The 112,352-nt window shown below is 61.9% G+C and carries 119 protein-coding genes, 1 tRNA gene and 1 riboswitch (2 of these 121 only partly in view); of the genes, 38 read left to right on the forward strand and 82 right to left on the reverse strand.

Features of this window, described 5'->3' with window-relative positions:
- The 4 genes from WFR25_RS00570 to WFR25_RS00585 form a co-directional block, all read right to left on the reverse strand.
- Positions 1-1,418 carry the 5' end (the start) of an efflux RND transporter permease subunit gene (locus WFR25_RS00570; RefSeq protein ID WP_336967533.1) on the reverse strand. The gene continues 1,681 nt to the left of window position 1, outside the view, so only the first 1,418 of its 3,099 coding nucleotides appear in the window; the start codon lies at positions 1,416-1,418; the stop codon falls past the left edge of the window.
- Positions 1,419-1,430: 12 nt separating this feature from the next.
- On the reverse strand, positions 1,431-2,504 hold the full coding sequence (locus WFR25_RS00575; protein ID WP_336967534.1) for an efflux RND transporter periplasmic adaptor subunit: 1,074 nt from the start codon (positions 2,502-2,504) through the stop codon (positions 1,431-1,433).
- 86 nt (positions 2,505-2,590) lie between these two features.
- The gene (locus WFR25_RS00580; protein ID WP_336967536.1) at positions 2,591-3,331 is read right to left on the reverse strand and encodes a TlyA family RNA methyltransferase; all 741 of its coding nucleotides are present in this window, start codon (positions 3,329-3,331) and stop codon (positions 2,591-2,593) included.
- The gene (locus tag WFR25_RS00585) at positions 3,331-5,376 is read right to left on the reverse strand and encodes a protein-disulfide reductase DsbD family protein (RefSeq protein WP_336967540.1); all 2,046 of its coding nucleotides are present in this window, start codon (positions 5,374-5,376) and stop codon (positions 3,331-3,333) included. The genes WFR25_RS00580 and WFR25_RS00585 overlap by 1 nt, the downstream gene beginning before the upstream one ends.
- A gap of 77 nt (positions 5,377-5,453) precedes the next feature.
- Between WFR25_RS00585 and WFR25_RS00590 the strand changes: the two genes are divergently transcribed.
- Complete coding sequence (locus WFR25_RS00590) at positions 5,454-7,109, forward strand: alkaline phosphatase family protein (RefSeq protein WP_336967541.1); 1,656 nt, start codon at positions 5,454-5,456, stop codon at positions 7,107-7,109.
- Between the two features lie 24 nt (positions 7,110-7,133).
- On the opposite strand, the gene WFR25_RS00595 is transcribed toward WFR25_RS00590, so the two are convergent.
- The 7 genes from WFR25_RS00595 to WFR25_RS00625 form a co-directional block, all read right to left on the reverse strand.
- Complete coding sequence (locus WFR25_RS00595) at positions 7,134-8,408, reverse strand: ATP-binding protein (RefSeq protein WP_336974535.1); 1,275 nt, start codon at positions 8,406-8,408, stop codon at positions 7,134-7,136.
- Between the two features lie 41 nt (positions 8,409-8,449).
- On the reverse strand, positions 8,450-9,160 hold the full coding sequence (locus WFR25_RS00600; RefSeq protein WP_336967543.1) for a response regulator transcription factor: 711 nt from the start codon (positions 9,158-9,160) through the stop codon (positions 8,450-8,452).
- A gap of 186 nt (positions 9,161-9,346) precedes the next feature.
- The gene (locus WFR25_RS00605) at positions 9,347-10,177 is read right to left on the reverse strand and encodes a TorF family putative porin (RefSeq protein ID WP_336967544.1); all 831 of its coding nucleotides are present in this window, start codon (positions 10,175-10,177) and stop codon (positions 9,347-9,349) included.
- Positions 10,178-10,445: 268 nt separating this feature from the next.
- Entirely contained in the window at positions 10,446-11,942 is a 1,497-nt protein-coding gene (locus WFR25_RS00610) for a SulP family inorganic anion transporter (protein ID WP_336967546.1), read from the reverse strand.
- Between the two features lie 5 nt (positions 11,943-11,947).
- Positions 11,948-12,646 carry a carbonic anhydrase gene (locus tag WFR25_RS00615; RefSeq protein WP_336967548.1) on the reverse strand — a complete coding sequence of 233 codons (699 nt, stop codon included), beginning with the start codon at positions 12,644-12,646 and terminating at the stop codon, positions 11,948-11,950.
- A gap of 160 nt (positions 12,647-12,806) precedes the next feature.
- Positions 12,807-13,517, reverse strand: coding sequence for a response regulator transcription factor (locus WFR25_RS00620; protein WP_336974537.1), 711 nt, complete (start codon positions 13,515-13,517; stop codon positions 12,807-12,809).
- A gap of 191 nt (positions 13,518-13,708) precedes the next feature.
- Positions 13,709-14,257: a 3'-5' exonuclease gene (locus WFR25_RS00625; protein WP_336967549.1), complete on the reverse strand. Its 549-nt coding sequence runs from the start codon at positions 14,255-14,257 to the stop codon at positions 13,709-13,711.
- 188 nt (positions 14,258-14,445) lie between these two features.
- On the opposite strand from WFR25_RS00625, the gene WFR25_RS00630 reads away from it, so the two are divergent.
- Positions 14,446-15,792: an alginate export family protein gene (locus WFR25_RS00630; protein WP_336967551.1), complete on the forward strand. Its 1,347-nt coding sequence runs from the start codon at positions 14,446-14,448 to the stop codon at positions 15,790-15,792.
- A gap of 7 nt (positions 15,793-15,799) precedes the next feature.
- Here the strand turns inward: WFR25_RS00630 and WFR25_RS00635 are convergent, their stop codons facing one another.
- The 28 genes from WFR25_RS00635 to rpsL all read right to left on the reverse strand — a co-directional run bounded on the left by WFR25_RS00635 (position 15,800) and on the right by rpsL (position 33,359).
- Complete coding sequence (locus WFR25_RS00635) at positions 15,800-16,339, reverse strand: SRPBCC family protein (protein ID WP_336967554.1); 540 nt, start codon at positions 16,337-16,339, stop codon at positions 15,800-15,802.
- A 38-nt stretch (positions 16,340-16,377) separates the two neighbouring features.
- Positions 16,378-17,034: an adenylate kinase gene (locus WFR25_RS00640; RefSeq protein WP_336967555.1), complete on the reverse strand. Its 657-nt coding sequence runs from the start codon at positions 17,032-17,034 to the stop codon at positions 16,378-16,380.
- 52 nt (positions 17,035-17,086) lie between these two features.
- The gene (secY, locus tag WFR25_RS00645) at positions 17,087-18,451 is read right to left on the reverse strand and encodes a preprotein translocase subunit SecY (protein ID WP_336967557.1); all 1,365 of its coding nucleotides are present in this window, start codon (positions 18,449-18,451) and stop codon (positions 17,087-17,089) included.
- A gap of 318 nt (positions 18,452-18,769) precedes the next feature.
- The gene (gene rplO, locus WFR25_RS00650; RefSeq protein WP_336974540.1) at positions 18,770-19,300 is read right to left on the reverse strand and encodes a 50S ribosomal protein L15; all 531 of its coding nucleotides are present in this window, start codon (positions 19,298-19,300) and stop codon (positions 18,770-18,772) included.
- Positions 19,301-19,438: 138 nt separating this feature from the next.
- Positions 19,439-19,618: a 50S ribosomal protein L30 gene (rpmD, locus tag WFR25_RS00655; protein WP_336967560.1), complete on the reverse strand. Its 180-nt coding sequence runs from the start codon at positions 19,616-19,618 to the stop codon at positions 19,439-19,441.
- A 6-nt stretch (positions 19,619-19,624) separates the two neighbouring features.
- Positions 19,625-20,350: a 30S ribosomal protein S5 gene (gene rpsE, locus WFR25_RS00660; RefSeq protein ID WP_336967562.1), complete on the reverse strand. Its 726-nt coding sequence runs from the start codon at positions 20,348-20,350 to the stop codon at positions 19,625-19,627.
- Between the two features lie 2 nt (positions 20,351-20,352).
- Complete coding sequence (rplR, locus tag WFR25_RS00665; RefSeq protein ID WP_336967564.1) at positions 20,353-20,718, reverse strand: 50S ribosomal protein L18; 366 nt, start codon at positions 20,716-20,718, stop codon at positions 20,353-20,355.
- A 1-nt stretch (position 20,719) separates the two neighbouring features.
- A complete protein-coding gene (gene rplF / locus WFR25_RS00670) occupies positions 20,720-21,253 on the reverse strand; it encodes a 50S ribosomal protein L6 (RefSeq protein ID WP_336967566.1) in 534 nt (177 codons plus the stop codon).
- A complete protein-coding gene (gene rpsH / locus WFR25_RS00675; protein WP_336967568.1) occupies positions 21,253-21,648 on the reverse strand; it encodes a 30S ribosomal protein S8 in 396 nt (131 codons plus the stop codon). The genes rplF and rpsH overlap by 1 nt, the downstream gene beginning before the upstream one ends.
- Before the next feature lie 12 nt (positions 21,649-21,660).
- Positions 21,661-21,966, reverse strand: a complete 306-nt coding sequence (gene rpsN / locus WFR25_RS00680) for a 30S ribosomal protein S14 (protein WP_336967570.1) — start codon at positions 21,964-21,966, stop codon at positions 21,661-21,663.
- Between the two features lie 52 nt (positions 21,967-22,018).
- On the reverse strand, positions 22,019-22,594 hold the full coding sequence (gene rplE, locus WFR25_RS00685) for a 50S ribosomal protein L5 (protein WP_336967571.1): 576 nt from the start codon (positions 22,592-22,594) through the stop codon (positions 22,019-22,021).
- Entirely contained in the window at positions 22,594-22,905 is a 312-nt protein-coding gene (rplX, locus tag WFR25_RS00690) for a 50S ribosomal protein L24 (RefSeq protein WP_336967572.1), read from the reverse strand. Before rplX ends, rplE begins: the two co-directional genes overlap by 1 nt.
- Positions 22,905-23,273 (reverse strand): 50S ribosomal protein L14, encoded by a 369-nt coding sequence (gene rplN, locus WFR25_RS00695; RefSeq protein WP_336967576.1) that lies wholly within the window; start codon positions 23,271-23,273, stop codon positions 22,905-22,907. Before rplN ends, rplX begins: the two co-directional genes overlap by 1 nt.
- A gap of 176 nt (positions 23,274-23,449) precedes the next feature.
- Positions 23,450-23,713 (reverse strand): 30S ribosomal protein S17, encoded by a 264-nt coding sequence (gene rpsQ, locus WFR25_RS00700; RefSeq protein ID WP_336967579.1) that lies wholly within the window; start codon positions 23,711-23,713, stop codon positions 23,450-23,452.
- A gap of 12 nt (positions 23,714-23,725) precedes the next feature.
- Positions 23,726-23,932, reverse strand: a complete 207-nt coding sequence (gene rpmC, locus WFR25_RS00705; protein WP_336967581.1) for a 50S ribosomal protein L29 — start codon at positions 23,930-23,932, stop codon at positions 23,726-23,728.
- Positions 23,933-23,935: 3 nt separating this feature from the next.
- Positions 23,936-24,367, reverse strand: coding sequence for a 50S ribosomal protein L16 (rplP, locus tag WFR25_RS00710; RefSeq protein WP_336967583.1), 432 nt, complete (start codon positions 24,365-24,367; stop codon positions 23,936-23,938).
- A 21-nt stretch (positions 24,368-24,388) separates the two neighbouring features.
- Positions 24,389-25,084, reverse strand: a complete 696-nt coding sequence (gene rpsC / locus WFR25_RS00715; RefSeq protein WP_336967585.1) for a 30S ribosomal protein S3 — start codon at positions 25,082-25,084, stop codon at positions 24,389-24,391.
- A 3-nt stretch (positions 25,085-25,087) separates the two neighbouring features.
- Positions 25,088-25,474: a 50S ribosomal protein L22 gene (gene rplV, locus WFR25_RS00720; protein WP_336967587.1), complete on the reverse strand. Its 387-nt coding sequence runs from the start codon at positions 25,472-25,474 to the stop codon at positions 25,088-25,090.
- On the reverse strand, positions 25,474-25,749 hold the full coding sequence (gene rpsS / locus WFR25_RS00725; RefSeq protein WP_009820635.1) for a 30S ribosomal protein S19: 276 nt from the start codon (positions 25,747-25,749) through the stop codon (positions 25,474-25,476). The genes rplV and rpsS overlap by 1 nt, the downstream gene beginning before the upstream one ends.
- A gap of 6 nt (positions 25,750-25,755) precedes the next feature.
- Positions 25,756-26,592, reverse strand: coding sequence for a 50S ribosomal protein L2 (rplB, locus tag WFR25_RS00730; RefSeq protein ID WP_336967592.1), 837 nt, complete (start codon positions 26,590-26,592; stop codon positions 25,756-25,758).
- Positions 26,593-26,602: 10 nt separating this feature from the next.
- Positions 26,603-26,917: a 50S ribosomal protein L23 gene (locus WFR25_RS00735; protein ID WP_336967595.1), complete on the reverse strand. Its 315-nt coding sequence runs from the start codon at positions 26,915-26,917 to the stop codon at positions 26,603-26,605.
- A complete protein-coding gene (gene rplD, locus WFR25_RS00740; RefSeq protein WP_336967598.1) occupies positions 26,910-27,533 on the reverse strand; it encodes a 50S ribosomal protein L4 in 624 nt (207 codons plus the stop codon). The genes WFR25_RS00735 and rplD overlap by 8 nt, the downstream gene beginning before the upstream one ends.
- 3 nt (positions 27,534-27,536) lie before the next feature.
- The gene (gene rplC / locus WFR25_RS00745) at positions 27,537-28,292 is read right to left on the reverse strand and encodes a 50S ribosomal protein L3 (RefSeq protein WP_336967600.1); all 756 of its coding nucleotides are present in this window, start codon (positions 28,290-28,292) and stop codon (positions 27,537-27,539) included.
- Between the two features lie 272 nt (positions 28,293-28,564).
- Entirely contained in the window at positions 28,565-28,873 is a 309-nt protein-coding gene (gene rpsJ / locus WFR25_RS00750; RefSeq protein WP_070156846.1) for a 30S ribosomal protein S10, read from the reverse strand.
- Positions 28,874-29,012: 139 nt separating this feature from the next.
- A complete protein-coding gene (gene tuf, locus WFR25_RS00755; protein ID WP_336967604.1) occupies positions 29,013-30,203 on the reverse strand; it encodes an elongation factor Tu in 1,191 nt (396 codons plus the stop codon).
- Between the two features lie 132 nt (positions 30,204-30,335).
- Positions 30,336-32,411 carry an elongation factor G gene (fusA, locus tag WFR25_RS00760; RefSeq protein WP_336967606.1) on the reverse strand — a complete coding sequence of 692 codons (2,076 nt, stop codon included), beginning with the start codon at positions 32,409-32,411 and terminating at the stop codon, positions 30,336-30,338.
- 92 nt (positions 32,412-32,503) lie between these two features.
- Entirely contained in the window at positions 32,504-32,974 is a 471-nt protein-coding gene (rpsG, locus tag WFR25_RS00765) for a 30S ribosomal protein S7 (RefSeq protein ID WP_336967609.1), read from the reverse strand.
- Between the two features lie 13 nt (positions 32,975-32,987).
- Entirely contained in the window at positions 32,988-33,359 is a 372-nt protein-coding gene (gene rpsL / locus WFR25_RS00770; RefSeq protein ID WP_056692058.1) for a 30S ribosomal protein S12, read from the reverse strand.
- A 351-nt stretch (positions 33,360-33,710) separates the two neighbouring features.
- Between rpsL and WFR25_RS00775 the strand changes: the two genes are divergently transcribed.
- Together WFR25_RS00775 and WFR25_RS00780 are read left to right on the forward strand one after the other, a co-directional pair.
- On the forward strand, positions 33,711-36,011 hold the full coding sequence (locus tag WFR25_RS00775; protein ID WP_336967613.1) for a putative bifunctional diguanylate cyclase/phosphodiesterase: 2,301 nt from the start codon (positions 33,711-33,713) through the stop codon (positions 36,009-36,011).
- Between the two features lie 187 nt (positions 36,012-36,198).
- Positions 36,199-37,392: a M23 family metallopeptidase gene (locus WFR25_RS00780; RefSeq protein ID WP_419723121.1), complete on the forward strand. Its 1,194-nt coding sequence runs from the start codon at positions 36,199-36,201 to the stop codon at positions 37,390-37,392.
- Here WFR25_RS00780 and WFR25_RS00785 read toward each other — a convergent pair.
- From WFR25_RS00785 to yajC, 8 genes are all read right to left on the reverse strand, one after another.
- A complete protein-coding gene (locus tag WFR25_RS00785) occupies positions 37,389-38,897 on the reverse strand; it encodes a YifB family Mg chelatase-like AAA ATPase (RefSeq protein WP_336967614.1) in 1,509 nt (502 codons plus the stop codon). The genes WFR25_RS00780 and WFR25_RS00785 overlap by 4 nt on opposite strands.
- A gap of 45 nt (positions 38,898-38,942) precedes the next feature.
- A complete protein-coding gene (locus WFR25_RS00790; RefSeq protein ID WP_336967617.1) occupies positions 38,943-39,662 on the reverse strand; it encodes an RlmE family RNA methyltransferase in 720 nt (239 codons plus the stop codon).
- Positions 39,659-40,777: a Ppx/GppA phosphatase family protein gene (locus WFR25_RS00795; RefSeq protein WP_336967620.1), complete on the reverse strand. Its 1,119-nt coding sequence runs from the start codon at positions 40,775-40,777 to the stop codon at positions 39,659-39,661. The genes WFR25_RS00790 and WFR25_RS00795 overlap by 4 nt, the downstream gene beginning before the upstream one ends.
- Positions 40,778-40,881: 104 nt before the next feature.
- Positions 40,882-41,292, reverse strand: coding sequence for an acyl-CoA thioesterase (locus tag WFR25_RS00800; RefSeq protein WP_336967623.1), 411 nt, complete (start codon positions 41,290-41,292; stop codon positions 40,882-40,884).
- A gap of 83 nt (positions 41,293-41,375) precedes the next feature.
- Positions 41,376-41,684, reverse strand: coding sequence for an MTH938/NDUFAF3 family protein (locus WFR25_RS00805; protein WP_419723122.1), 309 nt, complete (start codon positions 41,682-41,684; stop codon positions 41,376-41,378).
- 86 nt (positions 41,685-41,770) lie between these two features.
- Complete coding sequence (secF, locus tag WFR25_RS00810) at positions 41,771-42,751, reverse strand: protein translocase subunit SecF (protein WP_336967626.1); 981 nt, start codon at positions 42,749-42,751, stop codon at positions 41,771-41,773.
- A gap of 21 nt (positions 42,752-42,772) precedes the next feature.
- Positions 42,773-44,374: a protein translocase subunit SecD gene (gene secD, locus WFR25_RS00815; RefSeq protein WP_336967628.1), complete on the reverse strand. Its 1,602-nt coding sequence runs from the start codon at positions 44,372-44,374 to the stop codon at positions 42,773-42,775.
- A gap of 7 nt (positions 44,375-44,381) precedes the next feature.
- Positions 44,382-44,717, reverse strand: a complete 336-nt coding sequence (gene yajC / locus WFR25_RS00820) for a preprotein translocase subunit YajC (protein WP_336967630.1) — start codon at positions 44,715-44,717, stop codon at positions 44,382-44,384.
- Between the two features lie 193 nt (positions 44,718-44,910).
- On the opposite strand from yajC, the gene WFR25_RS00825 reads away from it, so the two are divergent.
- The 3 genes from WFR25_RS00825 (at position 44,911) to WFR25_RS00835 (ending at position 46,047) form a co-directional block, all read left to right on the forward strand.
- Positions 44,911-44,987, forward strand: a tRNA-Pro gene (locus tag WFR25_RS00825).
- 126 nt (positions 44,988-45,113) lie between these two features.
- Positions 45,114-45,653 carry a glycoside hydrolase family 108 protein gene (locus WFR25_RS00830; RefSeq protein WP_336967632.1) on the forward strand — a complete coding sequence of 180 codons (540 nt, stop codon included), beginning with the start codon at positions 45,114-45,116 and terminating at the stop codon, positions 45,651-45,653.
- A 13-nt stretch (positions 45,654-45,666) separates the two neighbouring features.
- Complete coding sequence (locus WFR25_RS00835) at positions 45,667-46,047, forward strand: 3TM-type holin (protein ID WP_336974547.1); 381 nt, start codon at positions 45,667-45,669, stop codon at positions 46,045-46,047.
- A gap of 16 nt (positions 46,048-46,063) precedes the next feature.
- On the opposite strand, the gene WFR25_RS00840 is transcribed toward WFR25_RS00835, so the two are convergent.
- Positions 46,064-47,485: a DNA recombination protein RmuC gene (locus WFR25_RS00840; RefSeq protein WP_336967634.1), complete on the reverse strand. Its 1,422-nt coding sequence runs from the start codon at positions 47,483-47,485 to the stop codon at positions 46,064-46,066.
- Between the two features lie 201 nt (positions 47,486-47,686).
- Here WFR25_RS00840 and WFR25_RS00845 point away from each other — a divergent pair, with 201 nt between their 5' ends.
- A complete protein-coding gene (locus WFR25_RS00845; protein ID WP_336967635.1) occupies positions 47,687-48,190 on the forward strand; it encodes a methylated-DNA--[protein]-cysteine S-methyltransferase in 504 nt (167 codons plus the stop codon).
- A 152-nt stretch (positions 48,191-48,342) separates the two neighbouring features.
- On the opposite strand, the gene WFR25_RS00850 is transcribed toward WFR25_RS00845, so the two are convergent.
- The 9 genes from WFR25_RS00850 to WFR25_RS00890 form a co-directional block, all read right to left on the reverse strand.
- Positions 48,343-48,741 (reverse strand): type II toxin-antitoxin system VapC family toxin, encoded by a 399-nt coding sequence (locus WFR25_RS00850; protein ID WP_336967636.1) that lies wholly within the window; start codon positions 48,739-48,741, stop codon positions 48,343-48,345.
- Positions 48,738-49,004: an AbrB/MazE/SpoVT family DNA-binding domain-containing protein gene (locus WFR25_RS00855; protein ID WP_336967638.1), complete on the reverse strand. Its 267-nt coding sequence runs from the start codon at positions 49,002-49,004 to the stop codon at positions 48,738-48,740. Before WFR25_RS00855 ends, WFR25_RS00850 begins: the two co-directional genes overlap by 4 nt.
- An 80-nt stretch (positions 49,005-49,084) precedes the next feature.
- Positions 49,085-52,072, reverse strand: coding sequence for a type I restriction endonuclease subunit R (locus tag WFR25_RS00860; protein ID WP_336967639.1), 2,988 nt, complete (start codon positions 52,070-52,072; stop codon positions 49,085-49,087).
- Entirely contained in the window at positions 52,069-52,938 is an 870-nt protein-coding gene (locus WFR25_RS00865; protein ID WP_336967640.1) for an abortive infection family protein, read from the reverse strand. Before WFR25_RS00865 ends, WFR25_RS00860 begins: the two co-directional genes overlap by 4 nt.
- Positions 52,935-54,215 carry a restriction endonuclease subunit S gene (locus WFR25_RS00870; RefSeq protein WP_336967642.1) on the reverse strand — a complete coding sequence of 427 codons (1,281 nt, stop codon included), beginning with the start codon at positions 54,213-54,215 and terminating at the stop codon, positions 52,935-52,937. Before WFR25_RS00870 ends, WFR25_RS00865 begins: the two co-directional genes overlap by 4 nt.
- Positions 54,216-54,229: 14 nt before the next feature.
- Entirely contained in the window at positions 54,230-56,254 is a 2,025-nt protein-coding gene (locus WFR25_RS00875; RefSeq protein WP_336967645.1) for a type I restriction-modification system subunit M, read from the reverse strand.
- Complete coding sequence (locus tag WFR25_RS00880) at positions 56,244-56,447, reverse strand: type II toxin-antitoxin system Phd/YefM family antitoxin (RefSeq protein WP_336967647.1); 204 nt, start codon at positions 56,445-56,447, stop codon at positions 56,244-56,246. Before WFR25_RS00880 ends, WFR25_RS00875 begins: the two co-directional genes overlap by 11 nt.
- Positions 56,448-56,835: 388 nt before the next feature.
- Complete coding sequence (gene traI / locus WFR25_RS00885) at positions 56,836-58,578, reverse strand: TraI/MobA(P) family conjugative relaxase (RefSeq protein WP_336967649.1); 1,743 nt, start codon at positions 58,576-58,578, stop codon at positions 56,836-56,838.
- Positions 58,575-58,934, reverse strand: a complete 360-nt coding sequence (locus WFR25_RS00890) for a plasmid mobilization protein (protein ID WP_336967651.1) — start codon at positions 58,932-58,934, stop codon at positions 58,575-58,577. The genes traI and WFR25_RS00890 overlap by 4 nt, the downstream gene beginning before the upstream one ends.
- A gap of 427 nt (positions 58,935-59,361) precedes the next feature.
- On the opposite strand from WFR25_RS00890, the gene WFR25_RS00895 reads away from it, so the two are divergent.
- The 7 genes from WFR25_RS00895 to WFR25_RS00925 are packed head-to-tail and all read left to right on the forward strand — an operon-like array spanning position 59,362 to position 62,824.
- Positions 59,362-59,577, forward strand: coding sequence for a TraC family protein (locus tag WFR25_RS00895; RefSeq protein ID WP_336967654.1), 216 nt, complete (start codon positions 59,362-59,364; stop codon positions 59,575-59,577).
- Complete coding sequence (locus WFR25_RS00900; RefSeq protein ID WP_336967657.1) at positions 59,574-59,777, forward strand: hypothetical protein; 204 nt, start codon at positions 59,574-59,576, stop codon at positions 59,775-59,777. The genes WFR25_RS00895 and WFR25_RS00900 overlap by 4 nt, the downstream gene beginning before the upstream one ends.
- A gap of 23 nt (positions 59,778-59,800) precedes the next feature.
- Positions 59,801-60,553, forward strand: a complete 753-nt coding sequence (gene trbJ, locus WFR25_RS00905; RefSeq protein ID WP_336967660.1) for a P-type conjugative transfer protein TrbJ — start codon at positions 59,801-59,803, stop codon at positions 60,551-60,553.
- Between the two features lie 2 nt (positions 60,554-60,555).
- Positions 60,556-60,735 (forward strand): hypothetical protein, encoded by a 180-nt coding sequence (locus WFR25_RS00910; RefSeq protein WP_336967662.1) that lies wholly within the window; start codon positions 60,556-60,558, stop codon positions 60,733-60,735.
- 2 nt (positions 60,736-60,737) lie between these two features.
- Complete coding sequence (trbL, locus tag WFR25_RS00915; protein WP_336967665.1) at positions 60,738-62,267, forward strand: P-type conjugative transfer protein TrbL; 1,530 nt, start codon at positions 60,738-60,740, stop codon at positions 62,265-62,267.
- Between the two features lie 2 nt (positions 62,268-62,269).
- The gene (locus WFR25_RS00920) at positions 62,270-62,560 is read left to right on the forward strand and encodes a hypothetical protein (RefSeq protein ID WP_336967668.1); all 291 of its coding nucleotides are present in this window, start codon (positions 62,270-62,272) and stop codon (positions 62,558-62,560) included.
- A 54-nt stretch (positions 62,561-62,614) separates the two neighbouring features.
- Positions 62,615-62,824 carry a helix-turn-helix domain-containing protein gene (locus WFR25_RS00925; protein ID WP_336967670.1) on the forward strand — a complete coding sequence of 70 codons (210 nt, stop codon included), beginning with the start codon at positions 62,615-62,617 and terminating at the stop codon, positions 62,822-62,824.
- A gap of 523 nt (positions 62,825-63,347) precedes the next feature.
- Here the strand turns inward: WFR25_RS00925 and WFR25_RS00930 are convergent.
- Both WFR25_RS00930 and WFR25_RS00935 read right to left on the reverse strand, forming a co-directional pair.
- On the reverse strand, positions 63,348-64,379 hold the full coding sequence (locus WFR25_RS00930; protein ID WP_336967671.1) for a replication initiator protein A: 1,032 nt from the start codon (positions 64,377-64,379) through the stop codon (positions 63,348-63,350).
- Between the two features lie 44 nt (positions 64,380-64,423).
- A complete protein-coding gene (locus tag WFR25_RS00935; RefSeq protein WP_419723123.1) occupies positions 64,424-64,636 on the reverse strand; it encodes a helix-turn-helix transcriptional regulator in 213 nt (70 codons plus the stop codon).
- Between the two features lie 725 nt (positions 64,637-65,361).
- Between WFR25_RS00935 and WFR25_RS00940 the strand changes: the two genes are divergently transcribed.
- A protein-coding gene (locus WFR25_RS00940) for an IS630 family transposase (protein WP_419723124.1) occupies positions 65,362-66,422 on the forward strand; the annotation gives its coding sequence in 2 pieces (ribosomal slippage) (positions 65,362-65,880 and positions 65,883-66,422; 1,059 coding nt in all).
- A 186-nt stretch (positions 66,423-66,608) separates the two neighbouring features.
- A complete protein-coding gene (locus tag WFR25_RS00945; RefSeq protein WP_336967674.1) occupies positions 66,609-66,884 on the forward strand; it encodes a hypothetical protein in 276 nt (91 codons plus the stop codon).
- A 9-nt stretch (positions 66,885-66,893) separates the two neighbouring features.
- On the opposite strand, the gene WFR25_RS00950 is transcribed toward WFR25_RS00945, so the two are convergent.
- The 10 genes from WFR25_RS00950 to rpsM all read right to left on the reverse strand — a co-directional run bounded on the left by WFR25_RS00950 (position 66,894) and on the right by rpsM (position 77,584).
- Positions 66,894-68,114 (reverse strand): tyrosine-type recombinase/integrase, encoded by a 1,221-nt coding sequence (locus tag WFR25_RS00950; protein ID WP_336967676.1) that lies wholly within the window; start codon positions 68,112-68,114, stop codon positions 66,894-66,896.
- 307 nt (positions 68,115-68,421) lie between these two features.
- On the reverse strand, positions 68,422-69,981 hold the full coding sequence (gene guaA / locus WFR25_RS00955; protein WP_336967678.1) for a glutamine-hydrolyzing GMP synthase: 1,560 nt from the start codon (positions 69,979-69,981) through the stop codon (positions 68,422-68,424).
- Positions 69,982-70,032: 51 nt separating this feature from the next.
- Entirely contained in the window at positions 70,033-71,280 is a 1,248-nt protein-coding gene (locus WFR25_RS00960; protein WP_336967679.1) for a TCR/Tet family MFS transporter, read from the reverse strand.
- A 67-nt stretch (positions 71,281-71,347) separates the two neighbouring features.
- Complete coding sequence (locus WFR25_RS00965; protein ID WP_336967681.1) at positions 71,348-71,884, reverse strand: P-loop nucleotide/nucleoside kinase family protein; 537 nt, start codon at positions 71,882-71,884, stop codon at positions 71,348-71,350.
- Positions 71,885-71,933: 49 nt separating this feature from the next.
- Entirely contained in the window at positions 71,934-72,527 is a 594-nt protein-coding gene (locus WFR25_RS00970; protein WP_336967682.1) for a hypothetical protein, read from the reverse strand.
- Between the two features lie 66 nt (positions 72,528-72,593).
- Positions 72,594-74,792 (reverse strand): prolyl oligopeptidase family serine peptidase, encoded by a 2,199-nt coding sequence (locus WFR25_RS00975; RefSeq protein ID WP_336967683.1) that lies wholly within the window; start codon positions 74,790-74,792, stop codon positions 72,594-72,596.
- Between the two features lie 230 nt (positions 74,793-75,022).
- Positions 75,023-75,448 (reverse strand): 50S ribosomal protein L17, encoded by a 426-nt coding sequence (gene rplQ / locus WFR25_RS00980; protein ID WP_336967685.1) that lies wholly within the window; start codon positions 75,446-75,448, stop codon positions 75,023-75,025.
- 121 nt (positions 75,449-75,569) lie between these two features.
- Positions 75,570-76,634 (reverse strand): DNA-directed RNA polymerase subunit alpha, encoded by a 1,065-nt coding sequence (locus WFR25_RS00985; RefSeq protein ID WP_336967688.1) that lies wholly within the window; start codon positions 76,632-76,634, stop codon positions 75,570-75,572.
- A gap of 113 nt (positions 76,635-76,747) precedes the next feature.
- On the reverse strand, positions 76,748-77,137 hold the full coding sequence (gene rpsK / locus WFR25_RS00990; protein ID WP_336967690.1) for a 30S ribosomal protein S11: 390 nt from the start codon (positions 77,135-77,137) through the stop codon (positions 76,748-76,750).
- 78 nt (positions 77,138-77,215) lie between these two features.
- Entirely contained in the window at positions 77,216-77,584 is a 369-nt protein-coding gene (gene rpsM / locus WFR25_RS00995; protein ID WP_006967373.1) for a 30S ribosomal protein S13, read from the reverse strand.
- Positions 77,585-77,889: 305 nt separating this feature from the next.
- Between rpsM and WFR25_RS01000 the strand changes: the two genes are divergently transcribed.
- Positions 77,890-78,444 carry a hypothetical protein gene (locus tag WFR25_RS01000; protein ID WP_336967694.1) on the forward strand — a complete coding sequence of 185 codons (555 nt, stop codon included), beginning with the start codon at positions 77,890-77,892 and terminating at the stop codon, positions 78,442-78,444.
- Positions 78,445-78,930: 486 nt separating this feature from the next.
- Here WFR25_RS01000 and WFR25_RS01005 read toward each other — a convergent pair whose 3' ends face one another.
- From WFR25_RS01005 to WFR25_RS01025, 5 genes are all read right to left on the reverse strand, one after another.
- A complete protein-coding gene (locus WFR25_RS01005; protein WP_336967695.1) occupies positions 78,931-79,254 on the reverse strand; it encodes a YnfA family protein in 324 nt (107 codons plus the stop codon).
- A 117-nt stretch (positions 79,255-79,371) separates the two neighbouring features.
- On the reverse strand, positions 79,372-80,586 hold the full coding sequence (locus tag WFR25_RS01010; protein ID WP_336974552.1) for a murein hydrolase activator EnvC family protein: 1,215 nt from the start codon (positions 80,584-80,586) through the stop codon (positions 79,372-79,374).
- Between the two features lie 52 nt (positions 80,587-80,638).
- Entirely contained in the window at positions 80,639-81,061 is a 423-nt protein-coding gene (locus WFR25_RS01015) for a 23S rRNA (pseudouridine(1915)-N(3))-methyltransferase RlmH (protein ID WP_336967697.1), read from the reverse strand.
- A gap of 152 nt (positions 81,062-81,213) precedes the next feature.
- Positions 81,214-81,603 (reverse strand): ribosome silencing factor, encoded by a 390-nt coding sequence (gene rsfS, locus WFR25_RS01020; RefSeq protein ID WP_336967699.1) that lies wholly within the window; start codon positions 81,601-81,603, stop codon positions 81,214-81,216.
- A 12-nt stretch (positions 81,604-81,615) separates the two neighbouring features.
- Positions 81,616-82,245, reverse strand: coding sequence for a nicotinate-nucleotide adenylyltransferase (locus WFR25_RS01025; protein ID WP_336967701.1), 630 nt, complete (start codon positions 82,243-82,245; stop codon positions 81,616-81,618).
- Positions 82,246-82,413: 168 nt separating this feature from the next.
- Between WFR25_RS01025 and WFR25_RS01030 the strand changes: the two genes are divergently transcribed.
- From WFR25_RS01030 to WFR25_RS01050, 5 genes are all read left to right on the forward strand, one after another.
- On the forward strand, positions 82,414-83,796 hold the full coding sequence (locus tag WFR25_RS01030) for a S41 family peptidase (protein ID WP_336967703.1): 1,383 nt from the start codon (positions 82,414-82,416) through the stop codon (positions 83,794-83,796).
- A 9-nt stretch (positions 83,797-83,805) separates the two neighbouring features.
- A complete protein-coding gene (locus tag WFR25_RS01035; RefSeq protein WP_336967705.1) occupies positions 83,806-84,285 on the forward strand; it encodes a disulfide bond formation protein B in 480 nt (159 codons plus the stop codon).
- Positions 84,282-84,839, forward strand: a complete 558-nt coding sequence (locus WFR25_RS01040; RefSeq protein ID WP_336967707.1) for a demethoxyubiquinone hydroxylase family protein — start codon at positions 84,282-84,284, stop codon at positions 84,837-84,839. Before WFR25_RS01035 ends, WFR25_RS01040 begins: the two co-directional genes overlap by 4 nt.
- 11 nt (positions 84,840-84,850) lie before the next feature.
- Positions 84,851-85,393: a hypothetical protein gene (locus WFR25_RS01045; RefSeq protein ID WP_336967710.1), complete on the forward strand. Its 543-nt coding sequence runs from the start codon at positions 84,851-84,853 to the stop codon at positions 85,391-85,393.
- Positions 85,394-85,529: 136 nt separating this feature from the next.
- Positions 85,530-85,916, forward strand: coding sequence for a hypothetical protein (locus WFR25_RS01050; protein ID WP_336967712.1), 387 nt, complete (start codon positions 85,530-85,532; stop codon positions 85,914-85,916).
- 57 nt (positions 85,917-85,973) lie between these two features.
- Here the strand turns inward: WFR25_RS01050 and ppc are convergent, their stop codons facing one another.
- Both ppc and WFR25_RS01060 read right to left on the reverse strand, forming a co-directional pair.
- Positions 85,974-88,676 (reverse strand): phosphoenolpyruvate carboxylase, encoded by a 2,703-nt coding sequence (gene ppc, locus WFR25_RS01055; RefSeq protein ID WP_336967713.1) that lies wholly within the window; start codon positions 88,674-88,676, stop codon positions 85,974-85,976.
- A gap of 62 nt (positions 88,677-88,738) precedes the next feature.
- Complete coding sequence (locus tag WFR25_RS01060; protein WP_336967714.1) at positions 88,739-90,640, reverse strand: methyl-accepting chemotaxis protein; 1,902 nt, start codon at positions 90,638-90,640, stop codon at positions 88,739-88,741.
- 102 nt (positions 90,641-90,742) lie between these two features.
- On the opposite strand from WFR25_RS01060, the gene WFR25_RS01065 reads away from it, so the two are divergent.
- The 4 genes from WFR25_RS01065 to WFR25_RS01080 all read left to right on the forward strand — a co-directional run bounded on the left by WFR25_RS01065 (position 90,743) and on the right by WFR25_RS01080 (position 94,266).
- Positions 90,743-92,200 carry an ATP-binding protein gene (locus WFR25_RS01065; protein ID WP_336967718.1) on the forward strand — a complete coding sequence of 486 codons (1,458 nt, stop codon included), beginning with the start codon at positions 90,743-90,745 and terminating at the stop codon, positions 92,198-92,200.
- Positions 92,197-92,673 (forward strand): low molecular weight protein-tyrosine-phosphatase, encoded by a 477-nt coding sequence (locus WFR25_RS01070; RefSeq protein WP_336967721.1) that lies wholly within the window; start codon positions 92,197-92,199, stop codon positions 92,671-92,673. Before WFR25_RS01065 ends, WFR25_RS01070 begins: the two co-directional genes overlap by 4 nt.
- A 265-nt stretch (positions 92,674-92,938) precedes the next feature.
- Entirely contained in the window at positions 92,939-93,589 is a 651-nt protein-coding gene (locus tag WFR25_RS01075; protein ID WP_419723125.1) for a peptidase, read from the forward strand.
- Positions 93,590-93,609: 20 nt separating this feature from the next.
- On the forward strand, positions 93,610-94,266 hold the full coding sequence (locus WFR25_RS01080) for a hypothetical protein (RefSeq protein ID WP_419723126.1): 657 nt from the start codon (positions 93,610-93,612) through the stop codon (positions 94,264-94,266).
- Here the strand turns inward: WFR25_RS01080 and WFR25_RS01085 are convergent.
- Positions 94,263-94,715 (reverse strand): peptidylprolyl isomerase, encoded by a 453-nt coding sequence (locus tag WFR25_RS01085; RefSeq protein ID WP_336967724.1) that lies wholly within the window; start codon positions 94,713-94,715, stop codon positions 94,263-94,265. The genes WFR25_RS01080 and WFR25_RS01085 overlap by 4 nt on opposite strands.
- Before the next feature lie 144 nt (positions 94,716-94,859).
- Between WFR25_RS01085 and mgtE the strand changes: the two genes are divergently transcribed.
- Together mgtE and WFR25_RS01095 are read left to right on the forward strand one after the other, a co-directional pair.
- On the forward strand, positions 94,860-96,311 hold the full coding sequence (mgtE, locus tag WFR25_RS01090) for a magnesium transporter (protein ID WP_336967726.1): 1,452 nt from the start codon (positions 94,860-94,862) through the stop codon (positions 96,309-96,311).
- A gap of 26 nt (positions 96,312-96,337) precedes the next feature.
- Entirely contained in the window at positions 96,338-96,742 is a 405-nt protein-coding gene (locus WFR25_RS01095) for a DUF1489 family protein (protein ID WP_336967729.1), read from the forward strand.
- Positions 96,743-96,763: 21 nt separating this feature from the next.
- Here WFR25_RS01095 and WFR25_RS01100 read toward each other — a convergent pair whose 3' ends face one another.
- The 5 genes from WFR25_RS01100 to WFR25_RS01120 all read right to left on the reverse strand — a co-directional run bounded on the left by WFR25_RS01100 (position 96,764) and on the right by WFR25_RS01120 (position 101,412).
- Entirely contained in the window at positions 96,764-97,228 is a 465-nt protein-coding gene (locus tag WFR25_RS01100) for a hemerythrin domain-containing protein (protein ID WP_336967731.1), read from the reverse strand.
- A gap of 66 nt (positions 97,229-97,294) precedes the next feature.
- Positions 97,295-97,651, reverse strand: a complete 357-nt coding sequence (locus tag WFR25_RS01105; RefSeq protein ID WP_336967734.1) for a hypothetical protein — start codon at positions 97,649-97,651, stop codon at positions 97,295-97,297.
- Positions 97,652-97,815: 164 nt separating this feature from the next.
- Positions 97,816-98,160, reverse strand: coding sequence for an ATP-dependent Clp protease adapter ClpS (gene clpS / locus WFR25_RS01110; protein ID WP_336974558.1), 345 nt, complete (start codon positions 98,158-98,160; stop codon positions 97,816-97,818).
- Positions 98,161-98,567: 407 nt separating this feature from the next.
- Positions 98,568-99,509, reverse strand: coding sequence for a phasin family protein (locus tag WFR25_RS01115; protein ID WP_336967735.1), 942 nt, complete (start codon positions 99,507-99,509; stop codon positions 98,568-98,570).
- Positions 99,510-99,672: 163 nt separating this feature from the next.
- A complete protein-coding gene (locus tag WFR25_RS01120) occupies positions 99,673-101,412 on the reverse strand; it encodes a PHA/PHB synthase family protein (RefSeq protein ID WP_336967738.1) in 1,740 nt (579 codons plus the stop codon).
- Between the two features lie 141 nt (positions 101,413-101,553).
- On the opposite strand from WFR25_RS01120, the gene WFR25_RS01125 reads away from it, so the two are divergent.
- From WFR25_RS01125 to gltB, 9 genes are all read left to right on the forward strand, one after another.
- Complete coding sequence (locus WFR25_RS01125) at positions 101,554-102,762, forward strand: LL-diaminopimelate aminotransferase (RefSeq protein WP_336967739.1); 1,209 nt, start codon at positions 101,554-101,556, stop codon at positions 102,760-102,762.
- Positions 102,763-102,808: 46 nt separating this feature from the next.
- Complete coding sequence (locus tag WFR25_RS01130) at positions 102,809-103,285, forward strand: DUF2721 domain-containing protein (RefSeq protein WP_336974561.1); 477 nt, start codon at positions 102,809-102,811, stop codon at positions 103,283-103,285.
- The gene (locus WFR25_RS01135) at positions 103,278-103,679 is read left to right on the forward strand and encodes a DUF4345 domain-containing protein (RefSeq protein WP_336967742.1); all 402 of its coding nucleotides are present in this window, start codon (positions 103,278-103,280) and stop codon (positions 103,677-103,679) included. Before WFR25_RS01130 ends, WFR25_RS01135 begins: the two co-directional genes overlap by 8 nt.
- Before the next feature lie 24 nt (positions 103,680-103,703).
- Positions 103,704-103,822, forward strand: a riboswitch (yybP-ykoY riboswitch).
- 101 nt (positions 103,823-103,923) lie between these two features.
- The gene (locus WFR25_RS01140) at positions 103,924-104,499 is read left to right on the forward strand and encodes a TMEM165/GDT1 family protein (protein ID WP_336967745.1); all 576 of its coding nucleotides are present in this window, start codon (positions 103,924-103,926) and stop codon (positions 104,497-104,499) included.
- A 163-nt stretch (positions 104,500-104,662) separates the two neighbouring features.
- Positions 104,663-105,598 (forward strand): complex I NDUFA9 subunit family protein, encoded by a 936-nt coding sequence (locus tag WFR25_RS01145; RefSeq protein ID WP_336974563.1) that lies wholly within the window; start codon positions 104,663-104,665, stop codon positions 105,596-105,598.
- A gap of 151 nt (positions 105,599-105,749) precedes the next feature.
- The gene (locus WFR25_RS01150) at positions 105,750-106,559 is read left to right on the forward strand and encodes an undecaprenyl-diphosphate phosphatase (RefSeq protein ID WP_336967746.1); all 810 of its coding nucleotides are present in this window, start codon (positions 105,750-105,752) and stop codon (positions 106,557-106,559) included.
- Between the two features lie 163 nt (positions 106,560-106,722).
- Entirely contained in the window at positions 106,723-108,168 is a 1,446-nt protein-coding gene (locus tag WFR25_RS01155) for an NAD(P)-dependent oxidoreductase (protein ID WP_336967748.1), read from the forward strand.
- Positions 108,165-108,920, forward strand: a complete 756-nt coding sequence (locus WFR25_RS01160) for a DUF2059 domain-containing protein (protein ID WP_336967749.1) — start codon at positions 108,165-108,167, stop codon at positions 108,918-108,920. Before WFR25_RS01155 ends, WFR25_RS01160 begins: the two co-directional genes overlap by 4 nt.
- Positions 108,920-112,352: the 5' portion of a glutamate synthase large subunit gene (gene gltB / locus WFR25_RS01165; RefSeq protein WP_336967751.1), read on the forward strand. The gene runs 1,106 nt beyond the window's last position; 3,433 of the gene's 4,539 nt are visible here — the first part of the coding sequence; its start codon is at positions 108,920-108,922; the stop codon falls past the right edge of the window. The genes WFR25_RS01160 and gltB overlap by 1 nt, the downstream gene beginning before the upstream one ends.

The following is a 112,352-nucleotide window of genomic DNA, read 5'->3' on the forward strand; positions in this document are numbered from 1 at the left end:
CCTGAGAAGGCGATCGCCGCCACCATCGTGATGGCCAGTTCCCGAAACAGCAGGCCCGTCTGCCCGGCCAGGAACATGACCGGCACGAACACCGCGCACACGACCAGCGTGGTGGAAATGATCGCGAAGCCGACCTGCCGCGTACCCAGAAAAGCCGCGACCAATGGATCTTCGCCTTGTTCGATCCGGTGATAGACATTTTCCAGCACCACGATCGCATCGTCCACGACCAGACCGATCGCCAGCACGAACGCCAACAGGGTCAACAGGTTGATCGACAGACCCATCAACCACATGCTGGCGCAGGTCGCGAGCAGGCAGATGGGCACCGTGACGGCCGGAATTATGGTCGCCCGCACCGAGCCCAGAAACAGGAAAATAACGATGATGACCAGGACCGCCGCCTCAATCAGCGTGTCATAGACATTGTCGATCGCACGGCTGATAAACAGACTTTCATCCGATCCGATCGCGACCCGCATCCCTTCGGGCAGATCGAGCGTCTTCAACATCGCCTTGGCCTTGTCCGCGACATCCAGCGTGTTCGCGCCCGACTGGCGGACGATGCCAAGGCCGATCGCGGTGCCGCTGTTGGACCGGAAGGAACTGTAGGGATTTTCCGCCCCTTCCTCGATCCGGGCGACATCGCCCAGCTTCACCTGATAGCCGTCATTCCCACGGCCAACGACCAGATTGACGAATTCGGCGGGAGTCGCAAAGGGCCGCTCGACGCGCAGCGTCTGGTTCTGGTCCTTCGATTCGAAACGACCGGCCGGTAGTTCGACATTCTGGGTCCGCAGCGCCGCTTCGACATCCGCAGGAGTCAGGGCAAAGGCCGCCAGTTTTTCGGCATTCAGCCAGATTCGCGTCGACGGTCGCGCCTCCCCGCCGATATTGACCCGCGCCACGCCATCGATCGCGGAAAAACGGTCCGCGATATTACGGTCGATATAGTCGGAAATCTGGATCTGCGTCCAACCGGGACGGGAAAAGGCCAGGAACAGGATCGGGCGGGAATCAGCGTCCACCTTGCGGATTTCGGGTGCCAGCGCATCTTCGGGCAAATCCTCGACCGCCGAGCCGACACGGTCGCGCACATCATTCGCGGCTGAATCAATGTCGCGCGACGGATCAAATTCAATGCTGATGTTCGACGTGCCGTCCTGCGAACTGGACGTGATCGTCTGGATGCCCTGCACACCCGCAATCGCATCCTCCAGAAGCTGGGTGATGCGCGTTTCGACAACCGAGGCAGCCGCCCCGGTATAGGTCGTCTCGACCGATACGACCGGGGGATCGGTGTCGGGATATTCGCGCACCGACAGGCTGATGAACCCGACAACGCCGACGATGCAGAGCAGGATGGCGATGACCGCGGCGAAGACCGGGCGGCGGACAGAGACGTCGGAAAGCTGCATGGACCCGCGCCTTTAGCGCGACGTGGCGGCGGACGAACCGCCTGCGCTACGGCCAGAACCATCCTTGGGCTTTTCCCCCGGCAACCGGACGGGCGTGCCATCCGACAGCTTGACGACGCCATCGGTCACGATCGTCTGGCCGGCGCTTATGCCGCCGGTGATTTCGACAAGACCGTTCTGGCGAAGGCCCGTCTCAACCTTCACCCGCTTCACCTTGTGATCCTCGACCACGAAGACATAGCGATCATCGCCATCGCCCACGATCGCCAGTTCGGGCACGCCAAGCGACTGGCGCTGGCGCGCAAGGATGGTGACGGTCAGCAACATGCCCGGTTTCAACGCACGGTCCGCATTGGGCAGGATGGCGCGCACCCGCACGGCCCGGGTTGCCGGGTCGATGACGGGGTCGATCGTCGCGATGATGCCGGTGACGGGACGATCCGGCCAGGCGGCGGAGACGGCCTTGATCGGTTGTCCTTGCGCGATCAGCGGCAGTCGCGTTTCGGGCACGGTGAAGTCGAGCTTGATGCGCGCGATGTCGCTGATCGTCGCGATCGGCGTTCCTGCCGTCACGATCGCGCCGACCGACACGGTCCGCAGGCTGAGATAACCGGAGAAGGGCGCGCGAATGACGCGATCACCAATCGAGGCACGGGAAAGCTGCGCGTTGGCGCGGGCGGCGTTAGCCAGCGCCACCTGCGAGTCCAGGCTGGCGCCGGTGGCAAAGCCACGCGCCTTCAATGCTTCTATGCGCTTCAACTGCTGTCCGGCCTGAAGCGCCTGCGCCTCCGCTGCCGCCAGTTCAGCTTTTTCCTGCCCCTGCGCCAGAGTGGCGATGACCTGGCCCTTCTGCACAAAGCCGCCATCGGCAAAGTTGAGGGAAGTGATCTTGTCCGTGACAGGCGCCGACAATATGACCTGTTCGTTGGCCAGCGCGGTACCCACCGCCTCAACCGCTTCGGTAAAGGTTTTGGCCGCAACGGGCGCGGCTTCGACCAGCGCGGCAGGGCGCGCCTTACGTTCTTCTTCCTTGCCGCATGCAGCCAGGGACAGAAGGATCATCAATAGCGGGAGGGAAGATCGCATGGAGACGCGCTAACCGGCCTTTCAGGGCGACGCAACAGAGGCATTTGTCGCAAAATGTAATCGCATGGTCGTGGAACGAACGCGGATCAGTTATCCGCCAGACGCGCGGCAAGCAAGAATTCGACATTGCCCTGTGGTCCGGTGATGGGGCTGGGTTCTATGCCCGCAACCCGCCAGCCCAAATCCTCAATCCATTGCCGCACATCGGCGCAGACGCGCGCATGGATGACGGGATCGCGAACGACGCCGCCTTTCCCCACTTCCTCGCGCCCCGCCTCGAACTGCGGTTTGATGAGCGCCACCAGCCACGCGCCCGGTGCTGCGAAGCTCAGGGGCCGTTCCAGCACCTTGGCCAGACCGATGAAGCTGGCGTCGCAGACGATGATGCCCACCGGTTCGGGTACATGATCGGCCGTCAGGATGCGGGCGCTGGTCTGTTCATGGACGACGACGCGCGGGTCCGAACGCAATTTCCACGCCAGCTGGTTGGTGCCGCTGTCCACCGCATAGACGCGCGCCGCCCCGTTGGTCAGCAACACATCGGTAAAGCCGCCGGTCGAACTGCCCACATCCATCGCGACAAGCCCTGTCGGGTCGATGGCGAAATGGTCGATGGCATGCGCCAGCTTGATGCCGCCGCGCGACACCCAGGGATGATCGCGCCCCCGCACCTCCAGCGGTGCATCCTGCGCCATCTGCTGCCCCGCCTTTTCCACCTTCCGGTCGACGGTGAAGACCAGACCCGCCAGGATCAGCGCCTGCGCGCGGGCGCGGCTCTCTGCCAGGCCGCGGTCCACCAGCAGCTGGTCAGCCCGTGCCTTGGCCATCAGCCGACCAGCCCGGTCAAAGTCGCGGGCGTCAATATCTGCGGCAACACCTGCGCCTGCTTACCCGGCGCGTACCAAAGGTAGAGCGGCACGCCCGAACGTCCCTGCCCTTCAAGAAAGCGGGTGATCGCCGGGTCGGCGCTGGTCCAGTCCCCCACCATGACCGTGACGCCGCCCTTGTCGAAGGCTTCCACTGTTTCCGCGCGATCGATGGCGGCGGCCTCGTTCGCCTTGCAGGTCAGGCACCAGTCGGCAGTGAAATAGAGGAAGACCGGTTTGTTGGCCGCGCGCAATTGCGCCAGCTTGGCTTCATTGAACGGGATGGCCGCATCCTCGACTGCCGCCACGGCGGGACGACTGGCGGGCAACAGGGCCATGCCCGCGACCAGCAATCCCAGTGCCGCCACAGCCGCCACGATCCATCCGCCACGCCCCCCGCGCTGACGGCTACCCAGCCACCAGAGCGCAAAGCCCAGACCCAGCGCGACCGCCATCCCCAGCGTCATTCCCGGTACGCCGCGCTGTTGCCCCAACAGCCATGCAAGACCCAGCGTGGTCGCGAACATCGGCAGCGACAAGAGCTTCTGAAGCCGTCCCATCCACGCGCCCGGTCGTGGCAACCGCCGACGCAGCGCGGGAATATAGGCCAGCAGCACGAACGGCAGCGCAAGCCCCAGACCCAGCCCTGCAAAGATCGCAAGCGCCGCCGCCAACGGCAGCACCAGCGCCGCACCCATCGCCGCACCCATGAACGGCCCGGTGCAGGGCGTCGCGACAAAGGCGACCAGCACGCCCGTCCAGAAAGACCCCAGCATCCCGCCCCGGCCAGCCAGCCCCTGCCCGCCGCCGAAGGTCGGCAACTCGAACAGCCCGGCCAGATTGAGCGCAATGGCCGTGACGAGCAGCAGCAGCAGCAGGATAACGCGCGGATCCTGCAACTGGAATGCCCAGCCCGCAGCCAGCCCCGCCGCGCGCAGACCCAGCAACAGCCCGCCTAACGCCAGGCAGGCGAGGATGACGCCCGCCGCATAGGCCAACGCCTCCCGCCGCACGGTCCGCTCGTCGCCGCCCGCCTTGGCAAGACTCAGCGCCTTGAGGCCCAGAATCGGGAAAACACAGGGCATGACGTTCAGCAACAACCCGCCCAGTATCGCGCCACCCAGCGCCAGCAATATGGTCGCGGCGACACTGGCCGAAGCTGTGGCGGGAATCGTGCCGGGGCTGGCAGTCAACAGGAACCCGCGATGATCGCCCGTCCGCAGCACCGCGTTGACCGGACCGGAGACACCCTTGCCCGCGTCCGTCTCTATCAGGATCTGATCTCCCTGCCGCACGGTCTTTTGCGGGGCCGCATAGTTGGCCAGCCCCTCCGTCAGCGGATAGAGATACAGGTCATCCGCCGCCGCATCCGCCGGAAAGGGTATGGCGACCCGCAGCCTGCGACCCTCGATCGCATAGCTGGCCGGCGTGCCCAGCGGCCGGGGCAAATGCGATCGCCAGCTATCGAAGGTCGCACGGTCCGCCGCGCCGATCGTGCCGTCCCCTACTGTCAGATCCAGCGATAATTCGCCCTGTTCCGGCACGCAGACCTGCCGGGTGCAGGCGAGCCACTCAGCACGCACGCGCACGGGCAGCCGGTCGCCTGGTTTCGCCGTCGCGGGCACGGTCAGCGTCGTCAGCACCGCATAGGGGCCTTCATAGACATAATTCATCAGGCTGGAAATCAGCAGCGTCTCGGGCACCGGATAGCGCAACGCCCCGACCTTCGCGCCGGGCGGCAGCGTCCAGTCGGCGGTCATGCCCAGCCCCGCATCGCCCGGATTTTCCCAATAGCCGTGCCAGCCCTGCTCGGGCGTCATCGAAAAGGCGATGGTGACGCTGCTGCCGGGTGCGGGCACCCTACTTTCAGCCACCAACCGCGCGGCGATATGCGGCGTGCTTCCGCTCCCGAACGCACCGCCCGATGGAGCAGATTGCTGCGCGCTGGCGGATGACAGGCAGACAAAGGCTGCAAGCGTCATCAGAAGGACATGAAAAATCCGCATCGGGCCTCTGTTCGGGTGAGTGCTAGCGGGCTAGGTCCGGGGGCGTTCGCCGTCAAGGTCGAGGAGTCTTTCGTTTCATGTTCCGTTCCGTCGCCGCCGCACTGATGCTGGCAACTGCCCTTCCTCTCCCCGTTCTGGCCCAGGGCACGCAACCCGCCACCGCACCGGCCGGACCGCCCAAGCTGATCGTCGCCATTTCGGTAGACCAGTTCTCGGCCGATCTGTTCAGCGAATATCGCTCGACCTTCGAAGGCGGCCTCAAGCGACTGACGCAAGGCGCGGTCTTCCCCCACGGTTATCAGAGCCACGCCGCGACAGAGACTTGCCCCGGCCACAGCACCATCCTGACCGGCAGCCGCCCATCGCGCACCGGCATCATCGCCAACACCTGGTTCGACCTGTCGACCGCGCGGGAGGACAAGGCCGTCTATTGTGCCGAGGATGAAAGCCAGCCGGGCAGCAACAGCGGCAATTATGTCGCCTCCCCCATTCACCTCAAAGTGCCGACGCTGGGTGGCCGCATGAAGATCGCCAATCCCGCGACCCGCGTCGTGTCGGTCGCGGGCAAGGATCGCGCGGCGATCATGATGGGCGGGCCGACCGCCGATCAGGTCTGGTGGCTTGGCGGACCGCAGGGCTATGTGAGCTATAAGGGCATCGCCATCCCGCCACTGGTCGCGAAGGTCAATGCGGAGCTTTCAGCACGCCTCGCCCGTCCAAGCGCAGGGATGGAATTACCACAACAGTGCGTGGCCAAGGATTTCGCCGTCAGCGTCGGCGGCGGCAAGACCGTGGGCAATGGCCGCTTCGCGCGCGAGGCCAATGACTTCAAGGGCTTCCGTATCTCGCCCGAGCAGGACGCAATGACGCTGGTACTCGCCGCCGGTGCGATCGAGAGCATGGCGCTGGGCAAGCAGGCTCAGACCGACATCATCTCGATCGGCTTGTCCGCGACCGATTATGTCGGCCACACCTATGGCACTGAGGGCACCGAAAGCTGCATCCAGGTCGCCCGGCTGGACCGCGAACTGGGCGCTTTTTTCGACCGTCTGGATAAGCAGGGCATCGATTATATGGTCGTGCTGACCGCCGACCATGGCGGCCATGACCTGCCCGAGCGGCAGCGCGAAAATGCCATGCCGGACGAAAGCCGCGCCGACGCAGCACTGACACCCAAGGCGCTGACGGCGGCGATTGCCGCGAAAACGGGTCTGACCGGGAAAAAATTGATCTGGGGCGATGGCCCGGCGGGCGACCTTTATATCGACAAGGGTCTCACCGCCGCCCAGCGCAAGGCGGTGGAAACAGAAGCCCTTCGCCTGTTGCGCGCCCACCCCCAGGTACAGGCGGTGCTGACCGGCGCCGAAATCGCAGCCACCCCCAGTCCATCCGGCCCACCCGAATATTGGAGCCTGCTGCAAAAGGCGCGCGCCAGCTATGACGCGCAGCGTTCAGGCGATCTGGTCTTGATGCTGAAGCCCGGCGTCACCCCGATCATCGATCCGACCAAGGGATCCGTCGCCACTCACGGCTCGCCCTGGGACAATGACCGGCGCGTGCCCATCCTCTTCTGGCGCAAGGCTATGCGTGGGTTCGAACAGCCGCGCGGCGTGGAAACGGTGGACATCCTGCCCACGCTGGCGGCGCAGATCGGCTTGCCGGTCGCAAAAAGCGAGATTGACGGACGTTGCCTCGACCTCATCCCGGGCGAAGGCGATAGCTGCGCGAAATAAAGGAACGGGTTGCGTCAGCCCCGCTCAGGCTGGCGCAACGAACGCCAGCCTGATTTCGGCGCGCAGCCCGCCTTCGGCCCGGTTGGCGAGGATGAGCTTCCCGCCCTCCTGCTTCACCGCCCGATCGACGATAGCAAGGCCAAGCCCAAGACCGCGGGTGTTGCGCTGACGCGCGGGGTCAAGGCGCGTAAAGGGCTTCAAGGCATCAGCCAGCCGCTGCTCGGGAATACCCGGACCATCGTCCTCGACCCGAATGACCACTTCCTCCCCCTCACGCGCCAGAAAGAGGCGCGCTCGCGTGCCATAATGTAGGGCATTCTCGACCAAATTGCTGACCGCGCGCCTTATGCTCATCGCCCGGATGACGACGTCCAGATGGTCGGGGCCATCATAGTCGGCATCCTGGTCCTGATCCTGGAAATTGTCGATGATAGTGGCCAGCATGACGGCCAGGTCGGTGTGAACCCGCGCCTCCGGATCGCGCTCGCCGCCCAGAAAGGCGAGGAGCGAATCGATCATCGCCGTCATCTCGCCAACATCCTGCGACATCGCGACACGCGGCCCCGTTTCGTCCAGTTCCTCCAGCCGCAATTGCAGCCGCGCCAATGGCGTGCGAAGGTCATGCCCGACCGCCGCCAGCGTTTCGGTCCGTTCCGCGATCAGGCGATGGATACGCTCCTGCATAACGTTGAAGGCGCGGATCAGATGTCGAATATCCTCCGTGCCCGCTTCCTGCACCTCGACCCTGTTCTGAAGGCCGATATGCTCGGTCGCATGCGCAAGTTCACGCAAGGGCGCCAGCGTCCGGCGGATGAGAAGCCCCCCCGCGAACAGCAGCGCCAGCACCGGAATGAGTGCAAGACCCATGCGGCCCAGCGTGAATTCCCATTTGCCGACCGCATGGTGCATCCCGAAATAGAGCCAACTGCCATCGGGCAGTTGCAGCCCCCCGTTGATTTCGGAATGGCGACCGGGCGAGGCCAGCCGCAGGCGCAGATTCGATTTGGCGAGCGAGGGTTCCCAAGCCAGGATCTGCCGCCGCATCTTGTCCAAATCCGGCGCAAGCGGCGGTGCAGGCAGTGACGCGGTCCAGTGGATTTCGTAGCGCCCGGTCGTCAGTTGCACCGCCATGGCGTGGCGCTCGTCACGCGGCGCTTCCTTCAACAGCTTGCGGGAAATGACCAGATGTTCGGCCAGCCGTTTGGCATCATCCTCCTGAAGCGAGAGGTGACTGGCACGTTCATAGATCAGCGTCCCGACCGCGAACTCCAGAACAAGCGTCAGCAGCAGGATGGCCATCAGGCGGCCCAGCAGCCCCAGCGAACTGCTGAAGCGACGGCTCAAGCGCGGCTGACCTCTGCATTGAACATATAGCCTACGCCCCGAACGGTCGTGATCGGCGCGGACGTTTCGCTGGTCGACAGCTTGCGGCGCAGGCGGCTGACCAGCACGTCGATGCTGCGGTCAGAACTATCCCCCATGCGTGTGCGCGACAGTTCGATCAGCCGTTCGCGGGCGATGACGCGCTGCGGATGGCCAAGGAAGCTGCCGAGCAGGTCGAACTCCGCCCCGGTCAACTCGACCACCGCGCCGCTGGGCGAGCGCAGTTCGCGACGGGGGAAATTGACGGTCCAGCCGGCAAAGCGTGCTTCGCTGTCCCGCGTCTCTTCCGGGCCGCGCTCAAGCCCTGCACGGCGCAGAATAGCGCGAATGCGGGCGATCAACTCCCGGGTGCCAAAAGGCTTGGCCAGATAATCGTCGGCGCCCAGTTCCAGCCCGACGATCCGGTCCGTCTCGCTGCCCCTGGCGCTGATGAAGATGATCGGCACGTCGCTCTTGCGCCGGATCTGGCGGCACAGGTCGATGCCGTTGGTGCCAGGCAGCATGACGTCCAGCACGACCAGGTCGACCGGGCCAGCGTCGAACGCCACCCACATTTCCGGGCCGGATGACGCAGGGCGCACCGCATAACCATGTTCCTGGAGCGCGCGGGCCGTCAGCGTCCGCAGCGGTGGATCGTCCTCGACCAGGATGATGGATGGCGCGGTCACAGGCGGAGTGTTGCCGATTGGAAATATTGCATGGCACAAGAGATAGTTGTCACCCACCCACCGGTCAACCGATGGGGTGCCCGAAGCTGCCGCAACGCAACCGCAGCAACAATTTGTCATGTTTTGGATATGCGGACGCCCGGACCGTCACCGGTCCGGGCGTCCTTTTCACGTTAGAACCATCAATCAGAAGGCCGCGGTGAGCGAGAAGACCACCTTGCCCCGTGCGATCGACGAACCGTCCGCGTCGGAGAAGTTGGGACGGATGTAGTTTTCCTCGATTCGGGCGATATCGGTATCGACATAGGCGACACCTACCGTCAGCGGCGTACCTGGAACGGCGACGTCCGCGCCGACCAGCCAGTCGAGATATTTGCCAGTGGGGGCGAGGCTGGTGCCGTTCGGGCCAAGGCCGGAATTACCGTTCGACCAGCCCAGATGCGCCTTCAGCGTGACCGGCGTGCTAGGCACGCTGCCGCTGACATCAGCCCAGACGTAGAAATTGTCTTCCTTGTCGCCCGGATTAGCGATGGTGCAAGCCGCATCGCTGCACCATTTGCCCAGTGCCTGCTGCTTGGGAGCATAGGCAACGCCGACCAGACCCTTTACCGGACCGACCTGGCTGGACAGCTTCACATAGGGTTCAGCGAAATCGGTCTTGTCGGCGCCGCTTGGATACATGTACCAGGTCAGGCCGATATCCAGCGTCGCGGCGCCCAGCGGAATGGCGTAACCGCCGAACAGGTCGAGTTCCATATTGGAGCCGCCGAACGTGCCCCAGCCAGACAGGTTGGATGCCCAGGTGCCCGCATAGACGCCGCTTTCATGGGTAACGGTGATGCCGCCCTGAACGGCCATGCCCTTGTCGGTCTGCGACACACCACGGAAGCGATAGTCGGACACGAGGCCGACGCTGCCCGATACTGTGATGGGACCAGCAGGTTCTTCCTGCGCGAAGGCCGGTGCGCTGGAAAGGAGTGCCAGTGCGGCGGCAGCAATTTTATAATTCATGAACATTCCCCTTTTGGAAAGAATGTTCCGTCCTGCGGCCAGCTAATCTCGAAATCTCGTTCCGGCTTCGAATATCGGCGGCTGACATCGGGATATTTCGCCCGGCTCGCTGTTGCAATGCACTTTTGTTGCACCTGCTAACAATGCCGGGCGGCTGTGGCATATAGCGCACGGTTTATTTCTAATATATTTCTGTATTATGTCTATTTGTAAATAGAAGGCCCGCGACCGGGCAGGTCGCGGGCCTCCAAAGGCGCTTCAGTTTGGTTCAGGATCAATGCGCGGCGAGTTGCTGCATCCGTCCCGTAGCGCCGAAAAGTTCGACCGGGCCGCCCGCATTGCGGCGGCGATCGACCCATTCACGCACCATTTCCGCGCAAGTATGATCGATATGGGACAGCCGCTCGACATTGAGGATGACCGGGCCAGCTGCGGGCAGCGATTCCAGCTTGGCCGACAGCTTGGGCAGGCTGAGGAAGGTGGCGGTGCCGTTCAGCGACACTTCATGCGCATCACCCGACGGCCCGTCCTCCATCTTCAGGCGCAGTTGGCGCAGATGGGGCAGCATCTCGATCAGCGACAGGCCGATACCCACCAATACGCCGGTCAGCAGGTCGGTCGCGACCACCGTGATGAGCGTTGCGGCCCATACGATCGCGGGCAACGGGCCATAGCGGTGCAGCAAGTGACGGACATGATCCACACTAACCAGCCGCACGCCAGTCACGACCAGGATACCGGCCAGCGCCGCCATCGGGATTTCCCGCAGCAACCAGGGCAGCAGCGCAACAAAGGCCAGGATCCAGGCACCGTGCATCATGGTTGACAGACGGGTCTTGCCGCCAGCCTGGACGTTGGCCGAACTGCGAACGATAACACCCGTCATCGGCAGCGCGCCAGCCGCGCCGCACAGCACGTTGCCTACGCCCTGCGCCCAGAGTTCCTTATTATAGTTAGTCCGCACACCATCATGCATACGATCGACCGCTGCGGCCGACAGCAATGTCTCGGCACTGGCGATGAAGGCGATGGCAATGGCCGTGGTCAGGATGGCCGGATTCATCATCTGCGCGATCCAGCCCTGTTCGGGCAGGGTCACGGCCGCAACGATGCTTTCCGGCACAACGACTCGCGCGACCGATAAACCGAGGGCGAAAGCGACGATCGTTGCCAGCACGACGCCGACCAGCGCTCCAGGCACCAGACGAAGCTGCGCGGGACGGAATTTCTCCCACCCCAGCATACCGCCGATCGTGACAAGACCGACGGCGAAGGCAGTCGCCGCATCCTGATTGCTGAGGCCGAAAAGCTGGCCGGGCATCGCAATGAGGTTGGCAAGGCCGCTCGCCAGCGGCTTGTCGTCAAACAGAACATGGAACTGACCGACGACGATCAGCACGCCGATCCCCGCGAGCATCCCATGGACGACCGCCGGGGAAATGGCGCGAAACCAGCCGCCGACGCGCGCAACACCCGCCACAACCTGAATCAGGCCTGCCAGCATCAATATCGGTCCCAGGGCCGAAAGCCCCTGTTCCCGCACGATTTCGAAGACGATGACCGCAAGGCCCGCGGCAGGACCACTGACCTGAAGGGGCGATCCCGCCAGCGCACCGACGACGATGCCGCCGATGATGCCGGTGATCAGTCCCTTCTCGGGCGGCACGCCGGACGCGATGGCGATACCCATGCACAGCGGCATCGCCACCAGGAAAACGACGATGGAGGCCGTGAAATCACGGCTGAAATTTGCCGTTAAACCTTTGAACATCCAGGTTACTCCGCCGCCTGGGCATAGCCCAGGTCGGCTGCCAGACGCTGGCCATGGGGCAGCGCGACGGGCAGCGGCGCATCTTCACGCAGCGGCATGAAACGACCTGTCGCGCCATCAAGGCCCAGCACCAGGCCGGCATGGATATCAACGTACCAGCCATGCAGCGCGATCTCGCCCCGCGCGATACCCGACGCGACCGAGGGGTGGGTCCGCAGATGGGCCAGCTGGACAACGATATTTTCCAGCGTAACCGCGTGTATCTTTTCCTTGTCGGTCAGATCCGCTGAGTAGCTTTCACGCGCCACCTTTTGCGCGGCATGGGAATGGCGCAACCAGGCGGCAACATTGGGCATGGACGCCAGTGCTTCTTCATGGACCAGCGCCTTCATCGCGCCGCAATCGCTGTGACCGCACACGATGATGTCGCGTACACCCAGCGCCATGACCGCATATTCAACCGTGGACGATACGCCGCCGTTCATGTTGGTATAGGGCGGCACGATGTTGCCAGCGTTGCGACATACGAACAGATCGCCAGGATCAGCCTGCATGATATGTTCGGGGACGACGCGCGAATCCGCGCAGGAAATCATCAGCGCCTTGGGGCTTTGCCCGTCACTGGCGAGGCGGTTGTAGAGTACGCTCTGGTTCGGGAAGACATGCTTCTCGAAGCTGAATACGCGACCGATCAGTTCGTTCATGGCATCGTTCCTAAATTGGTGAACCCGGCAGAGGACAGCCGGGTCATTGAAAACCAATTTACAGGAGCGCCTTTGCTGCAGCGCAGCGCTTTTGTTAAATAATGTGTCTGGAATGAACGGGCCGTTCAGCCCCGGCCTGCGAGCCGAGCCATATCGCCGGTCAAGCGTGCTCGACGGCCGCGCTGAACATATATCCCACGCCCCTGACCGTCACGATCGGCGCGGCAATCTTTCCGTGAGCCAACTTGCGACGCAGCCGGCTGATCAGCACATCGACGCTGCGATCCGACGATTCGGTGCCGCGCGATCCCGACATTTCCATCAGTCGCTCCCGCGCAATGATGCGCTGTGGCTGATCCGAAAGTACCGTCAAAAGATCGAATTCCGCGCCGGTCAGGGCCACAGACTCACCTGCGGGGTCCCGCAATTCACGACGTGTAAAGCTGATGTGCCAGCCATCGAAGCGCGCCTCCTGCCGCCGACGAACCGGCACCTGTGCGTCCCCTCGCCCCCGGCGCAACACAGCGCGCAGCCGCGCCAGCAGTTCGCGCGTCGAATAGGGCTTGGACAGGAAATCGTCGGCACCCAGTTCCAGGCCGACCACCCGGTCAACCTCCGTACTATTGGTGCCCACCAGTATGATGGGAACATTGCTGCGCTCGCGCAGTGCGCGACAAAGGTCCATGCCTTGCGGACCGCGCATCGCCGTATCAAGTACGACTGCGCTTACGTCCACATCATCGACCGCCTGCCACAGATCGTCGGCGGACATCGCATTGAGGGTACGAAAACCGCTATCCTCCAGCGTTTCACGGAGCAGCGCCCGTAAATCGGGCTGCCCTTCGGCTAGCAGGACGACGGGCGCAGCCATCATCGGTTCTCGGTCCGTAAACCAATGACCATCGGCCGGCCGGGGTGGCCGGGGCCTGGGAATTCGGCGCCTGAGAATGAAGATGGAAACATTGCGCGCATATCCTAGGCGGGCGGGGAGGATCGGGCAATGATCTACCCGGCGAGTCTGTCTCCGCCATTCGCCTATGGTAACAAACTATTGCTGTCGCGTCAGTTGTGCAGCGCAAACAGCGGTATCGACTGGGTCAGCGACGCCAGGCCCCCGCCAAGATCGGCAATCACCGCCGCCAGCCACCGCGCGTCCTCTGCCGCCCGATGCCGCGTCTGGACCATGGCGTCGGCATGATCGATCGCGCGCGCAATATGCATTTCGCCTACCCGCAATTCTTCCATCACGCTGGAGACATGGTCGATGGTGAGCGCTGCCCCGTCCCCCGCCGCCGCGGCAAGCGTGTCGAGCCAATATTGGTCGATCAGGCTGTCAGCCACCAGCCGATGCCCCTCGACCGCCGCCCGCAGTTCGGCCAGCACCTGCGCCGCCTCAACGCCATCGCGGGCGATCCCCTCACGGCTGAGGCCATGCAGCGCCTGCGCGCGCGCGGTCCAATCCCATCCCTGCCAATCGCGATGCGGCCGGATCAACCAGCTACGGCTTGTGATAGCGCCCGCCTCAATCCCGGCAATTCCCACTTCTATGGGATAGGATCGACCATGCCGGGGAAGACAAGACGCCTCGAAATCAATCGTTATGATGCTCAAGACCTGCTCTCCTTCATGCAGACTCGCACGGCCTGTCCTGTTCGCCCTTTTCGGCCCGAACTGTTGCAGGGCGATGTCATGCATGATTGACTAAAGGCTCGCGCTGCGATTTATCGGCAGGCGGGGGCTGCGATCCTCCCTTCAGGCGCAAGCCCAAGAATCGCGTCCGATTATGCAAAGGACGCTGCATGTCTGTTCGAATCCTGTCGCTCTCCATCCTCCTGCTTTCAGTCCCTTTGGTGGCCAACGCTCAGGAAAAGCAGGAAAAGGAAGACGGCCTCGTCCTGACCGGCAGCAGCCGCCTGCGCTACGAAGTTATCGATGGACAGGCGCGAACCGGGTTCGACAGCCACGACAGCCTGATGAATATCCGCACCCAGATCGCGGCTATCTATAATGCAGGCGGGGTACGTATTGGCACGGAACTGTTCGACAGCCGCGCCTATGGCGCCGACGCGGGCACGCCCCTCTCTACGAACGAAGTCAACGCGCTGGAATTGGTGCAAGCTTATGTCGCCGCCGACCTGTCCTTTGGCCAAGGGCACCAGCTCACGCTAACAGCGGGGCGGATGATGCTGAACCTTGGCTCGCGGCGACTGGTGGCTGCGGATGATTATCGCAACACCACCAACGGCTATACCGGCCTGCGCGCGGACCTGCGCGCGATGGACGGTGTACGCGGCACGTTTATCTACATGTTGCCGCAGAGCCGGCGACCGGATGACGCCATAGCCTTGCGCGACAACAAGGTGGTCGTCGATCGGGAAGGGTTCGACCAGGTTTTGTGGGGTGGCCTGTTGTCAAAGGACAAAGCGCTCGGCCCCGCCATGCTCGAACTGTCCTTCTTTCATCTGGGTGAACGCGATGGACCGGCCCGCCCCACACGTAACCGGTCACTGAACACGATGGGCGCGCGGATCATCGCCGAACCACTGGCGGGGCGCTTCGATTTCGAAGTGGAGGCGCTTTATCAGCACGGGCATGTGAACCGCAGCCTCGCCGCCGATGCGGCACGGCACGCGGTCAGCGCGACCTTCCTCCACGCAGATGTCGGATACAGTTTTGGCGGACGATGGAAGCCACGCCTGTCGATCGAGATCGACCGGGCGAGCGGCGACAAGGCTGGCGGGCGCTTTGGCCGCTTCGATCCGTTGTTCGGCATGCGCCGCGCCGACCTGGCGCCATCAGGCCTCTATAACGCCATCACCCGCACCAACATCCTGACGCCCGGCGTGCGGATAGAAGCAAGCCCCGGCAAACGTCTGGACGGTTTCATCACCTATCGCGCGATGTGGCTGGCGTCGGATGAGGATAGCTTCGCCACGACCGGCGTGCGCGACGCCAGCGGTCAATCCGGGGATTTTGCCGGGCATCAGATGGAGGGGCGCATCCGCTGGTGGCTGGTGCCAAAGCGGTTGCGCGTGGAATATAGCGGCGTGCTGCTCGCCAAAGGTCGCTTTCTCCGCGAAGCGCCTAATGCTCCGCCGGGGCGCTGGACCCGCTATAATTCATTCAACCTGACCGCCAGTTTTTGAGCGGCAATCAACGGCGGGCATCGGCGGCGCGCTTGAGGCCCTGTAGCTGCTGACCCAACACCCTATCGACCGCGCTGGCCAATTTGCCCGTCCCGCCGCGCACATAGCCCCCCACGACATAGGTCATGTCGATCCGCGTTCCCCCCGCACCCAGCGGTTTCAGCGTGAAGGTCAGCGTTCCGGTCACTGCCTCGGCCTGAAGCGGTCCCAGGCTACCGACGAGCCGAAGGGTGCGCCCCGGAGCAGCATGGATGACGCGGGCATGTTCGACTGAGCCTGCGAACAAGCCATCCTTCGCCGGCAACACCTCGCAAAAACAGCCGCCGATACGCGCATCCAGCGTCATATTGCGCGCATCGCCGCTATAGCTGTGATCGCTATTCCACCAGCGGCCTGGCTGCTGCAACAGGGCATAGATGGCTACGGAGTCTGCGGCGACATCAACGCCCTGCTCTATCGCGAAGCCGTCCTGCTGCTGCGCGGTCACGGTGGCCAGCCCGGCTGCGGGCCAGACCAGTGCTACCAGCATCAGTATTGGATAGCGCATGATCCCCTCCCGTTTTACGGCGAGAGAGGATTATAGCGTCAGGCGCGTGGGCCGTCCAATATGGCCGCGATGGATGTGCTCACATCTTCCATATCCGCCATTCCATCGACCCGGGACACGATGCCGCGCGCTTCATAGATCGGCAGGATAGGCGCGGTCTTGCCGCGATATTCGGCCATGCGGGTCCGTACCGTTTCTTCATTGTCGTCGGGGCGACGCTTGAATTCATGCCCATGACACTTGTCGCATTCGCCCTCGATCTTGGGCTGTTTGAATATATCATGATAACCCGCGCCGCAGGTGGCGCAGGTGAAGCGCCCGGTGATACGCTCGACCAGCGCATCCTCGTCCACTTCCAGTTCGATCACATGATCGAGCGTCCGGTTGCGATCCGACAGGATGGTGTCGAGTGACCGGGCCTGTTCCTGCGTCCGGGGATAACCATCGAAGATCACGCCGGTTTCGGGTGCCAGATCATCCAGCGCTTCGCCGATGATGCCCGACACGACCTCGTCGGGCACCAGCGCGCCCGCTTCCATCAATGCCTTGGCTTGCAGGCCGACTGGCGTTCCCGCCTTTACGGCCGCCCGCAGCATGTCCCCGGTCGAAAGCTGGACCATGCCGCGACTGTCAACCAGCCGCGTCGCCTGCGTTCCCTTACCAGCGCCCGGAGGGCCAAGCAGGATGATGTTCATGCGCGCAATACTCCCCTGTTCTGCGCTTCGTATACGTGCTGAATGCCCCTCCTTAGCGGAGGCGGCCCTTCAACTTGGCCTTCTTGATGAGATCGCCATATTGATGGGCCAGCAGATGGCTTTGAATCTGCGTCACCGTATCGACCGTAACATTGACCACGATCAACAGGCTAGTGCCACCAAGGTAGAATGGAATTCCCGCCCGGGCGATGGCGAACTCCGGCACCAGACAGATGAACGCCAGATAGGCGGCGCCGATCACGGTGATGCGCGTCAGCACGTAGTCGAGATACAGCTCGGTATTCTTGCCCGGACGGATGCCGGGAACGAAGCCCCCATTGCGCTTCAGATTGTCCGCCGTCTCTTCCGGATTGAACACGACCGCGGTGTAGAAGAAGCAGAAGAAGACGATACCAAGACCATAAAGGCCCATATAGACCGGGCTGCCGTGCGACAGATACTGATTGATCGTCAGCACGAGGTCGCCAAAGCGGCTCTCGCCCGCCACCGTCTGACCCGCGAATTGCGAAATGGTGAGCGGCATCAGCAACAGCGACGATGCAAAGATCGGCGGGATGACGCCAGCGGTGTTGACCTTCAGCGGCAGATGGCTGCGATCGGCCTGCATGATACCCTGGCGCGTCTGGCGCTTGGGATATTGGATCAGCACCCGGCGCTGCGCCCGCTCCATGAAGCAGATGAAGGCGATAAGACCAAAGCCCAGCACGATGACCGCAAAAATCAGCAAGCCCGAAATCGCGCCGGTGCTGCCCGACTTGAACAGGTTGCTCAGCGTCACCGGCAACTGGGCGACGATACCCGCCATAATGATAAGCGAAACGCCGTTGCCGATGCCCCGCGAAGTGATCTGCTCACCCAGCCACATCAGGAACATGGTGCCGCCGATCAGCGAAATGACCGCCGCCACGCGGAACAGCATGCCCGGATCGACGACCGCCTGCACGCCCGATTGCGCGCCATAGCTTTCAAGGCCGACGGCGATGAAATAGCCCTGGATGGCAGTCAGGCCGACCGTGCCATAGCGGGTATACTGGTTGAGTTTCTTGCGCCCGCTTTCGCCTTCCTTCTTGATGGCGGCGAGTTGCGGCGAGAGCGACGAGGCAAGCTGCACCACGATCGACGCGGTGATATAAGGCATGACGCCGAGCGCGATGAGGCTCATACGCTCCAGGCTGCCGCCCGAGAAGGTATTGAAGATATCCAGAACGCCGCCCCGCGTCTGGCTGTATAGCTGCGACAGGGCCGTCGGATCGACGCCCGGCAACGGCACGAAGCTCAGGAAGCGGAACACGATCAAGGCGCCAAAGGTGAACCACAGGCGCTTCTTGAGATCAGTCGCCTGGCTGAACTTAGCCAGGCTGAGATTGGATGCTAGCTGGTCGGCTCTCGATGCCATTACCTTACCTTCAAATCACGCGCGAGTCCGACCGATCGGACCGGAATCGCTCCCCATTAACGGCGTCGGGCCGTCATGTCGAACGGAGTATGCACTAGAGCGATTTCCAGGCGGAAGGAAAGGATGTTCCGCAAAGCCCATCATTCGATGGTTCGAAAATCGCCATGCACACAAATTAATCTGGCGTTCCGTGCCGATCCGGGCGGAACCCGCCGCACTATCGACAGGCTCCTGAAAATCGACAGGTTCCTGAAACACGCAACCCCGCTGGCCCATATCGGGCAGCGGGGTTGGTGTTACAAGTCCATCGAACGGCGATTAGCCCTTCTTGGCGGCCTTCGCGGCCTTGACAGTGCCCTTCTTGGCCTTCGCCTTTTCGGCTGCAGGCACAACATGGATCACGTCGACCTTGCCGCCAGCCTTCTCGACGGCTTCGATCGCGCCCTTCGACGCACCGGCCACGGAGAAGCTGACCTTGGCAGTCAATTCGCCCTTGCCCAGCAGGCGCACGCCGTCCTTGCCGCCGCGCAGCAGGTTCGCCGCCTTCAGCGTTGCCTGATCAAGCGTCGCCTTGGCATCCAGCTTGCCATCGTCAATCGCCTTCTGGACAGCGCCCAGGTTCACGATCGCATAATCCTTGGCGAAGATGTTGTTGAAACCACGCTTCGGGATACGCATGTGGAGCGGCATCTGGCCACCCTCGAAGCCGTTGATGCTGACGCCCGAGCGTGCCTTGGCACCCTTCTGGCCGCGACCAGCGGTCTTGCCCTTGCCCGAGCCGATGCCGCGTCCGACGCGCATCCGGCCCTTGCGGGCGCCATCATTGTCCTTGATGTCGTTCAGTTTCATATCGTGCACTCGCTTTCGCTTTGTTCGCGCTGACACCCTTGCGGGAATCGATGAGGAAGCGCTGACTAGCGCCTCCGCTTAAAAAACGAAAGAGGGGTTGCCCCCTCTCTCGCCTGTCTCTTCATGGGCTGAAGGCGTTTAGCCTTCGACCACTGCCACCATGTGGGGGAGCTTCTTGATCATACCGCGGATCTCCGCGCTATCCTCAAGCTCCACGACCCGATGCATCTTGCCAAGGCCCAGGCCGATCAGAATCTTCTTCTGGGCCTCGGGGCGGCGGATCGGCGAACCGATCTGCTTGATCTTGATCTTTGCCATGTTCAGTTACTCCGCAATGGCTTCGGCGTCAGCCGCAGCAACCTCGGCCGAGGCACCACCGCGACGCAGAAGGTCAGCGACCTTCTTGCCACGGCGCTGCGCCACCGACTTGGGGCTGGTCTGCTCGCCCAGCGCCTCGAAGGTCGCCCGGATCATGTTATAGGGATTCGACGTGCCGTTGGACTTGGTCACAACGTCGGCGACGCCCAGGCTCTCGAACACTGCGCGCATTGGACCACCGGCGATGATGCCGGTACCCTGCGGAGCGGAACGAACGGTCACCTTGCCAGCGCCGAAATGGCCCAGGCCATCATGGTGCAGCGTGCGGCCTTCCTTCAGCGGAATGCGAACCATTGCCTTCTTGGCAGCGGCAGTCGCCTTGCTGATGGCCTCAGGCACTTCGCGCGCCTTGCCGTGGCCGAAGCCCGCACGACCCTTGCCGTCGCCAACCACGACCAGCGCGGCGAAACCGAAGCGCTTACCGCCCTTGACGGTCTTCGACACGCGGTTGATGTGGACCAGCTTCTCGATCAGCTCTTCGCCGCCGTCCTCGTCACGGCTGCCGCCACGGCGGTCATCGCGACGGCCACGGCCGCCACGCTCGCCACGGTTGCGGTCGCCGCCGCCACGGTTGCCACGACCGCCACGGCCGGGACCGCGACCTTCGGTCGGTGCAGTCGCTTCGGCGCCCTCTACAGGTGCGCCGGCTTCGATGGTATTTTCATCAGCCATGCTTAGAACTCCAGCCCGGCTTCACGGGCGGCATCGGCCAGCGCCTTGACGCGGCCATGGAAAAGAAAGCCTCCACGGTCGAAAACGACCCTGGTGACGCCGGCCTTGGTCGCGGCTTCCGCGACGCGCTTGCCGACATCGGCAGCCGCTTCCGAAGTGGCGCCGGTCTTGCCGAGCGCCTTGGAACCGATCTCCTTGTCCAAGGTCGATGCGGCGGCAACGGTGGTACCCGCTGCGTCGTCGATGACCTGGGCATAGATATGCCGGCCGGTGCGGTGGATGGACAGCCGGGGCTTGTCACCCGAGCGCGCCTTGAGGGCGGTACGAACGCGGCGACGACGCCGCTCGAAGAGGGAAAGCTTTGCCATCTTACTTCTTCTTCCCTTCCTTGCGGAAGATGAACTCGCCGTCATACTTGATGCCCTTGCCCTTATAGGGTTCGGGCTTCCGCCAGCGACGAATTTCTGCGGCCACCTGGCCGACCTTCTGCTTGTCGATACCGCTGATCTCGACCGTGGTGTTATCCGGGGTCTTGATCTCGATCCCCTCGGGGATCGCGAAATCGACGTCATGGCTGTAGCCGAGCTGCAGCTTCAGGTTCTTGCCCTGCGCGTTCGCACGATAACCAACGCCGGTGATGAGCAGCTTCTTGGAGAAGCCCTCCGTCACGCCGGTGATCAGGTTCTGCACCAGCGTCCGCTGCATGCCCCAGAATGCGCGCGCCGCCTTCGTGGCGTTCGCAGGCTGGACCGAGATACCGTCAGCTTCTACCGTGTAGCTGATTTCGTCGCGCAGCGTCAGCGCCAGGGTACCCTTGGGACCCTTGACCGACAACTGACCGCCTTCAATGGTCGCGGTGACGCCCGAAGGAATCGCGACCGGCTTTTTACCGATGCGGCTCATCAGAACACCTCCGCAAGCACTTCGCCGCCGACATTCTGGTCACGCGCTTCCGCGTCGGACAGAACACCCTTGGGCGTCGAGACAATGGTGATGCCCAGGCCGTTGCGCACTACCGGCAGTTCCTTGGAACCCGAATAGACGCGGCGGCCAGGCTTGGACACGCGGGCAACATGCTTGATCGCAGGCTGGCCTTCGAAATATTTCAGTTCGATGCGCAGGCCGGGGTGCTTGCCGAGGACTTCCTCGGAGTAACCGCGGATATAGCCTTCGCGCTGAAGCACGTCGAGTACGCGAGCGCGCAGCTTGCTGGCGGGGGACATAACGCTGTCCTTCTTCGCCTGCTGCCCGTTGCGGATGCGGGTGAGCATATCACCCAGGGGATCGGTCAATGCCATGAGGTGATATCCTTACCAGCTCGACTTGGTGACGCCGGGGATCAGGCCTTTATTGGCCAGATCGCGCAGCTGAATACGGCAGAGCCGGAACTTGCGGTAATAGGCGCGCGGACGGCCGGTCACTTCACAACGGTTCCGAACGCGGGTCGGATTACCATTGCGGGGGATTTCAGCCATCTTCAGACGCGCCATCAGGCGGTCCGTGTCGTCAGCCGAGTTGTCGTCGGCAATCGCCCTCAAACGCGCATATTTGCCGGCATACTTCTTCACCAGCTTCTTGCGACGCTCATTCTTGTTGATGGAACTCAGTTTCGCCATGACTTAAGTTCTCTTCCTTAGCCTAAAGGTTGGAAAGAGAAGCGGGACCTGTTCAGGCCGCCTGCTTCTCTTCTTCCTGCGGGAACGGGAAACCGAACAGGCGCAGCAGTTCGCGCGCCTCGTCGTCCGTCTTCGCGGTGGTTGTCACGATGATATCCATGCCGCGCACCTTGTCGATGCGGTCATAGTTGATCTCGGGGAAGATGATCTGCTCCTTGATACCGAAGGCATAGTTGCCACGGCCATCGAAGCTCTTCGGGTTGAGACCACGGAAATCGCGAACGCGAGGCAGAGCGATGTTCACCAGACGATCCAGGAACTCGAACATGCGCTCGCGACGAAGAGTGACCTTCGCGCCGATCGGCATGCCTTCGCGCAGCTTGAACTGTGCGATCGACTTCTTCGCCTTGGTGATCACCGGCTTCTGGCCTGCGATCAGTTCCATTTCCTCGGCCGCCTGGGTGACCTTCTTCTTGTCCTGCGTCGCTTCGCCCACGCCCATGTTGAGCGTGATCTTCACGATCGAAGGCACTTCCATGACGTTCTTGTAACCGAATTTCTCGGTCATCGCCTTCGCGATCTCGGTGTCATAGAGCGCCTTGGAGCGCGGGATGTATTTATCAGCCATTACAGCGTCTCCCCGGACTTCACGGCCACGCGGACCTTCTTGCCGTCCTTGGTTTCAAAGCGGACGCGGGTCGGTTTGCCATCAGCGCCAGCCACCGCGACGTTCGAAATGTGCAGCGGCGCAGGCTTGCGGTCGATGCCACCCTGCGGGTTCGCCTGGTCGGGCTTACGGTGCTTGGCGTGGACGTTGACGCCCTCTACCAGAACCTTGTCGTCCTTGGGGAACATCTGAAGGACGGTGCCGGTACGGCCCTTATCCTTGCCAGCGAGCACGACGACCTTGTCGCCCTTCTTGATCTTAGCGGCAGCCATTACAGCACCTCGGGAGCAAGAGAGATGATCTTCATGTGCTTCTTGGCGCGCAGTTCGCGAACCACGGGGCCAAAGATACGAGTGCCGATCGGCTCCTCGTTCTTGTTGACCAGCACGGCGGCATTACCGTCGAAACGGATAACCGAACCGTCGGGACGACGAACGTCCTTGGCAGTGCGGACGATGACGGCACGGTGCACGTCACCCTTCTTGACCTTGCCGCGCGGCTGGGCCTCTTTCACGGAGACGACGATGATGTCGCCCACGCTGGCGAAGCGCCGCTTCGACCCGCCCAGCACCTTGATGCACTGGACGCGCTTGGCGCCGCTGTTGTCAGCAACGTCAAGATTGGATTGCATCTGGATCATAGATCCGGTTCCTTCTTATTTGGCCTACCGGGATGCCCAGAACGATTCTGGCCCGGCGGTTCCGAATTCGCAAAGCGACCGAAAGTATCTAAGCGAAGCGCGGGCCTGTAACCCTTCCGAAAGGAAAAGGCCAGCCCCGCGTCGCAATTAGATTCGAACAGTCAGTGACCTGGCCTTCAGGCCGCCGTTTCAGGCGACTTGTGCGTGTCCACCCGCTCGATGACCTTCCAGGTCTTGAGCTTGGAAATTGGGGCGGTTTCCTCGATGCGGACCGTCTCGCCTTCCTTGTAGGTGTTGCCCTCGTCATGGGCATGGTACTTCTTCGAACGACGAATGATCTTGCCGTAGAGCGCGTGCTTTACCTTGCGCTCCACGCGAACGACCACCGTCTTGTCGGTCTTGTCGGAAACCACAGTTCCCGTCAGCACGCGCTTGGGCATCGTGTGTTTCCTTTACTTCGCTGCAACCGAGCGCGAGCGCTCAGTCTGCAATGTCTTGATCTGCGCGATCGACCGGCGGACTTCACGAACGCGGCTGGGCTTTTCCAGCTGGTTGGTGGCCGCCTGGAAACGCAGGTTGAACTGCTCGCGCTTCAGGTTGTTCAGCTCGGTCGACAGCTCGTCGTCCGACTTCGTCTTTATGTCAGCAACGTTCGCCATCGCTTACGCTCCCAAATGCGAGGTGTCGCCGAGGCGGGCAACGACCTTCGTCTTGATGGGCAGCTTCATCGCGGCGCGCGAGAAGGCCTCTGCTGCGAGCGGACCCGGAACGCCGTCAAGCTCGAACAGGATACGGCCGGGAGCGACGCGAGCCGCCCAATATTCGACCGAACCCTTGCCCTTGCCCTGACGGACTTCGGCGGGCTTCTTCGACACCGGAACGTCGGGGAACACGCGGATCCACAGACGGCCCTGGCGGCGGATGTGCCGCGTGATCGCGCGGCGAGCCGCCTCGATCTGGCGCGCGGTGAGCCGCTCCGGCTCCATCGCCTTGAGGCCATAGGCGCCGAAGTTCAGTGCGGTACCACCCTTGGCATCGCCCTTGATCCGGCCCTTGAAGGCCTTGCGGAACTTCATTTTCTTCGGTTGCAGCATGACGCTATACCTACCTTATATTCAGCGCGCCGGGCGCACGCCGGAGGTCTGAGCCTCCAGCATAAGCCGGTCGGTGGCCATCGGATCGTGGCCAAGGATCTCGCCCTTGAAGATCCAGCACTTGATACCGCACACGCCATAGGCGGTGTGCGCTTCGGCTTCGGCATAATCGACGTTCGCGCGCAGCGTGTGCAGCGGAACGCGACCTTCACGATACCATTCGACGCGGGCGATCTCTGCGCCGCCCAGCCGGCCGCCGCAGGTGATCTTGATGCCCTCGGCGCCAAGGCGCAGAGCGCTCTGGACCGCGCGCTTCATCGCCCGGCGGAACGCAACGCGGCGTTCCAGCTGGTCGGCGATGCCCTGCGCGACGAGACGGCTGTCGATTTCCGGCTTGCGGATTTCAACGATGTTCAGCGACACGTCGGACGTGGTGAACGCGGCCAGCTTGCGACGCAGCTTTTCAATGTCCGCGCCCTTCTTGCCGATGATGACACCGGGGCGAGCCGCATAGATCGACACGCGGCACAGCTTGGCCGGACGCTCGATGACCACCTTGGAGATCGCTGCCTGGGGCATCGTCTTCATGATGAACTTGCGGATCTTGATGTCTTCCATCAGCAGACGGCCGTAATCGGCGCCTTCTGCGTACCAGCGGCTGTCCCAGGTACGGTTGATCTGAAGACGCAGACCGATCGGATTACTCTTATGACCCATGACTTACGCCTCCTCTTCCGCGGTCGCTTCACGCACGATGATGCGCACGCGGCTGAACGGCTTCAGGATCTGGGTCGACTTGCCACGGCCGCGAGCGTGGAAGCGCTTCATGGTGATGCTCTTGCCCACCGAGGCTTCCGCGACGACCAGCGAGTCGACGTCCAGATTGTGGTTGTTTTCCGCATTGGCGATGGCCGAATCCAGCACCTTGCGAACATCGACCGCCATCGCCTTCTTCGAGAAGGCGAGGATGTTCAACGCCTCTTCGACCTTGCGGCCCCGGATCAGCGTGGCGACCAGGTTCAGCTTCTGGGCCGAACCGCGAATCTGCGTGCCGACGGCCAGAGCCTCATTGTCCGCAACGCGGCGGGGGGATTTTTCCTTACCCATTAGCGCTTGCCCTTCTTGTCGGCAGCGTGGCCGGGGAAGAAGCGCGTGGGCGCGAATTCACCAAGCTTGTGACCGACCATATCCTCGTTCACCGAAACGGGAACGTGCTTGCGGCCATTATAGACGTTGAACGTCAGGCCAACGAACTGCGGCAGGATGGTGGAGCGACGCGACCAGGTCTTGATCGGCGCGCGGCCACCGGCATCCTGTGCCGCTTCTGCCTTCTTCAGAAGGCTGAGGTCCACGAACGGACCTTTCCAGACGGAACGAGCCATCGCGGATTACCTCTTCTTCTTGGCGTGACGCGAACGGATAATCATCTTGTCCGTCGCCTTGTTGTGGCGGGTGCGCGCACCCTTGGTCGGCTTGCCCCATGGGGTAACCGGATGACGGCCGCCCGAGGTACGGCCTTCACCACCACCATGCGGGTGATCGACCGGGTTCTTTGCAACACCACGGGTCAGCGGGCGCTTGCCCAACCAGCGCGAACGGCCGGCCTTGCCCAGATTGGTGTTCTGGTTGTCCGGGTTCGACACGGCGCCAACGGTGCCCATGCAATCCGAACGGATGTAGCGCTGCTCGCCCGAGGACAGGCGGATCATCACCATGCCGCGATCACGGCCAACCAGCTGGGCGTAGGTGCCAGCGGACCGGCAGAGCTGCGCGCCCTTGCCCGGCTTCATCTCCACATTGTGGATGATGGTGCCGACCGGCATCTGCCCCAGTTCCATCGCGTTGCCCGGCTTCACGTCGGTCTTCTTGGCCGCGATGACCTTGTCACCAGGCGCAAGGCGCTGCGGCGCGATGATATAGGTCTGGGTGCCATCGGGGTAGTTGACCAGCGCGATGAACGCAGTGCGGTTGGGGTCATATTCCAGACGCTCGACCGTGCCTTCAACGTCCCAGAGGCGACGCTTGAAGTCGATGATGCGATACTTCTGCTTGTGACCACCGGCGATACCGCGCGAGGTCACATGACCCTTGTTGTTGCGACCACCGGTCTTGCGCTTGCCTTCGGTCAGCGCCTTGACGGGCTTGCCCTTGTGCAGGCTGGACTTGTCGACGAGGATCAGGCCACGCTGGGCCGGGCTCGTCGGGTTATAGTGCTTGAGTGCCATGTTCCGCGCCTCAGATACCGGTGGTGACGTCGATGGACTGGCCTTCGGCCAGCGTCACGATCGCCTTCTTGAAATCCGAACGCTTGTAGGGCTTGCCCTTCCAGCGCTTCGTCTTGCCCTTCTGCACCAGCGTATTGACCGCTTTAACGGTCACGCCGAACAGCGCTTCGATCGCAGCCTTGATCTCCGGCTTGGATGCGTCGTTCGCAACCTTGAAGACCACGGCGTTGTTCTCGCTGAGGAGGGTCGACTTTTCGGTGATCAGCGGCGCGACAACGACGTCATAATGACGGTTCTCGACGGCCTTGACTTGCTGCTTAGCCATTGAAACGCGCCTCCAGCTTTTCGACGGCGGCGCGGGTCAGCACCAGCGTGTCCGCCTTCAGTATGTCATAGACGTTCGCGCCAACGGCCGGCAGCAGGTTCACGCCGATGATGTTGGCCGATGCCTTGGCGAAGCTCACATTGACGGCATCGCCATCAATGAACAGCGCCTTGGTGAGGTTCAGCTTGGCGAGATGCGCGACCAGTTCCCGGGTCTTGCCATCCTTGACGTCCAGGGTGTCCAAAATGGTCAACGAACCATTTTTCGCCTTGTCCGACAGCGCCATCTTCAGGCCCAGTGCACGAACCTTCTTGTTCAGCGAGGGATTGAAGTCACGAACGCGTGCGCCGTGCGCCTTACCACCGCCGATGAAGATCGGAGCCGCACGATCGCCGTGGCGAGCCGTACCGCCACCCTTCTGGCGACCGAACTTCTTGCCGGTGCGGGCAACGTCGCTGCGCTCGCGGGTGCCGCGGGCAGTGCCACGACGCTTTTCGAGCTGCCAGGTGACGACGCGGTGCAGGATGTCAGCGCGAGGCTCGACACCGAAAACGGCATCGTTCAGCTCCACATCGCCGGACGCCTGCGCGTCGAGGGTCTGTACCTTGACCTTCATGGTTTAGCCCTCCTGGCCTTCGGTCACTTCGGGAGCCGCGGCATCTTCAGCCGGGGTGTTCGCCGCAGCGTCATTGCTGTTGGCAGCCTTCTTCAGGCTGGCGGGATAGGGAACGTCGGCCGGACGAGGAACCTTCACGGAGTCCTTGACGGTCAGCCAAGTGCCCTTGGCACCCGGAACGCTGCCCTTCACGAAGATCAGGCCGCGCTCCACATCGGTGCGGACGACTTCGAGATTCTGCTGGGTCCGCTCACGATCACCCATGTGACCGGCCATCTTCTTGTTCTTGAAGACGCGACCCGGATCCTGACGGTTACCGGTCGAACCATGCGCACGGTGGCTAATGGACACGCCGTGGGTCGCGCGCATACCGCCGAAACCCCAACGCTTCATCGCACCGGCAAAGCCCTTGCCCTGCGTGTGACCGGCCACATCGACCAACTGGCCGGTGATGAAATGGTCAGCGGCGATTTCCGCGCCGACGTCGAGGAGCGCATCCTCGGTCACGCGGAATTCGACCAGACGCGCCTTCAGCTCGACTTCAGCCTTGCCGAAGTGACCGCGCTGCGGCTTGGCGACATTCTTGGCCTTCGCAACGCCAGCACCGAGCTGAACGGCGATATAGCCGTCACGATCGGCTTCCTTGCGCGCGACGACCTGGTTGCCCTCAAGAGCGAGGACAGTGACGGGGACGTGACGTCCATCGTCCTGAAACAGGCGGGTCATCCCGACTTTCTTAGCGATCACGCCAGTGCGCATGATCCATACTCCCAATAGAGGCCCGACCCGATCTCCAAAGAAACCGCTGCGGGCGTATCCAACGAAAAAACCGCTCCGGATTTCTCCGTCGCGGCCAACCCTTGCTTATAGATCACCCCGTCTGGGTTGGATGCTACCCCCTACTCGGGGATAGCGACGGGGGACCAGGACCACAGCAATAGCTGCGCGGTATCCCTTGTGTCGTTTGAGCCTTCGGTCGCCCGAAATGCCCGATACCCCGCCACCCTTGCGAGGGGCGGGGACTTGTCGGCTTAGGCCAACTTGATCTCGACGTTCACGCCGGCAGCCAGATCCAGCTTCATCAGCGCGTCGACCGTCTGCGGCGTCGGCTGCACAATGTCAAGCATACGCTTGTAGGTGCGGACCTCGAACTGCTCGCGAGACTTTTTGTCAACGTGGGGACCACGGTTGACGGTGAACTTCTCAATGCGCGTCGGGAGAGGAATGGGCCCGCGAATGAGAGCGCCCGTGCGACGGGCGGTTTCGGCGATGTCGCCGGTCGCCTGATCGAGCACGCGATGATCGAACGCCTTAAGGCGAATGCGGATGTTGCTGTCCATGTCCTACTACCGATGCGAAAGAGCCAAAAAACAAACCGCCCCGTTAGGACCCTCTAGCGATACGCCGGCGAGGATCAGTCCGAGGCGGTTAAAATCCGAACCGCGCGAATCACCAGACCCGCGCGGTTCGTTGCCTATATTACTTGGAGATCGTTCCGACAACCCCTGCGCCGACGGTACGACCGCCTTCACGGATTGCGAAGCGCAGACCCGAGTCCATCGCGATCGGCGCGATGAGCTTGATGTTCAGCTTCACATTGTCGCCGGGCATGACCATCTCGGTGCCCTCGGGCAGAATGACCTCACCAGTGACGTCCGTGGTGCGGAAGTAGAACTGCGGGCGGTAGTTGGCGAAGAACGGCGTATGACGGCCACCCTCTTCCTTCGACAGCACGTAGATTTCCGCGTCGAACTCGGTGTGCGGCGTAACCGAACCGGGCTTGGCCAGAACCTGACCACGCTCAACGTCTTCACGACCAACGCCGCGAACCAGCGCGCCGATGTTGTCGCCTGCACGACCTTCGTCGAGCAGCTTGCGGAACATTTCAACGCCCGTGACGGTGGTCTTGCGGGTGTCCTTGATGCCGACGATCTCGACTTCTTCGCCAACCTTGACGATGCCGGTTTCGACGCGGCCGGTCACAACCGTACCACGACCCGAGATCGAGAACACGTCTTCGATCGGCATCAGGAAAGGCTTGTCCACGGGACGCTCTGGCTGCGGGATCCAGCTATCGACAGCAGCCATCAGCTTCAGAACGGCGTCGTGGCCGATCTCAGGAGTCTTGTCCTGCAGGGCAGCAACGGCCGAACCGGGGATGATAGGAATGTTGTCGCCGTCAAAGTCGTAGGACGACAGCAGCTCGCGAATTTCCAGCTCGACCAGCTCGAGAATTTCAGCGTCGTCGACCAGGTCAACCTTGTTCATGAACACGACCAGCTGGGGAACGCCGACCTGCTTGGCGAGCAGGATGTGCTCACGGGTCTGCGGCATCGGGCCGTCGGTGGCCGACACGACCAGGATCGCGCCGTCCATCTGGGCAGCACCGGTGATCATGTTCTTGACGTAGTCAGCGTGACCCGGGCAGTCGACGTGCGCGTAGTGGCGTGCTTCGGTCTCATACTCGACGTGCGCGGTCGAGATGGTGATGCCGCGCTCGCGCTCTTCAGGCGCCTTGTCGATGTTGTCGTAGCTGGTGAAGGTTGCGCCGCCGGTTTCGGCCAGCACCTTCGTGATCGCTGCGGTCAGCGAGGTCTTGCCATGGTCAACGTGACCGATGGTGCCGATGTTGCAGTGCGGCTTCGTCCGCTCAAACTTAGCTTTCGCCATTTCTCTCTACCTTCTAGTCCAAATAGCTTGGGTCTGACCGCCAGGCCGCGCCTTGCGAAGGCGCGTCCATAGCAGCAAATTCGCATAATGAAAGTCCTAACCGACCCGTTCGCACAGGCCGGTTCAGGATTTTCAGGCCATCTTGGCCTTCACCTCGTCAGCAACATTCGACGGCACTTCATCATAGTGCGAGAACTGCATGCTGTACTGGGCGCGGCCCTGGGTGAACGAGCGGAGCTGGTTCACATAGCCGAACATGTTCGCGAGCGGCACCATGGCCTCGACGACCTGGGCGTTACCGCGGCTGTCCGTGCCCTGAATCTGGCCACGACGGCTGTTCATGTCGCCGATGACATCGCCCAGATAATCTTCCGGGGTCACGACCTCGACCTTCATGATCGGCTCAAGCAGCTTGATGCCAGCCTTCTGGGCCGCTTCACGCATCGCGCCGCGGGCGCAGATTTCAAACGCCAGCGCCGACGAATCGACGTCATGGTAGGCGCCGTCATACAGGACCGCAGTGAAGTCGATGATCGGGAAGCCAATCAGCGAACCGGTCGCCGCGATCTCGCGGATGCCCTTTTCGACGGAGGGGATATATTCCTTGGGAATATTACCGCCCTTGATCTCGTCCTTGAAGATGACGCCCTGGCCACGCTCACCGGGTTCCACCGTGAACTTGATGCGACCGAACTGACCCGAACCACCCGACTGCTTCTTGTGGGTGTAGTCAATGTCGACCTTCTTCGCGAGATATTCGCGATAGGCGACCTGCGGTGCACCGACATTGGCCTCGACCTTGAACTCGCGCTTCATGCGGTCGACAAGGATTTCGAGGTGAAGTTCGCCCATGCCCTTGATGATCGTCTGGCCGCTCTCTGCGTCCGACGACACGCGGAAGGACGGATCCTCGCGCGCCAGGCGATTAAGGGCGACGCCCATCTTCTCCTGGTCAGCCTTGGTCTTGGGCTCCACCGACAGTTCGATGACCGGCTCGGGGAATTCCATACGCTCCAGAATGATCGGCGCGTTGGAGGCGCAGAGCGTGTCACCCGTCGTCGTTTCCTTCAGGCCCGCCAGAGCGACGATGTCGCCCGCATAGGCTTCCTGAATGTCTTCGCGGCTGTTGGCATGCATCAGCAACATGCGGCCAACTTTCTCCTTCTTGTCCTTCACCGAGTTGGTGACGGACGAAGCGGTTTCCAGCTTGCCGGAATAGATACGGGCAAAGGTCAGCGTGCCGACAAAGGGATCGTTCATGATCTTGAACGCCAGCGCCGAGAAAGGCGCATCGTCAGCAGGCGGACGCGAATCGGGGGTTTCGCCATCCTGCTTCAGACCCTGAACATCAGGAATGTCGAGCGGGCTGGGAAGATAGTCGACAACGGCGTCCAGCAGCGGCTGCACGCCCTTGTTCTTGAACGACGAACCACATAGGACCGGAACGAAGTCGAACGCCAGCGTACCCTTCCGGATCAACGCCTTCAGCGTCGGCACGTCAGGCTCATTGCCCTCAAGATACGCTTCCATGGCCGCATCGTCCTGCTCGACAGCCAGTTCGATCAGCTCGCTGCGCGCAGCGGCTGCGGCATCCTTCAGGTCGTCAGGAATTTCCTGATATTCGAACTTGGCGCCCAGCGACTCATCCAGCCACACGATCGCACGGTTCTCGACAATGTCGACCAGACCGATGAAGCTGCTCTCAATGCCGATCGGCATGTACAGAATTGCCGGACGCGCACCCAGGCGATCCTTGATCATCTGAACGCAGCGCTCGAAGCTGGCGCCCGTGCGATCAAGCTTGTTGACGTAGCACATGCGCGGCACGCGATATTTGTCTGCCTGGCGCCACACGGTTTCCGACTGCGGCTCAACACCCGCAACGCCGTCAAAACAGGTAACCGCGCCATCCAGAACGCGCAGCGAACGCTCGACTTCGATCGTGAAGTCGACGTGGCCGGGCGTGTCGATGATGTTGATGCGGTGATCGTTCCAGAAACAGGTCGTCGCGGCCGACGTGATCGTGATGCCGCGCTCCTGCTCCTGCTCCATCCAGTCCATCGTCGCGGCGCCGTCATGGACTTCGCCGATCTTGTAGGACTTGCCGGTGTAGTAGAGGATACGCTCGGTCGTGGTCGTCTTGCCGGCGTCGATGTGCGCCATGATGCCGATATTGCGATATTTCTCGAGCGGATGGCTGCGGGCCATGATCTGTCTCCGTTGCCGGGGTGCCGGCGGCTTGGACTGGAATGAGGAAAAGCCGGGCGCCACCTTTGCAGCGCCCGGCTTCTATATAGTGATTACCAGCGGTAATGCGAGAAGGCGCGGTTGGCTTCCGCCATCCGGTGCGTATCTTCACGCTTCTTGACCGCATTGCCGCGGTTGTTGGCGGCATCCAGCAGCTCACCCGAAAGGCGCGCGGCCATCGTGGTTTCGCTGCGGTTGCGCGCGGCAGTGATCAGCCAGCGGATGGCCAGGGCCTGCGAACGCTCAGGGCGAACTTCCACAGGAACCTGATAGGTCGCACCGCCAACACGGCGGCTGCGGACCTCGATACCGGGCTTCACATTGTTCAGCGCTTCATGGAACAGTCCGATGGGATCCTTCTTCGCCTTGGTCTCGACAGTTTCGAGGGCACCATAAACGATGGATTCAGCGACGGCCTTCTTGCCGTCTTCCATGACGCTGTTCATGAACTTGGACAGAACCTGGTCACCGAATTTGGGATCGGGCAGGATGACGCGCTTTTCGGGGCGACGACGACGTGACATATTCTAGTCTCCCTTACTTAGGACGCTTGGCGCCGTACTTCGAACGGCTCTGCTTACGATCCTTGACGCCCTGGGTATCCAGAACGCCGCGAAGAACGTGGTAGCGCACACCGGGAAGATCGCGGACACGACCGCCGCGGATCAGCACGACGCTGTGCTCCTGCAGGTTGTGGCCTTCACCTGGAATATAGGTGATGACTTCGCGCTGGTTGACCAGGCGAACCTTGGCAACCTTACGAAGCGCCGAGTTCGGCTTCTTCGGGGTCGTGGTGTAAACGCGGGTGCAAACGCCGCGCTTCTGCGGGTTTGCTTCCATCGCAGGGACCTTGGACTTGGCCTTCTGCGGATCGCGGCCCTTGCGGACCAGCTGGTTAATCGTTGGCATGAAGCCCTTCACCTTTTCAGTTACTTTGCGTCAGCACTCCGCGTTCCTGCCGCCAGACCCGCATATGCGTTTCCAACAGCAAAGGCCCCGGCGGTCAAAATGACCCCCTGGAGCCGCAAGAGCACCCGGCAATGTTCAGCTCTGTCTAAACCCGGCGGGGAACGAAGAGAAAAGCGATTCTCTCCCCATGGCCCTTTGGGTTGGCGCGCCTATAGCGATGCCGCCCCGGCCGGTCAAGCCGTCGCCCCGCCCCCGCGCCGCCGCTGAGACGATGAACGACCTGTTAGCTCTTTAATAACATCAGCACGCTATGCTGACGTTTTACAACAGCAGATGTCCCATGGACGACCATTGAACAGAATCGCTCCCTATTCCGGCGAGTTTCGCGATCCCACGACAGAGGCCGGATTCCAGGCCTCTCGGATGGACGTCTTGCGACGCCATGTGCGCCTGCTCTTCATCCTGTCCGCTATTCTCAACAGCCTGTTCCTGCTGAGCGACTGGCGCTTTGCCGGAACCCCCCACTTTGCGGTCGCGGTGTCGGCCAGAATCACCGTTGTCCTTTGGTCGCTCGTCTGCCTTTGGCTTGCGCGCGACCTGCGCCATTTCAGCGCTCTGGTCCGCGTCGTCGCCGCCTGGCAGGTCGTGACCGCCATCGGCGTAGGCTGCCTGGTCACGTCACGCAGCGACATCGCGATCTTCGTGATGTCGCTGCTGCCCGTCATCTTCTATCTGGTCGTGCCCAGCAATTTTCGCGGCAATGTCGGCGGTGGCCTTGGATGCAGCCTTGCGTTGCTGGCCGGCTATCTGGCTCCCACCCCTCTTCCCGCCACCTGGCCGGGCATGGTCATGGCGATGCTGATTCTCCATTGCGCGATGTGGATGGCCCTCGCACGCAACAACCGCCTGCAACGCACGGAATGGCTGTCGGGTCGCGCCGAATTGCGGGCGCGCAAGAATTTGGCAAACAGTAGCGAAACGCTGGGCCGCATGTTCCTGGCGGTGCCCGTTCCCTTGCTGGTGACAAGTATCGACGGGCGGATCATCCGTACCAACCATGCGGCCCAGATGATGCTGGGGCCACAGGATGCCATGAATGAGCCGAACGCCTTCCCGAACATATTGGCCGACAATGTTGATCGCGACTCGCTGAGCGCCCTGATCAATGCGGGCGAAGTGATCGACAATGTCGAATGCCGCATCCGCCGCCGCGACGGCGCCGTCCGCGATGTGCTGCTGGCCAGCCGCCCCATCGTGATCGACAATGAGGCGTGCGCGATCGCCAGCTTCATCGACATTACCGACCGCAAGGAAGCCGAAGCGCATCTGGCCACGCTGGCGATGACCGATTCGCTCACTGGCCTCGCCAATCGTCCGCATTTCATGGCGACAGCCACGCAGGCGGCCAGCGCCACGGTCCAGGCTGGTTCAGGTGGCGGCCAGTTGGCCATCGTCCTGATCGACGTCGACGAGTTCAAGCGGGTCAACGACACCGCAGGCCATGACGCGGGCGACGCCCTGCTATGTGCGGTCGCCCGTCGCCTGCAACAATCGGTACGACCGGGCGACCTGGTCGCCCGGATGGGCGGCGACGAATTTGCCGTGTTGCTGCCCCGCCTGCGCGCGCCCGCAGACCTGGCCGCGATTCTTGCCCGAATGACTACGAATCTTCATGCCCCACTCAATCACCGGGGTCGCGCCATTGACTGCCGCGTCAGCATGGGCGTCGCGATGTTCCCCGATCATGGGGAAACCGTCGCGGATGCCATCCGCCATGCCGACATTGCGCTTTATGAAGCCAAGAATAATGGCCGTGGCCGCGCCATCCTGTTTGAACCAGCGCTGCTGGACGCGTGGCAGGCGGAAGCGCAGATGCTGGAGCGGGCGCGCCATGCCCTGACCCATGAACAACCCTGTCCCTGGTATCAGCCCAAGGTGGACCTAGCCACGGGCCAGCCGATCGGGTTCGAAGCGTTGTGGCGCTGCGTGCGCGCCGACGGGTCCGTCATCATGCCGGGGGAGATCGCCGCAGCCTTCGAGCATCCCGACCTTGGCCAGACGATCACCGCCCGCATGCTGGAAGGGGTGATCGCCGATTGCCAGACGTGGCAGGAGGCAGGCTTCGATTTCGGCCATGTCGCCATCAATGTCTCGGGTCTCGATCTGCGCGATGAGAGCTTTCCAGAACGGTTGCTCGATCGCTTGCGCCAGGGTGGCATCGCGCCGCAACGGATCGAACTGGAAGTCACCGAATCGGTATTTCTGGGCCGCAACGCAGATATTGTCGGAACCATATTGCATCGGCTGAGCGAGGCAGGCCTGTCGATCGCCCTCGACGATTTCGGTACGGGCTACGCCTCTCTTTCGCACCTCAAACAGTTCCCGATCGACATCATCAAGATCGACCAGCGCTTCGTGCGCGATCTGGAAACCAGCCCCGACGATGCGGCGATCGTCCGCACCGTGCTGAACCTGTCCTATAGCCTGGGCATTCGCACCGTTGCGGAAGGCATAGAGAATGCCCGCCAGGTCGACTATCTACGCGCGGGCGGATGCCAATTCGGGCAGGGCTATCATTTCGGCGCCGCCGTACCGGCTTCGGACATTCTGGCGCGATTCGGCAACAAAAAGGCGTCGGGCGCTCTAGGCTGACATCTGTGCTGACAGGCAGCAAACAGCCTTTCAAAAATGATCCGAAGCAGGGAACTTTCCGCTCCTGATGTCGTTCTGCCGCGTTGCAGCATCGATTCGTCACGAGTCCACCCTCCCGGATTCGCGCGTTTGCCAGCCTTTTGCTACCGGATCGACTCGCAAATAAACAAAATGAAAAGATCCCGGGTTGCCCCATTCTACCAAGACGGTGGCTGCTGGCCTTCGTGCCAGACTAGTCGCCCTGTTCCCTGCACGTGAGATTCTCCTGCATTCGGGCGATAAAGTCCGCTTTGTCTGCCTCACGCCTCGCGTCCAGATGCTCGTTATGGGCGGAGTGTCCGCCGCGCTGCTGGGCTGCGGCGCCCTGGCCCTGTCGGTCGCCAGCCAAAGCGCGGCCATCGCGCGCGAACGCGCGCAGCTTGTTCAGCAGGGTAAGGCGGTCGCCAGCAGCGCAGACAAGGTCGAATCATACAAGAACTCGGTCCAGACACTGGCGCGCGATCTGGAAGCGCGGCAGGATTTCATGGATGATCTCTACCGCACCCATTTCGGGGCCGAGGGTGAAGCCGATGCATCTGCCCTCATCGGCAAGGACGACGTCAAAGGGAAAGACGCGGGCAAAGCCGATGCGCTCGCCCGCAAGATCAGCGCCGCACCCGACAGCGGCCCACTGCTGAAAATAGAACAACGCCAGCGCCGCTTTGCCGCGCTTTTGACCGATGCCGTCGAGCGCCGCACGATCAAGGCTGCCGCTGCGATCCGCAGCTTCGGCCTCAACCCCGACATGATGGCGCGCAGCGCGTCTCGCGCACAGGGCGGCCCCTTCGTGCCGTGGCGCGGCGATGACGATGCCCTGTCGAGCGAACTCAAATCGCTCGCCAGTGCGCTCACCCGCATGGAAATGCTCGAGCGCGGATTGGTTGCCATCCCTTCGGGCAAACCGACCAGTGCGCCGATGCTTTCCAGTTCCTACGGCTATCGCCGCGATCCGTTCAATGGCCATGCCGCCTTCCACGCAGGCCTCGACTTTCCCGGCCACACGGGTCAGCCGATTCTGGCGGCAGCGCGCGGCAAGGTCAGCTTCGTCGGTCAGCGGCAGGGCTATGGCAATGTAGTGGAGGTCGATCATGGCAATGGCCTGATGACCCGTTACGCCCATCTCTCCGGCTTTGGCAGTCGCGTCGGCCAGAGCGTCGCGCGGGGCGACGCCATCGCCCGCATGGGATCGACCGGCCGTTCAACCGGCCCCCATTTGCATTTCGAGGTCCGGTTGAATGGCGACCCCATCAACCCCCGTCAGTTCCTTGAAGCGCGACAGGATGTCCTCCAGACCCAGCAGGTCGCCAAGAACCGCTTCGCCGATATCGGCAAACGGGGTTAATTCACCGGCGCCCTGCGACGATAGCTGAGCGCCTCGGCAATATGGATGCGTCCAATCTGGCTCGCTCCCTCCAGATCGGCAATCGTCCGGGCGACCCGCAATATACGCGTATAGCCCCGCGCAGACAGTTTCATCGCGGCAGCGGCCTGCGCCAGCAAGGCACGGCCCGGCTCATCGGGCGTTGCCACCTCTTCCAACTTCTCGCCATCCACCTCGGCATTGGTGCGCATCTTCGTCCCCGTATAACGCGCCGTCTGGACCGCACGCGCCGCCGCGACTCGCACAGCGACCTCGGCGGATCCCTCGCTGGGTGACGGCAATATGAGGTCGGCGGCGGTCACCGCATTCACCTCCACATGCAGGTCGATGCGATCGAGCAGCGGCCCCGACAGCTTCGCCTGATAGTCGGCGGCGCAACGCGGCGCCCGTGAACAGGCCAGCGCCGGATCGCCCAGATGCCCGCAACGACAGGGGTTCATCGCCGCCACCAACTGCACCCGCGCGGGAAAGGTCACATGCGCGTTAGCGCGAGCGACCGATACCTCGCCCGTCTCCAGCGGCTGGCGGAGCGAATCGAGCACCGCGCGCTGGAACTCGGGCAATTCGTCCAGGAACAGTACTCCCAGATGCGCCATGCTCACCTCGCCGGGCCGGGCACGTATGCCGCCACCGACCAGCGCCGCCATCGACGCACTATGATGGGGATCACGGAAGGGCCGCGCGCGGCTGATCCGGCCGCCCTCCAATGTGCCTGCGACGCTGGCGACCATCGAGGTTTCAAGCGCTTCGCCGGGCGTCAGGTCCGGCAGGATACCGGGCAGGCAGCTCGCCATCAGCGACTTGCCCGCACCCGGCGGTCCGACCATCAACAGATTATGCGCGCCCGCCGCCGCTATTTCCAGCGCGCGCTTGGCCGTCTCCTGCCCCTTGACCTGTTTAAGATCCACGGCGCGGACCGGTGGATCAATAGCGCCGGGCTGGGGCGGACTGAGCGCTACAGTCCCCTTGAAATGATTGAGCAGGCCCAGCAGATCGGGCGCGGCGATCACTTCCAGTTCACCCGCCCAAGCCGCCTCCGCCCCCTGTGACACGGGGCAAACCAGTCCAAGATCGCGCGACCCGGCATGTAATGCAGCCAGCAGCACGCCCGGCGTCGGCGCGACCCGGCCATCCAGGCTCAGTTCACCCACCACGACATAACCGGCCAGCGTTTCCGCATCGATCACCCCCATCGCCCCCAGCAACGCCAGCGCGATCGGCAGATCGAAATGCGATCCTTCCTTCGGCAGGGCGGCGGGGGAGAGGTTAACGGTAATGCGCTTGGGCGGCAGCGACAGGCCAATGGCCGCGATCGCATTGCGAACCCGCTCACGACTCTCGGCCACCGCCTTGTCCGGCAGGCCTACGACAATGAAATTGGGAAGACCGGGGACAAGCTGGCACTGTACTTCGACGCCACGCGCCTCCAGCCCAAGATAGGCGACCGTCGCGACCGTCGAAACCAAGCGTATCCCCTTTTCCCCTTACCGGGGATCAGCTTTGACGGGGCTTTACCGGGAAGTCGAGCGCTCTTCCTCTATTTCGCCGTCGAGATCGACCGGAGCGTCCACTCGCCCCTTAAACCCCTGCGCCACCACATACCATTCGACGCTGCCCTTGCGACTCGCGGGCGGCTTGGCATGTTTGACGGTCGTGAAATGCTTCTTCAGCACCGCCAGCAATTCACCGTCGGTGCCGCCCGCAAACACCTTGGCGACGAAACTACCGCCCTTTTGCAGATTTTCGACTGCAAACCACACGGCGGCTTCCACCAGCCCCATCGTCCGCAGATGATCGGTCTGGGCATGGCCGACCGTATTGGCCGCCATGTCCGAGATGATGAGGTCCGGGTCCGCGCCGCCCAGCGCTTCACGCAACAGTTCGGGCGCCTTGTCATCCATGAAATCCATCTCGAACAGGGTCACGTCCGGAATGGGGTCCGTCGGCAGCAGGTCGATGCCGACCACCTTCGCCTTGGGGCACAGCTTTTTCACCACCTGCGCCCAGCCACCCGGCGCGACGCCCAGGTCGACCACGTAGCGCGAACCCTTCACGAAATGGAATTTTTCATCCAGTTCGATCAGCTTGAAAGCAGCGCGGCTACGCCATCCTTCCGCCTTCGCCTTGCGGACATAAGGGTCGTTCAACTGCCGTTCCAGCCATCGCGTGGACTGGGCCGTGCGGCCCTTGGCTGTCTTGACGCGGACTCTGCCCGCTCCCATCCCTCTCACATCTTTACTCCATCGCGATCCATCAGGCCGCGTAAAATTCCCTCGCGGATGCCCCGGTCGGCTACGCCCAGTCGCTCTGCTGGCCAGATGTCGAGAATTGCTTCGAGAATCGCACAGCCGGCTACCACCAGATCGGCCCGCTCCGTCCCGATACAGGGCAGCTTCTGGCGCAGGTTAAGAGGCATTGTAGAGAGGCGTTCCGAAATCGCCCGCATCGAACTGGACGGCACGATCAGCCCGTCAATCGCCTGACGATCATAGCGTGGCAGGTCAAGATGTACGCTGGCCAGCGTCGTCACCGTGCCTGACGTCCCAAGCAAGCGGATGTCGCTGACGCCCCGTGGCAGCCGCGTGGCCAGGGGCGAGAAGGCATCTGCGACGCGGGCGCGCATCCGCGCATAAGCTGCGGCGCGCTCCGTTGGGTCGCCATGATCGAACAATTCGCTTTCGGTCAGGGAAACGACTCCCCAGGGCGCGCTCACCCAATCGACGATGCGTGGCGCGCCCGTACCCGTCGAATCGACCAGCACCAGCTCGGTCGAGCCGCCGCCAATGTCGAAGATGAGTGCAGGCCCCTCCCCCGGCTCCAGCAGCGCATGGCATCCCATGACAGCCAGCCGCGCCTCTTCCTGTGCGCTGATGATATCGAGGGCGATGCCGGTTTCACGGTAAACCCGGTCGATGAACGCCGTACCGTTGGACGCGCGGCGGCACGCCTCTGTCGCGACCGACCGGGCGAGCGTCACATGACGTCGGCGCAATTTGTCGGCGCAGATGGCGAGCGCAGCAATCGCCCGGTCGATCGCGGCATCACTGATACAGCCGGTCGCCGCCAACCCTTCGCCCAAGCGCACGATGCGCGAAAAGGCATCGACCACGATGAAGCCGTCAGCGGAAGGCTTGGCGATCAACAGACGGCAATTGTTGGTGCCCAGATCGATCGCGGCATAGGCGCGACGACCGCGTCCATGAAAGGGAATGGCCCCACGCGGCATGGCCGGGGGCGGGACGACCGCAGTCTGGCTTCCTTCGCCCCGTCCGTTACGGCCCTGTCGGCCGGATGGACCACTTGAGGGGTCGGAATTCTGCGGCGATGGGCGGCTTTGCAGCGCCATGCCGTTTCTCACTTCTTGTTATCGCCGACCCCGAAAGACGCCGGAACTTGGGTGTGAGAGTAAGCAGGTGCGGGAGAAAGCGCAAGGGCAGCGCCGGACGGGCCTCAACTGACCTGTTGCGCACCCAGAAAGCGATCGACCAGATCGCGGGCAAGGCGGGCGGGGCGCATGGTCACGGCGTCAAGGCAACACCAACTGGACTTCACCTCGGCCAACACGTCCTCACCCCGCTTGATGATCGTCTCGTAGAAGGCGCGCGCGCCCTGGACCTTTTCCAGCAGCACGGTTGCGACCACGTCATCGCCCAGAAAGCCGGGCTTGCGATAGGTGATCTCATGCTTGAGCGCGACCCAGAGGTGCCCCGCCACCGCCTCTGCCGGAGCGAGCGAACGCCAATGGTCGATCACTGCCGCCTGCACCCATTTGAGATAGCTGGCATTATTGACGTGCCCCATGAAGTCGATGTCTGCGGGGTCGACGCCAATAGCGTAAAGATGGGGGGTGGGATTACTCACACCCTTGTCAATAGCAGACCCACGCCATTTCCGCCACGGGAATCGTGATGCGCCGCACAATAAACGCGATTGGCCGGCGCGCGCTAAAGCGGCAACAAAGCCGCTACAACCCAGCGTTCCTCGGCACGCAGAACACCCCAGGCGCGAGCGGCGGCACGGCTGTCCATGGCCTCGACACCGATGTCCAACGCTTCGAGGGCACGGACAAAGGCGCGCGGCGGCTGTAGCAACCCGGCGCCAGTGCCCAGCAACAGGAACTCGGGCTTCGGCTCCAGATCGAACAGGTCGCCCAGCGCTGCAACGTCCAGAGTCGCGACGCTGGCGGGAGCGTCCCAGGCCAGCGCTCGAACCGGCGAAAGAAGCAAGCCACCGGGAAACACATCGTCGCGCACCCGGAAGCCACGCCCGGAAAAGCCAGTGACGATCGGTCCCTGCCCCGAATCATCGCGGCGCAGTTCTATACCGGTCCGCTTGTCGCTCAGGGCTGCGCTCCGTCCGTTGGCCCCATGCGCTCGGCCTGGGCGGCGATGCCCCGGCTGCTCTTCTTGTCGCTCAGGTGCGGCTTCAGACCCAGGCTGATCAACAGCGAAGACGAGACATAGACCGACGAATAGGTGCCGACGATGATCCCCAGCATCATCGCAGCAGTAAAGCCGCGCAGCACATGGCCGCCGAACAGCAGCAGCGCGCCCAGCGCCAGCATGATTGTGACCGAGGTCATAACCGTGCGGGGCAGGGTTTCGTTGACCGAAAGGTCGACCAGCGCCTTCATGTCCATCTTGCGATATTTCCGCATATTTTCACGGATGCGGTCGTCGATCACCATCTTGTCGTTGATCGAATAGCCCACGATCGTCAGCACGGCGGCGATGATGTTGAGGTCGAACTCCATCTGGGTCACGGCAAAGAAACCCAACGTCATCAGCACGTCGTGCATGATCGCGACGAAGGTGGAGACGCCGAACTGCCATTCGTAGCGGAACCAGGAGAAGACGGCGATACCGATGACGGCAAGCATTACGGCCAGCACGCCATTCTGGATCAACTCGCCCGACACCTTGCCCGACACCGTGTCGTAACGGGAGAAGGTGACGCCCGGAAACTGCGCAGTCATGGCGCGGCGCGTCTTTTCGACCACCGCATTGGCTGCACCGGCGCCGCCCTGCTCGGGCAGGGGCAGACGAATCTGCACCGTCTTGGGATCGCCAAATTGCTGGAGCGAGCTTTCGCCCACACCCAGCGACCCGATAGTCGCGCGAACCTTGTCGGTCTCGACGGCTTGCTGGAACTTCGCCTCGATCATCAGGCCGCCGACGAAATCGACGCCCAGATTCAGGCCACGATGGGCCGTAGCGCCCACCGCCAGCACCGTAAGCAATGCAGTCAGGGCAAAGGCCCATTTCCGCATGGCGACGAAGCCGATGTTCGTATTGTCTGGGACGAGCTTCAGAAGTTTCATGGGTTTTTCCTCCCGCCCCTCTTAAATGGTGATGTCCGTCGGACGGGCGCGGCGCAGCCAGTTCGCGACGATCATGCGGGTGAAGGTGACGGCGGTGAACACGCTGGTCGCGATGCCGATCAGCAGCACGATGGCAAAGCCCTTCACCGGGCCGGAGCCGAGCGCGAGCATGATGCCACCAGCGATGGCGTGGGTCACGTTCGCCTCGAAGATGGTGCGGCTGGCTTCCTTATAGCCGAACTCCACCGCCTGGACGACACCGCGCCCGCGCCGCCGCTCTTCGCGGATACGCTCGTAGATGAGAACGTTGGCGTCGACCGCCGTGCCGATGGTCAGCACGAAACCGGCGATACCGGGCAGGGTCAGCGTCGCCCCCAATATGCCCATGACCCCCAGGATCACCAGCACGTTGATGGCGACCGCCAGATTGGCATACATGCCGAACCGGCCATAGCTGGCGAACATGAACAGCGCGACGGCGGCAACGGCGATGATCGAGGCGATCAGGCCCGCGCGGATCGAATCGGCACCCAACTGCGGACCGACCGTACGTTCCTCCACCACCGTCAGCGCGACGGGCAACTTGCCCGAACGCAGCGCGATGGCGAGTTGGTTGGCGCTTTCCACGGTGAAGTTACCGCTGATCTGCGCCGAGCCACCCAAAATCGGTTCGTTGATGTTGGGCGCGGACAGCACCCGGCCATCCAGGATGATGGCAAAGGGACGATTGACGTTCTGCGATGTCACCAGGCCAAAACGCCGACCGCCCGATGCGTTGAACGTGATCGACACGTTGGGCGCATTGGTTTGCGGGTCGTAACGCTGGCTGGCGTCGACCAGATCTTCGCCCGACACCATCACCTGCCGCTTGACGGCGATGAAGGGCACGCCCGATGGATTGTCGGGATAGGGCAGCACTTCGCTGCCCACCGGCGCACGACCCTGCGCCATTTCGGCGGGATCGGCGGCCTGATCGACCAGCTTGAATTCCAGTTTCGCGGTCTGGCCCAGCAGATCCTTCAGCGCCTTGGGGTCCTGAAGGCCCGGCACCTGCACGACGATGCGGTTGTTGCCCTGCTGCTGGATCGTGGGTTCGCGCGTGCCCATCTCGTCGATGCGCTTGCGGATAACCTCGGTCGCGACTTCCATCGCGCTCTTGACCGCATTGTTGATGCCGGCGTCGGTCGGCGTGATGACGACCGTGGAGCTGTTCACCACTTCGACATTGAAGTCGCGCTGCCCGGTCAGGCCCGCGCCTTGCGTCAGCGGACGAATACGCTCGACCGCCGCGTCCACCTGTTGCGGATCGCGGACCATGAAGGCGAGCTTGCCATCACGGCTGGAGATGTCGCCCACGGCGATACGGGGCGTGCCCCGGCGCAGCTCCGTGCGGACCTGCTCCTCCATATTGACGAGGCGCTGCTTCGCCACATCCTGGGTCGATGCTTCAAGCAGCAGATGGCTGCCACCCGACAGATCGAGGCCCAGATTGACGCGGGTCTGCAATGCATTCGGAAAGTGCGACACAACGCTGTCGGGCAGGAAGCTGGGAACGGCGCACAAAATGCCGATCACCAGCGGCAGCAGAATCGTAAAAACGCGCCAGCGCGTGAAGTTCAGCATCGGGGGGTCAGTCGTTTGCGGGCTTGGCGGCGGTCGGGTCGATCACGTCTGTCAGGGTCGACTTGACGGCCTTCACCTTCATGCCCGGCGCCAGCTCGATATCGACATAATGTTCGTCGACGCGCGCGACCTTGCCGACAAGGCCTCCGCCGGTCACGACCTGATCACCCTTTTTCACCGACTCGATCTTGGCCTTATGCTCCTTCATCCGCTTCTGCTGCGGACGGATGAGCAGGAACCAGAACACCGCGAAGATCAGGACGAGCGGCAACATCTGCATGACGATACCGGCACCGGCCGAAGAACCGCCTGCTGCCTGGGCGAACGCTGGAGTGATGAACATGGAGGGGTCGCCTTGGAGTGAAAGGAATGCCATTGCATGGGTTGCCGTGTGAAGGCCCCAATAGATCAAGGGCGCGCGGCTAACACAGATGCGCCTGCGGGTGCAACAGTGCGGTGCGAACGCCTGCCTTTCGCACGCTCGCTTTTGAGGCCTTGCAACTTCAACTTCATCCCTCTATGTGCCCACCTCCGGTCGGGACGTAGCGCAGCCTGGTAGCGCATCACACTGGGGGTGTGGGGGTCGGAGGTTCGAATCCTCTCGTCCCGACCAAATCTTTCCCGGCACAGCATCATCCCAGTTCAACGCAGCACCAGCGGGACGGCGGGTGCTTTGTGCTGTCCTACAATGTACCATATGGGATAAATATCTCGCCTTCTTCACGCGGAGGGCAGGCCATTGGATATCGCGCAACTTATCGACGAAGTAATTGCCCGCGAGGGTGGCTATAACAACCATCCGGCCGATCGCGGTGGTCCCACGCGCTGGGGCATCACGCAAAGCGTCGCGCGCGCCAATGGCTATGCCGGTGATATGCGCGCCTTGCCGCGCGCGACCGCAGAAGCCATTTATCGACGACTTTACTGGGATGCGCCGAAATTTTCCTTCGTGGCCGAAATCGCGCCCGACGTGTCCGCTGAACTGTTTGATACCGGCGTGAACATGGGCGTTGCGGTTGCTGGCCAATTCCTGCAACGCGCGCTCAATGCCCTCAATCGCAACGAACGGGATTATCCCGACCTCAAGGTTGATGGCGCCGTTGGCGCGAAGTCTCTGGCGGCGTTGGGCGCCTATCGGAAAGTTCGGGGCGCCGCAGGGGAAACCGTGCTGCTAAAGGCGATCGAAGCCCTGCAAGGCGAGCGCTACATCGCGCTGGCCGAACGCCGTCCGGCCAATGAGGCCTTTCTTTACGGCTGGCTTGCGAACCGGATCGGTTAGGGAGTATAGGGTGATGATCGAGATGGGACCAGTCGTCAGGCTGATTGATCGGGTTATTCCGGACGAGGTGGCGCGCAACGCAGCAAAGCTGGAACTGTTGCGATTGGAGAGCGAAAGCGAACAATTCACGATGCTGACCGAGGCGGAAAGCACCGACCTCTGGACCAGCCGGGCACGCCCCGCCTTTCTCTATGTCATCTATGCGCTGCTGCTGTGGGCAATCCCGATGGGGCTGATCGCCGGTGTGCGGCCCGACATGGCCGAAGCGATCACGCAGGGCATGCGTGCCTATCTGGAGAGCCTGCCGGAACCGCTCTACGCCCTCTTCGGCACAGGCTATCTGGGTTACACCGCCGCACGAGCGTGGGGCAAGGCAAAGGGGGTTGAACGATAAGCGCGCGACCCGCCAGCTATTCCGCCGCGTCGGGCAGCGCGCGCAACGCCTCGGTCGAGCCGGGTTCCCGGACCAGCGCATCCACCGGCACCAATTCTTCCAGATCACGGCCGCCCGTCTCTATGTTGAGGTCGCGCAACTTGCGGCCCGTCACCAACACCCGGCCCTCAAAGCTGCCGACGAAAGCATTATAATCCCCAACCGCCCCGTTGAGACGATTGCCGAGCTTTTTGAGTGACGTCGCGGCGGCGGCGAGGCGCTCATACAGTTCCTTGCCCAGCATTCCGATTCGTTTGGCCTCATCCGCCATTTTCTCCTGCCGCCAGACGGCCGCGACGGTCCGCGCGATCGCGATGAGGTTCGTGGGCGTCGCCAGCAATACCCGGCGCGAAAAGGCATGATCCCACAGGCCCGGTTCATGCTCCAGCGCGGCGGACAGGAAATGCTCGCCCGGCACGAACATGATCACATAGTCGGGCGCCTCGTCGAACTGGTCAGCATAGCTTTTGCGCCCCAGCGCATCGACATGCGCGCGCATCGCGTTGGCATGAGCAGTGAGATGGCGACGACGCTCCTCATCGCTGTCGGCGGCGAAGGCATCCTGATAGCTGTTGAGCGATACCTTGGCATCGACCACCAACATATTGTTGCCCGGCACACGAATGATGACGTCGGGGCGCAGGCGGCCATCTTCCACGGCGACGCTCACCTCGGTCTGAAAGTCGGCATGTTCGGACAAGCCGCAGCTTTCCAATACGTTGCGTAACTGCTGCTCGCCCCAGCGACCGCGCATCTTTGGCCCGGCGCGCAGCGAGGTGACGAGCTTGTTTGCCTCCGCCCGCACCGCTTCCTGGCCGACGCGCATCGACTCGATCATGCCGGTCAGATTGCCATAAGCCTCGGTGCGCTGCTGTTCGATCTGGCTGATCTTCAGATCGTAACGCTGGATCGTTTCATTTACCGGGTTGAGCAGTTGTTTGAGCTGCGCCTCGCTCTTTTCATGCGCCTGGGCAAAGCGCTGGTCGGCACGCTCCAGAAACGCGTTCTGCGCCTGCCCCAGCAGCTTGCTGCCGATTTCGCTGAATTGCGCCGACAATTGTTCCTTGGCGTCGCGCATCTGGGCCAGTTGCGCCTCGAAGGACTCGGCGCGTGCCTGCGTATCGGACCGCAGCGCTGCCATATCGCGGAGCGCCGCATCCCGCTCGTTCGTGATGCCATCCAGCCGCTCGCGCAATTCGGCAGCCTGCCCGGCCCGCTCCTGCGCCACCACAAGCTCGCGCAGCGCCCCGTTGCGCTGTTCGGCGGCAAGGTCCAGCCGGGTAGAGACATCAGCCCGTTCCGCGCGCAGTCCTGTTATCGTCCCACTCCGCAGGAACCAGCCGACGAACAGACCCGCAATCAGGGCGGCAATGACAAGAAGGGTGGCAAGCAAGTCCATGCGTGAATATGTCCTATGGGAACGAAAAGGGAACTTAGCTAGCCAGGCCGCTCCCGGCAAGGCACTTGTCGATGCCGTGCGAGGCGGCCCGAGGCGAGCGATTGGACTTTGATCGCAAGGGCCGGGAAGCGCCATCGCGTCTTATGGGCTAATGCGGCATCTCAGACCATGTTGCCGATGAATCGATGAAGGAGAATGTTCATGTCCTATGCCTGCAAAACCATGGCTTCGCCGGTCGGCACATTGACATTGGTGGCGAACGACAAGGGACTGGCCGCGATCCTTTGGGAAAATGACGATCCGGATCGAGTGCGGCTGGGCAGCATGATCGAAGATCACAGCCATCCCCTGCTGATCGAGACGGAGATGCAGCTAAGCGACTATTTCGCGGGCCACCGCGCAGCTTTCAACCTACCGCTCGCCTTTGAAGGGACAAGCTTTCAACGCGCAGTCTGGGCGGCGCTGCTCACCATACCGTTCGGAGAAACCCGGAGTTATGGCGAGATCGCCCGGCAGATCGGCAGGCCCGGCGCCTCTCGCGCAGTCGGCGCGGCCAACGGCCGCAATCCGATCTCTATCATCGCCCCCTGCCATCGCGTGATCGGCGCCAACGGCAAGCTAACGGGTTTTGCAGGCGGGTTGGAGGCCAAGGCGTGGCTGCTGGAAATGGAACGTGGGGGCGTGGTAGCTGAAGCGGCCGAATGAAGCCGACAAACGTCCCCCGGACTTTGTTACTTCGGCTTCATTCCCACTCGATTGTTAATAAGGGTGAAAGTTCGTTATATATCAATATATTGATTGGTATCCGCGTTCTAATACCACGGAAAACACCACGTTGAATCTAGGCGGTGTTCCATCTAGGCTAGCAGCCGAGCAGCTTCGCCCTGCTTTGATAACAGTGCGACCGCCTTCTTGTCGAAAGAGACGAAAGTTTCACCGCCCAGCCACTTGCCTTCGTGCGCCATGATGCCGTCAGCGAAGTCGCCTCCAGCCTCCAGCAGCGCAAGACCTGTCTCCACGGCAGGGCGGTTCATAACGACATTGTCTGCATCGAGCAGCGCGTGAATTGCTATAGACACATCCTCTTTCGGCAGCTTCGCACCCTGTCGGAGTATCCAGACAAGCTCGCATAGCGACGGCAGCGATACGGCGATCAATGTCGCATCCCTGAGCAAGTCGCGCGCTGCACGGCATTGCCCGGCGTCGTCTTGCAGGATCGCACGGGCAAGCACATTGGTATCGGCAGTGATCTTCATTCGCTGTCCAACTCGCCAGCCCAACCCGCCGCCGCTATCTCGTTCATTTCCTCGATCGTCAGCGGCTTCTTCAGCTTCACCTTGCCGTCCAGCGCGTGGAGAAACCCGTCAATCGTGCCGGTTGGCCGGGCAGCCCGCACCCGCAGTTCGCCATCAGGCAGCTTTTCAAACTCGACCCGTTCCCCCGGCTTGATGCCGAGGTGCCGCAGCAAATCCCGCTTGAGCGTGACCTGTCCTTTCACCGTGACCGCCAGCGATGCCATCACAACCTCCTTTATTCCATGAAAAAATGTAATGTAAATACACATTACCGTCAAGGCTTAGGTGGCTCCTAAAGCGAACTTTAGGCAGCCGGTTGGATCTCCCTTAGCGCCCGGTTGAAAAAGTGGCGCGTGGCCCTCTCACGAGATTCCGCATCTGTTAGGACGATATTACGCATCTCGTTGTCCCGTTGGAACATGCGAATAGCCCCCTGAAAGAATGCTTGAGCGAAGGCCGTATAAACAACGTCTGGCGGATTGTTGCGGAGCATTTCTGATAGATCAGCATCTAGAATTTCAGCATTAATCTGCTCAAATCGGATCATATCAGCTTCAGAAAACTGCGTCCCGTGTCGCTCGTTGAATGCCTTAACGATCTCGGAAAGCTCCTTCTTCTCGTCCTCCGTGTAGGGCTTCGCACCAAATTCGCTAATCGCCTTGAGTGCGGTGGTATCGCCGGGAACAAGGGAGGCATCGCCCTGTTCTTTCTGCTCCACCTTGAATTTTTGCAGCCGGAGCATGTCATCGGTGATTTCGATTTCGGGCGGTAGCTGCCTGTTCGGAAGCAGCCGTGCGAGCCATGCGCCATAGGAATAAAGCTTCTCAAGGCCAGTATCATCCAACCTCATGATCTGGGCGATGAAGCTGTAGAAGCGCATGTAGCTGCGCAGAAGCTGGCGGAACTCCTCCTGCCGCCCTTCATCGTCATCGGTTTCAAACCGGGCGACGGCTTGACGGACCAACCCTTCGAGCCGCGCACGGTCGCCGCCATCAAGTGCCCCCTGATAATAGGTCGCGGCAAACCGCTCAATTTCGTCCTTGTCGAGATAGGCGAATTTGAACAGCCGCCCTTCAAGGTCATAAACGAGATTGGGGTCGGAATTGGCTTCGAGCGCCGTCACCTCGAAATATGGCCGGAAGGCGTCCTGAATGTCCTCAATGGCATTCTGGAAATCGAGGATGAAGGTCTGATCCTTACCGGGACGGGTGCGGTTCAGGCGTGACAGAGTTTGCACCGCCTGTAGGCCCGCCAGCTTGCGATCTACATACATCGCGCAGAGCTTAGGCTGGTCGAAACCGGTTTGGTATTTCTCGGCAACGATCAGGATTTGATACTGTTCGGGAAAGGGCGTGCCATCCGGCTTGAAGCCGTCGAAGCGACCCGGTAACTCGGTTTCAACGAAACCCGTCAGGTCAGATTCAGTGTACGTTTGGCCATCGAAAGGAAGGTCGCCAGAGAAAGCAACAAGAGCGCGAAGGTCGGCATAGCCCTGGGCCTTGATGTAGTCACGCACCCCAAAATAGTAGCGCAGTGCATGATCGCGACTGCTGGTAACGAGCATGGCCTTGGCCTGCCCGTCGAGCATTTTTGCGACATGACGGCGAAAATGCTCGACGATGATCTCGACCTTTTGGCCGATGGCGGTGGGATGAAGGTTGGCGTAGCGTGCAACCCGCCGCTGACCGCGTCGGCCGCTCAATTGCGGGTCGTCCTCAATGGCCTTTTCTAGCTCGTAGTAAGCCTTGTAGGTCATATAGTTCTGGAGAACATCCAGAATGAAGTTTTCCTCGATGGCTTGGCGCATTGAATAGAGATGGAAGGGATGCGGAAGCCCGTCCGCGCCTTTGTTGCCGAAGCGTTCCAGCGTGACATTACGCGGCGTGGCGGTGAAGGCAAAGAAACTGATATTCGCCTGCGGACCACGTGCCTTCTGATAGGCCGCGATGATGTCCTCAATGTCATCGCTGGAATCCGCCTCGCGCGTGAGCGCGTCGGTCATAGCTTGGGCGGATTTGCCGGACTGGCTGCTGTGCGCCTCGTCCACGATGACAGCAAAGGTGCGATCACCCTGACCGGAAATCGCTTTCAGGTGATCGGTAGAAAATTTCTGGATCGTCGTGACGATGATGCGCGCACCCTTGGCGATGGCTTGCTTGAGCTGTTTGGATGTGCCGTCGATCTTGCGCACGACGCCCTGCGTCTGTTCGAACTGTGAGACGGTGCTTTGAAGCTGGCGGTCCAGCACGATACGGTCGGTGACGATGATAGCGGTGTTGAACACCGCTTTGTCGTCCGCGTCATGCAGGTTGATCGCGTGATGCGCGAGCCAGCCGATAGTGTTGGATTTGCCTGAACCGGCGGAGTGCTGGATCAGGTAATTTCGCCCAGCGCCGAACTGGCCTGCGTGCGCCATAAGCCTGCGCACGGCATCAAGCTGCTGGAAGCGCGGAAAGATCAGGGCTTCAGTCTTGCCGCTGGTGTCGAGGTGAATGAAGCGCCCGATGATATCGAGCAACACGGCGCGGGAGAAAATGGCCGCGCCCCACTCGCCTGCGCCATAGAGATAGGCGACGCGGAACTCGTCTTCTATGTCGGGATTCCCGGCCCCGCCATCGCGGCCCCGGTTGAAGGGCAGGAAACGGGTGCGGCCATTTTGCAGCCGCGTGGTCATGGATACGTTGTCCTCGTCCAGCGCGAAATGGACCAAGGCCCCGCGCTTGAAGGTCAGCAGCGGTTCGCCCGCTGGCGAGCGGTCCTGCCGGTATTGCTTTTCGGCATGGCGGAAATTGGAACCGGTGAGGAGGTTCTTAGCCTCCATCGTCGCCACGGGAAGGCCGTTGAGGAACAGAGCCACGTCCAGCCGCCCGCCGTGCCGCTCGCTGTATTCGACCTCCTTCATCACCGAGAGAATATTGGCCTCGTATTCGACGACACGCTTGGGTTCCAATCCGCTGGCAGGCCGGAAATAGCAAAGCGCGAACTTGATACCGGGGACAATCTTGATCCCCTGCCGTAGCACATCCAGCAACCCGCGATCTTTGAGGGACTTTTCAAGCTGCTTGAAGAAGGTGTCCGTCGCCGCTGCGGTATAGTGGCCTTCCAGCTTGGCCCATTCGTTAGGCTGGGTGTTTTGCACGAAGCGCAGGGCCAACGCCTTGTCCATTGCCAGCGCCCGGTCGTAATCGGCCTTGGCATCGCGCAATTCATAGCCTTCGGACGCGACGAGCCGGGCAATCAGGTGGTCCTGCACCACCTGTTCCTTGTGGGCGTTGTGGGCGGCGGTTCTCATGCGGCATCCTCTTTACGCAGGGCGTTGGCCGCCCGTGCTTTTTGATAGTCGCGGCTTTCGACAAGGAAATCGCACAGCGCGAAGGCCGCGTTGACGGCCAGCTTGGCGTGATGCCGCGCGGGATTGAAACGGCGGGCGTGGCGGTCGCTGCCCTTGTTGGCCATTTCGTAAAGCCCGCCGATCAATGTCTGGAAGCCGCCCACAATCGGCTTCAGCGGCTCCTCAAGCTTAGCGGGATCAAGGTTCAAGGACGGCTGCAATGCCCTGTAGAGCGCCCTGATGTCGCCTTCGGTTTCCTTGAATGCTGTGCCCGTTTCCGTGAGCAAGAGCTTCAAAAGGTGCTCAACCAAGGTGTAGGCGTTGGTGATCGCGCCGGAGAAATCGCCGGACTCGATTTTCTGGTTGGCCTTGCGCACCTGCTCCGTGATGGCCTCGTGGCTGATGGCGACGAGGCTCGTCGGTGCCAAGACATTCTGCCCGAGCGGGCGAACTTCAAAGCCCGGATTGATCCTGACCTCTTTGTCCCCTTCCATCCAGCCGTAGTCATCCTTGATGGTAAGCCGGAAACCATCGCGAGAAAGGATTTGATTGAACTGATATGCGACGTCCTCGGCATTGAAACCATCCTCGCCGATAAAATCAAAGGCGGCGGACACGATCCCCTTCATCGTGTCCGTGCCGTTGAACTTGTCCAGCTTGGCACGCGCGAATTGAGCGCGGGACGGGAAGCCCTGCCCGTAGAGGTCGCCTTCTCCGAAATCGTTGAAGAAACCGACAAGCTGCGGGCCGGAACGGTAGGGGCTTTTCTGGGAATCGCCGGTGATGATCCCGGTCAGATGTTCAAGGGATTTGGCGGTCAACCTCATGCCCGCATGGCCTCCTCGATCCGCTCAAGGCGGCGGTCCGTCTGACCTTGCTTACCCCAAGTCGTTACGTCGATCTGTCCGGTCACGACAGCGGTGATGAGCGCGGTGCGGAATTCCTCAAGTCGGGCAATCGACTGCTCTGTTTTTCTCTTCAATCGTCGCTCGAAATCGACCGCTTGCTCAACGGCCTTTTGCAACTCCGATCCGGGAACGGGGATTTTCTCTTTTCCAAGGCGGCGCACGTTCAGGGGCCGGTTACGACCAGCCGAACCTCTCGATGCTTCGTTGAGAAGGAAATCACCGTAGCTGCTCCGTAGGAGGCCGAGCAAATAGGAGGTGTTAACCCCGGACTTGCCCCGATAAACGGGGTAACGGTGCGAAACGACGCAGCCTTCTTCCTCGGCGGTGGCGAGGGCGGCTGCACCCTCCCATGCGAACTGGCCGCTAAGGATAAGGTCGCCAGACTCGACGAAGAAGAACTCGGAATCGCCCATGCCTTCTTCGTCGGCGGCGGGCTTTTTGAAGATACCGCGCCCCCGGTTATAGAGGCCAAGCCGAACCAGCTCATCGTGCTCGGACAACGTGACGGGGCGCGAAACGCGCTGCGTCAGGTGTTCAAATCGTATGCGTGGAACATTGGCATCGGAAATTGCTTGGTCCACAAGCGCCTCAATCCGACATGCCACGCTCATCCCGAAGAGGCGCTTCTTCTCGATCAACCGGTTGATACGGGCGGTTTCGCGACCGAGGAAATCGGCAATGGACATCTGTTCCGATAAAGGAGGCAGAAGCACGAGAACTTGACGAAAATGCTCCCAGTAGAGTCGCTGGCGGAAATCAGCGATACCCTTCGACGCCCTGCGCAAGTCTTCGATCCATATTGGAGTGCGCAGCAGATACTCAAAGTATGGAGCATGAAGCTTACGAGTAGGTCGAGCCACTACATAGGCGGGACTGACAAGCCCGTCTAACTTTGCTACGCCAAGCGCGCCCTGCCAAGCGCGCATCATATTGTAGACGAGATCACCAGGACGAACACGCTTGTAGGAGTTTTTGTCGTCGATTTGGTTTACAATGCGGTGCCTGTCATCGTCGTTTAGTTCCCGATCCGAAATACCCCAGTTTATTGAAACTGAAAGGACAGGTAGCCCGTCCTGTCCCATCTCTTGCGACTCTCGAAAAAGGGTCGCTATTCGCAAGACGTCCCAATGAGAAGGAGCTTTGGTCAATGCATCAAAGCCCCTTACTTCGGTGTGGGCCAGATCAAATTTGACCATTTGCCGAGGGCGCGTCACGCCGCCACCTCTTGCAAAAGTCCCGCGATCTCCGCCTCCAACGCCTTCAGCTCTGCGTCGATCTCGCCCAGCGGGCGCGGCGGGGTATACCGGTAGAAATAGCGGTTGAAGTTGATCTCGTAGCCGACGCGGCCAATTTCGCGATCGCGGGCGTCACGGTAGAATTCGTCCACCCAGGCATCGGGAGCGAAGGGCGCCACCTCGCGAGTCACATACTCGCGCCAATCCTCTTTCAGCGGCACAAGCTCGTGGTCGCGCAAGTCGGTATCTGGTTGGGGATTGCCGTCCTTGTCGGTGCAGATGTCAGCTTCCTCGTCACGCTCGGACAGTGCCGTAAGGATCGCCTTCTTGACCGGCCCGGCGATCTTCACGCCCTCGGCTTTGAGCGCCTTGGCCAGTGCCTTCTCGAAGGCGTTGCGGTTGGTGAAGAGCGCGTCGCCCATCGCCAGTAAGGCGACCTCGATCTCTTCCCGCTCCTCTTCAGGCAGGCGCGCATACACCTTCTCATCGGCAAGGCGAGCGATGCGTTCCTGACTCGCCTGAAAATTCAGGCGCAACGGACGTTCGACGCGGATTTCCCGATAACCGAAGTCGGTAACGTCGAAAATCTTGGCGACATCGCCTTCGCCGCTACCGCCATTCAGGAAGCCCTCGTAGATGTGCACGATGTCGGCGCGTCCCTTTTCGGAAATTTCCCGCCGCTTGGAACCAAGCGACTTGCGCATGGAGCGCCAGAACCGCTCGCCGCTGGCGTTGATCAACTGCACCTTACCCCGGCGATTGGCGGGTTTGCGGTTGGTCAGCAACCACACATAGGTCTGGATGCCGGTGTTATAGAACAGGTCGGTCGGCAGGGCGACAATCGCTTCGACCCAATCATTCTCGAACATCCATCGGCGGATTTCGCTTTCACCGGACCCGGCTCCGCCCGTGAACAGGGGCGAGCCGTTCATGACGATGCCGATGCGCGAGCCGATTTCATCATCACGCATTTTCGAGATCATGTGTTGCAGGAAAAGAAGCTGGCCATCGGAGATGCGCGGTGTCCCCGCGCCGAAACGGCCATCGAAGCCCAAGCTGTCGGCTTCGCCCTTGATCGCGTCTTGATACTTTTTCCAGTCCACACCGTAGGGCGGGTTGGACAGCATGTAGTGGAATCGCTTGTCCTTGTGGGCGTCCTGCGTGAGCGTGTTGCCGAAGGCGATCTGCTCGGGATCGTGGCCCGTCACGAGCATGTCGGATTTGCAGATGCCGAAGGATTCGCCGTTCAATTCCTGCCCGAACAATTCGACGCGGATTGAGGGGTTGAACTCCTGCAAGGCGGCTTCGGTGAGCGCGAGCATACCGCCCGTGCCGCAAGCCGGATCATACACCTGTCGGATAATGCCGCGCCCGGTCAGCTTGGTGTCGTCGTTGGCGATCAGCAAATCAACGATCAGGCGGATCACTTCGCGCGGGGTGAAGTGCTCACCCGCCGTCTCGTTGGAGATTTCCGAGAAGCGGCGGATCAGTTCCTCGAAGAGATAGCCCATCTCGATATTGCTGACGACATCGGGGTGCAGGTCGATCTCGGTGAAACGCTCAAAGACGTTCCAGAGGATGCCGCCCTCCTTGAGCCGCTTGAGTTGGTCGGTGAACAGGAACTTGTCGAGGAAGATGTCGCGGACATTGGCCGAAAACTTGGTGATATAATCGACCAAGTTGGCGTGAAGCTGGCCGGGGTCTTGGCCCTTGAGGGTGGCCAGCGTGAAGCGGGACAGGTTGTAAACCTTCACATTGCCGCCCGCCGCGCCGAACAGGATCATATCCTGTGTGGCCTCGTCCACACCATCAGGCAAAGTTTCTGCAGCCTTGAGCACGGCCTCCTTCGAGCCTTCAAGAATGCAATCGAGGCGACGGAGAACTACGAATGGTAGAATAACCTTACCATATTCTGATTGCTTAAAGTCCCCTCGCAAAATTTCTGCGATTGACCAAGCAAAGCTGCTGAGCCGCTGAACGGCAGCATTATCATACGGCATTGTTATTCCCCGGTTTCGTACTGGCCGACTGCCGATGAGGTACAGACTCCTCCGACAGACGATTATATTCTTCGATGCTGAGAACCACGACTACCGCGCGATTGTGCTTCTCAATCACAACGGGTTCGTGACGGGCAAGATCAATGAGATGACCGAAGCCGTTTTTCGCTTCGGCAGCCGATAGTCGCTTCATGATCCCTGCCCCCTCCATTGGCAATATGTCCAAATTAGCCAATTTTGGCAATGGAATAATCGTCAGACAGAATGTGCCAAATCGCTAAGGGTGATGGGGCGATTCCTCGATTACCGCCCACTGCTGTCCGCGTAGGTTCCTAATAACACGAATCTGACGCGGGTTCCTGAACACACGAACGACGCAGGGCTGGCCGTATCGGAAACGCGAACCGGCACGAAGCCCGGTGTGTGAAAACACGAACGCCGGGTTCCTAAGGTCAAGATACAGAGCCTTCCCCCACGTTTTGCCCGTTCTGGGCTTCAGTTATCGCAGGCAGATTCGTGGTTTCACACACCGGCCCGGACCCTTGGTAACTGAAAGCACGAATTCCGCCGGGCTTTCTCCATCACAATTCCAGTCCCGCGCTCCGGCCCTTCCGCACCTTTCTAGGCCGCTCTGGCGTTCTTTCCTTTGGCGTCAGCCCCCTCGGCGCGCTCTGCGCCCTGCTGACACCCCTACTGGCTGCTCCCGTTTGCCTGATCGCCTCAAGCAGCGGATCGGAAAAGGTGGTGCGGATGCCATGAACGCCTGCGAGCTGGGCCACGTCGCGCCGGAATTCTTCGCTCCCTCGCACGTCCAGCGTCTGCCCATCGAACCTGTCAGCGGCCAATGCCAGGGCGACGAACGCCGCGCCGATTGTTGCTCCGCTCGCCTGCACATGGCTGGCCCGGTCCACGACAAGGCCACCGTCCGCCGTCCGGTAGGACATAGCGCCGTTCTTGCTAGCGACGGCCTTTAAGCTGTCGAGAATGATGATCTTAGCCCTGTCGGCCCGCTCGGCGGTCAGAAGGTCACCACGCACCTTTTCGGCGCGTTCGGCTCTCGACCGCAAAACGCCCAACGCCTCGACGTCGCCAACCTCGGCACGGGCAGCGAGCCAATCACTCCAGATAGGCAAGGTCGTGGCCCCGATTAATGCCTTCCGCTTCGCTGCTGCTATGCTGGCGATCTCGGCCCGCCGGGCATTCGCCTGTGTCGATATGGTCGCGCCTATCGTGCGCCGGGCAAGGCCACGGGCGGCGACCCTCGCAATTGCCCGCTGGGCTGCACACCAATGGAGCAGCGCGCGCCGCCGCTCGTCGCTCTCGCTCCGGATCGCAGCTAAGCCGCCCCTACGGGTAGCGATGGCGGCCTGACGCTCCCGCTGATACTCAGTGAACAGATTTACGCTCGACGGGTGCCGGTGCCGTGGTCCCGGCGTGTAGCCCTGCCGCGCTGACCGGGACTGGCTTTGATCGGCCTCGTACAGCCCCAGCCGGTCGGTCAGCGCCTTGGCCGATAGATCGCGGCCCGCATCGCTGGCCTTGCACCAAACCCCTTGCCGGGCATCACCGATAACAAAACCTGCGCCACGCGGTTTGATCTGCAAACCATGCTCGGACATCGCTGTATGAAGCTCCTGCCAACTGGCCGCCGCCCGTATCGCCGGGGCCACGGTGCGCGTGATATGGCTCGCAAGGCTTTCGACGCCTGCATGGGCCTCCATGTCACCGATCCGATCAACGCGGCTCCGATCTGACCGGGCATAGGCTTTCCCCTCGGTTAGTCCGTGATTGGTGTGGGCGAGTCCGTGCTTGATTTCTAGGCGCTCGCACGCCTCCATAAGCCGCTGCTTGTCATAAAATGGCTCGATGTTTTGCAGGCCGGTCGGGTGAACCTTGCTGATGGCGACATGGACATGCAAATGATCCGTGTCCTGATGCACCGCGCTAATGCGATGATGGTCGGCAAAACCGATGGCCGCGCAAAGCTCGTCCTCGATGGCGTGCAGCACCTCTAGCGGCGGCTGTTCTCCCGGCGGGAAACTGAAAACGAGGTGATAGGTCTTGTTGGCCTTGCTGCGCGTATTGGCCGCCTGCATGGCCTCAATGATCGTCGTGGCCTGCGCCGGGTCATCGGTTCCGCAATTCGTGACGCGGTAGGTGGCGACCTTCTCGCCCTGCGTCGTCGTCTTTTTGGTGTCGAGAATATAGTCGGCGGTGCGCGCCCAGCTTTCCGGTTCGATCCCCCCTTGCGCCGCCACCATGTAACGGACAAGCCGCGCCGGACTGGACGTGCCTTTGGTCCGGGCAATGCGCTTGGCGATCATTTGAGCGCCCGTCGCATGGTGGCCGATAGCTCGGTTTGAAGCTCCCGAAATTCGTTCATCATTTTTTCGACCTCGGCGGGCTTCGCACCAAACCCGCGCCAATCGGCTAACCACAATTTCAGCAGACCAGCGACCCGGCCCAAATCGCCATTAACCCGCCCAAGGTCAGCAACGGCTTTTAGGTCATAGACGGACCGGACCGGATGATTGAGGCCCGCCGCCCGCAAATAGGCGGACTGTGACATGCCCGTCTGCGTGGCGCGGGCGGCGATCTCGGCGCGCTCCTCGTCCGTCGCCCACACCTTTACCGGCGTTCCGCGTGGCCGGGTATTTTCCTTTTTGGTGCTGTCACTCATGCGCCGTGCGCCTCCTTCCGGTTCCGTCGCGGCGGCGACCGTGAGCCTCGCAGAGCAAGATTCCGTCGAGCCGCAGGCGAGTAAGAGACTGCATTGTGGGTCCGCGTGACTTCGCCGCGTGGGCCTACAATGCACATCTTGCCGTCTGCATGAATGCAATTCTATGCGAAGGTCTGCAATTTAAGCAATAGAGAAGTTGATTTTCAAACTTATGCGGAGTTTTGCAGAGTTTTGCATTATGTATCGCGTATGTTCGCGCATAATCGTATATCCTCGCGCATGATCGCGCATGGATATATATTTATAGTCTCCAGACTATATTTTGGATTGTGCAATCCAAAGCGTGAATGGTCTAATTCTATTCTTGCAAAAACTACCTAATCACCAATACCTTAAACCTCTGATGCATCAAAATGAGGATTAGGGAATGGCACGGAAAAACCTCAACGACCGACGAGCGGCAGCGCGGCGGGAGCTTGAGGAAGCCCAAGCGAAATTCGCCAAGCTGCAAAATGAGGCGGCAGCGCGAATTGGCAAATTGGCCGTCAGGACAGGTCTGACTGATCTCGATCTATCCGATGACGAAATCAAATCAACATTCGAGGGAATAGTCGCCCGCAAGGAACAGGAGAATATCTTATGAAAGTCAAACGCCGAATATCGGAACTAAGGCAATCCATTGTCGCCGTTCAGAGCGAATTGGGCAAAGGTCATATTACTGATGCCCAAGCCCTTGCCGCCGAGATTGACCGCGCGCTTGAGGAATGGAGCTTCGATCTGATGCGCATCCCACCCGATGAGCGGCAAAGCTACCGCTCACCAAACGCATATTATCACCACTGATTTTCAGAGCCGGAGATATTATTGTGACCAAGACATTGCGCTATCCGCTTTTCGCTACCGCGCTGGCCCTTTCGGTCGGCGGCGCTCTGCACACGTCGCCCGCATTGGCGCTGACGATCTATTGCACCAACTGCTCTACGACCTTCCAACAAGCCATCCAGACGGCCAAGGAAATTGAAACGGCGCTTAGCACTGCTGCCACGCTACAGAACCAAATCCAGCAATATAACGACATGCTCAAGCAGGGCATTTCCCTGCCATCGAGCATGTTCAACCGCATGACCGGCGATCTGCAACAACTTCAATCCCTGTATCAGCAGAGCAAGGCGCTGTCGGGCGGATTGACCGATTTCGATACGCGGTTCCGCAACCAATTCAGGGACTACGGCAGCTATTTGGCGCAGAGCGGCAAAAGCTCGTCCTACATGGCCGACAATTACCGGCGGTGGAATGAACAGGGGTTCGACTCCATGCGCGTTGCGATGCGCTCGGCAGGCATGAACGTGTCGTCAATCGCGGACGAAGATGCGGTTATGGCGCAACTGGTCCAGCGCTCGCAGACGGCACAAGGCCGTATGCAGGCGATTCAGGCAGGCAACGAAATTGCAGCCCAGCAGGTCCAGCAGATGCAGAAGCTGCGTCAGCTTATGAACGCGCAAATTCAGTCGCAAAGCCAGTGGTATGCGCAGCAGCTCGAACGCCAAACGGTCGATGATGCCGGTCGTCAACAATTCTACTCGGTGAAGTCCCGCCGAGGTGGCTCCAAGGAGTTCTAATCATGATGATTTCGAAAGCGATCCTGATCGCGATCATCGCCGTCTCTGGTGCAATGGGTGCGTTGGCAACTTCCTTGGTGGTGTCTCGTCCTTCCGACGTCGATTGCGTTCCAACCATGCAAGACGGGACTGCCTTTCAGCCAAACGTCAAATCGAGACGTGGCGGCGCGGTGGAGTTCTAATCATGAAAAGGGCAATGATCTTTGGTGCTGGGTTCCTCCTTCTGGCCACGGCCGGGGCGGGGGAAGCTCTTGCACAAACTGGCGCTTTGCAGGAGCCGGATACGGCAATTCAAGGCCTTCTGCTAATGATCCAAAATTCGGCAAATAGCTGGGACGGACGACTGCAAGGTTACGCAACATCTCTATTCTGGTCACTTGCTGCAATTCAATTCGTGATTACGTTCTTTCCGTTAGTCATGAAAAACGCCGACTTTGGGGAAATTGTCGGTGAGCTTGTCCGTAGTGTTCTAGTGATCGGCTTTTTTGCTGCTCTACTCATGTATTCACGCGATTGGGCAAGTGCGATTGTCGATAGTTTCCGGGAAGCCGGAGCACAGGCGTCTGGTTTGGGCAAAGGCCTTAAACCCGGTGACATGTTTGCAACGGCGGTGAATCTCGCCGAGACAATGTCTCCGGCTACATGGAACCCCATCACGGCGGTTGGCATTGCCCTATCCGCACTTCTGGTTCTGCTTTGCTTCGCCTTCATCGCCGCGTTCATGTTCGTAACGCTCGTTGAATCCTATATCGTCATCAATGCATCGGTCCTGTTCATGGGCTTTGGCGGTTCGCAATGGACCCGTGATTATGCGTTGGCGATCCTGCGTTATGCGGTGTCGGTCGGCGCAAAGCTGTTTGTGCTAACTCTGATCGTCGGCCTCATCGTCCAGTCAGCAGCCCAATGGAAGGCGGCCTATACCGCCGACAATGCTTCCATGCTGACCATGGTCGGCCTCGCTTTGGTGTGCGCCTATCTGGCGAAAACCATCCCTGACCTTATTCAGGGCCTTATCGGCGGCGTTTCTCCGAGTGGTGGTGGAACGATCGGCTCCATGGCAGCAATGGCGCTTACTGGCGGCGCCGGCCTCGCTGTTGGTGCTACTGCTGCTGCTGCAACGGGTGCGGCGAGTGCTGCTGGAGGAGGCGCGGCGGGTGGTGCGCCCTCCGGTGGTCTTGCTGGCCTCCTGAACAATAGCATCATGGGTGCGGGCCGGGCCGGGCCCGCCGGTGGCGTTTCCGATGGCATATCAGCGGCGGCGCGCTCTGCGGGGCAACGAACTGGCGGCGGTGCATCCACTAGCCCGACAAATCGTGCTGGCGGCGCAAGCGCAGCGTCACAAGCCATAAAACACGCGACCAACACGGATGAGGGCAAAGGCACCGCGCAAAAGGAGCATGATAGCAACGCCGGGGCCTCTGGTTCTGGATCGGTGAACACCAAAACGGTAGATTCTGCCGCAAGCGGATCTACCGTGGGGTTGGCAACCAGCCTTTCCGCAGTTGGTCGAGGGTTGGGGGTGATGTCGGCCATATCCGTGCCCGGCATGGAAAACGCTGCTTATGCTGGCTCGCCCGCCCCTTCCTCCCCACTGGAAGCCCCGTCATCAGACGATTTAAAGGGCGAGGCGGCTCCCCCTGATCCGGTGAACACCATTCAGCCCGCCGCCGATCAATCTCTTCCCACGAAAGCGGCCATGCCGCCAAAGGAGTAACCATGTCCAATCTTGTTTCCTTCCTCGTTCAGATGACCTTGTTCTCCGTGCTGTGCGTGACGCTGCTGGTCATCTTCTATCACCTCGTTCATTGGCTTCGCGAACGTGGCCACGGCCCCAAGCTGGATGCCTTTGCCAACTGGCACGCGCGGGCGTCGCGGCAAGGCGCTATCCATGCGCTGCGAACCTTGCGAGGTATCCATTCGATGCCATTCTATGGATCGCGGAAGCAGCGGGAAACTTTCGACATGATGCTGGTGCGAGTGCAGCGAGAAGATGACCCCCGGCAATGACACCTGACGGCCCCGCACATGATTGCGGGGCCATTTTCGTATAAGATCAGAGCCATGACCGAACATAAATTCAACCGCTACGATTCCGCCGACTATCTCGACAGCGAGGCGACCATTGCCGCTTATCTCGATGCAGCGAAGGGCGAGGGCGGCGACGATCCGGCCTATATGGCGCATGTCCATGGGGTCGTAGCCAGAGCGCGCGCCAGCACCGGGGCAACCTCAACCGCAAGCGAGACGGAGCCGAAACCCTCTAACGGTTGAAACTAATCCCATCTTGATTGATTTTCTGGCCCGCGCGCTCTGCTCGCGGGCCGCTTTGGTCACAGGAGCCGTTTTCCGGCCACAGAGCGTTCGACACCCCTTCCCTCTGATTGTGCGCTGTGCGGCCTTCCTGCGGCTCCTGACGGTGGTTTCGCGTTCCGCTACGGCCTTGCTTCATTTTGGTGCCTGTCACGGTTTGTCCTGGGCGTTGTCGTCAGTCTGACTCGATAGGCGACCGGTTGTCCGACAGTGGGCGGCACTATAGCCGGTGGGAACCGGCAGCGCCTCGGCTCTAAGTTAAAATATATAGGGTTAAAACGCGCGCGCGCGTTACACTCTCAAAAGCTGCTAAAAAATCATTCTACTATAATGAGTTGCAGAATCGTCCTGCACCTAAAAGCACGAAATGGGGTGCACCTAAAAGCACGTGCCCACGCGCGGGTAAGTGCACCTAAAAGCACGAAACGACTCGCAGCTTGAATGAGTTATCCACAGGCCGCCGTTTGCCCGTGAAATTTGCGCTTTAGCTACAGGCGCGACGTTTCCGCGCTTTCCGTGCATGGGCCTTCTCATGCGCAATCACTGGCGCGTGAGGGCGTCCAGCCAACATATCCTTGGCCTCAGCCACCCGGCCTTTCGGGCCATAGGCGTAGAACGTAACCATGTCCCGTGCCGGATCGTAGGACATCAGGTAATCAGGCAAATGGCCGGACTCGACCAGCGCTCGCACGTCTTCACGAAAGTTGCGCAGCGGTGATGCGCTGCCACTCTTATGGTGGAGCACTGCCAGTGAGATTCGCCAGTTTGGTTGTGTGCCGCAGTGCTTCCGCGCCAACTCGTAGATGCGCCTCTCCAGCGGCTTCCGCAGGCGGAAGTAGTCGCGGTTCAAGGTTAGCACGTGCATAGCTTCAACGGACCGGAACAACCAGTCTGGCAACGTCACCTCGACAGCAACCATACGGTTGCTACGGTCGTGCTCGACTACCTTGGCAGAGTCCACAAGTCCGAAGAAGCCCCGTTCGCGCCTGCCTGCCGTTTCAATGTTTGTTTCAATGCGCGTCCCGGTAAGCCGTGCCAGCATCTCACCCATTCGGATATAAGCCCGACCGCTCGTGTCGCGGTTTGTGGCGCGGAGGAAATCGTAAGCTTTGAAGCGCACCACGCGCGAGACTTCCTGCCCCGCGTTCCTCGCCTCGATCATCTGGCTGATGCAGTAAATCCACAAATCCTTGTCGTGGATGGTTGCGCAGCCATCATGACCGGGCTTCACGGTGACGGTGCAGCCGTTGCGCTCGTAGGTTCTAACGCGGCTGTCGCCAGCTTTCAGCGCGAATAGCGGATGCTCCATGCTGGCCATATCACCCTTGGGTGCAGCGTCCAGTATGTCGGCTACGAAGAAATCACATTGCGAGGTGCGGTTCGGCGCAAGGCGGGGCGTTCCCTTGCGCGCTATGCTCTGCCCCGCAGGCCTGCCATCAGCTATGCCTTCATACGGATCAGCCCGCGAAAGTTCCGGTGCCCGATTGGTGAAGGCCGCTAGCTCGTGGACCGCCACGACTTAATTTCCAGAAGCCGAGCAACTAGCCAAAATACTACGGCTCAGGCAGCAATGCCGGGGCGTGCGGCTTGAGCGCCTGATGCCTTGCGCGCTTCAATCCATTCTTCGATCTCGGCCAAATCCCACGCGACACTGCGGCTCGTGAGGGCGATGCGGCGGGGGAACTCTCCGCGCTGCTCCATGTTATATATCGTCCGCTCGGCCAGCGGGATCATGGCGTGGAGTTTCTTGCGGTTGATGAGTGTCCTATTCATCGGCAATGGCACGTTCCGGCCCCTTTCAGTCACTTGCAAAGCTGTGCCTGATGGTGCCCGCCAATTCAGGTTGTGTCGGTCGAATAATTGGCTAAAATGGTTGACATGCACATTCCCTCAATCGCCATCTGGGAGGGTTGCGATCCGACAGTATCCGCCGCGATCATGCGGTTTCAGGATCGTTGGCGGCCATCCTCCGGCGACAAACACAGTGTTCGACTAATAGAGGAACTCGTTGACCCTGCCGTTTCGGCATACACGGCGGTGCTTCCACAGCGATACTTGAACTACGTCCCCGGCATCGCGACGGGAGCAGGCTTTGGTAAAATCGTTCAGTTGGTGGGGTTGGACGCGACAGCCCGTCAGCAGCGCAGATTGCTGATGGCATTTACCTCTACGGAGGACAGACGATCCGCAATGGACGAGCGGTTTGTCGCGACGCTCGAATCTCTGATTGGGTTAGTCGGTGCCTGCGTCCGAAAGCGGCCAACTAAAGCCAAGGTGCGCGATACGCGCTTGAATAGGAGGCGCGTGGAAGGGTTCTGCCGGTGTTGCGGTGCACTGGCGGAGTTGCCTGCATTTTCAGAAGGAAGCGATAGCCCCAAGGCGGATGATCCAGAGGACAAGCTGCGGCTTATACCAAGGGGCGCTGGTTCTGACTCACGTTTGAGATTCCCAAGAGGCTGAAATTATGATTCGACATTGCAGGCACAAGGAGGCTTGCGATGGCGGCGGCGATTGGGGTTCGAACTGACTACACATCAACGGATTTGCGTGGCTTTGCCCGACGATGCGGTGATGGGGACCAGGTGCGTCGTTTATTGGCGGTGGCTCTGATCCTGGACGGCGGGAACCGTAGCGATGCAGCGAAGTTTGCCGGGGTGACGCTGCAAATCGTGCGCGACTGGGTCGTGCGGTTCAATGAGGGCGGCCCTGACGGTCTGGCAACGCGCAAGGCCCCCGGACGGACGTCGATCCTGAACGACGAACAGCGCGCCAAGCTTGCCGAAATCGTCGAGACAGGGCCTATCCCGGCGGCGCATGGTGTCGTGCGCTGGCGTCTATGCGATCTGGCGCAGTGGATCCGGGACGAGTTCCAATTGTCGGTCACGCGTCACACGCTTGGAAGAGAGCTTCGCGCGCTGGGGTATCGCAAGATCACGGCGCGGCCCCGCCACCGTGGCCAGAAACCCGATGATATCGCCATTTTTAAAAAGAGTTCGCTGCCTGTCTGGAGCAAATCAAACGAGGCCTCCCGAAAGGCACGCCCCTAGAATTATGGTGGCAAGATGAAGCCCGCATCGGTCAGCAGACCAAGCTCACCCGGCGCTGGGCAAAGCGCGGCACCAGACCCTCAGCGCCAAAAGACCAACGGCGATCATCGGCCTGGCTCTTTGGGGCGATTTGCCCCGCAGAAGGCAAAGCAGCAGGCATCGTCATGCCCAGGTGCAACAGTGAGGCAATGAGTATGCACCTTGACGAAATTGCCTTCCATGTCGCGCCCGGTGCTCATGCCGTGTTGCTTCTCGATCAAGCCGGATGGCACGGCTCTGCAGAACTCGTCGTTCCGCCCAACATCACTCTGATGCCGCTGCCGCCCAGATGCCCTGAGTTGAACCCGGTCGAGAATGTCTGGCAATTTATGCGAGACAACTGGCTCTCAAACCGCATCTTCAATTCTTACGACGATATCGTCGATCACTGCTGCTACGCCTGGAACAAGCTCGCAGAACAGCCTTGGCGCATCATGTCCCTGGGACTACGTCAATGGGCACATGGGTTCTAATCAATGCACATTGGTATTAGTAGCCTATACTGCTCAAATCATCGGCCCAAATTGCCGAACGGGGAATGGAACCCCGCATATCGAAAAGCGAAACGATCACTATCGCACTTCGACCTCGAGCTTGCCAGAATTAGTCTGCAATCCGCGCAATTGAAGGCGGTTCACGCGCAATCAGGCGATCCGCTGGTGGACAGCTATATCTATCACTACGTCCGCAAATATGGATTTCAGCCAGCGGACGAAGCGGAAATGCGCCATCATGCGCGATGGATGGCCGACAAGAAATTTTCTGATCGAAAGAAGCAAATAGTGATGCTTGTGCGATATGGCGTAAGTCAGTCAGAAATAGCAAGAAAGCTTGGGGTCGAGCGCCAAGCGGTATTCAAGGCCCTAGCGTCCATTCCAGCGGAGTTTCGTCAACTTCCTATGCTATCCGGCTTTCCGTCCTGTTTTTTGATGTGAACAAAAAGCCTAATCTTCGCTCCTACTTGCAGGCCGCATCCGCCCAAGCGTCCATTCGTCGATCATATCCGCCCAGTCTTGCAGCATCGCCGTGCGTTGCTCGCGGTATTCGGCCTTGTTGTAGACGGCCCTGACGCCCCTCTGCTCGTGCGCAAGGCACTTTTCTATCCAGTCAGTGTTGTAACCCGCTTCGTGCAGAAGCGTGCTGGCCGTGCGCCGCAAATCGTGCGGGCCGAACTTGCCGAGCGGCTTTCCTTCCTTTTGGGCGAGCCTGTATGTCTGCGTCAATAGCCGGTTAAGCGTGGCACTGCTCATGGGTTCGTCGGAATCATAACGCCCCGGCAACACATAGTCTGATCCGCCCGCAAAGGTTTTCAGAGCAATGAAGATGTCCAGCGCCTGTCTGGATAGGAACACCAAATGCGGATTACGCCGCTTCATCCGTTCTTTCGGGATCGTCCAGAGTGCCTTGGTGAAATCGACCTCATCCCATTTCGCGTTGGTCAGTTCGCCCTTGCGCACCATGGTCAGCAGCAGCAGCTTGGCCGCTGCCCGGAAGGATGGCGCGGTGCCGATCCGTTCCATATATTGATACATCAAGCCGATTTCATCGGGCGTTAGGGCGCGGTCGCGCGGCTCGAATTTGGCGATGGTTGTCGGGCGGACCAGTTCTGCCGGGTTCTCGACCTTCTGGCCGCGCTCGATGGCCCAACGATAAACCTGGAAAACAACTTCACGGCTATGCACTGCCGTCGCCGGTGCGCCCCGCTCCACGATAGTATCGGTCAGCGCGCGCAAATCCTCATGGGTGATTTCTGCCAGCTTCTGATTGCCGAATTTCGGCTTCAATTCGCGCTCGAAAACCGAACGGCGCATATCACGCGTGGAATCGGCCATCTGGTAGCCGCGCAGCCATTTTTCGGCCCATGCTCCAAATGTCTCGGCATCCTTGACGCGGGCCTTGTCCCTCGCCTTCTCCTTGGCAGGCGACTTCCCTGCCGCAACCATCTTCTTGGCTTCGCCCAACCGTTCACGGGCTTCCGCTAAAGTGATGCCGCCAACGCCGTAGCGGCCGAAGGTGACGGTCTCCTGCCTGCCGTGGATGGCGTAGTTATACCGGAACGAGATCGACCCGGCGGGCGTGACAGCCACATAGAGGCCGTCGCGATCATTCACCTTGTAAAGCTTGTCCGTTGGCCTGAGGTTCCGCAGCTTGGTATCGGTCAGCATGGCCCGCGCGTTTCTCCGTTTGAAATACCATGCTCAAAAGGATCAGGAATATCGCCATAAATGCATTTAATGTCAGTGATTTATCTGAACATAATACCATGACGCCCTTTCTGAAGGCAGCATGGTATCACGCCTTCAGCATGGCATCATGATAAACGATGCCATTCGCCATGCCATAAAAAAATCGTGCTTGCCGATGCAAGTCCGTTCCAGAAGATGCCAGACCAAACAAAAGGGAAAGCGCGCATTTCTGCGGGCTTGATCGGTCCTTAGTGCCTATTGGTGCCAGCCTATGCCGGACGCCCCATCATTCCCACTCGATCGTCCCGGGCGGCTTCGACGTATAGTCATAAACCACCCGATTGATGCCCTTCACCTCGTTGATGATGCGGGTCGCAACGCGACTGAGGAAAGCCGCATCAAAGGGATAGATGTCCGCCGTCATGCCATCGGTCGAGGTTACAGCCCGCACGGCGCACACGCTGTCATAGGTGCGATGGTCGCCCATCACCCCGACCGTGCGGACCGGGAGCAGCACGGCGAAGGCCTGCCAGATCGCGTCATAAAGACCCGCGTTGCGGATTTCCTCCAGATAGACGGCATCTGCCTTCCGCAAGATGTCGCAACGCTCCTTGGTGACTTCGCCGGGGATGCGGATGGCGAGGCCGGGGCCAGGGAAGGGATGACGTCCCACAAAAATATCGGGCAATCCCAACTCTTTGCCCAGAACGCGGACCTCATCCTTGAAAAGCTCGCGCAGTGGCTCGACCAGCTTCATGTTCATGCGTTCGGGCAGGCCGCCGACATTATGATGGCTCTTGATCGTGACGCTGGGTCCCCCAGTGAAGGACACCGATTCAATGACGTCGGGGTATAGCGTCCCCTGTGCCAGAAAATCGGCGCCGCCGATCTTCGCGGCTTCCTCTTCGAACACGGCGATGAATTCACCGCCGATGAATTTGCGCTTCTTCTCCGGGTCGGTGAGGCCCGCAAGGCCGCCCAGGAAGCGTTCTTCCGCGTTCACATGGACCAGCGTGATGCCATAATGTTCGCGGAACAGAGAGACCACCTGCTCCGCCTCGCCCAACCGCATCAGGCCATGGTCGACGAACACGCAGGTCAACTGGTCGCCAATCGCCTCATGGATCAGCACGGCGGCGACGGCGCTGTCAACGCCGCCGGACAGGCCGCAGATCACGCGCCCCTTGCCCACCTGCGCACGGATTTCGGCAATCTTCGTCTCGCGGAATTCGGCCATCGTCCAATCCCCGGCAAGGCCGCAGACATGGCGCGCGAAATTGGCGATCAGTTTGCCACCATCGGGGGTGTGAACCACTTCAGGATGGAACTGGGTGGCGTAGAAGCGCTTGGCTTCGTTGGCGGTGACGGCGAAGGGCGCACCCTCGCTGGTGGCGACAACCTCAAACCCCTCGGCGAGTTGCGTCACCTTGTCGCCATGGCTCATCCACACTTGATGCCGGTCGCCGGGCTGCCACAGGCCGTCGAACAGGGCGCAATGTTTGTGCACCTCGATGAAGGCGCGGCCGAACTCGCCGCTCTCGCCGCCTTCCACATTGCCGCCCAGTTGCTGCATCATCGTCTGCTGACCATAGCAGATGCCGAGGATCGGGATGCCCGCATCAAAGATCGCCTGTGGCGCGCGGGGGCTATCCTCCCACATGACCGACGATGGACCGCCGGAAAGGATGACGCCCTTGGGCTGCATCCGCGCAAAGGCTTCGGCGGCGGTGTTGAACGGGGCGATCTCACTATAGACCCCCGCTTCGCGAACACGGCGGGCGATCAACTGCGTCACCTGGCTGCCGAAGTCCACGATGAGGATGGAATCCTGAATGGGCAGCGTCATCGAATCGCCTCTTGTCGTTAAGCCTGTATGGCTAGGGGGATGCCCGCGCGGTTAGTCGGATGGGGCGGGAATGTCCAGCGAAGCGGCGGGCCGCGACACGCCAAGGCCCAATAGCGCGCCCAGACCAAGGACCAACGCGGCGATGAAGAAGGCGCTGCCGATCCACGGCAAAAACGGATTGGTCCCGACCGACAGCGCATAGACGCCGCCAAAGAAGAGGGGCGACAGGATGCCCGCGATCGACCCCACACTATTGTTCGCGCCCTGAAGCTGGCCCTGTTCCGATTCGGAAACCCGCACCGTCATCAACGACTGGATGGTGGGCATGGCCAGACCCCAAAGCGCATTGGGCAGCATCGCCGCGACGAACAGCCAGCCCGTCGGCGCCAAGCCCATGCAGGCAATGCCGACCGCGCCAAAGCCAAGGCCCGTCACCATCGTCCGCCGATCGCCGAGACGCTTCACCACCGGTCCCACCAGCAGGCCCTGCACGCCCATGTCGAGCAGCCCGACCATCGCCAGCAACGTCCCCACCTGCCATGCTCCCCAGCCATAGCGATCGCCTGCATAAAGAACGAAGACCGCCGAAAAGAGATGATGAGAGAAGTAGAGCAGGAAATTGACGATGGTGAGGCGGGAAAGATCCGGGTGCGAGCGCAGCAGGGTGAGCGCGCCAAAAGGATTGGCGCGGCTCCAGGCAAAGGCCATGCGCCGCTCGGGCGGCAAGGATTCGGGCAGGACGAACAGCCCATAAAGGAAAGCCAGACCGCTCAGCCCCGCCGCCGCCCAGAAAGGCGCCCGTAACGAAATCTCGCCCAGCACCCCGCCCAGCAGCGGCCCGGCGACAAACCCTGCGCTGAATGCCGCGCCGACCAGCCCATAGCCGCGCGCGCGTTGATCGGGCGGAGTGATGTCGGCCATATAGGCAAAGACGGTGGTGAAGCTGGACGAGGTCACCCCGCCCAGCATCCGGCCCACCGCCAGCCACCAAAGGTTGGGCGCCAGCGCCATCAAGATGAAGTCGGCGGCCAGTCCCCCGACCGACAGCAGGATGACGGGCCGCCGGCCGAACCGGTCGGAGAGCGACCCGATGATCGGCGAACAGACAAATTGCATCATCGCCCACAGCGCGACGAACAGGCCGTTCCACAGCCCCGCCGCACTGCTGGAGCCGGACAACCGTTCGATCAACTGGGGCAGAACCGGAATGATGATGCCCATCGACATGATATCGAGCAGCGCCGTCACCAGGATGAAGGCAATCGCCGCCGGGCGGCGATGCGGGACAGGCGCGGGCATCAATATCTCCAGCGGAACGATCGACGCGAGGGGTAGCGAGCGATGACCGAGGTGGCAAGGCCGCCGGTCAGTCGACCTGTTGCGCGATCGCTTCTGCTATCTGCGCTGCCGCGGCGTCGGGCATGATCGTGCTCGTGTCGATCGTGATCGCGGCAACGGGCATGGCCTCCATGCAGGCCGCGAAACCGGCGCGCAGTTCACGCAGCAGCTCTGCCGACCGCAGCTTGCCGAATGCCGCCCGGTCAGCGCTGACGATGCGGCGCTCCTGCTCATCGGGATCAAGCGTCAGCGACACGAACATAACCGCTCCGCCTGCCGCCCTGACCATCGCGGCAACACGCGCTGGGAAATCGGACGCAACCGTGGGTTCGGGAGCGAAGGTGAAGATCAGGGCCCGCCCGGCCGCTATGGCCGATCCGATCATTTCCATCCAGAACGCCTCGCGAAGCCGGACAAACTCATCCGACCCGAAAGGGAAGACCGCGCCGACCGCATCCACGATCAGATGGTTGTGGAACAAGGCAAAGCCGGTGCGGGCACTCAGCGCTCTTGCGACCGTCAGCTTACCGGCGGCCGCCTGACCGTAGAGGAAAATCAAATGCATGGCATGAAACTAACCATGCGGCGGGCGCTTTGCCAGCGCGAAGCGAACCCTAGCGAGACACCATATCGCGGCTGAGATAGACATCCGCCACCCGGCCATCCTTCACCGTGCAGGTGAAGCGGCGGGTCGTGCCGCTGGCGTCCCGATAGGCCGCGCGGGATTCGACCTCGCCGTCAATATTATAGCCACCGTCGATCATCCGTGGCTCGTCCATCCGGCGCACCTCTGCATAGCCGCCATTGGCGGATGCCTCCTGACGCGCGGCATCGGCGCAGGCATTGGCGAACTGGTCCGCACTGCCATCATCGACGCTGTCATTATGGGTCGCTTCGACATCCGATCCATAGTCCGTGCCATCCACCGGCGGCAGCACGTCCGTATCCAGCCCCCGGTCGCGCGGCGCTTTGCCCTGCGTTGCCTTGCGGTCCTTGGACATGGAGGAGGCGACGATCGCCACGGCACCGACCAGCGCGGCAATACCAACCGCATCGCCAAATCCAAAGCCGTCGCGATCATGGTGCCGGTAGCGGTCATGATAGCCGCCATAACCATAGCGCGGGCGCGCCTCCGCTGAACCGATGCTGCCAATGACCAGCGCTGCACCCAGCAGCGAACCCATCATCCAACGCATCTTGCCCATCATGATTTCCTGCTCACGCCATGTTGAAAAGAGCCTTAGCAGCGACAGGCTGTCGCGCGGCTGAACGCATCAACGCCCTTGCTGACGGATCGACAGCCCGGTGAAGCGCGCGGCGAAGGCATAGCTATCGACATATTCGTCGATCACCTTGTCGGTCGGCTTGCCCGATCCATGACCCGCGCGCGTCTCTATGCGGATCAGGTGCGGCCGTTCGCCCAGATCAGCGCTCTGTAGCGCGGCGGCATATTTGAAGCTGTGGCCGGGCACCACCCGATCATCAGTGTCGGCCGTCGTCACCAGGATCGCGGGATAATCCTTTCCGCCCGCTATGTTGTGATAGGGCGAGTAACTGTAGAGCAAGTGGAAATCCGCTTCCTTTTCCGGTGATCCATAATCATCGACCCAATAACGCCCGGCGGTGAAGCGGTCGAACCGCACCATGTCCATCACACCCACCCCCGGCAGCGCAGCAGCGAAAAGGTCAGGCCGCTGGTTGACGACCGCGCCGACCAGCAAGCCACCATTCGACCGCCCCTCGATCGCCAGGCCGTTCGCCGTCGTATAGCCATTGGCCTTGAGGAACTCGCCCGCCGCGATGAAATCGTCGAACACATTCTGCTTGTTCGCAAGGCGACCCGCATCGTGCCACGCCTTCCCATATTCCCCGCCGCCGCGCAGGTTGGCGATCGCATAGACACCGCCTTGCTCCAACCAGGCGAGCCGCGTCGCGGAGAAACCCGGCGTCATCGAGATATTGAAGCCACCATAGCCGTAGAGGATCGTGGGCGCGGGCGTGGCGCTAGTAGCCAGGCTTTTCTTGCGGATGACGAACATGGGCACTTTCGTTCCGTCCTTCGACGGGTAGAAGATCTGCTCGGTCGCGAAATCGTCGGGATTGAAGGCCAGCTCCGGTTGGGCAAAAATCGCTGCGGTGCCGGTCGAGGTGTCGTACCGATAGATGGTGGTCGGCGTCGTAAAGCCCGAAAAGGCGAAGAAGGTTTCCGGGTCACCGGTCTTGCCACCGAAACCCGCCGCCGTGCCGACGCCGGGCAGCGGCACATCGCCGATCTTGCGCCCATTCAGCTCCACCAGTTCCGCAACGGTGGCCGCGTCGCTCATATAGGCGAGGATCAGCCGGTTGCCGACCATCGAGCCACCCGCCAGCGTATCGGCGCGCTGGGGTACGATCTCCACCAAGCGCGCACGCGGACGGGCCGCATCCAACGTCACCACCCGCTGCCGCGGTGCGCGCTTATCGGTGACGAACCACAGCGTCGTCCCCCGGCTGCCGATCAATTTCCATTGATTGTCCAGCCCACGCACGAGCGGGCGCGGCTGTATCGGTCCGCCGTCGAGCGCGGCGACCAGCACTTCGTAGCGGGGATCGGTGCCCAGATGCGAGGTGATGATCAGCCATTGGCCATCGTCCGTGACCTGGGCGTTATGGCCCAGCTTCGGCCGATCCGGCGTGGCATAGACCAGCTGGTCCTGAGCCTGAGGCGTGCCAAGGTGATGATAATAGATTTGTTGATTTTCATTCGTGCTCTGGAAAGCCTCTCCCTCGACCGGCGCGGCGAAGCGGGAATAGAAAAAACCTTCCCCCGTTCGATCCCAGCTCAAGTCGGAGAATTTCACCCAGGCGATCGTCTCGTCGAGCAGCTTGCCGGTACCGACATCCAGCACATGCAGCGTGCGCCAGTCGGTGCCGCCGTCCTGCACCGCATAGAGGAGATGTCGTCCCGTGGGAGATGGCCGCCATTCGGCTAGCGCTGTAGCACCGTCCTTCGCCCAGTCATTGGGGTCAACCAGCAGCCGCTGCTTACCCGTCAACCCTTCGCGCATGAACAGCGGCGTCTGGTTCTGAAGACCGCTATTATAGCCGTAGAAATAGCGGTTCCCCGCCTTGCGCGGGATCGTATAGCGCCCGTAGTCATATAGCGCCTGCATCCGCCTACGCAGCGTCTCGCGCTCCGGCAGGGCGTCCAGATAGGCGCTCGTCACCTTGTTTTCCGCCGTCACCCAGTCACGCACCGCCGGATCGACGCGAACGTCATTTTCCAGCCAGCGATAAGGGTCGGCCACCTTCGTGCCAAAATGATCCTCGACGATGTCCAGGCGCTGGGTGACGGGATAGCGCAGTCTGACCTCCGCAGGGGTGATGAGTGTCGCGTCAGGAGTGACGGCTTCGGGGCTGGCCGTTGCGCAAACCGGACAAAGGGCAAGCGTCGCCAGCGTCAGCAGCGCGAAATGGCTGCGGTCGAAAAACATCGGCACCCTCTCTCGACTATCGTCCTGGAGAAGACCCGCTCCGGTCGCATCACACCGGCGGCTCCAGATTTTTGATTACGGCGATTTCCCGGCTGCCGGATGGAAGCATCCCGTTGGAAAATCATCCCAACTATAGCGCAGAGGGCATAAAAAAACAGGCCGTAGCTGGGTTCAGCCACGGCCTGCCATCAATATTTCTGCGGACCCGCTTTACGGGCGCAACCTGTCGATCAGGCCGCTTCCAGCTCGTCCTCGTCAGCGTTCTGGACCGGACCCGAATCCTGGCCCTTTGCCGAAACGTCACGGTCGACCAGCTCGATGATCGCGATCGGCGCGGCGTCCGAAGCGCGGATACCAGCCTTGATGACGCGGGTGTAACCGCCGTTGCGATCCTTGTAGCGCTCGGCCAGAATCTCGAACAGCTTGATCAACTGCGCGTCGTCCTTCAGGCGCGCGTCGGCCAGACGACGGTTGGACAGGCCACCCTTCTTCGCCAGCGTGATCAGCTTCTCGACGTAGGGACGCAGTTCCTTCGCCTTGGGCGTGGTGGTGGTGATCTGCTCATGCTTGATGAGCGACGCCGCAAGGTTGCGCAGCAGGGCGGTACGATGGCCCGATGCGCGCTGAAGCTTACGCTGACCCATTTTATGACGCATGATACTATCCTTCGTTCGTTAAGGGGCCGTTTAAGGTACCCCAGACCAGGCAGCATTTGAGGGGTGCCGCTCAAATCCCCATAAGGAACCGGGTCAGGGCTGGACCCTGACCCGAACCTTTTTAACCCAGCAGCTCTTGTTCGAGCTTCTTGGCCATTTCCTCGATATTCTCCGGCGGCCAGCCAGGGATGTCCATGCCCAGGCGCAGACCCATGGACGAGAGCACTTCCTTGATCTCGTTCAGCGACTTGCGGCCGAAATTCGGGGTACGGAGCATCTCGGCCTCGGTCTTCTGGACCAGGTCGCCGATGTAGATGATGTTATCGTTCTTGAGGCAGTTGGCCGAGCGAACCGACAGTTCCAGTTCGTCCACCTTCTTGAGCAGATAGCGGTTGATCTGGTTCGTGTCGCTCTCGCCTTCCGAAGCCGAAGCAACGGCATGACCACCCGACGACGGCGCGGCGCTGGGCAGCGCGTCCTCGAAGTGAACGAACAACTGGAGCTGGTCCTGCAGAATGCGAGCGGCATAGGCCACCGCGTCTTCCGGCGTGACGGTGCCATCGGTCTCAACGGTCAGCGACAGCTTGTCGAAGTCCAGTTCCTGGCCGACGCGGGTGTTGTCCACCTTATACGCCACCTGACGAACAGGCGAGTAGAGCGCGTCGATCGGAATCAGGCCGATCGGCGCATCCGCCGGACGGTTGGCGACGGCCGGAACATAACCCTTACCGATGTCGGCAGTCAGTTCCATGTTGAGCGTCGCGCCCTGATCGAGATGGCAGATGATGAGATCGGGGTTCATCACCTCGATATCGCCAACAACGGCAATGTCGCCAGCCTTCACCACGGCCGGGCCGGTGGCAGAGAGCTGAAGCCGCTTGGGGCCTTCGCCTTCCATCTTCAGCGCGACCTGCTTGATGTTGAGGACGATGTCGGTCACGTCCTCACGCACACCGGCAAGGCTGGAGAATTCGTGCAGCACATTCTCGATCTTGATCGAGGTGACCGCCGCGCCCTGGAGCGAGGAAAGAAGAACCCGGCGCAGCGCGTTGCCCAGCGTCAGGCCGAAGCCGCGCTCGAGCGGCTCAGCAACGAAGGTCGCCTTGCGCTTGCCATCGCCCGACGACTTGATGTCGAGGACGCTGGGCTTCTTCAATTCCTGCCAGTTCTTCATGTTGACAGTCATGTAATTCCCCTGGGGATGTGGTCGGATCGTCTGTTGGAACCTTCAGACTGATCCGGCCGATGCAGATTGGAAACGGGCGACGCGTCCGTCGCCCGCCAGTTCAAGCGATAGCCTTAAACGCGGCGACGCTTGGAAGGACGCACGCCATTGTGCGGGATCGGCGTCACGTCACGGATCGACGTGATGTGGAAGCCAACCGCCTGAAGCGCGCGCAGAGCCGATTCACGGCCCGAGCCGGGGCCCTTCACTTCGACTTCCAGCGTCCGAACGCCATGTTCGGATGCCTTGCGGCCCGCATCTTCCGCACAAACCTGCGCGGCATAGGGGGTCGACTTACGGCTGCCCTTGAAGCCCATCATGCCCGCCGAGGACCATGAAATGGTGTTGCCCTGGGCGTCCGTGATGGTGATCATCGTGTTGTTGAAGCTGGCGTTCACATGCGCGACGCCTGCCGAGATGTTCTTGCGCTCGCGCCGCTTAATGCGCTGAGGTTCCCGTGCCATTTGCTCTATCCTACTGAAATCGTTGCTGCGGGAGGTGTCTCATAGGATGAGAAGCGCCTCCGGCGGAGAAGAAGTGGATTACTTCTTCTTGCCTGCGATTGCCTTCGCCTTGCCCTTGCGGGTGCGCGCATTGGTATGCGTGCGCTGACCACGAACCGGCAGGCCCTTACGGTGACGCAGGCCGCGATAGCAGGCCAGATCCATCAACCGCTTGATGTTCATCGCGGTGTTCCGGCGCAGATCGCCTTCGACCGTCAGGTCGGCGTCGATCGTTTCACGGATCTGAAGGACTTCGGCGTCCGACAGGTCCTGAACGCGGCGGCTGTGGTCGATGCCCAGCTTGGTGGCGATATCAACGGCAGTCTTGCGACCGATGCCGTGGATGTAGGTGAGCGCGATGATCACGCGCTTGTTGGTCGGGATGTTGACACCCGCAATACGAGCCATTGTACCTAATTCTCCTGCTCCACGGGGCGGTGGCGCCGTCCCATCTCAAAGCGTCAGGTCGGATCGTTGAAATCCGACAATCTCATACCCCCCAAGACGCAAAAAAGACGGCCAGCGCCAAAGCACTGCCGCTACCAAGCGTGTCGGGATGCAAGGCCCATACCGATTCGGGGTCAAACTGTCAACCGGACAAGGCTTTCTGGCAGCACCCATTCCCCGCCAGATCGCCAGATCCGATCCTCCAATCTGGCCACTTCATCCTTTTGTGGTTGAAGCCGGGTCCAGCACTGGGGCATGGAGCGTCGATGCGCAACGCGACCTCCCTGATTTTCACCCTCATCCCCATGGCCTTGCTGGGCGCCTGCGTCGCCCCTTCGGAGCGAACACCGCCCCCGGCACCACGCCCGGCTCCCGCCACGCCCACACCCACACCCACACCCACGCCGCCAGCCTCCCCAGCGCCTGCGAGCACCGAATGGCAATATCGTCCGGCGACGGCGGGGGACTGGACATATCGGACCGAGGGCGCTGGATCGGCCGCCCTGTTCCGCACAGCCAGTGACCCTGCAATGCTGTCCATCCGCTGCGACCAAGCGAGCCATCGGATCAGCGTCGCACGCACGGGCGCTGGCAGCGGCCCCATGACGATCCGCACCAGCTATGGCGCGGTGAACTGGCCCGCCTCCACCACCGCAGGCGCAACGGCGCAGACGATCGCCACGCGCGCCGCGAACGATAGCGTGCTGGACCAGATCGCCTATAGCCGTGGCCGGTTCGGCGTGGATGTGCAGGGCCTGCCCCCCTTGATCCTGCCCGCCTGGGCGGAAGTCGCACGCGTGGTCGAGGATTGCCGGGGCTGACCCTGTCGGCAGAACCGCTGTTTTTCCAAGGTTTTCCAGAAACGACGCAGCGGGGAAATTCCGGCGCGAACGGCGAAGTATGATTCCAAAAAAGAATAATACAAGACTTGATCCTGCCAGCGGAATGATTCACTCTCCATCTCGTGGCCGATCGAGGACACATTTGAAGTCGGCCACGCGGGCTTCAACTAGCGAAAGGAGGTGATCCGATGTCTCATGGTTCAGCAATGGGGTCGGTCAAGTCCAATCGGGAAACGCGCCGCTGAGCGACGCCACAGCGTCGATCCTTTCATCACTGACGATCCACCAGGCCTGACCGTCTGGTTGCACACGCCCTTGCTGGCGAGATGATCCGTCATCGGCGAAGGATAGCGCGAACCACGTTCCCCTGGGCGGCACTTCCGGCCGCTGACCATGCACATGATGGGCCGTCGGGCATCGACCCGGCGGCCCCTCTCATGCTTTTGGAACGGGGGCGATAGCCAGTTAGGCGGAACGGGGACCAAGCAAGATAATCGCCGCCCCGGCCAAGGAGACAATGGCGCCGCACACATCCCATCGGTCGGGCCGCACCCCCTCTATGATCCAGAGCCAGACGATTGCGGCCGTGATATAGACGCCGCCGTAAGCGGCATAGGCCCGTCCCGCCTGATCAGTATCCACAAGGGTCAGAAGCCAGCCGAACAGCGCCAAAGACATCATGCCTGGCACCAGCCACCAGATGGACTTGCCCATCTTCAGCCACGCCCAAAAGGCGAAGCAGCCTGCAATCTCCGCAAGCGCGGCACCGATATAAGCAAGGGCAGTCATAGGAGCGCTGTCTCAGTTCATGCCTTCGCCTGCAAGTGGTGGCGTGTCGCCGGGCGCTTTCTTGTGCCGCCGTTAAGGGCATGAGGCGACCGGGAGGGGTGGATCTAAGCCATTCCCCTACCCCAGCCCCACCAGCGGCACGATGTCGATCGGGCGGCCATTGCGGCGCAGTTCGATGGTGATGGTTGGGCGACCCGACCCGGCGATGCCGACGGGATCGCCCTGACGCACCGTCTCACCCACATTCACGGACAGGCGATGCAGGCCGGTGAGCAAGGTTGTCCAACCCTGACCATGGTCGATGATGAGGATCTGGCCATAGCCGCGATAGGGGCCGGCAAAGGCGATGCGGCCAGCCGTCGGCGCAACCAGTTGCGCGCTGGGCTGGGTGGCAAGCGTCAGGCCACGTGAGCGCACGCCGCTGGTCGACACCTCGCCCATGCCGGTCACAAGCTGGCCGACGACAGGCAGGCGATAGGGCGGCGGACCGCTGGCAGCGGTCGCGCGCTCAGGCGTCTCGCCACCAGAAATCACGCCGGCCTGATCGGGCCGCGCTGGGCGCAGGATCGGGCCTGAGAGGGCAGCAAGCCGGTCGCGCAAATCACCCGCCGACTCCAGTTGGTCCATCAGGTCGACAATATCCCGCGCCCGTTCGCCCAGCGCCACAGCGCGATCCTCCTCCAGCCCCGCGTCGGAACGCAGCGCCTGCGCGGCGACACGCTTGCGTGCCTCCAACGCGCGCAGATCGGACTGGCGCTGGGTCAGCTTCATGCGACTGTCGGTCAGCGCGTCGGCGGCCTGCTGCGCGGTGGCGCGCAGCGCCCGGCTGCGATCCAGTTCGGCGCGCAGTCCCGCCGTGCGCTCCCGAATCACAGGCAGCACCGCGCCAAGCACCGCCCGCATATGCACCGCATCGGTCATGGAACCGGGCTGGACCAGCGCCAGCGCCAGTGGCCGTCGCGCCATCATCTGAAGCGCGGCGGTCAGCTTCACGACCGGCTCCTGCCGCTCGGCCAGCCGCACCGCCTGCGCGCGCTGAAGCCGGGCAATGATGGCAAGGCGCGCCTGCGCCATCTGAATGTCGGCCTCGGCCTCCTGAATACGCGCAGCCATCGCGGCGGCATGACGGCGGGCGCGTTCGGCGTCTTCGCGCGCCTGCCCCGCCTGTTGATCGAGGCGCTGCGATCGGTCGCGCGCATCCTCCGCCTGTTGCCGTGCAGCCTTGAGCGCGGACTGCTCCTGTTGCAGACTGGTTCGGCCAAGGCCCTGAAGCACGATATCCTGTGCCCCCGCCCCCACCGTGACAAGGCCGATCGCGACCGCACCGGTCATCCAGACCAGCATAAGCCGCCGTGCCCGTTGATTGCCCCCACCCCACATGGGGCTATCCTTCGCGATGATAGGGGTGATTGGCAAGGATACTTGTCGCCCGCCACAATTGTTCGGCCAGCATGGCGCGGGCCATCATGTGCGGCCAGGTCATCCCGCCAAAGGCGATCAGCAGATCAGCGCCCGCGCGTTCCGCATCACCAAAACCGTCCGCCGCACCGATCAGGAAGCGGCATTCGCGTGTACCCGCGTCGCGCCACCCCTCGATCCGCCGGGCAAACTCCATCGAGGAGAGCTGACGCCCCTTTTCGTCCAGCATGACGATGACAGTGCCCGCAGATACAGGCGGCAGCTTGCCACCCCGATCGGGGAGTTCGGTAATTTTATGCGGCAAGGTCAGCCGCTTCACATAGCGATCGACCAGTTCACCTTCCGGCGAGCGCCCGATCTTGCCGCGCGCAATGATGTGGAGGAGCATGACCTGACCCTAGAGCAAAATCCGATCCGATTGCATCGGCTCGGCTGCTCTAGTCTTTTGATTTTCCGCGTTTTCCGAGCCAGCAGGTGATTCCACCTGCTTGGAAAACGCTCCAGGGTACAAAGGACAGATATTCTCCGCCCGGACTGCGTTCAGGCCGTGCCCGCCGCCGGCGTGTCGACGAAGCCCCACATCCGTTCCAGATTGTAGAAGCTGCGCACCTCCGGCTTGAACAGATGGACGATCACGTCGCCCGCATCGATCAGCACCCAGTCGGCAACCGGCAGGCCTTCAACGCGGACGGGACGCCCGGTCGTCTGCTTGACGCGTTCGGCCAGATGCTGGGCGATCGCCGCGACCTGACGCGACGAACGACCGCTCGCGATCACCATATAATCGGCGATGCTGCTCTTGCCTTCCAGGGGGATGGAGATGGTTTCCTGCGCCTGATCGTCGTCGAGCGACTGAAGGACAAGCGCATGCAGGGCGGCCACACTATCGGCGCCATGCGCCGCATCGTTGGCAGGTTGGGGTCTGGTCAAAAAAGCTCCATTCTAGACGATCAGCCGACGCGTGAGCGGGTCGCGCACACGTGCAAATTCATATTCGCGATGCCAGAGGGGGTCAGCCTGCCGGAGCAGGGTTGCCGATCTTGGATCAGGGCGAAAGCGCATAAGCACGAGCGCCGGCGGTCTCCAATTCGTCCAGTCTGCACTCTGGCGCGCGGGCCGGACGAAGCGCCGTAGCCAACCCGTAGCCACGGAACCACGAGCATCCCTATCATAGCCCGGCCGGGCGATTACGGCAATGGGCATTCGCCGGGCAATCCCCCGCCAGTCCCGCCACTCGCTAAACTGGGCCAGATTGTCCCCGCCCATCAACCAGATGAAGCGGTTGCGGGGAAAGCGCTGGACTAGTGCGCGCAGCGTATCAGCAGTATAGCGGGTACCCAACACGGCCTCTATCGCGCTGGCACGAATCGGGGCGCCGCGCGCGATTTTCTGCGCCCGTGCCAATCGTGCGCGGAGCGGCGCCATGCCCGCCCTGGGCTTGAGCGGATTGCCCGGCGACACCAGCCACCACACCTCATCCAATCCAAGCGCTTGCGCCGCGAACAGGGATATGGCCCTGTGCCCCCCATGCGCGGGATTGAACGATCCGCCCAGCAGTCCGATACGCTTCATGAGATATCCGATGACAGGGAAAGCGGCCCAAGACAATAAGCGGGCAATGATGTGCCCTGCCATTAACCCGACGCTCATCGAGCCTGTATGATATTGGTAGAGTGCAACTTTTGCTTCGCCAGAGAAACCGTCTATATTGCGCCTTCCATGTCAGGACTCACGAAACCCATGAAGACCGCTTTCCTGCAGGGCGCCGTTGCGCTCGGCGCCATTGCCCTCATTCCCGCCACCACCGCCGCACTCGCGGATGCGGAGGGCAGCAGTTACAAGGCGCTCGACGAATTCATGGACGTGTTTCAGAAAGTCCGCACCGACTATGTCGAAAAGGTCGACGATGAAAAGCTGATCAAGGGCGCGATTGACGGCATGCTCGCCAGCCTCGATCCGCACAGCAGCTTCCTTGATGCGCGCGATTTCCAGAATCTGCGGACCCAGACAGAGGGCAGCTATGGCGGCCTTGGCCTGTCGGTCACGCAGGAGGATGGCGCGGTCAAGGTGATCGCCCCGACCCAGGATACGCCCGCCTATCGCGCGGGCATCAAGTCGGGCGATTATATTACCCATCTGGACGGCCAGCTCATCTATGGCGGCACGCTGGACGAGGCGGTCGACAAGATGCGCGGCGCGCCCGGCACGTCGATCAAGCTGACCATCGTGCGCACCGGCCGCGACAAGCCGATCGAACTGACCCTCACGCGCGAGATCATCCAGATCAAGCCGGTGAAATGGGAAGTGAAGAACGGCATCGGCGTCATCAACATCGTCAGCTTCTCCGCCAATACCGGCGCGGACGTGAAGTCGGCGATCCGCAGCATCGACAAGTCGCTGGGCCACAAGCCGACCGGCTATATACTCGACCTGCGCTCCAACCCCGGCGGCCTGCTGGACGAGGCGGTGACGACCAGCGACGTATTCCTGGAACGCGGCGAAATCGTATCGCAGCGCGGCCGCCAGAAGGGCGATGTGGAACGCTATTATGCCAAGCCCGGCGACGATGCGAAGGGCCTGCCGGTCATTGTGCTGGTCGACAGTGGATCGGCGTCGGCGTCGGAGATCGTCGCGGGCGCGTTGCAGGACCAGCATCGCGCTCTGGTGATGGGCGAGCGCAGCTTCGGCAAGGGCAGCGTGCAGACCATGTTGCCGCTCAGCAATACCACGGCGCTCAAGCTGACGACCGCGCGTTACTATACGCCATCGGGCCGCTCGGTGCAGGAGGGCGGGATCGAGCCGGACATTCGTGTGCCGCAGATTTCCGACCCCGATTACAAGAACCGGCCTAAATTCCGCGAAAGCGACCTGCGCCGCCACCTCATCAACGAGATAAAGGTGGATGACAAAACGCTGGAAGAGGACACGAAGGAAGACCCCCGCTTCGCCATGTCAGCGGAGGAGCTGAAGAAGAAGGGAATTGAGGACTTCCAGCTCGACTATGCGCTGAGGACGATCGGGCGGCTGGCGGCCAAGCCCGGCGCCATGGTGGCCCAAGCCGCGCCGGCTCCCACACCGGCATCCTCGCCCAAGCCCGCGGCGCGCAAGCCCGCGACGCATTGATCCAGACGGATGAAGCCTCTTGTTCTGGCCCGCGCGCTAGCGCTGGCGACACCGCTGGTCCTGCTGGGCGGCGCTTACGCCTTCCAATATCTGGGCAGGCTGCATCCGTGCGAGATGTGCTGGTGGCAACGCTATCCGCATATGGTGGCGATCCCGTTGGCGCTGATGGCCTATGCCGCCCAGTCACAACGACGGATCAGCGGACTATTCACCGGATTGGCGGCGGGCGCCATCGCCATCAGCGGCCTCATCGGCCTGTTTCATGCCGGGGTCGAATATGGCTGGTGGGAAGGGTTGACCGCCTGTTCGACCGCCCTTGGCAGCGGCGGCGGCGATATTCTTAAGTCGATCATGGCCGCACCCATCACCCGATGCGATGTCGCCCCCTGGTCGCTGCTGGGCATTTCGATGGCCGGCTATAATGGCCTCTTGTCGGTCGGCGCGGCGATCGCCATCTTTGTCCTGCTGGGCAAGAGGAGCCGCGCATGAACAGGAAACCCAAGGATTTCCCGTGCCCCGGAAAACGGGCCGACACCGTGGATCGCGCCTCCATGCTGCGCGTCGATCAGGCGGGCGAATATGGCGCGACGCGCATCTATGCCGGGCAACTGGCGGTGATGGGCGACCGGCATCCCTTTGGCCGCATCATCGCGGGCATGGCGGCGCAGGAAGAGCGGCACCGTCAGCATTTCGATGCGATGCTGACAGCGCGTGGCGTGCGCCCGACCGCTCTGCAACCGATCTGGAATGTTGCGGGCTTCGCGCTGGGCGCGGTGACGGCGGCGATCGGTCCGAAGGCGGCGATGGCCTGCACCGCCGCGATCGAAACCGAAATCGACCGCCACTATGAAGAGCAATTGCACGCACTGGGCAACCAGGACCCGGAACTAAGCGAGAGCATCGCGGATTTCCAGGCAGAGGAGGTCGAGCATCGTGAAGCCGCCCTTGCCCATGGAGCGGAACAGGCGCCCGCCTATCCGCTGCTGTCAGGTGCGATCCGTCTGGGCTGCCGCGCTGCCATCGCGCTGTCGAAGCGTATTTGAGGATGTTCGAAATGATGAAGAGCCTGACGATCGCCGCCGCCCTGATGCTGGGCACCGCCGCGCCCGTGCTGGCCCAAACACCGGCGGAGGTGGCTCCGACCGCTACGACCACAAGTGAGTCAGAGCGCGTCAATCTGGTCATCGTCTATGGCGACGACCCCTGCCCACAATCGCCCAACAGTGATGATATCGTCGTGTGCGCGCGCAAGGGTGAGGAAGAACGTTATCGCATACCCGAGCCGCTGCGGGGCGATCCTAATCAGCCCTCCCATCAAGCGTGGGGCGAACGGGTGCGGTCTATGGAATATGTCGGCGCGCAAGGGACAGAGAGCTGCTCACCCGTCGGCGGCGGCGGCGCGACCGGCTGCTTCACCAAACTCGCACGGCAGGCCAAGGCCGAACGGCAGCAGGCCGACAATGCCAGTTGGAAGGATCTGGTCGAGGCGGAGCGCGGTCGGCGCCTGTCCACCATCGACAAGGATTCCGAGGCGATCGAAGCACGGGTGAAGAAAGAGGAAGCGGCCGAGAAGCAGGCAACGCCGCCGCAACCATGAATGGGCCAAACCATAAACCGGCATCGCCGCGCTGACGGATAGGGAAAGAGCGCGGCGTCTAGGAAAAAAGGGGACGTTCGATATTTGCCGCCGGTCATCTTCGGTTCACGCCGCTATCGGCAGAAAGACAGTCCTCATGCGCGCTTCCCTCCCCCTATTGCTCCTTGGCCCGCTGCTAATCGCAGCCACCCCGGCTCGCGCCGAAGCACCACAACGCATCTTCAACCTGATTGTCTATGGTGACGATGCCTGCCCCAAGGCAGAAGGGGACGAGATCGTCGTCTGCGCGCGCAAGCCAGAATCCGAACGCTATCGCATCCCCAAGAAGCTGCGCGAAAAGCCGGCCGTGTCGGGCGGTCCCGGCTGGGGTAGCCAGGTGGCGACCATGGAGAATGTGCAGCGGCAGACCCTGCCCGGCAGTTGTTCGGCAATCGGCAGCAACGGGTTCACCGGCTGCACGGCCAAGATGCTGCAACAATGGTTCGCCGAACGACGGATGCAGGAGTCGGCTGGGATTCCCTGAGTTGTTTTCAGATCGTCCTGACGAAAATCAGGATTCATTTGCTCTACCGTAGCGCGCTTACCCGCTATTCCGCAAAGCCGTGGCGATCGCGTTGATCGACAACTCGATACCTTCCTTGATCCGCGGATCATCTTCCCCCGCACGATGCCGCTTGAGCAATTCCACCTGCAACAGGTTGAGCGGTTCGATATAGGGCAGGCGCAGCCGGATCGATGTGTCAAGCGCCGGGCTTTTCTCCAGCAGGCGGCTTTGACCCGTTGCAGCGAGCAGCCCGTCATGGGCCATGGCCCAGCCTTCCTTGATCCGCCCGAACATCTTCGCTCCAGCCTCCTGATCCTCGACCAGCGGCAGGTAGCGCGCGGCGATGCCCAGGTCCGACTTGGCCAACACCATTTCCAGATTGGCGAGCGCCGACTTCAGGAACGACCAGCTTTGCGCCATGTCGGCCAGCAGCGCCTTGTCCTCAAACGCTGCAAGCGCATGACCAACGCCATACCAGCCCGGCAGCATGACGCGCGCCTGCGCCCAACTAAACACCCATGGAATGGCGCGCAGATCCTCGATCGCATCGCTCTTGGTCCGGCTGGCGGGCCGCGAGCCGATCTTGAGACCCGCAATTTCCTGAATCGGGGTCAACTGGCGGAAGAAGGTCTTAAACCCCTCCGTCCCGTAAACAAGGTCGCGATAGGCGGCGAAAGCGGTGTTTGACAGCTCGTCCATCGCGCCGGCAAAACGCGCCGCGTCCCGGTCCGAAATCCCCTCTGGCTCCAGACTGGCAAGGAGCGTCGCGCTGGTCATCGCCTCCAGATTGACGGCGGCGACGTCGCGGGTGCCGAACTTGGCGGCGATCACCTCGCCCTGCTCGGTGATGCGGATGCGGCCCTGCACACTGCCCTTGGGCTGCGCCTGAATGGCCGCAAAAGCGGAACCGCCACCGCGCCCGACCGCGCCGCCGCGACCATGGAATAATTGCATCGCCGTACCCGCTTCAGCGAACACCGGCTCCAGCGCCTTGCTCGCCTTGAACAGGCTCCAGGTGGAGGTGATATAGCCGCCATCCTTGTTGCTGTCGGAATAGCCGATCATCACTTCCTGATGGCCGCGCGCCTTCACCACGCCCGCAATTTCGGGCAGCCCGAAATAGGCGGACATGATCTTGGGCGCAGCCTCAAGATCGGCGATCGTCTCGAACAGCGGGATCGACATGATCGCAGCATGGGGCGGCTTGCCCTGTTCGGTCGCGCGCCACAGCCCTGCCTCTTTCAGCAGGATGTTGACCTCCAGCATGTCGGACACGCTTTCAGCCTTGGAGATGATATAATGGGTGATGCACTGAGGGCCGTAAGTACGCTGCGCCTGCGCGGCCGCATGAACGATAGCCAGTTCCGACGCCGTCTCCTCCGAATAAGCGGCAAAGCGCGATCCCAGCGGTCGATTATTGCCCAACTCCCGGCGCAGCAGAGCAATGCGCGCATATTCGTCGAGCGCGGCATAGTCCGCCTCTACCCCAGCAACCTTCAGCAACTCGGCAACCACCCGTTCATGCACGTCGCTGTTCTGGCGCATGTCCAGCGTGGCGAGGTGGAAACCGAACGTCTCCACCGCGCGGATCAGGCGCCCCAGCGCCCCGCCGGAGGACAGTGCCCCATCGCCTTCGCTTGCCAAACCCTGGGCGATGGTGACGAGGTCATGGCGGAGGTCGGCGGGCATGGCATAGGCCTCGCCCTTCAGGCTGGACGGGCGCGGTGGCTGCCCACCGGTCAGCTTGACATAGGTCGCGGCCAGACGGGCATAGATGCCCGAAATCGCGCGGCGATAGGGTTCATCCTGGCGGCTGGGGCTATTGTCACCGCTGCCTTCGGCCAGATTCAGCACCGCCTGCGGCACATGGGCCAGTTCGGTCGAGAGTGACAGTTCCGCGCCCAATGCGTGCAACGCGTCGAGATAATAGGCCAGCGCTGCCTGACCGCCCCGCGAAAGCGCGAATTCCAGTTGCGGCGCCTGCACGAAGGGATTGCCATCGCGATCGCCGCCAATCCACGACCCGACGCGCAGAAAGCTCTGTGGCCGCGCGCCCAATACCCGCTCCCAGCGCCCGTAAAGGGCAGGCAGAACCGGCAGGAAAGTGTCGCGGAAATAGGTGAGAACATTCTCAATCTCATCGGCCACGAATAGTTTTTCGCGGCGCAGCGGCCGGGTCTGCCACAGCAGCGCGATCTGACGACAAATGGCTTCGTCGATCTTCTCGCCATCCTCCGTCTCTGTGCGGCCGGTGTCTTTCAGCAGCATGAGGTCGGCGATGCGGTTCTTGTGATCGATCATGCTCTTGCGCCGCACCTCGGTCGGGTGAGCGGTGAGTACCGGTACAATCAGTGAATCGGACAGCAGCGCCAGCACCGCATCGCGGCTGATGCCGTGCGATTCCAGCCGCGCGAGGGCAGAGGCGACATCCGCACCCGGCTCCGCCTCCACGCCCTGTCGATCCTCCGCCAGATTGGCGAGCATCGAGAAGAGCATGAACCCGCGCACGAAGGACAAGGTGTCGTCGAGGCTGAGCGCCCCCAAACCGGTATCGACCAAATCCGCGCCATCCACGCCACGCGCGCGATCGACCGAGGCAGAGCGGATATATTCGGTCTGGCGGTAAAGATGCTCGCCGCCATAGGCCCGGATGACATCGCCCAGCAGCCGGCCAAGAAAACGGATATCAGGGTTTTGCGTTATCGCCGGAGCGGTCGCCTGCTGGGATGCGGTAGCCATGTCCACATGCTGCACCGCAGCACCGAAACGGTCAAGCGATTCCGCCCTCCGTGAAAACGATTTCAGGCGACCTTGAGCGCCACGATCAATCGGCCAAATTCCTCTTGCAACTGTTCCGCGCGCTGGCGCACGGCAGCGCCTTGCTCACGCGTTTGCGCGGCGGCCTCCGCCGTCTGGCGCAGCGCGGCTGATATGGCGCCCACGGCGTGGTCGGCAGCGCCCGCGTCCAGCGCCACCGAATGAGATACCCTCTGTATATCCTCGACCGCTTGACGCTGGCGATGCGCGGTTTGCGATACGGTGGAAATCGCGGCGGCCAGCTTGCCCAGGATTGCGTCGACGGATCCGACCAGTGCGAATGTGCGTTCGGCGGCCTGTTCGATACCATCGACGCGGGCATGGATGTCCCGCGTGGTCTGGGCGGTCTGACCCGCGAGCGCCTTCACCTCGTTGGCGACGATCACGAAGCCGCGCCCTGCCTCACCAGCACGGGCCGCCTCGATCGTGGCGTTGAGCGCAAGCAGGTTGGTCTGACCAGTAATGTCGGCGATCAGGGTCGCGGCCTCGTTCACTGACGCCACATGGTGGCGTAGATTGTCATTGGCCTCGCGCGCCTGCGCGGACTGCCCGCTGGCCGACTCCGCCGACGCGCGCAGGTCGTCGGCGGAGGCCGTGAAATGGCTGATCGAGGCGGTAAGATCGTCGATGGTCGCGGTAATCGCGCGCGCCGAATGAGCGGTTTCCCGCACCCGATCGACCACCGTCCCGGCATGGCCGCGCTGCGCCGTTATGCAATCCAGCGTATCATCTGCACTCGCTTCGAGCGCACTTGCGGTATCGAGCATCTGCCGCACCAGTGCCGCCATCGACTGTTCCAGCGCAGCGGCGATCTCCCGCCCGTTGCGCCGCAATTCCTCTTCATGCCGTCGCTGGTCGCGCGCCGCCTGTTCCGCGCTGGTGGCGAGCGCCTGACGTGAGGCTTCTGCCTGCACCAGCGCACCCTCGGCCCTTGCAGCAGCGGCGCGTGCCTCTCCCTCCGCCGCGCGGGCCGTCTTCGCAGACAGTCGCAGCGCCCGATAGGCCCGCATCAGGCGATGCGCCAGCCAGGCCGACATGATGATGAACGTCAGAAAGATGATGACGATGGCGGGCAATATGCTGCGGAACGCCCCCCGGCCTGCCCCGGCACTACGCCATTCGACGCGCCCCAGCGAACGCCCCAGCGGATCTTCGATCTGGGCGCTGTGCCACCCGGATGCAATCGCGCCCTTTGCCCAGCGAAGCGACAAATCATAGGGTTGCCCCATCGCTGCCAGACTGCGCTGGTCGATATGCTTCACCATGACCAGATAGCGAATGTCGGTCTGCGGCATCTGCACCGTTGGCGTCCAGGGGGTGATCGCACGCACGGCAAAGATGGCCGGTTGTTTTTCGAACCAGCCAAACCCCGTCACGGCATCGGCCGTCCCGAGCGCCTTGCTTCTGCTGGCTGGCAAGCTGCCCAACAGTCCAGCAACGGCTTCGGGCATCGCGGAACGCAGATTGACTGCCCCATGCCCCTTGCCGTCCTGCACCGCGCGGGCGGCCCAGCGCGTTCTGCCCTGGCGGTCGATCACGAGGACCGCCATGTCCTCATAGACCAGGGTCTTGTCGGCCCATGCCCGGTCCAGTTCGCCATAAAGGTGAACAACCGCATCATCCCATCGCGCGGCAGCCACGGCATGGGTACCGAGCGCGCTCTTCTCACGCTGGAGCGCGCCTTCCACCACCCGATGCAAATTGGCATCGGCATTCTGCTCGATCCGGTCGACCAGCAGCCAGAGCAATAGCGCCGCACCAATGATCGCGAGCAATATCATCCCAAAAAGCGGCACCATCGTGTCGCTGAGTTCATAGTCGCGCTGCTGCGCCCTGGGATCATGCCACCGACGGATCAATGCCCGACGGAGCGGATTAAGCTTCATCCTGCCAGCAATAGGAGCTGGAAGTTTAAAAATGATGAGTCTGGATCAGTTGGATCGCTATGCGCTTGCGTCTGCCCCTGCCGCTGGGCCAAAGGAGGCGGCGTGACCGCCAGCATCGACATAGGAACCGACGGAGCCGGCGCGCCCGTGCGGATGGACGTGGAGGAACTGCTTGCCACCCGCCTGCTGGTGCAGGGCAATAGCGGGTCGGGGAAATCGCACCTTCTGCGCCGTCTGCTGGAAGAAAGCGCGGCGCTGGTGCAGCAAGTGGTCATCGACCCGGAAGGCGATTTCGTTACGCTGGCGGACGAATATGGCCATGTCGTGATCGACGCGGGCGACTACAGCGAGCGCGAGATCGGCAAGATGGCGACCCGGATTCGCGAACATCGCGCCTCGGTCGTCCTCAGCCTCGAATCGCTTGAAATCGACGCACAGATGAAATGCGCCGCAGCCTTCCTCAATGCCCTGTTCGATGCACCGCGCGATCATTGGTATCCTGCGCTGGTGGTGGTGGACGAGGCGCAGATGTTCGCGCCCGCCGCCGCTGGCGATGTGTCGGACGACGCGCGCCGGGTGTCGCTGGCGGCGATGACCAATTTGATGTGCCGGGGCCGCAAGCGCGGGCTGGCGGGCGTCATCGCCACCCAGCGCCTTGCCAAGCTGGCCAAGAATGTCGCGGCGGAGGCGTCCAACTTCCTGATGGGCCGCACCTTCCTGGACATCGACATGGCGCGCGCCGCCGATCTGCTGGGCATGGAGCGGCGGCAGGCCGAGCAGATTCGCGACCTGGAGCGCGGACGCTTCCTGGCGCTTGGCCCCGCCATCTGCCGCCGTCCGGTGTCGGTGCGAATCGGCGCGGTAAAGACCAGCACGCGGGGCGGCACGCACAAGCTGATGCCGCCACCGCCGACCAGCGCCGAACAGTTTCAGACGCTGCTCTTTGCAGAGATGGAGGAGGACGCCGCCCCGTCCCGCCCCGATCCGCGCCCCGCGCCGGTGCCCGTCGACGACCTGCTTCGATCGCTGTCGGCGGGGCCGTCCATCGAGGCGCGACCGGAGGCCCCCGAACTGGAGTTCGCGGATAACGAGCCGGTGATCGTCGGCGTTCTGGAAGATATCCTCGCCGATTGCGCCGATCGCGCGCCTCCGGCCATCGCAACGCTCTATCAGGATTTCACCGTTCGTTGCCGGATGAAGGGATTGACGCGCGTGCCGATGGACCTTGCCGCCTTCCGCCGCCGCTTCGCCATGGCGCAGGCGGGGATGACCGACATCCACGATCCACGCTGGGAAGATCCGATGCGCGCCGCCGATCCGCTGCCGGAAGATATGCTGGCCCCCTTCCTGCTGATTGCGCGGGCGGCGATGCAGGGCCTCCCCTGCCCGGACGACGTGACGCTGGCCCGCGCCTACGGCACCAGTTCGCCGGGCCGGGTGCGGCGGCTGATCGACTATATGGAGAAGCTGGGCGTGATTGTGGCGCGAACCGATTTCGGTGGACGGCGATCTATCGGCGTCCCCGTTCTGGGCCTCAGCACAGCGGCGGCGGACGCATGAACACGTCCACCCCATCGGTCCTGTTCGTATGCCTGGGCAATATCTGCCGTTCTCCCCTGGCCGAAGCGGCGCTGCGGGTGGAAGCCGCGCGAGCGGGCCTGGCGGTGGAGGCCGATTCGGCAGGAACCGGTGACTGGCATGTTGGCAGCCCGCCCGATCCCCGCGCGCAGGCGACCGCGAAACGCCACGGTATCGACATAAGCGGCTATCGCGGACGTCAGGTCACGGCGGAGGATTTCCATCGCTTCACCCATATCTTCGCGCTGGACGGAGAGAATTTGAAAGGGCTGCGACGCATTCGTCCATCGGACGGCACCGCACACCTCGGCTTGCTCATGGACCTGATACCTGGCCGTGAAGGGAGCGGCGTCACCGATCCCTATTTTGGTGAAGACGCCGGGTTCGAGGTGACCTGGGACGATGTGTCGGGCGCAGCCAGGGCCATCGTCACGATGCTGCAAGACGCAAGATAAGGAAAGGCCTGCCCAAAGGACGAAAGCATAATGAGCGAGCCATGGGGATGGTTGCTCGGCTCATCGAACCGATCGGCCTTTCGATCAAATATGTAACGGAAATATCACGGTTTCTGTCAGACAGATGAACAAATGCCCTGCTTTCCTGAACCCAGGATAAACATGAAGGACCGCCGGTCTTCATTCACAAACAATTCAACCAGCGCGCGTTATCAATACAGGCTATGAGCGCATGCATGCGCGGAAGGATCGGATGATGGCTGGGATGATGATCGGGAAAGGACGACGGCTGCTGGCGACCATCGGCCTGACGGGCGCGATACTGCTGGGCGGATGCGCCTATGATGACGGCTATGGCTATAGCGGCGTTAGCGTGGGCAGCGGCTATTATGGCGGTGGTTATTATGACGGCTATGGCGGCAGCTATTACCCAGGTTCCTACGGCGGCTGGTACAACGACTTTTATTATCCGGGTTCCGGCTATTATGTTTATGACCGGGGCGGACGGCGCCATCGCTGGAACAACGGGCAGCGATCCTATTGGGAAGGACGTCGCTCCGAATGGCGCGGACGCGACAATGCCGGACGCGGGGCCGGACGAGGGGCCGAACGCGGGGCCGAACGTGGGAATGGCCGCGGAAACGGTCGCCGCGAGGGCTGGTGGAACGGGCGACGCAACGGCGCGCCCACGACCACAACGCCCTCAGTTCCGGGTCGGCAATGGCAGGGTCGCCCCCGGCCGGACGGCGTGACTAACGGCAATCGACAAGGCTGGCGCGCCGACCGGAGATCTGGGCAATCCGTCGGCCAACCGGGCGTTCAGCGCCCTCAACGCTCCATCCAGCGCGACGCCCCTCGCACGCGCAGCGATGGTGTGCGGGGCCGGAATGGCGCACCTCGGACTCAGCCCAACTGATGCGGGTGGGGTATATACGGATGACAAGCCTGTTCCTCGTCGCTGCACTGGCAGCATGCGACGGACGGGAAGAGAGCGCCCTCGACAACCTCGCCAATGGCGCGAATGTCGTGCAGGTGCAGAACAGCTTCACAGCCGAAGCGCAGGCGGTGCTGGAACCGCTGGCACCTCCCGCGCCCGGCACTCCCGGCGGCCTTCCGGCGTCGCGCGAACCTTTGGTCGAAGGGACGATCGACCCGAACAGCGCACAAGGCGCGGCGCAGGTCGTCCAGGGCTATTATGGGCTGCTGGAGGAGAAGCGATTTTCCGACGCACAGGATCTGTGGGCAGATCGCAGCGCCATCGGGTCGCAGGATGACGCGGCCTTCGCCGCCCGCTTCCGGGGCTTTAGTGAGATTCACGCCAATATCGGCGCACCGGGCGAGGCCGAAGGCGCGGCCGGATCGCTCTACGTCAGCGTGCCCGTGCAAGTCTATGCCCGTGTCGCCGCCAGTGGAAAGCCCTGGTATGTACTGCGTCAGGTGACGCTGCGCCGGGTCAATGACGTACCCGGATCAAGTGCAGCCGACCGTCGGTGGCATATCGAGTCGATCGGACCCTATGCGCCCCAGGTAGCGAGTGTGGTGGCGGAAACCAGCGCTGCTATTTCCGCCACCGATGGCCTTGTCAGACCTTAAGCAACCGTCGCCTTGACGATCTTGCCGGGGGTGCGCGGCGGCTCGCCCTTGGGCAGCGCGTCGACATGCTCCATGCCGGACGTGACTTCACCCCAGGCGGTGTACTGACCGTCAAGGAAGGTGGCATCGTCAAAGCAGATAAAGAACTGGCTGTTGGCGCTGTTCGGGTTTGACGAACGCGCCATCGAACAGATGCCACGGACATGCGGCTCGCGGTTGAACTCGGCCTTGATGTCGGGGAGCTTCGATCCGCCCATGCCGGTGCCGGTCGGATCGCCGCCCTGCGCCATGAAGCCGGGGATCACGCGGTGGAAGACCACGCCGTCATAGAAGCCCTCTTTCGCCAGCGTGACGATCCGCTCGACATGGCCGGGGGCAAGATCGGAGCGCAGCTTGATCACGACGTCGCCGCCGCTGTCGAGGGAAAGGGTAAGCGTTTCGTCGGCCATCGGGCAGTCCTCTTCTTTGGGGATAGGCAATCTGGCCCATATAGAGGCTGCGGCGCCCGATGGAAGCCCGTTGCCCCATTGCAATTATATTGTGCATGAGCGAAAGGTCCGCGATGCTTCAGGAACCGGACAGTAGGGCGCGCGATGAGCGAACGCCCAGAAGCGGCCGACCCCAGGCCAGAGGATAACCACGACACCTTCGTCGAGGCGGCGGAATCGCGCGCCGAGTCTCAATCGAGACATGACGAGGATGACCGGCTGAAACCCGAATTCGTCTCCGCCGTGCTGGATGCGGTGGAGGCTGGCGACAAAGACGCGGCACGCGACCTCGTCTCCCCGTTGCACCCCGCCGACATCGCCGACCTGCTGGAACTGACCCCGTCCGATCAACGCGGCGAAGTGGCGGCAGCGCTGGGCGATCTGGTCGGTGCCGAAGTGCTGTCGGAACTCAACGATTATGTGCGCGACGACCTGCTCGACGCGCTGGCGCCCGAACAGGTCGCCGAGTTCGCGGCCGAACTGGATACCGACGACGCGGTAGCAATGATCGAGGATATGGAGGAAGCCGACCAGCAGGCGGTCCTCGACGCCCTCGACCCCGAGGACCGCGCCGCGATCGAAAGCGCGCTGTCCTATCCCGAAGAATCCGCCGGCCGCCTGATGCAGCGCGACCTGGTGGCCGTGCCCGAACATATGACGGTCGGTCAGGTGATCGACTACTTACGCGATATGCCCGACCCGACCACGAATTTCTGGGAAATCTTCGTGGTGGACGAGGCGCACAAGCCAATCGGCACCTGCCAGCTTAGCTGGATTCTGACCTGCCCGCGCGCCATCGCCATGTCCGACCTCATGCAACGTGAGCAAACCCTGATCCCGGTCGATATGGATCAGGAGGAAGTCGCGCTGCGCTTCCAGAAATATGCGCTGATCTCCGCCGCCGTGGTCGATACCAATGGCCGGCTGGTCGGCATGATTACCGTCGATGACGTGGTCCACATCATCTCCGAGGAAGCGGGCGAGGACATTCTTCGCCTGTCCGGCGCGGGCGAGGGCGATATCAACGAGCCGGTGCTGGACAGCTACAAGGCGCGGGTGCGCTGGCTGCTGACCAACCTGATCACCGCGCTGGTCGCCTCTACCATCATCGGTATTTTTGAAGGGACGATCCAGCAGATGGTCGCGCTGGCCACGCTGATGCCAATCGTCGCGGGTGTAGGCGGCAATGCAGGCAGCCAGACCATGGCCGTCACCGTCCGGGCGCTGGCCACCAACCAGATCACCGCATCGAACGCCAAACGCACGATCCTGCGCGAGATGCGGGTCGCCTTCCTGAACGGCGCGACGGTCGCCATCGTGCTGGGCATCGGCGTTGGCCTGGTCTTTCAGAACCCACATCTGGGCGCGGTGATTGCCGCAGCGATGGTCACGAACATCCTGACGGCCGGATTTGCGGGCGCGGCTGTTCCACTGGCGTTCGACCGGATGAACGCCGACCCTGCGGTCGCCTCCTCCATCTTTGTGACGATGATCACCGATTCAATGGGTTTTCTGGCCTTTCTGGGCCTGGCCACCGCAGCGGGATTGACTGGCTAAAGCCGCGCCCCATCTTTGATGCCATCATGCCGCTGCACCTGACCAAGATTGCTTTTCAGAGCGAAAGTCCCGCCACCCTACGCGCCTGGCTGGAAAGCCATGGGCCGCATGGCGAGGCGCGACTGACCACCCGCTATTTGCCCAAGCGGGTCGAAGAGATGGCAGGCGGGTCGCTCTACTGGATTCACGGGCATATGCTGGTGGGACGCAGCCCCATATTGGGCTTTCAGGAGACGGGGCAGGGCCGCTACTGGATTCGGCTGGAGCCACGCCTGATAGCGGTCCGATCCGCGCCCAAGCGCGCGCATCAGGGCTGGCGCTATCTGGCGGACGCGGATGCCCCCGCCGACCTTGGCGACGGCGAAGCGGATGAACGCGATGCGATGCCGCCAGCAATGCTGGGTGAATTATCGCGGCTAGGACTGGTCTAAACGCGATACATCAGATGAAGATTATTTGGCGGCTTCGGCACGCTCCAGTTCGGCCGGCTTGCGCTTGGCAAAGAGGGCGGCGAGCTTTTTCTCCTCATCCGCCGTCAGTTCCTTGGCCGCAGCGGGGAACATCTCTTCCTCCTCCTCATCAATGTGGTGGAGGTACCGCTTCTTCATCTCCGCGAACTTCCTGTTCCAGGCGTCGCCATCCATCTTGAGGCCATCCAGCTCCTCAAGATAATCGTCGATTTCCTTATGTTCGGAAACGCTGTGCTGGGCATCCTCGCGCAAGTCGGGGCGCGCGAGCATGGTGGCGTAGAGAGATTCCTCTTCGGCGGCGGCATGCGCCGTCACTTCCACCTTGAACTGCTCGAACAGTTTTTCGCGACGATCAGGCTCGCCCTTTGCGTCGATCAGCTTGTCGAGAAGCTGGCGATGCGCGTCATGGTCCTGCTTCAAACGGTCGAAGATTGTTGTGTCGGCCATGTGATGTCCTCCGGGTTACCAAAGGAAAAGCCATGAACCGGCATTTGTGTCCGCAGTCGGAACCGATCAGCCGAAAAGAGCGCGATAGATGATCGCGACAGGAATCCACAGCAGCGCGCCGAAAATGCTCGCGCCCCAAAGCTGGATAAGATCGCGACGAAAACGCAACGCGAGGCCTGCCGTCGGCAACCCGCCCTGATCGAGCATGACCCAGCGATGTTCCAGCGCCCGTGCTGCCATGGCGAAGCCGCCGATCGCAATGATGATGCCAAGATGGAGAACGAGCGATCCACCCGTTTTTGCGATGATGAAAATCTGGAGCAGGGCAAAGGTCACAAGCGCGGCGGCCAAATGGCTACTGATACGCTTGGCGTAGGCAGTACGAGAGGGCACAAGTACACCACTGTCGAAGGCTGAAGCCAAATCTCTTCCCCTGCTGATCTGGTGTCATCAGAGTTTCACGAACATGATTCGGGATCAACCCCAAAAAACCGAGGAGGCGAGGTTTTTCACGCAAAAAAGCGCTGCTTGCCCTAAAATTTACGGCCCATTGCTTTCAACGGCGCGATTGCATGCCTCTGCAGCAATCAGGCCTTCTCCAGCGTACACTGGAGTGGGTGCTGGTTCTGGCGGGCAAAGTCCATCACCTGATTGACCTTGGTCTCGGCCACTTCGTAGCTGAAGATGCCGCACACCCCGACACCGCGCTGATGGACGTGGAGCATGACGCGAGTCGCCTCCTCCATATCCATGCGGAAGAATTGCTGGAGGACGTGGACGACGAACTCCATCGGCGTGTAGTCGTCGTTCAGCAGCAGCACCTTATAGAGCGACGGCTTGCGGGTCCGCGTGCGGGTGCGCGTGGCGATACCGACATTAGGGCCGCCATCCTCGCCGTCGTCCTGATCCTTGCCCGCCATCGACAGCGGCATATGCGCCGACAAGCGGGACGAGGATATTGCCGCCGCCAACAGGCGAGGCGAAGAGAAGGGAGCGCCGATACTATTCATGATGGACAGGAATATGGCGAATTTTCTGACGGAGGCAAGGGGGCGAGCAGCGCGTTAACCCCCATTTACGCGCAACCGAACGCCATATCGCCATGCATGCGCCAATGGATCGCCTATTGAAGCCCGACAGGCGTTGCGGCCAGACCAAATGCAAAGGGCGCCCCTTCCCGGTCGGAAAAGAGCGCCCTTGTACCTAGAGCATAATCCGATCCGATTGCATCGGCTCGGCTGCTCTAGTCTTTTGATTTACCGCGTTTTCGCAAGCCAGCAGGTGATTTCACCTGCTTGGAAAACGCTCTAGCTCGACCAGAGGGTCAGCCGGTCGCCAATCAGGCGGCCAGCGACTTGATCTTGTCGGTGACGACGGTCACGCGAGCGGTCAGCGGCTGGGACACTTCATTGGCCAGCTTGATGAACGCTTCGCTGCCCTTGGCGGATTGCTTGCTGAAATCGTCGAAAGCGCTGGCGAACAGCTGGCTTTGCAACTGGAAGAACTCGGTCGGCGTCTTGACGGTCGAGAAGCTCTTGATCGTCGCAGTCGCCTTCTCATAGTTCTTGCGGCTATAATCAACGGCATCCTGGCCCAGCGTTTCCATGGCCTTTGCCGCGATCTTGCCGGATTCGACCAGCGCCTCGACATTGCCCTTGGTGATGTCGCTGATTTCTTCCAGCGCCTTGGTCGACTTCTCGACCCCGGCCTTCGCCTTCTCGTTCAGGTCGGCATAAGCCGTTTCCATTTTCGCCTTGGCGTCTTCTGCGAACTTCTTGCCGGTCTCGATCACGTCGTTCATCATCTTGGTTCCTTCTGCACGGACGTCTTGCGCTGTAGGCGCGGGCTTTACTTTGGTGGGTTGGGCTGTTGCTGTTGATGCGGCCTTCACCGGTTCAATCTTGACCTTTGCCGACGTCACTGGCGTGACAGTTTTGGCGGCAGGCTTCGCGGTTGCCTCGACAACCTTTTCGACAACCGGCTCCGGCGCTGCATCGACCGCCGTCGTGGCGGCCACGATGGCTACTGGGTCTGGGGCTACAGGGTCGGGAATAGCGACCTTCGCAGCGACTGGTTTCGGCGCGGCGACCTTCACCGGCGCAGCCTTTTTCGCCACCTTGGGCGCAGCCTTGCTGGCAGGCGCCTTGGGCTTGGTCGGTTCGATCGCGGATTCGGCGGCCTTCAACGCCTCGCTCGCGGACAATATGCCGGGAGCGGCTTTGGGCCGGACTGACTTGCGCGCCGGGCTTCGGCGACTGCTAGGCTTAGGGGTAACGGCCACAACCATCCTCCATTTGTTGCGTTGCACAATATGCATTTTCGCCTTTCAGCGCAAGGCCTATGTTGCGGTGCAGCAAATTTTTGGGGAGCGGCCTATCCCAGATCAGGCGCAGGTCATCGCGATAAAGGCCAGATGGGCCGAGGAACCGCCCTGATTTTTCGAATCAACGCGCCTTTACGTAGCGTCCGGGCGCATCCTCGATCGCCTTCAATTTACCCTTTCCGGGCTGCCGCGCACGCGCGGCAGGGACGGCCTCAGGGGTCAGGTCGCTGATCCATTGCACCCAGTCCGGCCACCAGCTTCCGCTGGTTTCTTTCGCATCCGCAACAAAATTCTCCAGCGAGTCCTTTGCCGCTTCGCAGGTCCAATATTGATACTTCCCCGCCGCGGGCGGATTGACGACCCCCGCAATATGGCCCGACCCTGCCAGTACGAAGCGGACCGGACCGGACAGATGCTCGGTCAGTTTCCACACGCTTTCGAGCGGGGCGATATGATCTTCTTTCCCCGCCTGCACATAGCAGGGGGTCATGATCGTGGTCAGGTTGATCGGCGTCCCCGCAACGCTGATCGCGCCCGGCTGCACCAGCAGATTGTCGCGATACAGGCTGGTCAGATAATCCCTGTGCCAGCGCGCGGGCAGGTTGGTGGTGTCGCCATTCCAGTAGAGCAGGTCAAAAGGCGGATAGTCCTGACCCAACAGGTAATTATTGACCACATAGCTCCAGATAAGATCGCGCCCGCGCAGCAGGTTGAAGGTCGCCGCCATATAGCGCCCATCAAGGAAACCGCCCGAGGACAGTTGATCGACCAGCTTCATCTGTTCATCACCCACGAACAAAGTGAGGTCGCCGGCCATGCTGAAATCGACCTGGGCCGTGAAGAAGGTCGCGCTGGCCACCTTGTCCGCTTCCCCGCGCGCCGCAAGCAGGGCAAGGGTCGCGGCCAGCGTGGTCCCCGCGACGCAATAGCCGATCGTGTGGACGCTGGGCACGTTCAACAGGTCGCGCACCGTGTCGATCGCGTCGATCTGCCCATCCTGAATATAATCGTCCCAGATCACGTCCTTCATCGACGCGTCGGCCGATTTCCACGACACCATGAAGACGGTGATCCCCTGATCCACCGCCCATTTGACGAAGCTTTTTTCCGGCGACAGGTCGAGGATGTAGAAGCGGTTGATCCATGGCGGGAAGATGATCAGCGGCGTCTGCAGCACCTTGTCGGTGGTCGGCGTATATTGGATCAACTGATAGAGCGGCGTTTCCTTCACCACCTTGCCCGGTGTCGAGGCGATGTTGCGCCCCAGTTCGAACGTGCTGCCATCAGTGTGGGTGAGCTGGCCCTTTTCCATGTCGGCCAACAGATGCTGAAGTCCCTTCACCAGATTCTCGCCGCCCGACTCCATCGTCTTTTGCCAGACGAGGGGATTGGTCAGCGGGAAGTTGCTGGGCGAAAGCGCGTCGATCATGCCGCTGGTGGCAAAGCGCAGGCTTGCCTTCTGCTTTGGGTCCACGCCATCGACGGCATCGGCCAGGCGGGTGAGATAGTCGGAGGTCAGCAGATAGCTTTGCCGGATGAGGTCGTAAAAAGGATGCGTGGTCCAGGCCGGATCGGCGAAACGCTTGTCGCGGCGCGCGGCCGGACTGTCGGCTGGCACGGGCAGCGGCTCTTCCCGCAGCAGGCCGCCTGCATCCAGGAAACGCTGCCACAGGGCCATGCCCTCCTCGGCAAAGCTGGTCTGGATCGACGCCACGACCTGCGGCTCGAATGGCAGCATCCGCCCCGTCGCGCCCGCCGCCTGCTCAAGCATCAGTTGCTGGGCGCGGCCAATCACGCTGGTCCATTGCTGCATCTGTTCCAGCGTGGGGAGAGCCGCTTCTGTCGTCGCCGAATCGCTCATCGCCATCTTCCTCTCCCTGGCCCTCTCCGGGCCACTGCTTTCGCTGGCGCGCCCCCGCCAACCGCGATATAGCGACAGCGCGTCGCCCGAACAGGCTGCGCCCACTATCCTCCACGGAGACCTTTCAGGAAAGCCCCTATAATGTCCGAAGAATTTTACCGCATGAAACGCCTGCCGCCTTATGTCATTGCCGAAGTCAACGGCATGCGGGCCGCCGCGCGGGCCGCGGGTGAGGACATTATCGACCTTGGCATGGGCAATCCCGACCTGCCGCCGCCGCCGCACGTCATCGAAAAGCTGATCGAGGTGGCGTCCAAGCCCGACGCCCACGGCTATTCCCAATCAAAGGGGATTCCGGGGCTGCGCAAGGCGCAGGCCAACTATTATGCGCGCCGTTTCGGCGTCGATCTGGACCCGGAAAATGAAGTCGTCGTGACCATGGGGTCGAAGGAAGGCCTCGCCAGCCTCGCCACCGCGATCACCGCGCCGGGCGACGTCGTGCTGGCGCCCAACCCCAGCTATCCGATCCATATGTTCGGTTTCATCATCGCGGGCGCAACCATCCGGTCGGTGCCGACAACCCCGGACGAGCATTATTTCACGGCGCTGGACCGGGCGATGGCCTTTACCGTGCCGCGCCCGTCGATTCTGGTGGTCAACTATCCGTCCAATCCGACTGCGGAGACGGTCGATCTCGCTTTCTACGAGCGGCTGGTGGCCTGGGCGAAGGAGAACAAGGTCTGGGTGCTATCCGACCTTGCCTATTCCGAACTCTATTATGACGGCAATCCAACGCCCTCGATCCTGCAGGTGCCGGGCGCGAAAGACATTGCGATCGAGTTCACCTCGCTGTCCAAAACCTATTCGATGGCCGGCTGGCGCATCGGCTTCGCGGTCGGCAACCGCCAGTTGATCGCGGCCATGACGCGGGTGAAAAGCTATCTCGATTATGGTGCGTTCACGCCGATCCAGGCAGCCGCCTGCGCGGCGCTCAACGGACCGCAGGACATCGTCGCCAAGAACCGCGAACTCTACCACAAGCGCCGCGACGTTCTGGTCGAGAGTTTCGCGCGGGCAGGCTGGGACATTCCCGCGCCCCGCGCCTCTATGTTCGCCTGGGCACCCTTGCCCCCTGCGCTCAAGGATATGGGCAGCCTGGAATTTTCCAAGCAGTTGCTGACCCATGCCAAGGTCGCGGTCGCGCCGGGCGTGGGCTATGGCGAGGATGGCGAGGGCTATGTCCGCATCGCCATGGTCGAGAATGAGCAGCGGCTGCGACAGGCCGCGCGCAACGTGAAGAAATATCTTCAGTCCATGGGGGTCAACACACCCGCCAAGGGTGCGGCCTGATTCCCGGCGACAAGGCAGGGCGCAACCTGTGAGCGGGATCGCCGGCATCCTGCCGTTGCCGCAGGTCACGCATATTGCACAGACCATCCAGTTGACGGTCGCCCCAGTCTTCATGCTGGCCGGGATCGGTGCCTTTCTCAACCTGTGCGCCGGTCGGCTGGCGCGCGTGATCGACCGCGCCCGCCTTGTCGAGAAGGGCGTGCTGGAATCGCGCGGCAAGGAGCATGACCGGCTGGTCGCCGAGATCCGGACGCTCGACCGCCGGATGAGCGTCGTCAACAGCGCCATCTTCCTGTCGGTGGCGTCGGGTTGCGCCATCTGCCTGGTCGTCATCCTGTTGTTCGCGGCAGAACTGTTCCAGGGCCATCTGGGCAACACCATCGCGGTGCTGTTCATTGTCAGCATGGTGTTGCAGGCCGCGGCCTTTGCCACCTTCATTCAGGAAATCCGGCTGGCGTCGCGCACCATCCATATCCGCAACGAAGTCCTCTATCATCAGGCCGAAGAAGAGGCGGATGCGTGAAATGCGCGCCTTGCAGGGGGTGGTCGCCATCGCCTGCCTGGTGCCGCTGATCGCCGGAAGCCGTGGCGCGTTGCTGGGACCAGAATGGATTCGGGGTGTCAGCGACGTATCCGCCGATCTCGACAGCCATTTTCGCTATATGAGCGGTATATTCCTGGGAGTGGGCGTGGCCTTCGTCACCTGCATCCCCGGCATAGCCGCAAAGGGGCCACGCTTTCGTCTGCTGGGTGCGCTGGTGGTTGCGGGCGGATGCGCCCGGCTGATTTCGTTGGCGGCGGTTGGCCCGCCCTCACGCGGACATATCTTTGGCCTCTTCATGGAGCTGGGCGTGGTGCCGCTGCTGATACTCTGGCAGGCGCGGGTCGCCCGACGAGCGGGTCAAGAGCGCGCCTGACGCTTGCCTTCCTTTCGCAGCTCGCCTACAGGCTGGCGCGTCATCTGGGGAGTAGCCAGCCGTTCGCACAATCGAACGGGCCATATGTCAACATATTTGGCCGAGAGGTCATGGCATATGGGACGCGAACGCAGCTTCGTGTCGGGCGAGACCAATGGCATCGGCTTTTTCGTCCCGGCCGGGCGGAGAAGGCCGGTGGCATTGCGTTCTCTTTTCTGCCCGGCCCCGGAAAGACAGCCTGTCCATGGAAGCCCTCTACACCTCCACCGCGCTGGTCGCCCTTGCCGAAATGGGCGACAAGACACAGTTGCTGGCGATGCTGCTCGCCACCCGTTTCCGCAAGCCTCTGCCGATCATCTTCGGCATCCTGTTTGCGACGCTGGCCAATCATTTTCTTGCCGCGCTGGTCGGCCATTCGATCGCGGGTGTGCTGACGCAGGACTGGTTCCGCTATGCCGTGGCATTGAGCTTCATCGCCATGGCCGCCTGGACATTGGTGCCCGATACGATCGACGAGGATGCCCCGTTGAAGGCACCATCGAAGGCGGGCGTGTTCGTAACAACGCTGGTCGCCTTCTTCCTGGTCGAGATGGGAGACAAGACACAGGTCGCGACGGTGGCACTGGGCGCGCAGTTCGACAATCTCTTCGCGGTAACGGCGGGCACGACCTTGGGCATGATGATCGCCAATGTGCCTGCCGTGCTGTTCGGCGAGGCGCTGGCGAAGCGGGTGCCGATGCGCGCGTTGCAGGTTGGCGCGGCGTTGTTGTTTCTGGCGCTGGGCCTGTGGATGCTGGCGAGCCTTCAGGGATGGGTGTAGGGATAGTTGTAGGGTTCGGAGGCCTGATCGCCCGCGGGCTTCTTCGCCGCGCGATGACGATGCTGCGGTGCGACGAAATGTCGCGCAGGCGGTTGTCAGCGGGCGGCGGCTGTTGCAAGGGAGGCGGGACTATTTTTCCCCCGAACAGGATGTGGGACGCGCGATGAAGGATTGTCTGGTTACAGTGTTCGGCGGCGGCGGTTTCCTTGGCCGTCAGGTCGTGCAGGAACTGCTGGCGCGCGGGGCGCGGGTACGCGTGGCGCAGCGCAACATCGGTGACGCGTTCCGGGTGAAGCCTTTGGGCGGCCTGGGTCAGACCCAGTTCGTCGCGGCCGACATCACCAAGCCCAACAGCGTCGCGCGCGCAATCACGGACAGCGATGTTGTGATCAATCTGGTCGGCATCCTGTCGGGCGACTTCGAGGCTGTCCAGCATCTGGGCGCAGCCAATGTGGCCAAGGCTGCGGCTGAGGCGGGCGCCAAGGTGCTGATCCATGTGTCGGCGATCGGCGCGGACGCGGAAAGCCCGGCGGGCTATGCGCGCTCCAAGGCCGCTGGCGAGGTGGCGGTCAAGGCCGCCTTTCCCACCGCGACCATCCTGCGTCCCTCGATCATCTTTGGCCGCGAGGATCAGTTCATCAACCGCTTCGCCAACCTGATCAGCATAGCCCCGGTCGTGCCGGTGATGGCGCCGGACACGAAGTTCCAGCCTGTCTATGTCGCCGACGTGGCCCGCGCGATCGCTAATGCAGCGGGCGATCCGAAAGCGCATGGGGGCAAGACCTATGAACTGGGCGGACCGCAGATACTGTCCATGATGGAATTGAACGCCTGGATCGGCAAGAGCATCGGCCGCGACAAGCCGCTGGTCGCCGTCCCCGCGCCGATCGCCGGCCTGATCGCGACCTTCGGCTTCCTGCCGGGCGCGCCAATCACCAAGGACCAGTGGGCGCTGCTGCAAAAGGACAATATCGTAGCGCCGGGCGTCGCAGACCTGGCCGCGCTGGGCGTTACGCCCACGCCGATGGCATCAGTGGCCGAAAGCTGGTTGGTGCGCTTCCGCCGCCACGGACGCTTTGCCGGGCGCGCCAAGGCCTGATTTTCAGCATATATTTTTCAGGAGAGGGTAGTAACCCCTTCTTCCAGGAGAGGTGAACGGTCCTGCGGGACTGACCAAGGATGCCGCTTGAGAGGGCGCGCATCCTCCTGTCCCGCCGGGGCGGATCTTTAGCGAGGGATAGAACGCACCGATGGACATGCATTATCTGACCGTCATCCTGCTGGGCATTGTCGAGGGGCTGACCGAATTCCTGCCGGTATCCTCGACCGGGCACCTCATCCTCGCCAGCGAACTTCTGGGCTATGACGCATCGGTCTGGGCGATGTTCAACGTCATCATCCAGTTGGGCGCGATCCTGGCGGTAGTCGTCCTCTACTGGCGGACCTTCTGGGCCGTGGGCATGGGCCTGCTGAAGCGGGAGCCGCATAGTTGGCGCTTCCTGCGGAACCTCATCATCGCCTTCATTCCCGCTGCAGTCGTCGGCCTGGCAGTCCATGACTATATCGAAATCCTGCTGGGATCGCCCAAAGTGGTCGCGTGGGCGCTGATCGTCGGCGGCATCGCCATCCTGGCGATCGAGCGCGTGATCAAGGAACAGCGCTTCGTCGGCATCGCCGACATTCCGGTCGTCCGGGTCATTGGTATCGGACTGATCCAGTGCATCTCCATGATCCCAGGCGTCAGCCGCTCGGGCGCAACGATCATGGGCGCGCTGACGCTAGGCGTGGAACGGCGGACAGCGGCAGAGTTCAGCTTCTTCCTCGCCATCCCGACCATGCTGGGCGCAACTGCCCTGGAACTGTTGAAGAAGGGCGACCAGATCACATCGGGCGCGGTTGGCTGGGACAGCATCGCGCTCGGCTTTATTGTCTCATTCATCGTTGCCCTTCTGGTGATCCGCTGGTTCGTGGGGCTGGTGTCCAAACATGGATTCGGCCCTTTTGCCTGGTATCGAATCATCGCCGGAATCGGCGCGCTAGTGTGGCTCAGCGTTAGATAGTCCCGATATGGCCATATTATTTGAAATAATATTGCAGCGCGGCCACAAAATCGTTCAGGCGGCCTGAAATATAGGACAGAAATACTGTCCATATTGTCGGAATCCACGTGACTGCGCGGGTTTTTCTGTTAAAGACGCCCCGTATCCAACCAAGGGGCGCATAATGGCCGACAATCCGATGCTGAAATTCGTAGGAACCGGACAGGCTTACCCCGAGAAACGCGCCGCGAACGAGCGCGCCGAGGATTTTGCCGAGATCAGCCGCAGCTTCCTGGTCGAAAAGGCCGAAGAGCAGGCGTCGCGCTGTTCGCAATGCGGCGTGCCCTATTGCGCGACCCATTGCCCGCTGCACAACCACATCCCCGACTGGCTGCGCCTGACCGCCGAGGGGCGCGTCCGCGAAGCCTATGAATTGTCGAACCAGACCAGCACCATGCCGGAAATCTGCGGTCGCATTTGCCCGCAGGACCGCCTGTGCGAAGGCAATTGCGTCATCGAATTTTCCGGCCACGGCGCCGTCACCATCGGCAGCGTGGAAAAGTTCATCACCGACACAGCCTGGAAGGAAGGCTGGGTCGAGCCGGTCGTGCCCGGCGCGGCCACCGGCATGTCCGTGGCCATCATCGGCGCCGGGCCTGCTGGCCTGACGACAGCGGAATATCTGCGCGTGGCGGGGCATGAAGTGCATGTCTATGACCGGCATGACCGCGCGGGCGGGCTGCTGACCTATGGCATTCCCGGCTTCAAGCTGGAGAAGGACATCGTCATGCGCCGCGTCCAGCGATTGAAGGACGGCGGCATCGTCTTCCACGAAAATTTCGAGGTCGGTCGCGACGCGAGCATGGAAGAATTGCGCGCAAAGCATGACGCAATCCTTATCGCCACCGGCGTTTACAAATCGCGCGACATCCGCGCGCCGGGCGTGGGCGCGCCCGGCGTGGTCAAGGCGCTGGATTTCCTCACCGCCTCCAACAAGGCCGGCTTTGGCGATGATGTACCCAGCCACACCGACGGTTCGCTGCTGGCGACGGGCAAGAATGTCGTCGTCATCGGCGGCGGCGACACCGCGATGGATTGCGTTCGCACCGCCATCCGTCAGGGCGCCAGGTCCGTGAAGTGTCTCTATCGCCGCGACCGCGAAAATATGCCCGGATCGCAGCGCGAGGTCGCCAATGCGGAAGAGGAAGGCGTCGAGTTCGTCTGGCTTTCCGCCCCCATCGCCTTTGAAGGCACCGAACATGTGTCTGGCGTCAAGGTCACGAAGATGCGCCTTGGCGCACCCGACGCGTCAGGCCGCCGTGCGCCAGAGCCGGACCCCGGCAGCGAGTTCACGCTGGAGGCCGACATGGTCATCAAGGCGCTGGGCTATGATCCAGAAGAACTGCCCAAGCTGTTCGGCGCGGAGGATCTGTCCGTCACCCGCTGGGGCACGCTGCGCGTCGATCACAAGACGATGATGACCAGCATGGATGGCGTCTTTGCGGCGGGCGACATCGTGCGCGGCGCATCGCTGGTCGTCTGGGCGATCCGCGACGGTCGCGACGTGACCGAACATATGCACCGCTACCTGACCGTGAAGGCGAAGGCAGGCGAAAGGGTCGCGGCGTGAGGGCAGCGTTTCGCTCCTTTCTGATCGCTCTCGCCATGGGCGGCGCGCTGCCCATCACGCAGGCACAGGCGGATTCGACCGTGATCGCATCCGCCGATCCCGCGCGCGTCGCAGCGGCCCGGCCGGTCGTGGACAAGCTGTTTCCCGTCGGCACCTACCGACGGATGATGGGCGGAACCATGTCCAAGATGATGGACAGCATGATCGGTGGCGTAATGAAAATGCCGATCGCCCAGATCGCCCGGATCAGTGGCGTGCCTGCGGACAAGCTGACCGGAATGAGCGAAGCATCACTGGAAGAAGTGAGCACGATCGTCGACCCGCATTTCCGTGAGCGGACCAAGCTGGGCATGGACGCCATGATGGGCGGCATGACCGATCTGATGGACGGGTTCGAACCCAATGTCCGCGGCGCGCTGACCCGCGCCTATGCGCGCAAGTTCGATGTCCGGCAGTTGGGCGAGATTAATGCGTTTTTCGCGACGCCCACCGGCAACCGGTTCGCCAGCGACTATATGTCGATGATGATGGACCCGGACATCATGAGCGAGATGCAGGCGTTGATGCCCGAAATGATGAAGAAGATACCGGATATGGCGGAAAAGGCGAAGAAGGCCACCGAGAGCCTGCCACCGCCCCGCAAGGCATCCGACTTGTCGGATGCGGAAAAAACCAAATTGGCCCAGTTGCTGGGCATAAAGTCCAGCGACCTTAAGGATAGCGCCGCACAGCCTGCGGAAGGGACCGAATAATGACCGACCAGACAAACTTCATGGCCAGCCCCGAAGAACGCGCACGGATCGCGGCCGAAGGCATGTACCGCCCCGATTTCGAAGGTGACGCCTGTGGCGTGGGCCTGGTCGCGGCAACCGATGGTCGCGCATCGCGGCGCGTGGTCGCCAGCGCGATCGACGCATTGAAAGCAGTATGGCACCGTGGCGCGGTCGATGCCGATGGCAAGACCGGCGATGGCGCGGGCATCCATGTCGACCTGCCGGTGCGCTTCTTTGACGACGCGATCGCGGACTCCGGTCACAAGCCTCTGCCCAATCGTCTGGCCGTCGGCATGATCTTCCTGCCGCGCACGGACCTGAACGCGCAGGAAACCTGCCGCACGATCGTCGAGAGCGAGATCATCGACGCGGGCTACACCATCTATGGCTGGCGTCAGGTGCCGGTCGACGTGTCCGTCATCGGCGAAAAGGCGCAGCGCACCCGGCCAGAGATCGAGCAGATCATGGTCGCCGGACCGATGCCCGAGGAACGCGACATTGGCGAGTTCGAAAAGGACCTTTACCTCATCCGCCGCCGGATCGAGAAGAAGGTGATCGCCGCGCAGATCCAGGATTTCTACGTCTGTTCGCTGTCGTGCCGCTCGATCATCTACAAGGGGTTGTTCCTGGCCGAAAGCCTGTCGGTTTTCTATCCCGACCTTCAGGATGAGCGGTTTGAGAGCCGCGTCGCCATCTTCCACCAGCGCTATTCGACCAACACTTTCCCGCAATGGTGGCTGGCCCAGCCATTCCGCACGCTTGCCCATAATGGCGAGATCAACACGATTCGCGGCAACCAGAACTGGATGAAAAGCCACGAGATCAAGATGGCCAGCCTGGCCTTTGGCGACCAGTCGGAGGACATCAAGCCGGTGATCCCGGCAGGCGCGTCCGACACCGCCGCGCTGGACGCCGTGTTCGAAGCGATCTGCCGTTCCGGCCGCGATGCGCCGACGGCCAAGCTGATGCTGGTGCCCGAAGCATGGCAGGCCGGCGGCGAGACGCCAAAGCCGCATCTCGACATGTATGAATATCTCGCCTCCGTCATGGAGCCGTGGGACGGCCCCGCCGCGCTGGCGATGACCGATGGCCGCTGGATCGTCGCGGGTGTCGACCGCAACGCGCTGCGCCCGCTGCGCTACACGCTGACCGGCGACAACCTGCTGATCGTGGGGTCGGAGACCGGCATGGTCGTGGTCCCCGAGACGACGATCGTCCGCAAGGGGCGCATGGGTCCGGGCCAGATGATCGCCATTGATCTGCAAGAGGGCGAACTCTATGACGACCGCGCGATAAAGGATCGGATCGCGGGCGAGCGCCCCTATGGCGAACTGATCAAGGACTTCATGGCGGTCAGTGACCTGCCGCAAGCGCAAAGCGCCCTGCCCAATTGGGACAAGGCGGACCTGACGCGCCGTCAGGTCGCCGCCAACCTGACGCTGGAGGATCTGGAACTGATCCTCTCGCCCATGGTCGAGGATGCGAAGGAAGCCATTGGATCGATGGGTGACGACACGCCGCTGGCGGTCATCTCCGACAAGCCGCGCACGGTCAGCCATTTCTTCCGCCAGAATTTCAGCCAGGTCACCAACCCGCCGATCGACTCCTTGCGCGAACGGCATGTGATGAGCCTCAAGACGCGCTTTTCCAACCTCCACAACATATTGGAGCAGGACAAGCAGAACAGCCATGTGCTGGTGCTGGATTCACCGGTGCTGACCAGCGCCGAATGGGCACGGCTGAAGGCGCATTTCGGCCCGGCCGTGGCGCAGATCGATTGCACCTTCTCAAAGGATGGCGGGCAGGAGCAATTGCGCGGCGCGATCGCCCGCATCCGCGAAGAAGCCGAGCAGGCAGTGCGCGAAGGGCGGACCGAACTGTTCCTGACCGACGAGAATGTCGGGCCGGACCGGATCGCCATTGCCGGCGTATTGGCCGCAGCAGCGGTACACACGCATCTGGTCCGCAAAGGGCTGCGCTCCTATGCGTCCATCAACGTGCGCTGCGCCGAGGCGCTGGACACCCATTATTTCGCGGTGCTGATCGGCGTCGGCGCGACCACGGTGAACGCCTATCTGGCCGAAGCCAGCATCGCCGACCGCCATGCCCGCGGCCTTTTCGGCAGCCTCGACCTCGACGCCTGTTTCGAACGCTATCGGGTCGCCATCAACGAAGGCCTGCTGAAGATCATGTCCAAAATGGGCATCGCGGTCATCAGCAGCTATCGTGGCGGCTATAATTTCGAGGCGGTGGGCCTGTCCCGCGCGCTGGTGAACGACCTGTTCCCAGGCATGCCCGCGAAAATCTCCGGCGAAGGCTATGCCTCGCTCCACTATAGCGCCAGCCTGCGGCACGAAATGGCCTATGACGCGGCAGTGCTGCGCCTGCCGGTCGGCGGCTTCTATCGCCAGCGCAACGGGGGGGAAAGCCACGCCTATTCAGCGCAGTTGATGCACCTGTTGCAGACGGCGGTCGCAACCGACAGCTATTCGACCTATCTGCAATTTTCGCGCGGCGTGCGCGATTTGCCGCCAGTCTATCTGCGCGACCTGCTGGAGTTCAACTTCGCCCGCGAAGCCGTGCCGATCGACGAGGTGGAAGCCACCACAGAGATCCGCAAGCGCTTCGTGACGCCCGGCATGAGCCTGGGCGCGCTGTCGCCCGAGGCGCATGAAACGCTGGCGATCGCCATGAACCGCATCGGCGCGAAGGCGGTCAGCGGCGAAGGCGGCGAGGATGCAAACCGTTTCAAGCCTTATGAAAATGGTGACAACGCCAATTCGGTCATCAAGCAGATCGCGTCCGGCCGCTTCGGCGTCCATGCCGAATATCTGGGATCAGCCGAAGAGATCGAGATCAAGGTCGCTCAGGGCGCCAAGCCCGGTGAGGGCGGGCAGTTGCCCGGCTTCAAGGTGACTGAGTTCATCGCAAAGCTGCGCCATTCGACGCCGGGCGTGACGCTGATCTCGCCGCCGCCGCACCATGACATCTATTCGATCGAGGATCTGGCGCAGCTCATCTACGACTGCAAGCAGATCAATCCGCGCGCGCGCGTCTGCGTGAAGCTGGTCAGTCAGGCGGGCATCGGCACCGTGGCGGCGGGCGTGGCAAAGGCCCATGCCGACGTCATCCTGATCGCGGGCCATGTCGGCGGCACCGGCGCTTCGCCGCAGACCTCGATCAAATATGCGGGCACGCCCTGGGAAATGGGTCTGTCCGAAGCCAATCAGGTATTGACCCTCAATGGCTTGCGCCATCGGGTGAAGCTGCGGACCGACGGCGGCCTCAAGACCGGGCGTGACATCGTCATTGCCGCAATCCTGGGCGCGGAAGAGTTTGGCATCGGCACGCTGTCGCTGGTCGCGATGGGCTGTATCATGGTGCGCCAGTGCCACAGCAACACCTGCCCGG

The organism is Sphingobium aromaticiconvertens (genome assembly GCF_037154075.1).
In the GTDB taxonomy this organism is placed as follows: Bacteria; Pseudomonadota; Alphaproteobacteria; order Sphingomonadales; family Sphingomonadaceae; genus Sphingobium; species Sphingobium aromaticiconvertens.

What these genes read in the sequence shown, in the direction of transcription:
- WFR25_RS00900 (WP_336967657.1), top strand. Translation starts at nt 59,574, where the DNA reads ATGAAAGTCAAACGCCGAATATCGGAACTAAGGCAATCCATTGTCGCC.
- WFR25_RS00640 (WP_336967555.1), bottom strand. Translation starts at nt 17,034, where the DNA reads ATGAACATCATCCTGCTTGGCCCTCCGGGCGCTGGTAAGGGAACGCAG.
- WFR25_RS00865 (WP_336967640.1), bottom strand. Translation starts at nt 52,938, where the DNA reads ATGAGGTTGACCGCCAAATCCCTTGAACATCTGACCGGGATCATCACC.
- WFR25_RS00875 (WP_336967645.1), bottom strand. Translation starts at nt 56,254, where the DNA reads ATGCCGTATGATAATGCTGCCGTTCAGCGGCTCAGCAGCTTTGCTTGG.
- WFR25_RS00735 (WP_336967595.1), bottom strand. Translation starts at nt 26,917, where the DNA reads ATGGCTAAGCAGCAAGTCAAGGCCGTCGAGAACCGTCATTATGACGTC.
- rplQ (WP_336967685.1), bottom strand. Translation starts at nt 75,448, where the DNA reads ATGCGTCATAAAATGGGTCAGCGTAAGCTTCAGCGCGCATCGGGCCAT.
- WFR25_RS00845 (WP_336967635.1), top strand. Translation starts at nt 47,687, where the DNA reads ATGTCCTATGCCTGCAAAACCATGGCTTCGCCGGTCGGCACATTGACA.
- WFR25_RS00855 (WP_336967638.1), bottom strand. Translation starts at nt 49,004, where the DNA reads ATGGCATCGCTGGCGGTCACGGTGAAAGGACAGGTCACGCTCAAGCGG.
- clpS (WP_336974558.1), bottom strand. Translation starts at nt 98,160, where the DNA reads ATGCCGCTGTCGATGGCGGGCAAGGATCAGGACGACGGCGAGGATGGC.
- rpmD (WP_336967560.1), bottom strand. Translation starts at nt 19,618, where the DNA reads ATGGCAAAGATCAAGATCAAGCAGATCGGTTCGCCGATCCGCCGCCCC.
- rpsG (WP_336967609.1), bottom strand. Translation starts at nt 32,974, where the DNA reads ATGTCACGTCGTCGTCGCCCCGAAAAGCGCGTCATCCTGCCCGATCCC.
- yajC (WP_336967630.1), bottom strand. Translation starts at nt 44,717, where the DNA reads ATGTTCATCACTCCAGCGTTCGCCCAGGCAGCAGGCGGTTCTTCGGCC.
- WFR25_RS00840 (WP_336967634.1), bottom strand. Translation starts at nt 47,485, where the DNA reads ATGGACTTGCTTGCCACCCTTCTTGTCATTGCCGCCCTGATTGCGGGT.
- WFR25_RS00925 (WP_336967670.1), top strand. Translation starts at nt 62,615, where the DNA reads ATGACCGAACATAAATTCAACCGCTACGATTCCGCCGACTATCTCGAC.
- WFR25_RS01145 (WP_336974563.1), top strand. Translation starts at nt 104,663, where the DNA reads ATGAAGGATTGTCTGGTTACAGTGTTCGGCGGCGGCGGTTTCCTTGGC.
- WFR25_RS01080 (WP_419723126.1), top strand. Translation starts at nt 93,610, where the DNA reads ATGACAAGCCTGTTCCTCGTCGCTGCACTGGCAGCATGCGACGGACGG.
- rpsE (WP_336967562.1), bottom strand. Translation starts at nt 20,350, where the DNA reads ATGGCTGATGAAAATACCATCGAAGCCGGCGCACCTGTAGAGGGCGCC.
- WFR25_RS00975 (WP_336967683.1), bottom strand. Translation starts at nt 74,792, where the DNA reads ATGTTTTTCGACCGCAGCCATTTCGCGCTGCTGACGCTGGCGACGCTT.
- rpsS (WP_009820635.1), bottom strand. Translation starts at nt 25,749, where the DNA reads ATGGCTCGTTCCGTCTGGAAAGGTCCGTTCGTGGACCTCAGCCTTCTG.
- rpsC (WP_336967585.1), bottom strand. Translation starts at nt 25,084, where the DNA reads ATGGGTCATAAGAGTAATCCGATCGGTCTGCGTCTTCAGATCAACCGT.
- WFR25_RS01135 (WP_336967742.1), top strand. Translation starts at nt 103,278, where the DNA reads ATGCGTGAAATGCGCGCCTTGCAGGGGGTGGTCGCCATCGCCTGCCTG.
- WFR25_RS00620 (WP_336974537.1), bottom strand. Translation starts at nt 13,517, where the DNA reads ATGGCTGCGCCCGTCGTCCTGCTAGCCGAAGGGCAGCCCGATTTACGG.
- WFR25_RS00630 (WP_336967551.1), top strand. Translation starts at nt 14,446, where the DNA reads ATGTCTGTTCGAATCCTGTCGCTCTCCATCCTCCTGCTTTCAGTCCCT.
- WFR25_RS01155 (WP_336967748.1), top strand. Translation starts at nt 106,723, where the DNA reads ATGGCCGACAATCCGATGCTGAAATTCGTAGGAACCGGACAGGCTTAC.
- rpsJ (WP_070156846.1), bottom strand. Translation starts at nt 28,873, where the DNA reads ATGGACAGCAACATCCGCATTCGCCTTAAGGCGTTCGATCATCGCGTG.
- WFR25_RS01050 (WP_336967712.1), top strand. Translation starts at nt 85,530, where the DNA reads ATGCGCGCTTCCCTCCCCCTATTGCTCCTTGGCCCGCTGCTAATCGCA.
- rplX (WP_336967572.1), bottom strand. Translation starts at nt 22,905, where the DNA reads ATGGCTGCCGCTAAGATCAAGAAGGGCGACAAGGTCGTCGTGCTCGCT.
- WFR25_RS00870 (WP_336967642.1), bottom strand. Translation starts at nt 54,215, where the DNA reads ATGGTCAAATTTGATCTGGCCCACACCGAAGTAAGGGGCTTTGATGCA.
- WFR25_RS00860 (WP_336967639.1), bottom strand. Translation starts at nt 52,072, where the DNA reads ATGAGAACCGCCGCCCACAACGCCCACAAGGAACAGGTGGTGCAGGAC.
- WFR25_RS01035 (WP_336967705.1), top strand. Translation starts at nt 83,806, where the DNA reads ATGAAGCCTCTTGTTCTGGCCCGCGCGCTAGCGCTGGCGACACCGCTG.
- WFR25_RS01095 (WP_336967729.1), top strand. Translation starts at nt 96,338, where the DNA reads ATGCCGCTGCACCTGACCAAGATTGCTTTTCAGAGCGAAAGTCCCGCC.
- WFR25_RS00835 (WP_336974547.1), top strand. Translation starts at nt 45,667, where the DNA reads ATGATCGAGATGGGACCAGTCGTCAGGCTGATTGATCGGGTTATTCCG.
- WFR25_RS01030 (WP_336967703.1), top strand. Translation starts at nt 82,414, where the DNA reads ATGAAGACCGCTTTCCTGCAGGGCGCCGTTGCGCTCGGCGCCATTGCC.
- WFR25_RS00910 (WP_336967662.1), top strand. Translation starts at nt 60,556, where the DNA reads ATGATGATTTCGAAAGCGATCCTGATCGCGATCATCGCCGTCTCTGGT.
- WFR25_RS01085 (WP_336967724.1), bottom strand. Translation starts at nt 94,715, where the DNA reads ATGGCCGACGAAACGCTTACCCTTTCCCTCGACAGCGGCGGCGACGTC.
- rplC (WP_336967600.1), bottom strand. Translation starts at nt 28,292, where the DNA reads ATGCGCACTGGCGTGATCGCTAAGAAAGTCGGGATGACCCGCCTGTTT.
- WFR25_RS00970 (WP_336967682.1), bottom strand. Translation starts at nt 72,527, where the DNA reads ATGATGGGCAAGATGCGTTGGATGATGGGTTCGCTGCTGGGTGCAGCG.
- WFR25_RS00610 (WP_336967546.1), bottom strand. Translation starts at nt 11,942, where the DNA reads ATGTTCAAAGGTTTAACGGCAAATTTCAGCCGTGATTTCACGGCCTCC.
- fusA (WP_336967606.1), bottom strand. Translation starts at nt 32,411, where the DNA reads ATGGCCCGCAGCCATCCGCTCGAGAAATATCGCAATATCGGCATCATG.
- rpsK (WP_336967690.1), bottom strand. Translation starts at nt 77,137, where the DNA reads ATGGCACGGGAACCTCAGCGCATTAAGCGGCGCGAGCGCAAGAACATC.
- WFR25_RS01120 (WP_336967738.1), bottom strand. Translation starts at nt 101,412, where the DNA reads ATGAGCGATTCGGCGACGACAGAAGCGGCTCTCCCCACGCTGGAACAG.
- rplD (WP_336967598.1), bottom strand. Translation starts at nt 27,533, where the DNA reads ATGAAGGTCAAGGTACAGACCCTCGACGCGCAGGCGTCCGGCGATGTG.
- WFR25_RS00605 (WP_336967544.1), bottom strand. Translation starts at nt 10,177, where the DNA reads ATGTTCATGAATTATAAAATTGCTGCCGCCGCACTGGCACTCCTTTCC.
- rpsN (WP_336967570.1), bottom strand. Translation starts at nt 21,966, where the DNA reads ATGGCGAAACTGAGTTCCATCAACAAGAATGAGCGTCGCAAGAAGCTG.
- WFR25_RS01150 (WP_336967746.1), top strand. Translation starts at nt 105,750, where the DNA reads ATGGACATGCATTATCTGACCGTCATCCTGCTGGGCATTGTCGAGGGG.
- mgtE (WP_336967726.1), top strand. Translation starts at nt 94,860, where the DNA reads ATGAGCGAACGCCCAGAAGCGGCCGACCCCAGGCCAGAGGATAACCAC.
- rplR (WP_336967564.1), bottom strand. Translation starts at nt 20,718, where the DNA reads ATGGCAAAGCTTTCCCTCTTCGAGCGGCGTCGTCGCCGCGTTCGTACC.
- WFR25_RS01045 (WP_336967710.1), top strand. Translation starts at nt 84,851, where the DNA reads ATGATGAAGAGCCTGACGATCGCCGCCGCCCTGATGCTGGGCACCGCC.
- WFR25_RS01005 (WP_336967695.1), bottom strand. Translation starts at nt 79,254, where the DNA reads ATGACTGCCCTTGCTTATATCGGTGCCGCGCTTGCGGAGATTGCAGGC.
- WFR25_RS00985 (WP_336967688.1), bottom strand. Translation starts at nt 76,634, where the DNA reads ATGACTGTCAACATGAAGAACTGGCAGGAATTGAAGAAGCCCAGCGTC.
- rplF (WP_336967566.1), bottom strand. Translation starts at nt 21,253, where the DNA reads ATGAGCCGCATCGGTAAAAAGCCGGTCGCGATTCCTTCGGGCGTCACC.
- WFR25_RS00965 (WP_336967681.1), bottom strand. Translation starts at nt 71,884, where the DNA reads ATGCATTTGATTTTCCTCTACGGTCAGGCGGCCGCCGGTAAGCTGACG.
- secY (WP_336967557.1), bottom strand. Translation starts at nt 18,451, where the DNA reads ATGGCATCGAGAGCCGACCAGCTAGCATCCAATCTCAGCCTGGCTAAG.
- WFR25_RS00935 (WP_419723123.1), bottom strand. Translation starts at nt 64,636, where the DNA reads ATGAATAGGACACTCATCAACCGCAAGAAACTCCACGCCATGATCCCG.
- WFR25_RS00580 (WP_336967536.1), bottom strand. Translation starts at nt 3,331, where the DNA reads ATGGCCAAGGCACGGGCTGACCAGCTGCTGGTGGACCGCGGCCTGGCA.
- WFR25_RS01000 (WP_336967694.1), top strand. Translation starts at nt 77,890, where the DNA reads ATGCGCAACGCGACCTCCCTGATTTTCACCCTCATCCCCATGGCCTTG.
- WFR25_RS00895 (WP_336967654.1), top strand. Translation starts at nt 59,362, where the DNA reads ATGGCACGGAAAAACCTCAACGACCGACGAGCGGCAGCGCGGCGGGAG.
- WFR25_RS00795 (WP_336967620.1), bottom strand. Translation starts at nt 40,777, where the DNA reads ATGGCGCTGCAAAGCCGCCCATCGCCGCAGAATTCCGACCCCTCAAGT.
- rpsL (WP_056692058.1), bottom strand. Translation starts at nt 33,359, where the DNA reads ATGCCAACGATTAACCAGCTGGTCCGCAAGGGCCGCGATCCGCAGAAG.
- WFR25_RS00890 (WP_336967651.1), bottom strand. Translation starts at nt 58,934, where the DNA reads ATGAGTGACAGCACCAAAAAGGAAAATACCCGGCCACGCGGAACGCCG.
- rplP (WP_336967583.1), bottom strand. Translation starts at nt 24,367, where the DNA reads ATGCTGCAACCGAAGAAAATGAAGTTCCGCAAGGCCTTCAAGGGCCGG.
- WFR25_RS01010 (WP_336974552.1), bottom strand. Translation starts at nt 80,586, where the DNA reads ATGACCGGTGCGGTCGCGATCGGCCTTGTCACGGTGGGGGCGGGGGCA.
- WFR25_RS00880 (WP_336967647.1), bottom strand. Translation starts at nt 56,447, where the DNA reads ATGAAGCGACTATCGGCTGCCGAAGCGAAAAACGGCTTCGGTCATCTC.
- traI (WP_336967649.1), bottom strand. Translation starts at nt 58,578, where the DNA reads ATGATCGCCAAGCGCATTGCCCGGACCAAAGGCACGTCCAGTCCGGCG.
- rplB (WP_336967592.1), bottom strand. Translation starts at nt 26,592, where the DNA reads ATGGCACTCAAGCACTATAACCCGACGAGCCCGGCCCAGCGTGGCCTG.
- WFR25_RS01025 (WP_336967701.1), bottom strand. Translation starts at nt 82,245, where the DNA reads ATGAAGCGTATCGGACTGCTGGGCGGATCGTTCAATCCCGCGCATGGG.
- rpsM (WP_006967373.1), bottom strand. Translation starts at nt 77,584, where the DNA reads ATGGCTCGTATTGCGGGTGTCAACATCCCGACCAACAAGCGCGTGATC.
- WFR25_RS00850 (WP_336967636.1), bottom strand. Translation starts at nt 48,741, where the DNA reads ATGAAGATCACTGCCGATACCAATGTGCTTGCCCGTGCGATCCTGCAA.
- WFR25_RS00960 (WP_336967679.1), bottom strand. Translation starts at nt 71,280, where the DNA reads ATGCCCGCGCCTGTCCCGCATCGCCGCCCGGCGGCGATTGCCTTCATC.
- secF (WP_336967626.1), bottom strand. Translation starts at nt 42,751, where the DNA reads ATGAAACTTCTGAAGCTCGTCCCAGACAATACGAACATCGGCTTCGTC.
- WFR25_RS00950 (WP_336967676.1), bottom strand. Translation starts at nt 68,114, where the DNA reads ATGCTGACCGATACCAAGCTGCGGAACCTCAGGCCAACGGACAAGCTT.
- WFR25_RS00585 (WP_336967540.1), bottom strand. Translation starts at nt 5,376, where the DNA reads ATGCGGATTTTTCATGTCCTTCTGATGACGCTTGCAGCCTTTGTCTGC.
- rpsQ (WP_336967579.1), bottom strand. Translation starts at nt 23,713, where the DNA reads ATGCCCAAGCGCGTGCTGACGGGAACTGTGGTTTCCGACAAGACCGAC.
- guaA (WP_336967678.1), bottom strand. Translation starts at nt 69,981, where the DNA reads ATGACGCTGCCCATTCAGGATTCCATCCTCATCGTGGACTTCGGCAGC.
- WFR25_RS00635 (WP_336967554.1), bottom strand. Translation starts at nt 16,339, where the DNA reads ATGCGCTATCCAATACTGATGCTGGTAGCACTGGTCTGGCCCGCAGCC.
- trbL (WP_336967665.1), top strand. Translation starts at nt 60,738, where the DNA reads ATGAAAAGGGCAATGATCTTTGGTGCTGGGTTCCTCCTTCTGGCCACG.
- WFR25_RS01015 (WP_336967697.1), bottom strand. Translation starts at nt 81,061, where the DNA reads ATGCTCCTCCACATCATTGCGCGCGGCAAGATCGGGCGCTCGCCGGAA.
- rplN (WP_336967576.1), bottom strand. Translation starts at nt 23,273, where the DNA reads ATGATCCAGATGCAATCCAATCTTGACGTTGCTGACAACAGCGGCGCC.
- rpmC (WP_336967581.1), bottom strand. Translation starts at nt 23,932, where the DNA reads ATGGCGAACGTTGCTGACATAAAGACGAAGTCGGACGACGAGCTGTCG.
- ppc (WP_336967713.1), bottom strand. Translation starts at nt 88,676, where the DNA reads ATGGCTACCGCATCCCAGCAGGCGACCGCTCCGGCGATAACGCAAAAC.
- WFR25_RS00590 (WP_336967541.1), top strand. Translation starts at nt 5,454, where the DNA reads ATGTTCCGTTCCGTCGCCGCCGCACTGATGCTGGCAACTGCCCTTCCT.
- WFR25_RS01060 (WP_336967714.1), bottom strand. Translation starts at nt 90,640, where the DNA reads ATGAAGCTTAATCCGCTCCGTCGGGCATTGATCCGTCGGTGGCATGAT.
- WFR25_RS00575 (WP_336967534.1), bottom strand. Translation starts at nt 2,504, where the DNA reads ATGCGATCTTCCCTCCCGCTATTGATGATCCTTCTGTCCCTGGCTGCA.
- rplV (WP_336967587.1), bottom strand. Translation starts at nt 25,474, where the DNA reads ATGGGTAAGGAAAAATCCCCCCGCCGCGTTGCGGACAATGAGGCTCTG.
- secD (WP_336967628.1), bottom strand. Translation starts at nt 44,374, where the DNA reads ATGCTGAACTTCACGCGCTGGCGCGTTTTTACGATTCTGCTGCCGCTG.
- WFR25_RS00615 (WP_336967548.1), bottom strand. Translation starts at nt 12,646, where the DNA reads ATGAACGAACTGATCGGTCGCGTATTCAGCTTCGAGAAGCATGTCTTC.
- rplO (WP_336974540.1), bottom strand. Translation starts at nt 19,300, where the DNA reads ATGAAACTGAACGACATCAAGGACAATGATGGCGCCCGCAAGGGCCGG.
- WFR25_RS01040 (WP_336967707.1), top strand. Translation starts at nt 84,282, where the DNA reads ATGAACAGGAAACCCAAGGATTTCCCGTGCCCCGGAAAACGGGCCGAC.
- WFR25_RS00920 (WP_336967668.1), top strand. Translation starts at nt 62,270, where the DNA reads ATGTCCAATCTTGTTTCCTTCCTCGTTCAGATGACCTTGTTCTCCGTG.
- tuf (WP_336967604.1), bottom strand. Translation starts at nt 30,203, where the DNA reads ATGGCGAAAGCTAAGTTTGAGCGGACGAAGCCGCACTGCAACATCGGC.
- WFR25_RS01070 (WP_336967721.1), top strand. Translation starts at nt 92,197, where the DNA reads ATGAACACGTCCACCCCATCGGTCCTGTTCGTATGCCTGGGCAATATC.
- rpsH (WP_336967568.1), bottom strand. Translation starts at nt 21,648, where the DNA reads ATGGCATTGACCGATCCCCTGGGTGATATGCTCACCCGCATCCGCAAC.
- WFR25_RS01100 (WP_336967731.1), bottom strand. Translation starts at nt 97,228, where the DNA reads ATGGCCGACACAACAATCTTCGACCGTTTGAAGCAGGACCATGACGCG.
- WFR25_RS01125 (WP_336967739.1), top strand. Translation starts at nt 101,554, where the DNA reads ATGTCCGAAGAATTTTACCGCATGAAACGCCTGCCGCCTTATGTCATT.
- WFR25_RS01140 (WP_336967745.1), top strand. Translation starts at nt 103,924, where the DNA reads ATGGAAGCCCTCTACACCTCCACCGCGCTGGTCGCCCTTGCCGAAATG.
- WFR25_RS00595 (WP_336974535.1), bottom strand. Translation starts at nt 8,408, where the DNA reads ATGGCCATCCTGCTGCTGACGCTTGTTCTGGAGTTCGCGGTCGGGACG.
- WFR25_RS01075 (WP_419723125.1), top strand. Translation starts at nt 92,939, where the DNA reads ATGATGATCGGGAAAGGACGACGGCTGCTGGCGACCATCGGCCTGACG.
- rplE (WP_336967571.1), bottom strand. Translation starts at nt 22,594, where the DNA reads ATGGCTGATAAATACATCCCGCGCTCCAAGGCGCTCTATGACACCGAG.